Genomic DNA, 115343 nt, shown 5'->3' on the forward strand with positions numbered 1-115343 from the left:
AATTAAAGGGTTATTTCAAGCTGGCTCTGCGTTCTGCCTTTAGTATGAAAAGTGAGAAAGGCCAAATATGTTACATACTGACCAGATCGGTATCGAGGCCAAAGATCACCTCTTGCCTTTCCAGAACTGGTCTGCCTCATTCTCCAGCTGGTATAATCGGGTATAGTAGTCAGGGAACTCGTTTAGATGAGCCAACGCGATTTTTCCCGTCATGATGGGATCATCATCGGTAACATTTGTGGGCGGGCTTATTGCTCCATGCTCCAATTCCACGTCCAAACCCATCCGGAACTGTTCGACGTCGAACTCCTTCCAAGTGATCCCGAGTTGTTCTCCTATGCTCTTTGCATCCTTCTTCGTAAAATGCTTCTTTTCTGTCATGCTGATATCCTGCCAGTGAAACGAGCTGAATAGATACTTGTTATTTTCCTCAAGCCCGAACCTCAGTATTAATATCGATAATCTTTCCCTGCAAAATATTAAAAAGGTAGGCCGTTCGAAATACTGGTTCGAACGGCCATCGTTAAATAACCATTGATCAACGCGTCAGAAGACCGCATCTATATCGGAAATGCCGATAACTTTGTGGTTGACAAATTCCTTGATGCCAAGACCAGTCAATTCGCGACCATAGCCGGAATGACGTATTCCACCAAATGGAATGTCTGCTTTCACCAATGTGGGGTGGTTAACGAAGACCATCCCGGTCGATAGCTTGGCGGCTACCTCAGCACCATGTTTGACATCAGCCGTAAAGACCGAACCACCAAGACCGAAAGGAGAATCATTGGCGATGCGAATAGCATCAGATTCGTCCTTGGCGCGGAAGATCATCGATACGGGACCGAAGAATTCCAGTCTGCATGCGGGATTGTCCGGTCGGACATCGGTCAGGATCGTCGGTTGGACGAACGCACCCTTAGATGGGACCTTCGGCCCAACCTCAGACGCCTTCGCACCATGCGCCACAGCTTGCCGGACCTTTTCCCTCAATTCTTCGGCCGCCTTTTGCGATGAGAGCGGTGCTAGACTTGTATCGGGATCGAACGGATCGCCAGCTCGTAGCGAGGCAACTCCGATCCGATATTGTTCCATAAAGTCATCATAGATCTCATCGACAATGATGATTCTCTTGGAGGAACTGCAAACCTGCCCCCCATTCCAATGACGTCCGAACACTGCCCATTTCACCGTTTTTTCCAATTCGGCATCGGCTAACACCACAAAAGCATCGGCACCTCCCAATTCCATGGTAGATTTCTTAAGTGCCTTAGCTGCTTGAGTTGCAATAACGGTTCCTGCCTCTTCACCGCCAGTAAATGCGACCCCCCGAACTCGTGGGTCGGCCAATATTTTTTCGATCTGTGGACGGGTCGCATACAGGTTCTTGAACCCACCTTCAGGTAAACCTGCCTCACGCATCAGTGTTTCGAACATAGCGGCGCTTTGTGGAACGTTGGAGGCATGCTTCAAAAGTATCGTGTTACCGGCAGAAAGCTGCGGTGCGATGATGCGGGCTACCTGGTAATATGGGAAGTTCCATGGTTCGATCGCTAGCAATACCCCCAGCGGCTCGTGGACCACGGTTACCTCACCTTCGGAGGGATCGGCCACGGGCAGCTTCTCTGGAAGTAGCAATCTTTCAGCATTCCTCGCATAATATTCAAAGATCTGTGCCGAGAGCTCGACCTCAGCCTCGGCCTCAGCCGTTATCTTTCCCATTTCAATAGTAAGGAGCTTCGCAAAATCCTTTTTCGACTTTCGCATGATCGCAGCCGCCTTGTTCATAACGGCGGCACGAACCGCAAAAGAGGTATTGCTCCAAGATCGAAATGTGGTATCGGCACTGACAATAGCTTCTTCGATCTCGGCATCCATTGCATCAGGATACTTCTTTTCAAGTTCGTTGGTGTATGGATTTATTGTTGCGTATGTCATATTATTCCTCCGAATTATCGACTTGATCTCCTTTTTTCATGAATTCTCAGATCTTCTTGAAACAAAGGTACCAGTCTTTGCACTCGTACCCTTCGGCCATGCGTTTGTCCATGTCGGCCACGGTTTTTGGCGGGGCCACCACTACTTTGTCCCCTGGCTGCCAGTTAGCCGGTGTCGAAACCTTGTACTGGTCGGTCGTTTGGAGCGCTTTTACAAGCCTGATGATCTCCGGCATGAACCTTCCATTCTGCAGAGGGTAATAGATCATCGCCCGCATGATACCCTTGTCATCGATGAAGAAAACGCACCTTACTGCGGCCGTTGAGCTCTGCGCCTGATGGATCATGCCGTACTTCTTTGCAACCTTCATATTCAGGTCTGCAATGACCGGGAACGGGATCGTGACCCCCATCTTTTCCCTTATGTTGCTTATCCATGCAAGGTGTGATGAAATGCTGTCAACTGACAACCCAATCAATTTGACGTTTAGCCCCTCGAGTTCTTCGTGGATCGCGGCAAAGGCCATGAATTCCGTTGTGCAGACCGGGGTGAAATCGGCGGGATGTGAGAATAATACCACCCATTTCCCTTTTAGGTCCGAGAGCTTCATCGGACCCTGGGTGGTCTCAGCCTCGAATTCCGGGGCAGGTTCTCCCAGCACAGGAAAGCTCGGAACCGTCTCTTCGATCATAATAGAGCACCCCGATTGAACATCTTCGTGATTCCATCGGCTTTGCCAGATACGTTTCCAACATGATCCAAGATCTCATGACTCATGAGTGTCGACTCACAACGCCCCCTATTTGCTGTTTTTGCCTGCCAACACTTTGAATTGAAAGAACGTGTACTGGCGCAACAAAACCCATTTGGTCTTGCCATCGGTCACCTGTAAGGATCGAGAAAAAGACGAAAAGGGGAGATCCTTCAGCCCTGATGCGGAGAATATTAGACATGGAACCTTGTCAATAGGTGTAAACATGAATAACCAGACATCACCAAATGTGATTGATCAGTCGGTCGCTGTTTTCACATCCCGCACGGTCAAGCCTGGATCTGAAGGAAGATTCGAGGCTGCGCTGAATGATTTCATCGCCGGATCCCTTCGAACCGGTGGTCAACTTGGGATAAGCGTCATGAGACCCGTTGAGGGGAGCGGATCGCGGGAATACGGAATATTGCAACGATTCAAGGATGAAGACAGCCGTGATCGCTTTTATTCCTCATCCATTTACAAACAGTGGGAAGCATTGGAGGAGTCCTTGGTAGAGGGAGGGACGAAACATCCTCACCTTTCCGGCCTGGAGACCTGGTTCGTGGGTCCAGGTCAACGGGCCATGGTCCCTCCTCCCACATGGAAGATGGCCATTGTCACCATCGCCGGCGTCTGGCCTGCCAGTATGCTGGTACCGTGGCTGTTCAATCCATTTATGGGGGGCCTGAATTGGCTTTTGCAGGCGCTCATCATCGCAATAGGCATAGTTGTCCTTCTCACCTGGGTGATCATGCCCGTCCTGGTAAGGATTCTCAGACCCTGGTTATATCCAGACCATCAAAGTATGCCCGAGGCGTCCCATTGAACCTCAGATGGCCCGAATAGCCCAAATCTTGATGAACATATAATTTTCCCAGCTTTCCGCCTGGCAGTGTATGTATCCGGAGTTCATGGCAGAGCCTAGGAGGCATCAAGAAGTCATCAAGGTCATTGGTTCGGATCCTTGATGAACGTATGATTTCGTATCTCCTTGAAAGCCTGATCCAGTTCCTCCTCGGTATTCATCACGATCGGACCACCCCAGGCGATCGGCTCTCGCAGAGGGTTTCCGGACACCAGGAGAAGCTTCGAGCCCTGGTCGCCTCCGACCACCTTGACAAGATCGCCTTCCCCTAGCACGACCACGTTCTCAGAAGCAACCTCTGTTGCGTTAACGTCACCGACGATCGCCGATCCAGCATACACCGCAGAGAACGTGTTCATCCCTTTTTTCACCTCATGCTCGAGCTTCTCTCCCGGTCCCAGATGTACATCGAGATACTCTATCTCCACGGAAAGGTCCTTTACTGGCCCAATTGTCCCATCGAAGTTACCGGCGAGGACCTTCACCGACGACCCGTTCCCCAGGTCAACCATCGGTATCTGGTCCTTGGTTAAGCCCCGGTATTTCGGCGGGATCATCTTCTTGGCCTTAGGAAGGTTCACCCATAGCTGAAGTCCCCTCATCCATCCGCTCGTCGGGCGGGGCATCTCCTCATGCATGATCCCGCTCCCGGCGGTCATCCACTGTACGTCTCCCGGTCCGATGGTTCCCTTGTTGCCGATGGTGTCCTTATGGTCGACATACCCATCGAGCATGTATGTGACAGTCTCGATACCGCGATGAGGGTGGAGAGGGAAACCCGCGATGTAGTCCTCGGCCCGGTTGGAACCAAAGAGATCAAGCAGTAGGAAGGGGTCCATATCCGTCACCTCATTGTTGCTGAACATCCTGGTCAGTTTCACCCCTGCGCCGTCCATGGTGTGATTGCCATGGCGCATCTTGGCGATCTGTTTGTAAGTGCTCATGTTCGTATCCTTCGAGATTGCGGAATATAGTTTTTTCTAGAGAAAACGGGGGTTGACCGATCTTATAAGGGTCTTCTCAGGTTTGGATCTGAATGCCGGTGTCACGCTTCCCTTTGGAAAAAGGGGCTTGAGCGTATCCTCAAGCGGTCGGGTTCAATGTCAATGCTTTTCTTTTGGATGGTCAGTTCACGTTATATCAGATGCCTTCCGACCGCAAGACCGACCCCCACCTTCGCCACTTTCCTTCCGACCGCATAGTAGCAATGGTCGTCATGCGCATAGATAAGCGGCCTGATAAGGCCGATCAGCCCTTCATCCGGACCTGACTCCAGTTCTACCGTCACCTTCACGTCCTTGATCTCTCCCACGAACTGAGTATGCAGCCCCAGCTCGATGGTTTGGACCAATTCGCACTCGAGGACCAGTGGGCATTCCTCGACGTAGGGCGCGTTGACGAGCTCCGAGCGGACCGGCGTAAGACCAGTGACCGCGAACTTGTCTACGTTCCTGCCCGAGGTCAGAGCGAAGAAGTCCACATCCTTGACCATATCCTCGGAAGGGACGTTCACCTTGAACGCCCCACTGTCCATGATATTCCCATAGGAGTAGGTGGCCTTCCTGAGCGATACCGAAACGCAGGGCGGCTCAGAGCAACAGATACCGCACCAGGCAGCCGTCATTACGTTCGCTTTTCCTTCCTGGTCGTAGCTTCCGATCACCAGAGCAGGGGTGGGGAAGAGCAGCGCCTCCGCCCCCAATGACCTCTTCACTTCCTCACCCCGTTTCCCGTCTTCGTTTCTTTCTCCGTGCCGGAACCCATATGGCCCTGAGCTCCTCCAAACGTTTCGAGGACCTCCGATATCTTATCCATGGTCGGCACGCCGCCGTAGAGGACCAGCTCATCGTCTATCAACATCGCCGGCATCATGGCCAACCCATATCTGTCGAATAGATGCCGCACCTTCCCGGCCGTCTCCGGGCTAAGGACGGAGGCGGCCTCGCTGGCGACGACGATACCGACCTGCGCTTCGATCTTCGCTTTGACAAGGGCCTCACGGACCTTTTCGAGATATCGCTGGTCCTCCGACCGCATCGCCGGATTGCAGCAGGAGAACGTGAGTATCGATATCCTCATTCAATCGCCTCCATATAGTTGGAGTCCGACCTGTCTCAGCATCTCCAGACCATGAATGTCCGATTCCAGGAGAGGTATTTGTTTCAACACCTTCCCTTTGAACCGATCGGCTATCTCCTCGAGGTACCTTTCCTGATTGTTCCTCCGCTTCGTCAAGAACCGGTTGCCTTCAAGGGAATCGCGAGGAATGACCTGGTTGATGATCAGGGACGGGATGTCGATCCCGAAGCCCGAGAGATCCTTGACCGCCCTGGCCGTCTCCTCGACCGGTAGACGTTCGGCAAGCAGGACCATGTTGAAAGCGGTCATCGTGCTGTCGGAAAGGCTGCGTACCGCCCCATCATACCGTTCCTTCTCTCCTTTCAGCAATGTCAGCGTTTCCTCAGGATCGCCCCAGCCGAGCGAGGATGCCAGCTCCTTCCGGTCCCTTATCTGGTCCGCCATGTAGGTCGACCAATCGAATGGCATGGATAGCTCGCGCAGGGTATGTCCCGTCGGCGCCGTGTCGAAGACGATCCGATCGTGGGAATCATTTTGCAGATATCCGACGAACTGGTCGAACGCGGCCATCTCCTCTGCGCACGGAGTGCTCAGAGTATCCTTGCCGAACGTCCCGCTGATCCCTTCGGTCATCCCCTCAAGCCGCTTCTGGAAGACCCCAGGCGCCTTCTTTGGGTCGATGTTCAGAGCGTATAGTCGGTCGATGCCCTTGATCTTGGTCGGTTCGACCTCATCGATGCCCTGTCCGAAAGCTTCGGGCAGGCTTACCGTTGGATCGGTGGCGATCACGAGCGTCCTATATCCATGGTCGGCCAGCCAAACTGCTGTTGCTGCAGCCATGGTCGTCTTTCCAACTCCACCTTTGCCTCCGAAGAACAGGTATTTCCTGCTCCTGGCCAATTCCGTCATTGTCATGCTAACCATATCGGTCACCACGATATCGGATTTACCGATACTGTTATAACCCTTGGTGTTGGTATCCGATATCGGTGATCATGGACCGCCCATCAACGCCCACAATCTCTGGCCCGCTCCAAGAAAGGATAATGATGCTCTTGAGGGAGAGGTCGCTCTGCGGCAAGGAACTGATGACCGAGCTGAGGATCAAGAGTCCTGGAACGATCTATCCGGCCCTGGAGGAGTTGAAGAGAAAGGGCATGATCGATTTCCGTCTCGAGGCCTCGGGGGCGGTGAGGAAGAAGATCTATGATCTCACGGTCCAGGGCAAGAAACACCTCCATGACAGCATGACCAGCTCTGCCAAGATGTTCTGTTGTGATACTTCTCTCTATGCGGAAACGATCCTGCGCGACGCCAAAGACATGATCGATATCCAGAGGCATCAGAAGGTCCTGTCCACCTTGGATCTCGTGGATCTTAGGGCGTTTGTCAACGGAGCTGACCTGACATATGCTTCGGACGCCGACAAGATCTCGGATCAATATGATGTCATACTCACCTTCACCGGTGTGGGCTGTCTTATGGGAAGGAAAGAAGGCGACCTTACGAAATATTTTGCCTCGCTCCGACCCAGACTAAGGAAGGGCGGACAGGTCCTGGTCGTCGAGATCGAGAGGACCGACAACCTTTTCGCCAGGATATTCTTCGAGGACATCAGGAAGATATCCAAACAACCAGGTGTGAGCGTCGGGGAGCTGGAGGCCATGATCCTAGAGGCCGGCTTCAATGAGGCCTCGGTCATCTCAAAATCCGGTCTGCTCTATGGTCTGGCTCGTTGACCCGGTCATTCACCTTTGGCCAATCTTGAGCCCATCTGGAAGGCCTTCGCGCAATCCTCGGGGAAGACATCCTTGCGTCTTTTGGCCTTGAGCTCAGGATCGAACATCGAGTTGACGTATTTCGAATAATCATCGAACTGGTATGTGTCCGTGACGATCAGGGTTTCCGATGGACCTAAGGCCCAGGTCATCAACCTGTTGGTGTTCAAGAACAGCTGCTCATATCCGGAATCCTTCAGCGAGGACTCTGGGATGTTCATCGTATATATCCAGCCGTTCCTTCGCTTCTTGGGGAATAGCATCGTGCGTTCCTTGTCATAGACCAGATATGGGAATATCAGGCGCTCAAGGAACGATTTCATCTCTCCGGTAACGTTCCCAAGATAGATCGGGGATCCGAATATTACCGCATCGACGGCCGGTATTTTTTCCAGAAGCGATGTCAGGCCGTCCTTTACGGCACATCTTCCGTAGCTCCTGCCCCCTATCCTCTTGCATGCGAAGCAGCTGATGCATCCCTTGAAGTCCAGATCATATAGGTGAATGATCTCTGTCTCCGCGCCTTCAGCACGCGCTCCCTCAAGAGCCTTCTCAAGGAGCATTGCAGTGTTGCCATTCTTACGGGGGCTCCCGTTTATCGCCAGAACCTTCATTTCCACAACCCTCATCGATCTCGATGTACGCCGTCATATCACTCACCTGATGATACTTCAAAATTACCCAGGTGGTCCCAGATTGTACAAAGAAATTCTTGAGAAAGAGGTAGCTGTATGATCTCGCCATCAAGATGTTCTGTCGGATGAAGATTGGGAGGGCGGCATAACATACTATCGATGGCATATGCATCGGTCACATTGCCTGATACTCTGGTGCGAGTCCATAAATACAGACACTATTGTCAGACTTCATTAGATGACTTCTTCTCGGATCCGGGTCCTGGCGGTCGATGATGAACCAGACCTGGGTTTCTTATCAAAGGAGTTCCTGGAGAGGTCGGGCGAAATAATGGTGGACAGCGTGACCTCAGTGGCCAAGGCCAGGGAGGCATTGTTGGACCAGAAATATGACGCCATAGTCTCTGACTATCAGATGCCCATGGAGGACGGTCTCCAATTCTTGAAGTCGTTAAGGGCGTCAGGGGACCAGGTACCATTCATCCTCTTTACAGGCAGGGGGCGTGAAGAGGTGGTCATAGAGGCGTTGAACAACGGGGCCGATTCATATCTGCAAAAGGGTGGGATGCCTGCTCCGATGTATGTAGAGCTGGAGCATCGTATACGCACGGTCGTCCGCAAACGCCAGGCAGACAAGGAGGTGGAACAGCGGAACCGAAAGCTGCTCAAGGCAAACAAAGAACTGGCCTCGGCCAAGCTGGAAATGACCAAGCAGCTGGAGGAGATCACGGCGGGGAACATGGCCAGAGAGGAGGCCGAGAAGGAGCTTCGTGGAACCGAACTGAGGTATCGCAGCCTGTTCGAGGGGATGATAAACGGTGCGGCGGTCCACGAGATCCTGTGCGACGAGGCGGGAACCCCTATCGACTATCGCTTCCTGGAGATAAACGAGACATTCGAGAGAATGACCGGATTGAATAGGTCAGAGGTCATCGGAAAGACCGTTAAGGAAGCCCTCAAGGAGATCGAGCCGATATGGATCGAACGATATGGGAAGGTGGCCTTGACCGGCATTCCAGACCATTTCGAGAGCTACTCCCATGCGCTGGGCCGGCACTACGAGGTCTCCGTGTACCGGAACGCTCCGATGCAGTTCACCGTAATAATCACGGATGTCACAATCCGCAGGAAGGCCGAGGACGCCCTGAGGGCCAGCGAGGAGAAGTTCAAGGCCATCGCCAACTATGCGGCGAGCTGGGAGGCATGGTTCGACCAAAAGGGCACACTATTGTGGATGAACACCTATTCGATCGCCCTGACAGGGTATACCCCAGAAGAGTTCATCGCCGCCCAGGATTTCCTGTCCATGGCCATAGCCGAAGAGGACCGGGCAAAGGCTTTGGAGAAGATACGGGAGGCGATCAATGGCGGGTCGGGGGACAATCTGGAGGTAAGGGCGCTGCGCAAGAACGGCTCAAAGTTCTGGATCTCCATCTCCTGGCGTCCGATCCTGGATTCAAACGGACGGTCGCTTGGTTTCCGAACCAGCGTCCAGGACATCACTGAACGTAAGCAGGTGGAGGAAGCGCTCCGGCGGGCCAGTCTCAAATTGGGAATGCTGAACAGCATCACCAGACACGATATCCTGAACCAGATGCAGGTCCTGACCGGATACATGGCCCTGTTCAAGATGAGGGACAAGGACCCGGAACTGGTTGCCTATCTGGAGAAGATGTCGCGTGCGGCCCAGAACGTGCAGCAACAGATCGCTTTCACCAAGGATTATCAGGATATCGGCAGTCAAACGCCCTCTTGGGTGTCGATAGGCAAGCAGACCTCCGAGGCCTTCGTCCAGCTGCACCTGAAAGGGGTGGCACTGGATGAAAGGACCGGAGGATTGGAGATCCTCATAGACCCGCTAGCGATGAAGGTGCCATACAACCTCATCGACAACTCCATGCGGCACGGAGAGCATGTGAACCGGGTCAAGATGAGCATCGAGCAGTCCGGTGATCTCATGAAGATAATCTATGAGGATAACGGCGTTGGGATCGCCGCCGAGGACAAGGACCTTATCTTCATCAAAGGCCACGGCAAGAACACCGGCCTCGGACTGTTCCTGATCCGTGAGGTGCTGGCGATAACCGGCATCACGATAAGGGAATGCGGTCAACCCGGACACGGGGCACGGTTCGAGATCATTGTACCGGCAGGCGGATGGCGGCGGAACGCTTCAAAGTGAACGCTCACCCGATGGATTTATTTTTGTGGAAATGACCTCATATATTGGCCGGATGATGACCGGAGGGTTCGCTGACCCTCCCTCGTTTATGCTTGGATTCTTCACATCCCCAGCGCCTTCCTCTTCATCTCGATGTGGTCAGACATCAGCGCTGCCGCGTTCAACGGGCTCGGTTCCACCCAGAACTTGGCGTGGACCAGTCCATCGAGGTCCTCGGTCAGGGTCTTGATCACGTTGTGGCTCCCACCGATGTGCGGCATCACCCCGAGACATACGCTGACCCCGCTGCCCACGAAATAGCTGCCGATCGCAACCGCCTTCGGAGAATACCATTCTGGAGCCGCCCCTACCACCGGCAGTTGATCGATCCGCACTCCAGCCGTTCTTGCCAGTTCCGCGACCAGAGCCAGGATCCGGCTGTTGTCGACGCAGGATCCCATGTGCAGGACCGGTGGTATCCCAAGGGAACCGCAGACCTCCTGCAGGCCCTTTCCGGCCTGGTCGATGGACCTCGGCTGCAGCAGTCCCGCCTTGGCGCAGGCGATGGACGAACAGCCTGTCTCGACGCACAGGATGTCCCGTTTGATGAGTTCCTTGGCCAATGTGACGTGCCCATAGTCATGCTTGATCCGGGGATTGTTGCAGCCGACGATCCCCGCGCAGCCTCTGATCTTGCCCGATGCCACCGCGTCCAGCAGAGGCTTGAGGCTTCCTCCCAGTGCCTTCCTGATCGATTCCACCGAGAATCCTACCATGGCATCGACCGGGGCGTCTGGAATCAACACCCGTTCCTTCACCCGGTTGGGATAGTTGTCGATGGCAGCGGCGACGATCTTCTTTGATTGCTCGAATGCGTTCTCCGGTGTGATCTCTACGTAATAGCTGCCCTGAATGACGGCCTTCGGCGATGTCGTGAACAACATCGTGTGGTAACAGGAGGAGGTGTTCGCCAGTGTCGGGAATATGCATTGATAGTCGACGACCATGGCCTCCAGCGCACCGGTGGTTATCACCAGTTCCTGGTCCAGATGGTTGCCCGCCTGAGGTATGCCTTTACGCATCAGCAGCTCATTGCCGGTGCAGCACAATCCCACCAGATTGATCCCGCTGGCCCCTACGCCCTTTGCCCGGGAGATCATTTCCGGCAGGTTCGCCACATTGACGATCATTTCCGAGAGGATCGGATTGTGTCCATGCAGGGATATGTTCACCTGGTCATGCTTTAGCACTCCCAAGTTGACCTTAGAACTCTTTATGCTCGGGGTTCCGAACAGAACGTCCGAGATCTCCGTGCCCATCATCGAGCCGCCCCAGCCATCGGCCATGGAGGCCCGCATTCCCTGCAGCAGGAATCCTGAATAGTCAGCGCCGACCCCCATATGGACCCGGTGCATCGCCTCGACAACTTCCCGGTCTATGCTTCTCGGCAGAATGCCCGCCGCCTTCCACATGTCGACGCATGCCTGCGGTGCCCTCTTCGGCATCTGCATCTCCCCCTTGATGGTCCCGAACTCTTCAAGCATGGCCAAGGCCAGCTTCTCTGCCTTCTGGTTTATGGTGTCCGATTCGGGCAATCCGTACTCGGCCGCAAGCAGTTTCAGCTTCTCCTCATCCTTGACCATATAACCGGGGGCTTTCCCTCTGGCGGTCTTCAGCAGCGTCTCTACGACCTCTCGTCCGTGATCCGAATGGGAGGCAGCCCCGGTCGCCATCGTATCAAGAAGGTTTCTGGCCACCATCAGGTCGGCATCGGCACCGCAGACTCCTCTGGTACGGTCCCCGCCCATTAGCCGGCAAGGGCCCATGGCACACCGCTGGCAGGATATCCCTTCGGTGCAGAACTTGCACTGCGGCTGTTGCCTTTCGAACCTGTCCCAGACGGTGTCGGTCCCTTCCTTCATCGTCTTACGCAGGACATCCTGTGTCGACCTATCCAATGCCCGTTCCTTGACCTTCTCCTCGATCTCGTCGGGCTTGAACTTCTTGATCGGGACCTTCAGGCACTCCACTGATTCAATTTCGGGCAGATCATTATCCATGAGAATTTCACCAATCGGTATGATGACTTGTCGTTTCAACACACCCGATGGCATATATTGGTTTGGTTCGTCCCTCGGTTGGCCAGAGTGGCGATTGTTAAGGGAAACCGCCAGATGCAACTAGAACAGCATGACGGCGGCAGGGTTCGTGGTGGTAGAAAATGAAGAGGGAACTCCTGGGAGTTCGTTGAGCGACCTTCTGTCCTAGACGACCGTCGTGGCCCTCCGATCCCTAAGAGCGGCGATCTTGTCCTTCAGCAGGAACAGCAGGCTGGCATAGGCCAGGACGCCAAGGATCGGGAATATGATCAGTCCGGCGGCGTTCGCTCCGCCTATCGCTGGGTCGTTGTTCAAGACCTCGACCAATGCCATGGCGTTGACCGCTGTTCCCATGGTGATGAAGAACCCAAAGAACAGTAGCACCACTGGATAGGCCTTCTTCGGCTTGGAGAGCATCAGAATGATCGCCAGGTATCCGATCGGTATGGATATCCCCAGGTCCAGGAATCGTACCATCCAGAAGCTTGTAGGGGCTCCTGAGTATGAGCCGGTCGCCGTGTCCCCGGTGGACATGACCTGGGAGATCTCCATGACCCACATCATTGCGAATATGAACAGGAACAGCGAAAGGAATCCGACATACGCCTTTAGGGTTCTCGGTTTGAACTCGGGGGCATCTGCCGGGGTGAACTTCGACAGGTTGCCAAGCAGCAGGAACAGCCCGCCGATCACCAGGATCAGGAACAGCCAGGCGTATTGCTCGAAGTTGCCGGTGATGTTCGGGTTGCTCCACTCCTGGCCCACACCGACGGAGATGCCGGTGTACATGAGAGTGATCGGGGTCAGTATGAGGAAGTACTTGGATGAGCTCTTGCGGGCAAGTTCCAGAGTCCCTCCGATCAGCAGCAGCGGCGCGATCAACACCAGATTGACGATGTCATTCCCCTCGTTCTGCCAGATCGCCGATTGGGATGTCCGGTAGTGTATATCTCCAAGGAATAGAGGTCCAAGGACGGCGATGGCGATCAGGACGATGGCGCAGATTATCGCCACGGTTCCATTTACATACCATGGGAGTAGATGTTCGGTGGATTTTTCATCAGATTCTATTTTTGTCGAGACCAAGTTATGCACCTAGCCCACCGATGTCCGCGATAAGTCATATCTCCGCGTCAAAGGTCGGCGGTAACAAATAGAAACGGAACGTCGCTAATGAGCCGGATCCTCAACCCAAACTGAGAAGAACGGGAAGCATTTTTCGGAAGCCAGGGTCCAATTCTTATCCTAGACCGAACTCCTTCTTCCTCTGCTCTATGCGGTTCTTGACATCCTTTGACATCTCGATCTCATCCGGCCACTCGCGCAGGTATCCGTCCGCCGATCCTTTCTTTGTGGCATCGATGACCGCCCCGCTTCCCGCCAGCTCGATGTCCCGCAGGGGGTCGACATTGTTGAACGCCTTCCAAAGGACCAAGGAGTCATCACCGAGGTCAATGTCATCATACAGGACCAGTGTTAATCCGAGCGATGATGCCACGGTCCTGATATGATCCTTGAGCTGTTTCGAGCTCTCTGTCCCCTTTTTCATGCCTATCAGCACGACCGGATTCCTGGTGTCGAGGCCGACCGATCTGGACGTCACCGGGGACTTCAGCCCCAGGATCGCAAACTGGACATCCTCTTCGCTCAACCGGCTGCCGGTCATTGTGGTCCTTGAGGGCTCCCCATCGACCCTATCGGTAGCGTCAATGCCCAGTTTGCCTCCGAACAGGGGGTTGGGGGCCGAATGGTCCAGAACGTCCAGGACGCCCTCGGTCATGACAAGGTCGTGGGACAGGTCCAGGTTATCCTGGATCTTCTGCAGAAGCATTGGCGGGTCTTTGAGCAGTCTCGGATCATCGACCACCACGATCATCTTGGCGAAGCTCATCTGGTTGTTGCCCCACAAGGCGCTCATGACCTTGCGGGCCTGCATGGGATACTCCTTCTGAATGGCCACCACGACGATATTATGGAAAACACCTTCCCAGGGCATCCAGTAGTCAATGATCTCGGGCAGGATCTTCATCAATGGAGGAAGGAACACCCTTTCAGTGGCCTTAGCCATATAGCAGTCCTCCATGGGTGGCCTCCCCACCACCGTGGCGCTGTAAACAGCGTTCCTACGATGGGTTATCGCCGTGACATGGAATACCGGGTAGTCTCCCTGGAGCGAATAGTACCCAGTATGGTCGCCGAACGGCCCTTCCACTCGCTTTTCCTCGGGATCGACATAACCTTCCAGGACGAACTCCGATTCCGCTGGGACCTCCATGTCGATCGTCCTGCATTTGACCATCTCCACAGGGGACCCGCGGATGAACCCGGCCAGTATCATCTCGTCAATTCCCTGAGGCATCGGTGCCGTCGCTGCATATGTGATCGAAGGATCGGTTCCGATGGCAACTGCCACAGGCATCCTTTTGCCCAGCTTCTTATAGCCGTTGAAATTGTGACGGCCGTCCTTATGGATGTGCCAGTGCATGCCGGTCGTATTCCTGTCGAAGACCTGCATGCGGTACATTCCGGCATTTCTGTGGCGTCCTTCGACATCCTTGGTGAATACGACCGGCAGCGTGATGAACCGTCCCCCATCCTGGGGCCAACATTGCAGGACCGGTAATTCAGAGAGATCAACATAATCTCCTGTAACCACAACTTCTTGGCAAGGGGCCCGGGAGCTTTTTACGGTACGTGGGAACGCTTTGGAGAGGGAAAGGAGCTCGGGCAGCATGCCCAGCTTTCCCATCAAGCCCTCAGGCGGCGCAGTGTCCAGCAATCCACCGATCTTCTTCTCCAGCTCGTCAAGGCTGTCACAGCCCAGCGACATCGCCATCCGCCGTTCTGACCCAAAGGCGTTGGTCAGGACCGGGAACGATGAACCGGTCACCTTTTCGAACAAAAGAGCTTTCCCTCCGTTCGGACTTTTGGACATGCGGTCGGTCACTTCGGTTATCTCCAGAAGTGGCGACACCTCTCCCTTCACGCGGAACAGCTCCCCTTCCCTCTCCAACCGAGATATGAAATCGGCAAGGCTGCTGTAGTGCATCATTTTCCCTCCTTCTCCAGAATGTAAAGGTGGCAGATGCCCTGGGTCTGGGAGATCGAGCGGATGACCTTGAATCCCTTGGAGACCATGGTCTTCTCCAGCTCTACCGGCGTTGGGAAAGTGAGGATGGAGTCGCTCAGGTAACGGTAGGCGGCGAGGTCTCCAGATTGCATGCTACCGATCAGCGGCAGTATCTGCGTGAGATAGGTGAGGTACAGCGGCCGGGTGATCCGACAGACCGGAACGGAGAGCTCGAGCACGGCGAAACGTCCTCCGGTCCTCAATACCCGATTGACCTCTTCCAGGAAACCCCCAACATCCGGGACGTTCCGGATCCCGAAGGCCACCATGGCCTTGTCGAACGTCCCCTCCCTGAACGGCATCAACAGTGCATTGCCCTGTATGGCCGGGAACGCCGAGCCAAGCCTCTTCCTCTCCCATTTACTGACCGCGATCTCAAGCATGTTGCGCGAGAGGTCGATGCCCACCATGGAGCAGTCCGCCCGAGTAAGGGCCTGTATGGCCATGTCCCCGGTCCCGGTGGCGATGTCCAGGACCAGCTCCCCGTCCTTGAGCTCGAGGCAATCCAGGGCTTGTCCCCTCCAGATCCGGTCGATCGACATGGACATCAGGTGGTTCAGGCGGTCGTAGGTGGGGGTGATGTCATCGAACAGTCCTTCGATCCTTTCCGGGTTCTTATCCAGTTCCAAATCCTTCACACCCCAAAAGCGTTAATTCTCCATACAGGTACGATCAGACAAGAACCCCCAGGAGGACCGAGGCGAACACCATGATCGAGATCACGGCGTTGACATTGAAGAACGCGACGTTAACCTTGGAGAGATCGGCCGGACGTACCAGCAGGTGCTCCACCACGAACATCACCCCGATCGCCGCCAGTCCGATCAGGTAGACCGTTCCCAGAGCGTACATCCAGAACAATGAGGCGAGCGAGACGAAGCTGACCACATGCAAGACCGACGAGATCATCAGCGCGTTCATCACGCCGTAACGGGATGGCATGGACCAAAGCCCTTCCTGCCTGTCGAATTCGATGTCCAAGCACGAATACAGGATGTCGAAACCGGCGATGTACGTTGTCAGTGCCAGTCCGAGCACCAGTATGCCCGGGGGAATAGAACCGGTGACCGCCACGCTGGCCCCCAGCGGCATCAGGCCGATCGAGATCCCCAGGATGATATGGCTAGCGGCCGTGAACCGCTTCGAATACGAATATCCCATGACCACCCCAAGCACCGGGAAGGACAGCCAGAAGCACAATGGCGAGAGCATGGCGGCGGATACGACGAACACAGCGGCCGACACTATGACAAATATCAGTCCCTCCCGCATCGTCAGCATGCCGGACGGGATATGCCGCATCTTGGTCCTGGGGTTCTTGGCATCGATCTTCGCATCCACGACCCGGTTGAAGCCCATGGCCGCAGACCTTGCCCCGATGATCGCCAGGACCACCCAGAATATCATGGCGAAGGTGATCGGATTGTCCTTGGCCAGCAAAACGAGCGCCGCCAATCCGAAGGGGACCGCGAACACGCTGTGGCTCAGTTTTATCATCTGCGCATAGGAAGAGATCTTCGTCAGGACGGACCGGTCGTCTTCCGTCTCTTCAGTCACTTCTGGGACCTCTTTCCACCGGCAGAGCCTCCGTTCCATATAGGTGAAAGCTTCGTAGAGGACGAGACCCAGTATGCTCATGGCGATGATGCCTACGAATATCTGGGTATACTGCAGATATCCCCATGCGTTATAGATCATGTATCCGAGACCGGTCGAGCCAGCGAAGGCCTCGGCGAAGAAGAGGACGGATATGGCCGTACCGGTCACGATCCGCAGGGACGTGAAACTGCTGGGGAGGGCCGCCGGAATGATCGCTTCCCGGAGAATGTCCTTGTTCGTGGCGTTCATGGACCTCATCGAATCGATATACTTGCGGTCGATCGCGCTCACTCCTTCCTTGGTCGCCACCAGTATCTGGAAGAACACGATCAGCATGATCAGAAGTATCTTGGTAATATCGCCAATACCGAAGAACACGAACAGCACCGGCAGGAACACCATCTTGGGGATCGGATAGGTCAGGAATATCAACGGGCTGAAGTAACGGTCCATCTTCTGACTATAGCCGATGAAGATGCCAAGCGGGAACGCCAGGCACCAGGCGAGAGCGATGGCCACGACGACCCGATATGCACTGATACCGAAATTGGACCAGAACACTGCGGTCTGAGCGGTGTCGATGAACGCTTCGAAGGTGGTCTCCGGGCTTGGGAGTATGGGTGACGATACCAGAAGCGAGACGATCGCCCAGACCATCAGGCCCACCGCCAGGGAGAGCAGGTAACCGAACGCCCTCTGCCGGTTCATATTCCCTCCACCACCTTTCTTACCGCCTTACAGGTGGAGAAATAGGCATCGGTCCCGCGGTGCCCTGGTGATCCAGCCCCCGGGTTATCTATAATGGCCCTGATCGTGCATGGGCGGCCGCCGAGGACAAGTATCGAGTCACCCAGGAAGGCCGCCTCCTCGATGCTGTGGGTGACCACCACCATGGTCAGGCCGTTCCTCTCCCTGATGTCCAATAGCATCTCCTGCATTCTCTCTCTGGTGAGGGTGTCCAACGACGAGAAGGGCTCGTCCATCAGGAGCAGTTTCGGCTCCGTGGCAAGCGCTCGTCCGATGGCGACCCTCTGCCGTTCTCCCCCGCTGAGCCTTGCGGGGTAGTGTTCATGGTGTACTTCCAGGCCAAGTTCCCCTATCAGGCGGTCCGCCCTTCTCTCCCTCTCTTCTTTAAGGGTTCCCCGCAGTTTCATGCCCAGGCATACGTTCTCCATGACCGTCTTCCACGGAAGAAGGCCAAAATCCTGGAGGATGAAAGAGACCTCGGTTGACGGGCCCTCCACCGGTCTGCCGTTCACGGTAACGATGCCGGTCGACCTCCTTGTCAGGCCAGCCAGAATGTAGAGCAGAGTGGTCTTCCCACAGCCAGAAGGCCCAATTATTGCCAAGGACCTGCCCTGTTCGACCGAGAAGGTGAGATCGTCGATGACCTGAAAACCTCCCTCAAATGACTTGGACAGATGCTCAACGTTGATCATGCTCTCACGGGTAAAGCTCCCGGGCCACTATCGTATCATAGACCACGGCATTCTGGAGGATGACTTTGCCCGCTATCCAATCATAGACCTTCTGGAATTCCTGCAAGGTCGGGAGCGAAGTGCTGCTCAGCACGGGGAATGTGAAGTTGCCCTCGAGCGCCTTTGGGAAGCCGATATCCTTCTCCAAGACATCATAGTATCTGGTCGGGTCTTGGTTGACCGATTGGACGGTACTGTTATAGACCGTGAGCAGTTTCTTCACATCCTCGATGTGATCGGTTATGAATCCCGCTTTCATGCCGATGACGGTGGCGGTAATGTTGATCGTCCTGTCATCGGCGACCAGATGGGCTCCCGCCAATATTGCCTGCGTAGCATAGGGCTCAGGCAGGATCGCGAGGTCCACATTGTTCTGTACAAGTGACTGGTACCGCATCGGGATGGCCTTCAATTCGAATTTGCCGATCTTGCCGGTCATGTTCTTCTCGGCGAGAATGTCGTCAAGAACATATTCTGTGACGGTACCAGAGGATGTCGCCACCTCCATCCCGACCGTGGCGTTGATGTCGGAAATGTTGTTGTCAGGCGATGCAAGCAGACCGAACATACGTGCCTGTGGATTCGAATGGTAGTCGATGGTAATGACCTTGACATCCTGACCGGATGATTTTAGCAGAATGGTATTGACCATGTCCCCGAAATAGCCGTCGATGGAGCCAGCTGTCATTGCCGAATCCCTCTCCAGAGCACTCCCGAACTGGACCAGTTCGACGTTCAAACCTGCCTGTTCGAACAGCCCCCTTTCCTGGGCAGCGTACAACGGGAGCGTGTCGATCACTGGGAGGACCCCGATCTTGATCTTATCGGTCGTCTGTCCATTGGGTGATGTGACTATGAAGGCAGCAGCAGCAATGACTATTATGACCAATCCGACCGCTAGCAACTTGACACGAAGGCTTGCCATAGTGATGCTCCGACGATGCCTGCCAATGCGAACTCCGTTTATTACATTTCCCTTAATCGGTCCACCGTCGACTATGGAACATATCCTTGATCCAACATGACCACGCAGATATTTCCACTGGACACGACGGCAAATAAAATATTATACCGGGGATTGACATAGATTGCGGTCTGGAATCGAACGTTCTATGGGTGCATAGGTCATGGAAGAATGGATACCAGTCTTGGATGAGAAGGTTCTGGATGAGAACGGCGGCACTGTCGTCACCGCCAAAGGGCTACCGATATTACTGATGAAGCGTTACGGACGGATATACGCCCTCGCGAACAAGTGCCCCCACATGGGTTGCACCTTGGGAGGTGGTTCCATAGATGGATACACTTTGACCTGTCCATGCCACGACTGGCAGTTCGACATCCGGACAGGAAGCATGGTGCCCCAGGACACTGGTGTTGTTCTTGGATCCTATGAATGGAGGATCGATTCCGGCAAGATAGCGATCAAGGTAAGAGGTGATTGATCATGGAGCACAAGGTTACAGGATACACGCTAAGTTATTGTCCGTGGTGCAAGAAGACAAAGAAGTTCTTCCAGGAACATGGGATAAAATTCGACTACATCGATTATGATCTTCAGGATGAGAAGGAGCAGGAGCAGATAGAGGAGGAGATGCGCAAATACAGCAAGGGAGGGATAGCGTTCCCTTACGTTGTAATAGACGGTAACGTAGTGATCGGTTGGAATCCGGAAAGGTACGAGGAGCTCCTGAACCTCAAGAGCAAGTGAATCAGATGAACGATGAAATGAGAAAGAGGGCATTGATCGACCAGTTCACACCGGTCGTTGATGCCATGGGATACAAGTTCTCGCCGGACAAAGAGATCGTCTCTGACCTGCTCGATGCAGAGGTCATGCTTATGCATCAGACCAGCATCCCTTATTGCCCCTGTCAGGGCCGCACCAGGGACCGCAAAAAGGATATGCTGATCGTCTGCCCTTGCATTCCGCACCATAAGGCCCATTTCGATGCCATGAAGCGGTGCTGGTGTGGTTTGTTCGTGCATAAGGACGTTGAAGATCCCAGCAAGTTGCGCCAGATACCCCTCGAAGTGGCCCTAGGGGGTAAGATTTGAGGTCCAAGGTGGCTTTGGTGGGTGATATCCTGCCCGGTGGCATGATGTCCGTCCAGGCAAATGGCAAAGAGATGGTGCTCTGCAATGTGAACGGGACCTATCACGCGTTGGAAAGGCGGTGCGGTCACATGAGCGCGCCGTTGGAGATGGGGACCCTGAACGGTTATGTCCTAACGTGCCCGATGCACGGCGCGCAATTCTCGGCGGTCACGGGCGAGGCGATCCACAGCTCGATCCCTCTGAATCGGTCACCGCCGAAGATCGATGGCCCATATGCCGTACCGGGATACCTTGCCAGGCTGATCGACAAGGTGAAGACGATGGACCTCAAGTCGTTCCCTGTAACTGTGGAAGGGGACGAGATATTCGTTGAAGCATGAGTCCCGATCGAAGGCCGGCGGCCTCTCTATTTGGACGGGAAGGCGACCCCCGCTGAGATGTTCAGAATGATGTCCAGGCCGAGCCCGGTGAACCTCTTCTTTATCGCGGCCTTCAATTCATCAGCGGTCCGGGAAGTGATTACCGCCGCATCGTAGTAGTTCAGGTAATCCTTCATGAACTGGATGCAGGAAGGGTCGTCGGTCCTGGTTGGATCCTTATGGCCCGCCACTACCGTTGCTGGCCTAAGAGATTCGATCTTTTCAAGAGACCTTAGCCATTCTTTCCTTTCCGCCGGCGATGTATCGGCGGTCCAGGGATATACTCCGTTGTAGACGATGTCCCCGCAGATGACCGCCTTGAGCGAAGGTATCCACACATAAGAGTTGCCGCGGTCATCTCCCTGAGCGTTCATGTATATGGGGAACATCTCCCCCTCAAGTTCGAGGATCATCCCAGTCATCGGGGTCGGGATGACCGGGGAGGTGGTGATGTTGTTACCATATACCGGCGCCCACTGCTCGACCTTCCCCTTCCAGGTCTTCCTGATGCTCTCTACTGTCGTGGGCTGGGCAAGGATCTGGGCATCGGGAAATGCCTGAACGATCTCCTGAAGGCCAAAATAATGGTCTGGATGATGGTGGGTGATGTATACTGTCCTCAGCTCCCTGCCACTTTCCCGGATCATCGTGACAAGTTTTCTGGCATCGGGAAGAGTGAATTGGGCATCGATGAGGATGGCGTCGCGCTCTCCGCAAATAAGGGTCGAGTTTATCCACAATGCTTCCTGAGATGCTGTGAACACCCTCAGCTCTTTTCTCGAAGTGGTCATATTGGAAATTAGTTTAGCCCGGAATATTTAAACCTTTGAACTGGAGGGGGATGAAAACCCCAACGATTCTTCGTTCCAGAATGCCGTCAGGTCCGGGCAAATGTCAGCAAATGGCAAATAGCACTATCCTAGATACTTCCTGAGAGCGAGCTCCGTTGAGCAGGTCGAACCAACGGGATCCAAGGTCGGAGTAACGTGATGGAAAGCAATAGGGAGATCCCCGCCCACGAAAACGAAGAAGGTACGCAGGGGCGGTCGGAACTTGAACTGCATCGGATCGAATGGATGCTGACCAAAGCATTCGATGAAAGCGACAGCAAGGTGGTCGCTGACGGATCGGCCGGGCTCGGGGCAAAAGAGGAAAGGAATTCCCATCTGATCGCAGATGCGGTGGGGAAGGATGTACTGGAAGGGATCATCCTTGACACACTGAACCTGCTTGGCACCTCGGCGGCGGTCTATGAGAAGGACGGCACATGCTCCATGGGCATATTCTCGTCTGGTTGGTGCCGATACCTGGACAACGCCTGCAGGAACGAGGACGAGGGAAATGATATGGAAGAAGGCGGCCTTCTATGCCATCATCGCAATTGGAGCGAATCCACGAAACTGGCGGAGGAGGCGAACGGTCCGGTGGACCGGCCATGTCCCGGCGGTCTCCACATATATGCCGTCCCGATCAAAGCCGGGGGTGACGTCATCGGTTCGATCAACATCGGATATGGGGATCCCCCCCAGGACCGTCAGGTCCTACTGCAGATAGCCGACCAGAAGCATCTGGACGGAGAGCAGCTCATCAAAGCGGCACACGCCTACAGGTCGAGGCCGCTGTTCATGGTGGAATCGGCCAAGAGCCGTATCCGGACATCGGCGCAGCTGATCGGGGTGATCGTGGAGAAGCATTACGCCGAGGCTGAACTGGAGATGCGGGCCAAGGAACTGTCACGTTCCAATAAGGAACTCGAGCAGTTCGCATACGTGGCATCTCATGACCTGAAGGAGCCGTTGCGCATGGTCTCAAGCTACCTGTCGCTGCTGGAGAAACGGTACAAGGACAGGCTTGACGAGGAAGCGAATGAGTATATCGGGTTCGCGGTGGACGGAGCCCAAAGGATGAACGACCTGGTGGACGGGCTGCTGACATATTCCCGCATCGACCGTAGCACCACGCCGTTTGAGCAGGTCGACCTGGAGGAGGTGTTCCAGATAGCCACCACAAACCTCGAGGTCTCGATAAGGGATTCCGGGACCGTCCTGTCCCACGATGTTCTTCCTCAGGTGTTGGGAGACCGCAGGCAACTGATCCAGCTGTTCCAGAACCTCATGTCAAACGCCCTCAAGTTCCAGAACGGGAATGTGCCCCAGGTGCAGGTGTCCTCGCAGGCAGAAGGAAAGGACTGGAGGATATCCATCAAAGATAACGGGATCGGTATTTCCCCGGAGCATTCGGAAAGGATATTCCAGATGTTCCGGAGATTGCATACTCGCGATGAATATCCGGGCAACGGGATGGGGCTGGCAATATCCAAGAAGATAGTGGAAAGGCACGGTGGCAGGATATGGTTCGAATCCGAGCCGAACAAGGGGACCACCTTCATCTTCACCATTCCCGTTTCCGTAAGAACCTGATCGCTACGGCATCCTGGAAATTCGGCCATGCGATTTCCCGATGGCCTTTATGAAAAGGATAAAGGGTTTCAGAGGGAGCCGGATCACTTCTTCTCGTAATACTTGCTCCAGTCGCTCTGGGTCGGACCAGGCATCTCGTAACCTTGTTGAGGAAGTTTCGGCCTCTTCCTGATCATGATCGCGGCAAGGACAACGCCGATCACGATAACCGCTCCGACCATCAGCAGTCCCAATTGGAACAGGTGGGGGATGTTGCCCGAGGCCGAGCCGTCCAAGGAGGCTGCCGCGCCGATGTTCAGGGTGGCCTGCGAGGACACCGAGGGGTCCTGCACTATCAGGCTTCCGCCGGGATAGGTGATGCCCCCCACCAGGACGAAACCGGTGAATATCTCACCGTTCCAGCCCCGCACCATGGTCGGATATCCAGCGATCACCTGGGAATGCGCATGGGCAGCCTGGCCGTCCACGGTGACATTGGTGACCCATTCGAAGGTACCGATCTGGGTCTTATCCCCGCCGAAGGTCATTCTGGGGGTCGACAGGTCCATAGGTCCCTTCATATCACCCACCTTGTTGTCCAGCCTCTCGCTCCCGTTGGATGTTTGGACACTGGCGCTCCCGTCTTCACCGAGATCGTCGATGATCTTCTGATATTCCCTTGCCTCCAGGATGGACGCTGCCGTCAGGGGAATGTAATTGCCCACCAGGCTTTCGAACTCCAGCAGGATCGCCGGGTTCGTGTTGTTGGGGTCGACATCCCATCCCTGGATGGTCTTGTCCCACTTTGCGTTGTAGGAGACGACGTCCTCGCTCACATACTTAGAGTCCAGCTGCTGGATGTTATACAGCATCCGATTGCCGAAGGGGCCAGAAGCGACCGTCAGCTTGTACCGCGGTATGGTGGCGTTGCCTACGTGCGTGTTCGTGGCTGACAGACGGAATGTCAGGTTAAGGTCGTTTAGCACGTTGTCGCCGACGTTCTGGTTTGCTTGAGGGCCGAGATACGTGTAGGACTGGTCGGTGGCCGACAAACTGAAGGAGAAGACGGTCGAGTCACCAGCGGAGGTGTTGGTGACCGCCGTGCTCTTCCAGGCGGTCATCAGGTTCACCATCTTGTACATAGTCTCCGATGAGGTGTAATTGCTGCCCATTATCTCCGCCATCATGTCGTATCCGCGATGATACTGGAGCATGCCATCCTGGTTCGAGTCATTGTACTCGATCAGGTTGTCGAGCTTCACGGCATACATGGTGTACACCTTGATGGTGTGGTTGGCCTGTATCAGCTCGTTCTGCCGATTGTACACCTGAGCCTCTCCCAGATATCGGGCCACAATGGAAACCACATAGATGTCGTTGGGGTTATCCTGTGTTCCCCAGACCACTCCAAAGGCTGCATCGGACCCAAACCTTACGAAGAAGTGGTCCCCACCGCCGAGGATCCCGGTCGGTCCCGCTTCGGTCGTCAAATGCGTGTCCTCTGTGGTGGACGCCGCTGAGGTGGTGACCGGCACCATCGACAACATCATCGCCGCGATCAGTGTGAAAGCCACCATTACGGTCAATTTGCCGTGTGATCGGTTGAACATCAAAGATATCACTCTATGACCATTTAGTGAGATTTTGAATATTTAATCGGGAACATCTGTTTTGCATTAGTTTTGCGTTCTTGCATACCAAGTGCAAACCCAACAAATATACCTTAGACCAGCCGTTTGTCCGAGTGCCGAGGAGCCACATGCCACGTTTGTCCGTCTCGCAGATCGAGCTGCTGCAGCTGCACCTCATGGAGATGGAACCTTACAGGGGAGAAATGGAGGTGCCCAGGGAAGCCTGTCAGGAAGGCATCTCAAGCGAGATGGATTCCGGCCTTCATAATATCTCGCGGGCATTGGCGACCATGGTGGCAGAAGGGTTGGTCGAAAGCCGTCTGTGCCATATTCGCGGGGCCCCCAAACGCAGGAAAGCCTATTTCTTGACCGAGAAAGGGCTCCTGAGCGCTCGGGCCCTCATCAGGGACCTTGAAACTCGTCTCGTGTCCTTCGATGACGGCACATCGGTCCGGAACGTGACCCTCGCCACCGCCATGAAGACAATTGAGGACCGGACCGGGAAGAAGCCAAATCTCACGGACCTGGTGAGAACGGCAAGGAACTCCGAAACACTGATGCTGGAATCGATCTCCAGGCCGTCAAAGAACGTGGAGGTCATGTTCTTCGGCCGTCCGGAGGTCGAGGTCTTTGAGGGACGGGAAAAGGAATTGGCAGAACTGAACGAGTTCATTCTTTCCAAGGAGACATCCTGCGCTCTGGTGGTCGGTCTCCCCGGCATCGGTAAGAGCACATTGGCCTCAAAGACGTTCGAGAGCCAGATGAAACAGAGATCAGCATTTTGGTACACCATCCATGAGTGGGATTCGGTCCAGTCCGTAATGCGGGCCCTGATCGCGTTCTTTCAGAACATAGGGACCGAAGACCGGTTCTCCGACAGCGATCTGGAATTGGATATCGCCAGCGTCTATTCCCCCACCGTCCTGTGTCTGCGGGATAGCCATCCATTGATCTTCTTCGACGATGTCGACAAGGCCGGGCCGAACGTCACCTTGCTTCTGAGCATGTTATGCGATGCGGTTAGCGCAGCCCCTCCCTCGAAGATCGTCCTGGTATCCAGATCTGTCCCTCCCTTCCTGATCTCCACCACCAAGATCGTACGTATCGAACTGAAGTGCATCGACGGGAAGGCATCTTCTGCACTGGCCTCCGCGTGGAACGCCAGGGACCCGATTGCCGCGGTCGAAGAGAGCGGTGGCCATCCGCTGATGCTCAGGCTTTCGTGCGAGGTCGGCATCGAATCCGCCAGGGGAAGTATCGACGACATCCTCGGTGAGCATTTCCGGCGGGTTCTGGGTCCGCAGGAAAAGGACATGCTGGAGTTCCTTTCGGTCATCCGGCTCCCGATACCGGCGAAAGAACTGCCAGGTTTCCTTCCCGAGACGACGGCATCCCTGAAACGAAAGGGCCTGGTCCAAGAGTATGCTGAGGGGGTGGCTGTACATCAGGTCGTCCGTTCCTATTTCGCCTCGAAGACCCCGGATGAGGAAGCGGTTCGGATGCACCGGATCGCCGCCGAATATTGCAGGCGCCGCCCCGGGGAAAGATGGCGCCTGGAAGAGATATCGCAGGACATCGCTGCAAGGGATTTTGAACGGGCCGCAGGGACATTTCTGGAGAACGGTGAGCGGCTCCTGAGCTCGTATTCGGAAGAATCGATGGTGCTGCTCTCCGAGATACCTCTCGAACGGGTGGACGCCAGTTACGGAGCTCACCTGTCGTTCCTCAAGGGCAGGTTAAGTCAGACCCTTGGAAGGCCACATGATGCCCTGGTCCATTTCGAACGCTCGCTCTCCCTGTTAGGGAAGGATCGAGAGGAGGGGGTGAGAGCGTCGGTGCTCGAGTCCTATGCCCGTTCATTGGCGGAGGTGAACCGGATCGAGGAGTCGTTGAAGACCCATCGCCAGGCCCTATCCTATTACGAAAGCGTCAACGACAAGGTCGGCCAGATAAGAGAATGGATGGGTATTGGCTCGGCATGGAGAAAGGCCCGGGGAACGAAGGAGGCATCAGAGGCATTCACAAAGGCGCTGGGAATCGCCAGTGAACGGGGCGACATGGCCGCGGTGGCGGCAAACCTGAACAACGTGGCATTGCTCGAGTGGGAGTCCGGGGACCTGAAAAGGGCGGAGGCCGACCTCAAGGAGTCCATCTCTGTCGCCATGGCAGCGGGTGATGATGTGGGTGAAGGCATCGGGCAGACCAACCTTGCCGATCTGTATCATGTCCAGCTTAGGGAAAGGGAATCGGAGAATCTGCGTTTGGAATCTGCCGAGACCTTCAGGAGGGCGGGGGACATCTCACGGTCGAAGAAGATCAAGGCCAGGTGGGCCCTGGATGTCTCCGGGGCGGGAAGAAGCGCCGAGGCCATCGAGGTACTGGAGGGTTCGATCGGGCCGTCAGGGAGATCGATCAGGACCGGTCGTTGCCTGGTGGCGGAAGGCATAGATGCAGGCGATCTTGCTCTCTTGCTCGCTCTGATCGAAGCGTACAGAGGCACAGGGGAAAGGGACAGGACCGCACGTGCGATAGAATCGCTGTTCCGTCTGGCAAAGGAAATGGAAAGCAAAGACCTGGAGGCCCAAGCCTGGATGGAGGCGGCCATCACCGATGAGGCATTCGGAGACCTGGCATCAGCCCTGGGAAAGCTCAACAAGGCCGGGAACGCCCTCAGGGAATTGGGCAACAGTGAAGGCCTTGGAGCGGTCTACCTCAGATCGGGGATGGTCCGCCTGCAGTTGGGAGAGAGAAGCGAGGCACTGATCGACCTCCGAGAAGCGGTCAGGCACGCCGAGCGTTCAGGCAACGCGGGTGCATTGGCGGCTGCTCTGGACGAGCTCGGAGAGGCGCTCGGTTCGGTGTCACCAGAAGGCAGGGGATGCCTGGAAAGGGCAAGACAGCTCCGGAAGGATGGCAGGGCTCAGGCATACGATCGGTAAGGATCCTGTTTCGATCATTCCTTGACCGTAGAGGCCCTCCTGCTGTTCCATACGTAAAGACCGAAAACGGCCACAATGGCGGCGTTCGCTATCAGGCCCACCAGCAGATAAGCATACCCCGTGGCCCCGCTGGCGATGCTGAACACCGGAGTGATCAGCCCAACGGACGCCCCTATCAGGGCGGCGGCACCGGCCGACATGGCGACCAGAATGAGGATGAAGAAGAAATTGCCCCTGATGGCATTGTTCAGGTCATCCTCCGACGCCCCTCTTCCTGCCAGTGCCTTCCTGACCCAGACCAGGTGAAGGTGGGAACGGAAAAGCAGGCTGGCGCAGAGCAGGACCACTCCATTCATGAAAATGTAGATCTGGGGCAGGTCGTTGGAGAAAAGACTGAAATTGCCCGGCATCCCCATCAGATACATCCAGTCGATCTTCGAATAGAACAGGATCGCTGGTATGAGCATCGTCCATCCGGACCTCAGGGTGGATCTGAGCCTCTTCTCGCTGAAGACCCCGATCAGGACCACGAAGAACATCAGGCCTACCAGGATCAGGTCGGTGTTGAATCCGACGCCCAGCGCCCGGAAGAAGGTCGAGGCGGCGGATCTGATGTAGACATAGAATCCATAGTTCATCAGAGTGATGACGCTCATGACAAAGGCCAGTAGAACCACCAAGGTGGTCACCGCCCTGGGCAGCGGATCGGGGCGGTCCTTGGATGAGTGGTCCGCCATATTCATTTCCTCCTCAGGCCTTTGAGCATGAGATCGTTCAGGCTCTGCCTCCGCGGATTCCAGGGAACCACTCTGATGCCCGGTCCAGCCAGCGACCTGATGGAAGCGAGCGACAGCAGATCGGTCGCCAAGGCCGCTGCCTCCTCCTCCAGGTTCGTCGGTATCAGGCTGTTGCCATCGACATGCAGGACCAGCACTTTTGATCTGGGTCCGGAGGACATGCGCATCTCACGGATGCCGGCCCGCATCTCCTCCACGTTCTCCTGCCTGACCATGGTGATGACTATGAACAAAGGGCTGGACCCGACCAGGTGCCCGCGGCATGACCGCACGTCCTCCTTCAGCCTCCCCCTCAGCCTGGTCATTTCCAAGCCAAGCAACAGCTTGGAGACCATTGCTCTCTGTCTCCTCCCTACATCAGGCAATATCTGTCGGCCCGAGTTGAAGACCTTAAGCCCGACCCGGCAGTTCCTTGCCAGATAGAATTGGGACAGACCGTTCGCCGCCTTGATCCCGTGCTCGAACGCGTTCTCCACGCTGGAACCCACGGACATCAGTTCCGAGGCGTCCAGGAATATCCATACCACCTGCTGGCCCTCTTTTTCGTACTCATTGACCAGAGGGTTGCTGATCTCCAGGTCGGCACTTCTCACGCTGGCCTTCCAATTGATATGCCGGAACGGGTCTCCGTTGCGGTATTCGCGGATCTCCTTGAAATCGGTGGTGGTGGACCCCAATTTGCTGGCTGCCCCTAATGGCATAGGTATCCGGGACAGCAGCCTCGGGTCCCTCATCTTCCTCATGTCCATCGGCCTCTGTTGGACCAGCAGTTCGACCGGATCCAGTCCGGGAACGATCTGGTTCTCCTGTAACCCGGCCAGGTCGATGGATTCGATCTTCGAGTTGCCGATGGTGTACACGCCTCGTCTGGTGCATTCCACGCTGTACTCCGTCCTCACCTGGAGCGGTGCCCCCGATTTCCAGAACACCCGGAAGTTGTTGCCCTCCGCCAGTCGGAAATGGTCTGGCAACGAATCCCCCACCGTCACTATCCCGAGGCCATCCCGGATGGACAGGTCGGAGATGACCTTCATGTTCTCGTTGACATACGCATTCAACCGAGGTGCAGGGCGGGACATGCTCATCTCGGTCGGAGATTGGTAGAGCATGGAGAGGACCACGAACAGCATCGGCAGGAGCGATAGCAGCACTATCAGCACGTTCCCCAGGAATATCCCGAACACCAGCAGTAGGGCGAAGGTCTTGAACTCGATCGAGACCCGGGGCAGCATGTGCTTCACTTCCGGCCGAAGTCCTTAGGGGCCGGGGTCCGGGTCACAATGGCATCGACCACCGATTGCGGTGTGACCCGGTTGTCGATCTCGTATTCCATCTTCATGATGATACGGTGGCACAAAGCGTCGCGGACGAAGAGCTTCACATCGTCCGGCGTGACAAAATCCCGACCCATCATCGCTGCATGGGCCCGGGAGACCTTCAAAAGCGAAAGGGAACCGCGGGGAGATGCCCCCACCTCTACCGCCTCGTGCTCCCTGGTGCTCCGTACCAAGGTGCTCACATAGTCCAGGACCTGGTCGTCCACATAGATGCCCTTCTCGACCAGTTCCTGCATCTCCACGAACTTGGACTGGTCCATGGCCGCCACCAGGCGGTCCACGGGGTCGTCCGCCTGCCACCGGATCCGCCTACGCATGATCTCGCTCTCCAACTGGACGGTCTTCACATAGCCAGTGGCCATCTTGAGCAGGAACCTGTCCATCTGGGCCTCAGGCAAGGGGAATGTCCCCTCCTGTTCGATAGGGTTCTGAGTGGCTATGACGAAGAATGGTTTGGTGAGCTGGTGGGTCGTGCCCTCGATGGTCACCTGCCGCTCCTCCATGGCCTCCAGGAGTGCAGACTGGGTCTTCGGAGGGGAACGGTTGATCTCGTCCGCCAGAAGTATGTTGGTGAACACCGGTCCCTTTTCCAGCACGAACTCGGAGGTCCTGGGCCTCCATATTCGCGTGCCCAGGATGTCCATGGGCATCAGGTCCGGGGTGAATTGGACCCGTCCCCAATTGCACCCGGTGACCTTGGCGAACACCTTGGCCAACAAGGTCTTCCCCAGCCCAGGCATGTCCTCGAAGAGCACATGCCCGTTGGCCAGCGCCGCGCACAGAAGCTTCCTGAGGATGAGCTCGTCCCCCACGAACACTCCGCCAGTCGAATCGATTATGTTCCGAGAATGCTGTCTGAATTCCTGAATGTCCATTCTATCCCTCTACGATCCCAGCTGGTTTGGTGCGTTCGGACATCAGATAGCCAGCCCCCAGCACCTGCGCCGTCTGGTCCAGCGCATCGAACGCTATCCTGGTCCTCTCGTCCTTGGTCACGGCCTCCTCGTTTCCCAAGGCCCACCTGAAGGTGAACTTCTGTTCTTTGACCGTGTAACGGACCACTCCGCCAATGACCCTCTCGATCCGATCGGGGTCGGCATGACCCTGGACCAGTACCGTAGTCAGCAGGACCACCAAGGGTTCCTTCCGGCCCTCGAGGACGAACCGGTCCACTACGCTCTGGGCATATCCGGTGTCTCCCCGGTCCTGATATATTGATTGGACCAGCCGGCGCGTGTCGCAGAATTCCTGCTGAACCTCGCTGGAACGGAAGAACGACATGACCTTGAAGACCACCGCGATGACCACTATGGCGACCACGATCCACTCCCCCAGCAGGGTCTGGTCCGGAGCCGTTTTCGATATGGCATCCCTGAGCTTCAGAACGTAGACGAACAACAGCATCAGGACGACGGTGACAATTATCATGTTCGAGGGACTGTGGAAGAAGCGTCCGATCGCCCTTACGAATGGGTTGCTGTGCTCATGAAGGATCCCGAGCAGTGAAAGCAATCCCACCATCATGGCCACCATGAGGGGCACTCCCCGCAGCAGGTCCACCGTCGACGTCATCGTCACTCCCAATTCCAAGGTCAGGCCCAACATCACGATGACCGCCGCTCTGCCTATGAGCCAATAATGGTCGGAATAGGCCTTGACGATGTATGCGACCATTGCCAGGAAGCCGGTAAGAATGAGAAGCAGCCCGGATTCCGTAGCGCCCTTGGGCGAGTTGGGGAAGAAGATCAGGAGCAGACCGATCAAGAGCGCCAAGGTCAGCATTTGGATACCGTTGCGAAGAGAATCCGCCATCTTTCCCCTGTTCAGAGCTCCGATCAAGCCCGATGCCAGATAGCAGGCCGACATGGCACATATTGCGGGGAACACGAACCATAGGTTGATCCTGCCCCCCTGGGGGCTCAGCACCATCAGCACTCCTGCGGACATGATGACGATCGCTAGGGCGATTATGGATGTCAGAGCGATCTTCCTTCTGGCCGACACCTTCCCATCCCTGTCCCCGGGTGCCTTGTTCGAAAATTTCATGGGTTCAGCTCACCTGATTCGCGGCCCGGTACATGCTCTCATACTCCGGCCGGCCTACCGGCCTTTGACTGAACTCTGCTATCTCGAAAAGGGAGATCACCACGTCCAGCTGTCCATGTCGGGAAAGGTCCAGTTTAGGTTCCATTATCGACTGCAGCTCCCTGGGGGCCATCGAATCGGTGACGTTCGTGTCGCCGGCCTTCCATGAGTCGAAAGCCTCTCGGTAGAGCCTGACCGTTTCCTCACGGTAGTCGACCGTCTGGACCAGGACCGTGGTGGTTCCCAGCGGACCCGACACAGAAAGAAGATGGTCTCCCTTCGGAAGAGTTATGGTGAATTCCCCAGAACCGGATTCCAGGTTCATCTTGGAGCCGTTCCCGTCTATATCCATGTGCAGTTCCCCAGTCCCGCCCGACACCTGAAACCGCATGGGGTCGTTCTCCCCCCATACGGGGGGCAGGTCCTCAGCGATCTGGGGGAATTTAAGTTGATATGGAGAGGTCGGCAACCGGGACACGCTGGCGGCCGCAGTCGGAAACAGTCCCCGGGCGGTATGCCCGATCCTTTTGCTGCGGAATAGCATGAATATGACAAGAGTCAGGACAGCTAACGACCCCAGCACGGCAACGATGATCCAATCCGTGGGGGAACCCCATCCCGGTGGCGAGTAATGGATCACGGCCGACGATGGCTGGTAGATCGAGTTGCCTGTGAAGTTGACCACATAGTCGTCCTCGCCCACCAGCGAGAACTCCGAGCCTACCTTGCTGAGCCCGTTATCGATATTGGTCTTGTCCGAGCGCTGCAGTAGAATGGGCATTGAAAGCATCGCCTGGTTATGATCGTTCAGCAGGGTTGCGTTGACCTGGTTTCCTTCCAATGTCACCTTCATGGTGGTCATCGACTTCACGTTTAGGTCGATCTCGCAGCGCTTTATGCTGGGAAGGTCGAACACCATTTTACTCGGGCCGAGAGCGTGATCACCGAATACCGGAACGATCACATCGACGCGCCCCATCCGATCCGTCACAAAAGCCCCGACGCTGTTGTCCTCGAAGTAGACCAGCACGGAATGGAGCGCAACCGGAAGTTCCGAGGCGTGGACCAGAACGAAGAGATGATTGTCATATCCTCTTACCAGATATTGTGGCGCGATCTCCACCGAGATGTCAAGCACGGTCACGGTCTTGTTCACGATGGTCCCATAGAGGGTGCTGTTCCCTCCATAGATGACCTGGAGACTGTAGACACCCGGCATTGTCCACCTGAGGTTGAAGTGCCCCGTTCCCTCCGAGTCCGTCTGGTTATAGGAATTGAGCTCCTTCAGATACAGGGTGGCATGTTGGACCGGCTTCGAGGATGCGTTCTCCAGGAGAGTGAAATTGAATTCATACGTGACTCCCATGATCACTCGGTCAGGGGAATCGGTGATGAGTTTGGTGTCATCCGTAACCTTGACCGCTGGGTCGCTCTCGGACGGCTTGTAGGTACTGTCCCCCAAGGACCTGGCGATCAGCTGGTAGTTGCCCAGTTGAAGTTCGTCGGGGATTAGGCAGTTGGCGGTGAATATTCCGCTGCTCACCTGGCCTGCACCGATGAAGTACCGTTCCGTGGTGGTCTTGCTCACGGCCACGAAGACCATGACGGAGACTCCGGAAACAGGCCTCAATAAAGTAGTGGTCACCGTGCCCTTGACCAGGAACCCCACCCCCTTCTTTATAAGGAATTGGCCAGAGGGGGAGGTGATGTCGGTTATCGTGTCGATGGCCGGGCTCTGGTCCGGCCTCGAGGTGGCGTTCAGGTCGATGCCGTCCTGCTGCCCACCGTCCACCTTTATCGTCCGGTTCTCACCGCCGATGACGTTCGTGTTCGTTCCGGGGAATGTGCTGACGTTGTATTTGCCGGGGTCTACCTCGGTGAAATTGTAGTTACCGGAAGCGTCGGTCTGTGTGGTCCCTACCAGGGTGCCGTTCCCATCATACAGCTGGACCCCCACATCGGCCCGCCCTTCGCCTGGATCCACCAGTCCGTTCCCGTCCTTGTCATCGAAGACCGTACCGCTGACGTTCCCACCATTCAACGTGATATTTTGATCGGTGCCGTTGGGAATAGCCGGTATATCGAAAACCGGCGGTATCGTGGTGTTGTTCAGGTCCGGAAGGTCGGGGATCTGACCAGGATCAGTGACGTTGATGTCTGGAATGATATCGGTGGGGATCTCGCGATCTCCATCCTGGGTGTTGAGATTCTTGGTCAAAATGGGGGATGTGGCGATCTGGTTGAAAGCGCTGCCAAGGGCCGCCACCAACACTATCGCTGCAATGATGACGATGATGGCCCTATAGAGTGGTTTCATCGAGGATCTCTCCCGACCTCAGTTCTGTCTTCTTCGTCATAGAACAGAGCAGGTAGAATAATCAATCTTTTCTCGGGATTCTTCGCATGCTCGCTTCCCAGCATCCTCACGAAGAATCGTCACGTTCACGATCATCTACGAATGGTGCATTCAGGACCGCTATAGCCTTACGGGCCATGAGGATCTCGGGATCACAGTTGCTTTCGATCGAACATCCTTATCGTCACCGCCAATAGGAGAGCGGTCACCAAAACTCCCGGGACCAGAGGCAGCAGTGGCTGGCCAGGAACCAACAGTCCGGGCAACGCCGCCACGACCGAGAGCTGATTTGCCCCATAGATGACCAGGATTATGCCGGTCAGCATGGAGTTGGCGAAGAAGCCGATCAAGACCCCCGCGGAACAGGCGATGGCGGTCATGGATAATGCCATTATAAGAGCGTTCACCGAGACGGTCAGCACATCGTTGGTGAATGCTCCGTTCCGGGCCAGGTCGAAGAGTGCGCCGAAGACCAGCGCAATGATGCCTGCGGCGGTGACGCACACGTAGGTCGCCAGGAACTTCGATAGGACGATGTCTCTTCGCTTGACCGGGCGTATTATGAAGAGGTCGAAGACATGCCGGCTCTTCTCGCTGATGATCGAGGAGACCAGCATCGCCGCCGAAAGCATCCCCCCGATGGAACCGATGAGGATAGCGGTGAACGCGGCGAGGGACATATCCTGGCTGGTAGGCGAGGCGTAATAGATGATCAGGGTGAGCACCGGCAATCCCACCCAGAGCGTCAACATCACCTTGGATTTATAGAAACCCCTGAGCTCGTCCCGGAACAGTAACCCGAGGCTCATGCCTTCACCCCTGCAAGGTAGTTGATGTAGATGTCCTCTAAAGTCGGGACGATGGGCGCGACCTTCCGGATCCTGCCGCCTTTGGTCAACACGTCCCGGATCAGCCTGTCGATCACCTGGTCGGCATCCGCTTCTGGTGCCAGGCAGATGATGTAGCGGCCCGGTTCCGGATTACCGATCACTTCTATGCCATCTCCGGTGCCGACCGCTGACCATTCTTTAGATCCGGGGGCCAGCACGATCTCGATCTGCTTCGGGACCTTGACCCTTTCCTTGATCTCGGACATGGAACCCACATATCCCATGTGACCATAGCTGAGGAAGCCGATCCGGTCAGCCAGGTCCTGGACGTCGTTAAGGATATGTGAGGAGAAGAATATCGTTGACCCTTCCTTGCGCAGGTCCTGGAAGATCTTCTTGAACTCGAACCGGGCGGTCGGGTCCAGCCCCGCCATCGGTTCATCCAGGATCAGTACCGATGGCTGGTGCAGTATTGCCTGGGCCATGCCTACCTTCTGCACCGTTCCGCCAGAAAGCTGGTTGATCTTCTTGTGTCTGAGCTCCGGGATCCCTACCCGTTCCAGTGCCGTCTTTATGCGGGAATCAAGCTCGTTCTCGGATATGCCTGACAAACGACCAAAGGTCGTCAGGGCATGGTCCACGGTCCTCCATTCCTGGAATCCGATGGTCTGCGGGAGGTATCCGAGCTCCTTATTGATCAGCATCTTGTTGTTCCTGATGGATTGTCCTTTGAACCTGACGTCCCCTTCAAAATCGGTGAGCAGGCCGACCAGTATCTTGATCGTGGTGGTCTTTCCGGAACCGTTCGGGCCTATATAGCCGAAGATCTCTCCGCTCCCGATACTGAATGAGACATCCTTCAAGGCCACAAAGTTACCGTAGGTTTTCGTTACCGAATCGATCGCCAGAAACGAATTGTCTTCATTTGCCTGGTTCATTATGACTCACCGATGGGCAGAGAATGGCCAGGTAAGCCTTATGCTTTTCTTTGTTCCTTTGAGTCATACCGAAAACTGCGGTCTTGCTGTGAGGGCCGAATGTGCGGTTGGGAGGATATCGAACGACGATCCAAAGTTCTCTTTGGCGTTCCATGGAATGAATCCACACTAGCCTTGTATCTTCATTAGGCCAGCCTAAATTATTTTTCCATGCAATAGAAAAGCTTTATGTTCCCACCAAAGATTCAGGTCTCAATATGCTAGCGGGTGCAGTTTTTGACTCCTAAAGAGAAGGTCGCTTTCTTCTCTGTCGTCGCCGCTATAGGGCTAGTGGGCACAAAGATCGTTGTGGCCGTTTGGACCAATAGCCTGGGTATCCTGTCTGAAGCTCTGCACTCCAGCATAGACCTCATAGCCGCCTTCGTTACATTGGCGGCCGTACGCATGGCCGAGCGGCCTGCGGATTCAGACCATCATTATGGCCACGAGAAAGTAGAATCGCTGTCCAGTTTGTTCGAGACCGCACTTCTGTTCGTGACCTGCGGTTGGATCGTCTACGAAGCAGTCCACCGATTGATATCGCCGGTAGAGGTGGACGTGACGTACATCGCCATCGTTGTTATGGTTTTCTCCATCATCGTGGACTTCACAAGATCAAGGGCACTTCACAAGATGGCAGTGCGATACAAGTCGCAGGCACTTGAGGCTGACGCTATCCATTTCTCGACCGATCTGATCTCCTCGGTGGTTGTCATCCTTGGCATAGTGGTCACCATGGCCGCCACATCCGGAACGATACCGATCGAGTTCCGTGCGTTCGACTCGATTTCTGCGTTGGGCGTGGGAGTAATAACCGCGGTGATCGGCTACCGGCTCTGGAAACGGTCCATCCATACACTGATGGACGGCGCTCCCGAAGGGATATCCGAGCTTGTTGCCGATGAGGCGATGAAGGTCAGGGAGATCAGAGGGGTGAATCAGGTCCGGGTGCGGGAGACGGGTCCAAAGGTCTACATCGACTGCACCGTCTTTATCGACAAGGTCATCCCTCTGGAACAGGCCCATCGGGTCACCGACGACTTCTCCAGAAGGATCCGGAAGAGGGTGGACAACGCAGTGATCATGGTGAACGCGGAGCCGTATTGCGTCGAGCCCACCGATCTGGTCGACAAGATCCGGGCAGAGGCGGCTGACTTCAAGGAGATCAAGACGGTTCACAACATAAACGTGTCCGAGTTCGACAACGATACCGGGGAGGAATTGGAGGTGGATTTCCATCTGGAGCTGGACGGGGATCTCTCCCTGGACAAGGCCCACGCCATCGCGACCCGGCTTGAGAACCGCATCAAGACCCTTGATCAACGCATAACCAACGTCACCACCCACATCGAGCCTGCTGATTGCCATTCGTGCGGCCTCAAGAGCATCCGTGTGGGGGAGGAAGGGATGGCGCGTTCGATCAAACAGCTGGTGGGAACATTCCCAGAGATCGAGGACGTGACCAGGATATCGGTGCAGAAGACAGAGGGAAAGATCCGTGTCGGCATGTGCTGTTCCTTCGGGAGCACGCACAGTGTCAAGCAGGCCCACGACGTCGCCGAGAAGCTCGAAGGGGTCATCAGGGCCAAGCATCCGGAGGTCGATGTGGTTTCCATCCACATGGAACCCAGCAACCGCGCGGTGATATGATCGATCCGAATGGAAACCCGATCTGATCGTATCCATCATGCGGCTCCATTTACTCAACGTGCAAGGTTCAATACGTTTCTTGTAGGGACGATCGATCGGATCGTTCAGCCGTGACTGTCATGGTGCCGATCTCGCTTTGTAGAAACGAGAATAGCGAAAATGCCATTGTCATTCGATCATTCTGCCCACCATTGTGCTGAGGTGCCCTATCTCCCCAGGAAGTACGCTCTTTTGGCAATAGATCCAGCCATCTCCTTGGCTGGTCAGCTCGAAGCCTAGGTTTCGTGCCTCAAGGGCTATGTCCAGACCGCGATAGCACTTCTGGAGGTCTATCGGATGGCCGTCTTTCAGTACGCAGACCAACAGCTCAAGGACCAACATCGTTGCCTCATCCGAACAGCACGCGCAAACTCCCAGACGGCCGTTCTCTCCGCTTCGCAGGTTAAGGTAGGTTTCGCCGTCCTCTGAGATTCTGGCCTTGGCCATGATCGATTCCAGGTCCATATCGGCCCATTCCATGGTGGATCAATCCTCTCTCGGGGTCATGTCTCTCATTGTACGTTTCAGGATGGCGATCAGCAATGCAGAGCCACCCCTCTTGCCCAGCCCGATCTTTGCAGGGAAGTAGTAATCCGTTTTGTCCCTGTAATACTCATAATCGGCTGGCAGGTGTTCGCGTGTTGATTCGGATACCGATTTGAAGAACCGGAAGCCCATGTATGAACCAAGCGAGACCCTGGGTTCCTTCCGCTGTAGTTCATCATAGAAGCGGTCTGCTGCCTTCTCTATCCTTTGCTGGTTCTTCCGGATTGCCCGGTCGTTCATTGGCCAGGGAAGCTTCATGGCCTGCAGCTCGGAGACGATCTCCAGTCCTCCGATCGCCATGCTCAGCGACTTCGTGGTCCTTTTAAGGCCAGAACCTCCGTTGGCTACCAGCATGACCTTCTTTTCGAAGTATTTGGGGCGATGGTGTGTGTAAGCGAACCGGTCAATGAAGTTCTTCATCAACCAGGAAACATCCTGGACGTACCCGGGCGAGACCAGTATGATGCCATCTGCATCTTCCATGCGCCTTTCGATGGCCAACCGGTCCTCTCTCATCGGGCACCGGTCCTCTCCCTTGGAAATGCATTGGAAGCATCCCCGGCACAGCCCCAGGTTCACATCCTTCAGCATCAGGTAGTCGAACTCCACCCTACCGCGAGCGTTCATATGTCCTTCGATGGCCTTGGTCACCTCGAACCCGTTTCCATTGCCCTTCGGGCTGCCCATTATTGCCAGTACCTTCATGTACATCCTCACTCCACGAACGTTGTCTTGACGGCCGAGCTCGGCATGACCTCCGAGACGAACAGAGCGATCAATGCCAGATCGATCCCTATGGCGGCCATCCAATAGATGTTGAAGAATCCAAATAGCAGGCACAGGGAAAAGAGTGACGATGACACGATCATTCTGTTCCTCATTACTGCCCACCTCCGGGTCAGAACGCTGATTCCCGAAAGCATGAAACCAACCGCCGCCAGTCCCACCACGGTGATCCCGATGCCGATGACGATGTCGGCCCCGAGACCGAGCGTCGTGAACACTGATGTCGACGGGTTCAGCATCCACAGGCCCGGAGATCCATCCGTGTTCGGGGCCAAAGCAACTGCCAGGTGAACCAGTCCGTGCACCATCATGAACAGTCCCATTATCCGCCCATTTTTGATCGAACCGCCAGAATTCCTTATGAACTTCATGTTTCTCACTGTAGCGAAGATGGTGGCGGGCATGATATTCCCGCGTTCACAGGGCCGATGACGTTCCTCACATGAGGAGGAGAGTTTTCTTCATTCCATCAACAAGGACGTTGAAAGACCTTTCATGTCATATTGTCTGGACGCTTCCCTCCGTCCAGGAGATGGTCGCGCCAGGTCTCATAGTATCGTCCTGCATAGATTATCTGCGGGACAGCGGAGCGCACACGGTCGCTCTTCTCTATCTCCATCAACAGCAGTTCCAGGTCATGCAGGGTGTTGGTCCAGGCTAACATGACGATCGTGTCAGGGAGATTGCTGAAGGTGCGGTAATATCCGACCGCGGGAGCGAAACGCCGCACGAAGCCATTGCCCAAGGTCATCTTGTCCGATCCATTGGTGAGCGTCACATCGATGATGGTTATGATGTTCCCGGAAAGGCCAGGATGGAGGCCAAGCGAGAATTCTATGGAGCCATCATCGATCATCCTGTCCAATCGCCGCTTCACCGTCGCCGCTGTTACGTTCAGCTCGGAGGCGACATCCGCCACCGGTTTACGGGCATCCCTCCTCATGGAGGAGACGATTCTCTTGTCCAGCGGTGAGAGTTCCTGTCGGGCCTCCGGTCTCGAGATCTCCCCTGCCTTTCCTGCCAGGCCATGCGAGACGATCGCCACTCTGGGCTCGGGCATAGCGGCGGACCTCCTGACAAACGAGACGAAGGATTCCAATTCCGAGATGTCGTGGAGGAGCGCCGTCACGAAAAGCACTTTACCACTGCCGAACAGGACCTGGGATACCCGGCCGTCGGCGTGCAGTTCCGCGATCATGTCCGCCCTCGAGGTGAAGTGGGACTCGCCCTGGACCATGACCTCCACCGCCTTCAGGTATCCGAGGGAGATGTTCGTCCCGAATCCGAGAATGATCCTTTCCTCCATCAATATCTGGATCCGGCGGTGGACGGCCTGCACCGATACGTTCAGGCGATCGGCGAGCTCCCGGTAGGGAAGCCTGGGCTCGAAAAGAAGCATCCTGATCAAATGAAGGTCGGTTCCGTCCACTTCCCATTGTAACCGACCGAACGCATATGAAGGTTACTTTATCGGAGACCACAAAATGGAGGCCTGCCATGCCAGTTCCATTGATCAGTTCAGCCAATGAGTGACCTTGGATATCTCAACCACGACCGGTCCCCCTGAGATATCATAGTGAAGGGTCCAGATGCCGAAACCGGTCTGTCCGGTGCCCTCGGTCCTGTTCGCGGGAACTCTTTCGCCCATGGCATGGTCCGTGGCGTCTTGGGCCACTCCAGAACTCCCTTTTGTCACCAGTGAACTTGCCGATGAGAGAGCATAGGTGCATGACCAATCTGTGTTCGTAAATAGTGGATAGAACATGCACTCAACGATCTCCCAGCTCTCATCCACGTTGAATGGGATGGAAGTGTTGTCATCGATCACGATGACCTTCTTTATGACCTCATAGGTCCCATGTCCCTGGTATTCCATAGGTGTCCTTTCGTAGATTTCTCTTGTGATGTTGGTCGATGTGCCGCCCTGGATCATTTGGGGGAGGATGGCACCAAGGACCATCCCTACAATGAATACGCCCACTACTATCGCCGATGCCACCTTTTTCGACCGCTCCAAATCTCCCCCTCCTGAAATCCTAGATAATTAAATATTATACCGTATTTAAATATGATGCATGTTTTCTATTTGACGAAGAACCCGCAAACTTATTTCGGCTTGACTTACATCAATGGATTGAGCCCATGGTCAAACTTCGCTATCTCGGTCATTCCGCATTCACCATCTCTGACGTCCGCAACACGGTGATCATCGATCCGTTCCTCACCGGTAACAGTGAAGCATCGTTCCGGGCCCGGGACATCGAGGCCGACCTTATCCTGGTGACGCATGCGCACAACGACCATCTGGGTGACGCCATAGAGATCTCCAAACGTTCAGGCTCACCGATCCTATGTTCCTTTGAGCTGGGGATGTACTGTGAATCCCAGGGGGCCAAGGTGATTAACGCCCATATCGGGGGGAAGTTCAAATTCGATTTCGGCTCGGTCAAACTGTTTCCCGCTCTGCATTCGTCCTCCCTCGATGACATCCATCCCCTTGGAACAGCGGTTTCCTTCATGATCAACATGGAGGGCAAGAACATGTACCATGCCGGCGACACTGCCTTGTTCGGGGACATGGCCTTGATAGCGGAGCAATACAAGATCGACGTGGCCATGCTGCCTATCGGAGGCATCTATACCATGGATTCGGAGGATGCCGTAAGAGCGGAGAGGCTGCTGCGGGCAAAGAAGGTCGTCCCTATGCACTACGGCAAATGGTCCGAGGCGGACCCCTACGAGTTCCGCGACCGTATCGGGGAACAGGGCATCGGGACTGCGGTGGTCATGAGGCCCGGGGATGCGATAATCGTCTGATCAACGGCCTTTCAACCATTTGATTCTGGAGTAAAACGTTTATCCTCACTCACGATGTATGTGCTGGGTTGAACGAATGGGTACGCGCATTGCCATTATCGGAGGCTTCCTGGGTGCGGGCAAGACCACCTTGATCAATAAGATCGCCAAGGGTCTGAGCGAGGATGGCAAGACCATCGGTCTGATCATGAACGATCAGGGAGAGGCGTTGGTCGACACGCAGTACTCCAAGGCGAACGGTTTTGAGACATCGGAGGTTCTGCGCGGCTGCTTCTGCTGCCGATTCAACGATCTCATGGCCTCGGCCAGGAACATCGTCTCCCGGACCCGTCCCGACTTCATAATCGCCGAGCCAGTGGGCTCTTGCACGGACCTCCTCGCCACGGTCGTGGCCCCGCTGAAGCTGATGTATCCCAACGAGTTCGAGGTGGCGCCATTGATCATAGTGGTGGACGCACCCCGCCTCGCCGAAGAAGGGCTGGACCCGGGCACGCTCAGCGGCTATCTGAGGAAGCACCAGATCGAGGAGGCGGAGCACATCGTCATCTCCAAGATCGACATGGTCTCCAGGGAGGTGATGCTCAAGCTGGTCGACGCGGCGAAGAACTACAACCCGCAGGCGGACGTGATACCCTACTCCTCCGTCACCGGCCATGGTCTGGAAAGGATCATGGGCGTCATACGTTCTGGAAAGCGCAGCGACCGTCAGCCCATCGATATCGATTATGATACGTATGCCATGGCCGAGGCGGAGCTGGGCTGGTACAACGGCACCTTCAGCTTCCATGCCCTGGATAGGGTGGACACCTATGATCTGGCCACTAAGATCATCCGCGCCATCTCATTGAACTATGAACCAGAGGACATCGCCCATGCAAAATTGATGGTGACCTCGGACACGAACTCCCTGAAGATGTCCGTTGTCTTCGATAACATATCGATCGACGGTATCAAAGGTTCCAGATACGCTGAGGGCAGGGTCAAGGTCACGATAAACGCCCGGGTGGTGTCGTCTCCCGACGATCTTCAGTCCAATATCCGGAGCGCAGTATTCCAGGCGATGGATTCGATAGGCAAGCGTTCGGAAGGTTTCGCGGATGAATGTTTCGCGCCCTCTAGGCCAAATCCAACCCATCGGATCGTCGATTAGAGGAAACCGGTATAATAGCGCCTTTCAACGGTTTCCCTATTGGACTACAGACTCAATAATTAAATAGCCCGCGGTTTGATATGAACCTAGTGTCATCGAATTACAGGATCGAGATAGCCTACATTGACCCCGAGACTTACTCGTCCATTGTAAATCATGACATGAGAAAGCGCATCCTGCGAACCCTTTACACTTCTACGAGGGACGCCCCCATATCCAAACAGGACCTGGCGGACAAGTTGGGGGTCGGCTACCACCAATTGGTCTACCAGCTGAACAACCACCTCAAGGATTTCTGGGCGGTGCGCGAGGAACGAAAGGTCAGGGGGACGAGGATGGAGCTTATCGAGCCGGCGAAACCATCCACCGTGTACATAACCTTCGGGAAGGATAACGGTATCTTCCTGGTGGACCCGATGGCCAACCTATTCGGACCGTTGTCCCGAAGCGGCACCAGGTGCGATACGTGCTCCTTCGCGGAAACGGCAAAGTGCATGACCGCGGTAAGTTCGAGCTGTTCCTGTGCTGTGGTTCCCAACGAGGCTGAGAAGAGCATACTGATCTCAAACGGCCGGAAGATACCATTCAAGCCGATGGACCATGCCATACTGTGTGCCATCAAGGGAATACCGCAGGGAGACAAGTGCGTCCTTGAGATACCCGGCGAGGGTTGCGCTTTCCTTCGGCAGCCGATGATGATCAAGAACTGATCGATGGGCGATGACCTCTCGATGGTTAGTGTCCGAACCCCGATTCTCGCATTGGTCCGCTTTTTACCTCTCAATTACCCCCTACGGCCCGTCGGAGTGGCGTAAACACCCGTTAGTTATATATTCCCGGGACAACTAAGAAAGAACGCAAAGTTGGGACGGGGCAGGAATTGGTAACAGTCGATCAGATGAACAGAAAGATCATCGGTCTTCTTCTGGCTGATGGTAGGATGACATACAACGACGTTTCTGTTAAGCTGAGACGTTCCTCATCGACGGTAAGGGACCGGATCCGCCGCCTGGAGGACGACAAGGTCATCCTGGGCTACTACGCCATCGTCAACGCGGAGCGCATGGGGATGAACGCCGACGCCATCGTCCTGGCCAACCTGAACCATGAAACGAGCGCGGCCGACCTCAAGAAGCTGGCCAAGATCGAAGGGGTAAGGGAGGTCCTTCAGATATCCGGTCAGAAGAGGATACTTGTCCGTGTTTCTGCCTCCGACAATCACTCGCTCGAGGACATCGTCACCCGGGAGCTGATCCCGATGGGATTGAAGGACATCGAGCTGAAGGTCGTGCTGGATTCCGTATCCCGACCGCCCGGTCTCTGACGTTCAGATGTTCGTCTTGTCATAATAACCGCTGAACGGCCGCGAAGAGGACGGGTGGATCTTCACGAAATTGGAATAGTCTCTGCCGACCGGCTCGCCGAAGTATCCTTCGAATTCCTCGATCAGTGAGGTAAGCTCGGCCGAATCCTCCTCCGTCACCGGGGAAATGATGGCACCCGGTCCCAGCTGGCGGCTGGTGACCTTGCCCCTCACATATATCCGGCCTCCATGCATGCCGGCGCCGATATTATGGCCCACGGGTGAATCCACATGACTGCGGAGGCCCAGCACCAGTATCGTCCCACCTGCCATGTACTCGCCCAGATAGTCCTTGACCGTCCCCCCGATGACCAACGAAGGCCTGGTCTTTCCGAATTCCTTCATGTGTATCCCGACACGGTATCCTGAGGAACCCTTGATCATGATCGTTCCGCCCCGGGCGGACAGGCCAGTGACGTCCCAGGCATTCCCATGAATGATTATCTTGCCGGAGTTCATGGTGTTGCCGGTCATGTCCTGGGCATTGCCCAGCACTTCGATCGTCGGTCCGTTGAGGAATGCCCCCAGGCTGTTGCCCGGGGTCCCGTGGACCACTATGCGAAGGTCGGTACCGCTGGCCGTGGCGCCGATGTACCGCTGCCCCATGACCTCCTCGATGATGATGGTCCTAATGTCCGAGGCGATCGCCTTTCGGATGGCGCAGTTAAGCGTTTTGTAGTGCAATGGCCCCTTCCCCGTGTCCCTGCCGTCGGCACGGATGGTGGCGACGCCTTCTTTGGTGAAGGTGCAGTCCTTGCCGCAGTCGCACTCGTCCGCATGGTATTCGTAATCGATATTGGACATCAGCCCCACCCCTCTCCCACTGTCTTGAGCCCCATCACTTCCGCTATCTTCGGGTTCGGGCCCATGTATCTGAGGCGGTCACGGTTTCCCACCAACGATTCGACCGAGTCGATGCCCATGCCGCCGATGACCTCACGCAGCTCCTCGTTCCATGCCCTGAACAGCCGTACCACACGGGCCGCGGCCTGCTCTGGGTCCAACCGGGCCATCAGATCCTCCCTTTGGGTCGCGATTCCCCAGGGGCACAGTCCGCGATGGCACTGTTGGCATACCCGGCAGCCCATGGCGATCATGGCTGCGGTCGAGACCATGGCGATGTCCGCACCGAGGGCTATGGCCTTGATCATGTCGGCGCTGCATCTTATGCCACCGCCGGCAGCGATGGTGACCCGGTTGCGCAGCCCTTCATCGGTCAACCTCTTGTCCACCACGGCGATGGCCACCTCGATCGGGAGACCTGCATTGTCCCTTATGACCCTGGGGGCTGAGCCGGTCCCTCCTTTGAAACCGTCGATGGTGATGAAATCCGCCCCGGCTCGGACGATGCCCGAAGCGATCGCTCCGACGTTATGGACGGCGGCGATCTTCACCCCGACCGGACGTCCGTACTCGGTGGCCTCCTTGAGCACGGAGATCAGCTGCTGAAGGTCCTCGATCGAATAGATATCGTGGTGGGGATAGGGCGACAGCGCGTCCGTCCCAAGCGGTATCATCCGGGTCTCGGAGATGAGCTTGGTGACCTTCTCGCCCGGCAGATGTCCGCCCAGGCCGGGCTTGGCTCCCTGACCCACCTTGATCTCCACGGCCGCGGTGTTCTTCAGGTAGCTGGCGTTCACGCCGAAACGCCCTGATGCGACCTCCGAGCAGATGTGGTCCGCATAGACGTAGAAGTCCTCGTGCAGTCCGCCTTCCCCAGAACCGGCGATGATGTTGAGCTCCTTGGCGGCCATGAACAATGCCTTCTGGGTGTTGTAGGACACGGAACCAAGTGAGACGTGCCCTAACATGATCGGCATGTCCATTTCGATTATCGGACCCTCGCCGCCGCACAGCTTCATGTGCTCCCCTTCGCATACCTCGATCCTGCCCGGGCGCCCGCCCAGATAGGTCCTGGTCTCTACCGGTTCACGCAACGGGTCGATCGACGGGTTGGTGACCTGTGCGGCATCCAACAGGATATCCTCGAAAATGACGTCGTACGGTTCGTCGGTGCCGCAGGAGGAGAGAAGCACACCGCCGCTGTTCGCCTGTGCATAGATCCCGCGCCTCATCCTCTCGGTCCAGTTCCCATGAGGCGGGAATTGCGACGGCAGCGGCCTGATCTCGATGGCGCTGGTCGGGCAGACCGCGATGCACCTGCCGCAGGCCACGCAACCTCCCTTCGGTACCACCTTGTTGTCCCGCACGTCGATCGCCTGGAACGAGCATTCGTTCACACAGCGCTTGCACTGGACGCAGGTGTTGTAGTTGATCGTCGGCATGAACTTCTCTGGCAGTCTGGTCTCCATGCGCTTAGGCCGGTCGGTCTTTTCGCTCATTGCTTAGCCCCCTGGAACGGATGCTCGATCCCCGCCCTGATGATGCCCTTGCCCACCTGGGCGATGAAAGGGCTGCCGGCATTGCAAGTCCAGGTGATCGCATCCGGCTGAACTGTCCGGACCGCGCACTCCTCCGAGGCGCAGAACGCCAACCGGTCGTCCGGTGACTTGCCCACCAACATCGGTCTAAGCTTCTTGCGGTCGGCCAGCGCGATCAGGGTGATCTCTGGCTGGGAACGGCCGACCAGGATCGAGAACGGACCGTTTAGGAACGCCTCCCGATAGGCTATGCGGAGCCAGGTGGCCAGCTTCCGGCTGTCAGGATCCAGTGTGGCTATCTCTTCATGGGTCCATGGGGCCATGGCGAAGGCCGCAGCCTGGATGGGCAGTTTGTGCTTGCGCACCAGCAGGTCCCAGATGTAAGACACGACCTCGGTGTCGGTCTGAACCGTGCACTTGTAGCCGTTCATCTCGACCAGCTTCTTGTTCACCCCGTAGGAGGTGATCTCCCCATTGTGGCATACTCCCCAATCGAGAACGCTCATGGGATGGGCACCCGCCCACCACGCCGGAGAGTTGGTTGGGAATCTGGAATGGGATATCCAAAGATTGCCGCTGTAGCGGGATATGTCGTAGAAGTCGGCGATCTCATAGGAGTAACCGTTACCCTTGAAGACCGCCATGTTCTTGCCCGAGGATACGATCTGGGCCCCGTTCATGGTGGAATTGACATGCATGACCACCTGGATGATGAAGTCGTCCTGGGCCAGTTGCGTATTGCCAAACCAATCCTTGCCTGGTTTGGGTGTGACGAAGTATCTCCAGATCTTGGGAAAGGGAGGGGTCATGGTCTGGACCGGACGGGAGTAGACCTTCTCTGCATGGTGGATCTCGAGATAATCCTTGAAGAACTCCTCCACCCGCTTCTTGATCTCCTCGTCATCGAAGAACACCTGAAAACAATACTCGTCAAGGTGCTGCGGGAACAGACCGTAACATGCATAGCCTGCGCCCAGTCCATTCTCCCTTTCGCCCATGGTCCTGAGCATCGACCCGATACGGTTACCGGAGATCGTGCTGCCGTCCAGTGCCATCACTCCGGCGATGCCGCATCCCCCCATGAGGTAGGTGGACCCGGCGGGCCTGGCGGCTCCGTAAGCATATTCTGGTTTGGGGAGCGGGTTGCTTGCCCGTGACACACATCTGTGGTGACGTTCATCACCGAAATTTTCCATATTACTTGCTCCTGTTGACGACGAAATCTTTCCCATGGGATGGTCCGATGAAGAACGGTCCTCGCATCAAAGTCTCTGTAGTTGTCTCCATATGAGTTATTATACTTTCCAGAGAAACCCGCTGCAATGGCGAACGAAACCCTCCCAAGTCCTGGGCTGCCTTCTGTGGGTGGGGGCACCTATCGTCCATATTTGAGCGGGGGACCATCGCCCGCTGCTAGTTCCCGGAGATATATATGCATCATTGTTTTATTGATTCATATGGGAATACAGCTCCAATTCGACTGTACAATTGTCTAGTTTATGGTGCAGTTGTCCGAATCTCATAGTCATTTAAGCGAAATATTTTCATATTATCTAGCTATTTGTCTAGTCACTGTAATTCAGAATCACAAATCCAACATTGATTCCCCCGAGGATTTGTTCATATGATTCTGGCAAAGCTTAAGTTCGGCGTGAACAATTAAGCTCCGCAGTAGGTCACAAGTAAAGGTAGATTCCCATGTCTTCGGCCCGGATCGCATTGGTACCCCAGCTCCCAGATCTTGACAAGATACGTCAGATGAGGAAGAGATTGAACCTCTCGCAGCGTGAATTGGCGAATTTGGCAGGAGTAAGTCAATCGCTGATCGCAAAGATCGAGCGCGGTAGCATCGATCCATCCTATAGCAACGTGCGCAAGATCCTCGTGGCCTTCGAGGAAGTGCTCAGAAGGCGCAAGGTCGAGGGCATGAAGACCGGGAACCAGCTCACCGTGGGCGATCTGGCCACCCGCGGGGTCATCCATGTGACCCCAGACCAGACGATCGGCGAAGGGACCGAGAGGATGATGAAGGGGCGGTTCACACAACTGCCAGTGATCGTCGGTGAGCGGGTCGTCGGTGGCATAACCGATGACAGGATCCGTGACTATACCATAGAGGAAACTAAATCTGGCCGGAAGACCTATGATGAGGTCATGAGGACCAAGATCGAGGAGATCATGGATGAGCCATTTCCCATACTCTCCGAGGACACGCCCATAGACCTTGCCTCGTTCCATCTGCAACGCGAGGAAGCTATCCTCATCTCTCGAAAGGGTCAGATCGTAGGTATCCTCACCAGCGCGGATTTCCTCAACCTTGGCCTTAACCAGTAAAGCTAGCGGTCAATATGCTCAAACATATAGTCATGTGGAGGCTGAAGGAATCGGCCGGAGGCCGGACGAAGGAACAGAATGCCATTCAGGCAAAGGAAATGCTCGACCTTCTCCCTTTCAGGATCAAGGAGATAAAGAAGCTAGAGGTAGGGATCAATGTACTGAACACTCCGACCTCCTATGACCTGGTCCTCATCGTGGACTTCGCGAACATCCTGGACCTCCAGACATATCAGGCGCATCCCGAACATGTCAAGGTGGCCGATTACGTCCTCAAGATAAGAGAGACCCGGGCCGTCGTCGACTACGAGTATTAATCATCGATCCACATCTCGGTGTGCAATGAAGAAGAAAGATCTGGAGATCCTCTTACAATCCATCCCGCCATTTGACAGGCCGAAGGCTTCGCTGGAGCAGTACTCGACACCATCAGTGATCGCGGCGGACTTCCTTTTCACGGCCTATGCCGATGGGGATATTGCAGACAAGGCCGTGGCTGACCTGGGATGCGGGACCGGGATACTGGCCATTGGAGCTGGTAAATTGGGCGCGAAGCGCGTGATCGGGGTGGACCTGGACGAGAACGCCATCACGCAGGCCAAGGCCAACGCCAAGTTCATCGGGGTGGATGTCGACTTCCTCAACCTCAATGTGATAGATTTCGACGAGAAGGTGGACACAGTGGTCATGAACCCACCTTTCGGGTCTCAAAAAAGGAACGCGGACCGGCCCTTCCTCGACACGGCGATGACCGTCGCAGACACGGTCTATTCCATCCACATGACCGACACCGTCGACTTCCTGGCCAAGTATATTTCTGACCGTGGTTTTTACGTGGACTACCAGAAAAGGTATAAATTCGAGATTCCTCATATGTTTTCGTTCCATACGAAGGCTAAGAAGTGTTTCGACGTTTCGCTTCTCTGCTTGCGCAGAATTGGGTGATGAAAATGAACGATAAGAGAAAGGTCTTGCCCGGCGACGAAGTGGCCGAGGCTGAGGAGTACTTGCCGGCTGAGGGCACCTACGAGGAGAACGGCAAGGTATTTTCTGCTCTCAAAGGCACCCTAGAGCTTGACGACAAGGAGAAGGTCGCCAAGGTGGTCGCCGAGAACCCGATGGTCACACTAAATATCGGCGATGAGGTGTTCGCCGAGATCACCGACGTACGTGCCTCGATGGCCATAGCCGAGGTGGTCGTGGTCAACGGCAAGAGCCGCAACATCACCGGAGACACCAATGGCACCATCCACGTATCCAAGCTGTCTCAGGAATATGTGCAGGACGTAGGCCGTGAGGTCAGGCCCAGCGATATCATCAGGGCCAAGGTGACCCAGGTCAAGCCATCTGTCCAACTGACCACCGCCGGTCCGCACTATGGCGTCGTGAAGGCCCTTTGCCGCAAGTGCCGGCAGCCGCTGCTGAAGGTCGACAAAGGCCTCTATTGCAACTCTTGCGAGAGAGGCGACATGAGGAAGTTGGCCGATGACTACGGCGATGTGGAGAGCATCTGAAACGGGACCTTGGTCCCGTTTTCCTTATTTCCCGATCATCTTTCTCATGAATCACAGCTCTCTGCTAGAAAAGCATATATCTAACGGACCGGGTTCAACAACGGAGTGAGGTCGCATGGCAAAGAGCAACGAGGACCTGGCCAGAGAGATCAAGGAGCTCAAGGAAGAGGTCCAACAGATGAAGGAGATCATGACGCTCCTTCTGAACATGGTCGTCGAACAAGAGGATGACGAAGGCGACGAGGATTTCGTCACCTACCCCGGAATGGCGACCACGAGCGATTTCAAGACCAACAATTGATCGGCGTCCGTCTTTTCCCGGCAATGTTATTATGGGGGATAACTTCCCTAGTCCCGATATGAAGGCAGTGGCGCTCATTTCCGGCGGTATCGATTCACCCGTGGCCGCCTACATGATGGCAATGAGGGGGGTAGACCTGACACTCCTCCACATGGACAACCGTCCCTATGGGGCACCGGGCAGCGTACGCAAGACATCCCGGATGATCGCACCGCTGGAAAAGGCCACCGGCAAGAGCTTCGATTTCTATTATGCGCCGCATGGAAGGAACAACCAGATCAACGCCGAGAAGTGCCGGGCGACCTTCCAGTGCGTCCTTTGCAAGCGTCAGATGCTGCGGACGGCGAAAGGGTTCGCGGAAAGGATAGGCGCCGACGCCATCGTGACCGGGGAATCGCTCGGCCAGGTCGCCTCCCAGACGCTCCAGAACCTGAGGGCGGAAACCTATGGCATCGACTTCCCGATCCTGCGCCCGCTCATCGGTCTGGACAAGATCGAGATCGAGTTCATCGGGAAGCAGATCGGGACCTATGAGATATCCATCTCACACGGAAAGGCACCGGCGTGCACCATCGTTCCGGACAGACCTGTCACCATGGCCCGGCCGGAGCGTATACTGGAAGAAGAGGCCAAGATCGACGTCCCAGAGCAGCTCAAGTACGCTCTGGACAACATCAGATCGCTCAAAGACCTGGATAAAGAGAACAGTTGAGCCCGACATCGGCATCGTACATCATGTCCATGGTGACCCGTTCGATGTATCGCGCCTGGACACGGGAAACGAAAAGCGTGTTCTTCCCTATCTTGACCTTGATATCGTTCTCCTTTGCGGGTTTGACCTCCAGAGGGAGGATGACCGGTCCAGAGCAGGTCGTGCTCACTCGGAAATCCCTGCCCGCCTTCAAGATGTAGTCCTTGACCGCTTGGTCCACTTCTATCTCGATCATGTCTGACGCCAAAAATGGATAATCGATATTTAAGACTGATTAGGAAAAGTATTACGGAGGCAGTGACATTGACCGGACGTGATCGTCGTTCTGGACACATCCGCGCTGTTCTCGATGGAGTCCATCCCAGGGGAGTACAAGGCATACACCACCTCGGGTGTCGTCGACGAGCTGAAGAAGTACAATGACACCCGTTGGATGTTCTGGGAGCACCAGGTAACGGTGATGGACCCCTCGCCCCAGTCCAGGAAGGCGATCGTTCAGGCATCGCAGGCCACCGGCGATTCCAAGCGGCTCTCTCCGGTGGACATAGAACTACTGGCTCTGGCAAGGGACCTGGGGGCCACCATACTCACCGACGATTATTCGATCCAGAACACCGCCAAGTTCCTCGGCCTGAGTTACAAGGCCGTCGGGATGAAGGCTATCAAGCAACTGGTCAAATGGAACTATAAATGCCTGGGATGCGGCAAGGTCTTCGACAAGGAGATGCCTGACTGCCCCATCTGCGGCTCGAAGTTGAGAACGACCAGGGCTGGTCGCTGATATCCATATCGGTTCGATATGTTCATTGATCCTAGCCCATCCGATGTTGGGAAAGATAAAGGAAAAAATAAAGGGCGGAGCGGGCCGCTCCAGACCTATTTGTTACCAAGTTCGGCCGATTTCACTGCACCGGCCTCGATCGCATCTATGAACGCGGCCCTGATGCTGTACTGCTCAAGCACGCGTATCCCTTCGATGGTCGTTCCGGCCGGTGATGCGACCATATCCTTCAGCTCGCCCGGGTGCTTCCTGGTCTCAAGCACGGTCTTGGCCGATCCGAGGACAGTCTGTGCCGCAAGGGCCAGGGCCACGTCGCGCGGCAACCCTGCCAGTACTCCTCCGTCCGCCATTGCCTCTATTACCATATAGACATAGGCCGGTCCGGAACCGCTCAGTCCGGTCACGGCGTCCAGGTACTTCTCGTCCATCGGGAACGCGATGCCGACCGAGTTCAGGATCTTCTGCACGGTCTCCTTGTCCTCTACCTTGGCGCTCTTGCCCAGCGCGAAGGCAGATGCCGACGCGCCGACCTGACAGGGCTGGTTCGGCATGACCCTTACCACCCTTACGCCCCAGTTGATATGTTTCTCGATGAAATCGACCTTGATGCCGGCAGCGATCGAGACCAGGAGGTGCTCGCTCGTCAGGATCGGCTTGAGCTCATCGAGGACCGAACCCATCTGCTGCGGCTTGACCGCCAGGATGATCACGTCCGACGATCTCGCCACGTCCAGATTGTCCACGGTGGTGCGGACCTTCAGCGTCTTCGTAATGTAATCCCTGCGAGCCGGAACGATCTCGCTCGCCACTATGTCCTCCGCGGTCGTGACGCCCGCCGCTATGATACCCTTCATGAGGGCCTCGGCCATCATGCCAGCCCCGACGAATCCAATCTTCATATGAGTCAACACTCCATTGACGTTTCCGTCAGTGGGTTGGCGTTATGAACTCGATGATATAAAAAAGAGTATCGTGGCCTATCTGGCCATTGACCTATGGTTCTTCCTGAGATCGTTTGGCCTCCAGATATTGCAGTATCGCCTTCATGAAAGCGGGGAGGTCCTCCGGGCTCCTTGAGGTGATGATATTCCCGTCCACCACCACCTCCTCGTCGAACCAGCGCGCCCCTGCGTTCATCATGTCGTCCTTGATCGAATGGAACGATGTCGCCTTCTTACCTTTCAGTATGTTCGCTGAGATGAGCATGGAACCCGCATGGCAGATCGAGGCCACCAGTTTCTGTTTTGAATACATCTTCCTGACGAAATCGACCATCGGCGGGTGCCTTCTCATGTAATCGGGGGCAAAACCGCCGGGAATTATTACGGCCACATAGTCATCCGCGGTCGCCTTGTCCGCCGCTATCCCCGCCTTGGCCGGATATCCATGTTTGCTCAGATATGTCTCCTTGGTCCCGCTGCCAATGATGATCGGATTGTATCCAGCCTCCTTCAGCCTGATCAACGGATACCAAAGTTCCAGGTCCTCGTACATATCCTCGACCAAAACAGCGACCTTCTCTACCATCTCATCAACCTGAGAATAAAGTCATACCCCGAGTTCTTTAATCTTGCCGGTGGAACGTCGTACCGTCCCGGCTCAAGGGTTTCATGAACAATTAGCCGCGACGAACACCTCCGTTTTTGATTATCAACATTCGTCGTTCTTAGGCCAACCTTAAAATAACGATTCCTTGGCTCTGTTACAGCTCTCTGGTCAGCTGTTCCGGACTGAGTCATATAAGACTCTAAAAAGAGCGTTTCCAAGGCTAGCCAGCATATCTATCAAACGTTTAAATACGGGGAGAATATTCCCCTCTCAATGCTCGTAGACGATTATTATCCAATTGCTGTGTTCGTACTGGTGGCGATCATGTTCCCGGTACTGGCCTTTGTTACGGCTAAGTTCTTTAGACCGACGAAGTACAGCACTCTAAGGGATACTACCTACGAGTGCGGAATGGAGCCCATCGGGCAAGCACAAATCCAGTTCCATGTACAATTCTACATTTATGCCTTGGTCTTTGTTCTTTTTGATATCGTTACTGTTTTCTTGCTTGTTTGGGCTTTGACATATTCTGACGCTCTCTCCTCCATGGACCTGCTCGGTCAGGCAGGATTTTCTGCACTGGCGTTCATCGCCATCGGGTTGGTCGGAGTCTATTACGCATTGAAAAAGGAGGCCATACTTTGGATCTAAGCAATTCTCCCCAAATAATCACCATGACCGCCAAAGATTTCCAGAAGTGGTCCAGCAATTTCATGGTTGAAACCATGAAGGCCACCGGAGTCAAGCAGGCGGTCGACAAGATCACCGCTCCCATATGGTCTTGGGGGCAGAGGAACGCAATCTATCCGCTGGAGTTCGGTATAGCCTGTTGTTCGTTGGAATTCGCCGCGGCGTACGGTCCAAGATGGGATATGGAAAGGCTAGGGATGATCCCCCGTTCCTCTCCCAGACAGGCGGATGTTCTGCTCATCATGGGGTGGCTCTCCGCCAAACTGAGGCCGTCCCTGAGAAGGCTTTATGAGCAGATGCCGGAACCGAAATGGGTAATAGCCATGGGAGAATGCGCGATATCAGGAGGCCCATGGTATGATGGTTACAACGTCATTCAGGGACTGGACACGATCGTTCCGGTCGACATCTATATCCCTGGTTGCCCGCCGAGGCCAGAGGCCTTGATTGATGGGATGCTGAAGCTGAACAGGAAGATAACCGCCGAGCAGAAGGGAAGCTTCCTGGATTGAGGTGGGAAAATGACCGAGATGAGTCCCAAAGCCAAATCTTTCACTGAGGAGCAGGTCGTTAAGGCCTTGACCGACAAGTTCCAGGACAAGGTCAAGGATGCAAAGATCAAACCGCGCCGGATAGTGCTCGACGCTGATCGTTCAGTCCTTCTGGAGATGTGCAAGACCCTTAAGGAAAGCTACGAGTTCGAACAATGCTCCTGCGTTTCCGGCGTCGATATGAAGACCTTCTTCCAGGTCGTCTATCACATTTCTTCCTATGCCAATAAGATGGTGATCCAGATTACGGTTGATATACCAAGAGACACCCCCGAGGTGGACTCGATAACCCCTCTGTATGGTGGGGCGAACTGGCACGAGCGCGAAGCCTATGACATGTTCGGGATCATCTTCAAAGGTCACCCGAGGATGGAACGTATCCTGTTGCCGCAGGACTATCAGTTCTTCCCGCTGAGGAAGGACTACGAAGTGGGGAGGCGGATTTAATGACGGAAATGTGGGTCAATATGGGTCCGCAGCACCCCATGACGCATGGTCTGTGGAGCTTAAGGGTCAAGATCAACGGTGAGATCATCACCGATGCCGAGCCGATGATCGGTTATCTCCACCGCGGTTGGGAAAAGATGATGGAGAATCGCGATTACCATCAGATCGTACCGCTCGCGGACCGGCTGTGCTACGCGTCGTCACTCTCCTGGTCTCACTTGTACTGTAAGACGGTAGAGGACCTATTGGAGCTTGAGGTGCCTGAACGCGCCCAGTGGATCAGGACGCTGACGCTGGAGATACAGAGGATCGCCTCTCATCTGATGTGGCTCGCGGCCATAGGGACCGACCTTGGCTCCTACACCATGTTCCTCCTGCCAATGAGGGAGAGGGAGATGTTCTTGGACCTGATGACCGACCTGTCCGGTTCCAGGATGACCACGAACTACCCCAGGATCGGAGGGGTCCGGAACGACCTCCCGCCCAACTGGGAGAGGGACACACTGCGCGTCCTCAACCTGTTCGAGAAGAGGCTCAGGGAGTTCGAGGCCCTGTTCGATGAATGCAGCGCCTTCCTGATGAGAACGAAGGGCGTGGGCAAGCTGTCCGGTCCGGAGGCCATCAACCTAGGAATGACCGGCCCGTTCATGAGGGGCTGCAACGTTGATTTCGATCTACGGAGGGACGACCCCTACGAGAAGTACAGCGAGGTCGACTTCCGGGTGTGCACCCATCCTGACTGCGATTCATATGCTAGGTACAGGGTCCGCATCGATGAGATGTACGAATCCTGCAATATCATCCGGCAATGCTTCCAAAAGATGAAGCAGGGTCCGGTCCGGGTCAAGTCGCCAAAGGCGGTACCGGCCGGGCGGGCGTTCGCCCATGTCGAGGACCCCAGGGGAGAGGGTCTGATGTACTTGATAAGCGACGGATCGGACAAACCATACCGGTTGAAGGTCCGATCGCCCATATTCGTGATAGTATCCGGAATGCCAGCAGCACTGATCGGAGAGAAGGTGGCGGACATCCCCGCCATCATGGGCATGGCTGACATGTGCCTCGGTGAGACGGACAGGTGATCTAGATGGTCGAAACTACACTCTTCAGTCTCTTGCACGGGCTCGCGTTGTGGATAGGCGAGGTCGCTCAATGGTTGATCAAGGTCACTGGAATAAAGGAGATACAGTTCATCGGTGACTGGGCGGTAACTGGTGGTCCAGTCAATTTCCTGACGATCCTGTTGGTCTGTGCCATATTCATGGTAGCAGCCCTGCTGGTAGGTATAACCTGCATCTGGCAGGAAAGGAAGGTCCTGGGCAGGATCATGGACCGGCGTGGCACCCAGGTCGGAATGCTGGGGCTGTTCCAGAACTTCGCTGATGCCATCAAGACCTTGTTGAAGGAACTGATCATCCCGAGGGACGCGGACAAGAAGCTGTTCATGTGGTCCGTGACCGGGTTGATCGGATCGTCCGTTCTGCTCCTGGGCCTGGTGCCCTGGAGCACCCGTTTCTTCGTAGCCAATCCTGAGCTGACACTTCTGATCGGTCTTGCCGTTTTCTCCCTGGCCCCGTTCTTCATCATGATCGGCGGGTGGGCCTCCAACAACAAATACTCGATGATCGGCGCGATGAGAGGGGCAGCCCAACTGATCGCCTATGAGATCCCGATCCTGATGGTCGTCCTTTCGATCATCATCATGACCGGAAGCCTGAACTTCAACGTCATCGTCGCATTCCAACAAACGCACATGTGGCTGATGTTCCCGTTGTTCATCGGTTTCATCACATTCTTCGTATGCGGCATTGCAGAATCCGAAAGAGTCCCGTTCGACCTGCCCGAAGCAGAAGCGGAACTCGTCGAAGGCTGGCAGACCGAATATGGCAGCATCCAGTGGGGTCTGATAATGATGGCCGACTACCTTAGGGCGTACGTCGTAAGCGCGCTTATCACAGTGCTCTTCCTCGGGGGCTGGGACGGTCCCACGTTCCTATGGCCTGAGGTCTGGTACCTGATCAAGGTGTTCTTCGTCTTCTTCATCATGATATGGGTGAGGTCCGCAACAGTACGTATCAGGACGGACCAGCTCCTCAAGATCGGATGGAAGAGGCTTCTTCCGCTGTCCGTGGTCAACCTGGGAATCGCTGTCGTCATGAAGGCTATGGGGTGGTTCTGAAATGGTCGAAAGCAGCAACAATCCGAGAGACAAGAAGCTGAGGGCCACCGGTTACATGCTGAAACCGCTTTGGGTCACGCTAAGGACCATGGTCCGGGTATCTCTTCCCGGTCACAGGCCGCGCACAATCATGTATCCCTGGGAGAAGAGCATAATCCCAGATTGTTTCCGCGGTCGGCCCGGTATCATCCTGGACAAGTGCATCGCCTGCCAAAAGTGCGTCAAGGTCTGTCCCACCACATGCATAAAGATGGTGCAGATCGAGCACGAGACCCTGGGCAAGGTCAAGCGCCCCGAGGTCAACGTCGGCAGGTGCATGATGTGCGGCAACTGCGCAGAGGTCTGCCCCACCAACGCGATGATCGTCACCCCGGAGTTCGAACTCGCTTCATACACTCGGGACGACCTGATCTATGACCCGATCAAGCTCCAGCACCCCTGGAAGGCTGGCTATGAGATCAACTACGAGGAGCAGCTGCCATCGAACATGAAGGGCCCCGCGGCCAAGAAAGGATCGATGGAGCTCAAGGACACGGTCTGCCTGGAAGCGAAGAAGTGCATCTCCTGCAGCCGCTGTGAGAAGACCTGCCCCACCGGGGCGGTGAAGATGACGGACACCGGAGAGGTCAACGAGAAGACCAAGAAACCGATCAAGAGGCCGGTCTTCGACGATACCAAGTGCGTTTCATGCGAGATGTGCGTCGATGTCTGTCCTAAGGACTGCCTTACCATGAAGGAGGCGCAGTAAATGGATCTGTCTGAGCTGTTATTCTTGATTATCGCAGGTATCACCGTCGGCGCGGCGATCTCGGTCCTCGTGACCAAGGAGATCATCCGGGCCGTGTTCTACCTGACGTTCTGCTTCATTGGGGTGGGTATCACCTTCATCTTCCTGAACGCAGAGTTCCTGGGCCTCATCCAGGTGCTGGTCTATGTGGGAGCGATCAACGTGCTGATCCTGTTCGGGGTCATGCTTACCAAGAGACGCCTCACTGGAGGTGGTGCCTGTGAGTAAGGCATCCGGTCTCGGAAATGCGATCGGAAAGACCGTCCTAGCGGCGGTCCTGCTGGTGTTCATAGGGGCGTCCATACTGTGGGTCACATGGCCTAGCGGGCCGATCGCTCAGTTCGCCTCGAAGGATTTCGGAACAATACTGTTCGAGAATTACGGCATGTTGGTCATTGTCCTGGGGCTTTTGCTCTTCGCCTCGATCACAGCCGGAGTCTTCATTGCACAGGAGGAAGAGCAATGATCCCCCTGGAATATTTCCTGATACTGTCGTCGGTCCTGTTCGTCATTGGAATAGTGGGTGTGCTAACGAAGAAGAACGCCATCCTTGTGTTGATTTCGATCGAGCTGATGCTGAACGCCGCCAACATAAACTTCGTGGCGTTCGCAGCGTACAACAATGACCCGACCGGGTATGTGTTCGCGCTGTTCTCCATCGGCATCGCTGCGGCCGAGGTCGCGGTGGGTCTGGCGATACTGCTGAACCTGAACCGGCTGAAGGACACGGTCCATGTTGATGACCTCAACACCATGAGGTGGTAAGAATGCAGATCTATGAACTTGCCTGGATAATCCCACTGTTGCCGCTCGTTGCCTTCCTGATAGTAGGATTCCTCGGCGGCAAGATGAAGGACAAGGGCGGCATGATCGCGCTGGCCGGTGTCGGTGGCGCGATGGTGTTGTCGTTGCTCGTTGCCTATCAGGCGCTCACTGCCGGTTTCGACGGTGGAGCCCATTACTTCGAACAGAGCATGGCGTGGGTATCTGTCGGGGGTTACGACCTCCAGCTCGGTATCTACATCGACACCGTCACTGCATTGATGCTGATCGTGGTGTCGTTCGTCGCCTCGCTGGTCGTCATTTACTCCGTCGGGTACATGCACGACCAGGGTGAGAGGAGACGCCGCTATTTCACCGAGATATGCCTGTTCGTAGGCGTCATGCTCGGACTGGTGCTGGCGAACAACTTCCTCCAGCTGTTCATATTCTGGGAGCTGGTGGGTCTTTGTTCCTACCTGCTGATCGGCTTCTGGTTCGAGAGGCCGTCGGCGGCCTCGGCCGCCAAGAAAGCGTTCCTGGTCACCAGGGTCGGTGACGTCATGTTCATGGTCGGCCTGATAGTGCTGCTGACGACGTTCAAGACCCTCAACTTCCATACGCTGTTCGATCCCGCAGTGATCGGGGGCGCGGACCAGGGAATGCTGGCGCTGGGTCTGTTCTTCATGTTCGGGGGCTCGATCGGTAAGTCCGCCCAGTTCCCGCTGCATGACTGGTTACCAGACGCCATGGAAGGTCCGACCACGGTGTCCGCGCTTATTCATGCCGCCACCATGGTCAAGGCCGGTGTCTACCTGGTCGCAAGGATGTTCCCGCTGTTGATCTTCGTGCCGGACGTCGGTCTGTTCATCGCCATCATCGGCGGTGTGACGGCATTGATGGCGGCCACGATGGCGCTCAACTCGCCACTGATCAAGCGCGTGCTCGCCTATTCGACCATCAGCCAACTGGGCTACATGTTCCTGTCGCTCGGTACCGGCGCATATCTGTTCGGTATCGGCCTGAAGGACGGTAACGAAGCTTTGATGGCTGCCGGTAGCATCGCATTCGCTGCCGGCCTGTTCCATCTGATGAACCATGCCTTCTTCAAGGCGCTGCTCTTCCTTTCCGCGGGCGCAGTAATCCACTACGTCCACACCGAAGAGCTGAGACTGATGGGCGGGCTGAGGAAGCACATGAAGGTCACTTCGACCGTGATGCTCATCGGTTCCCTGTCGATCGCCGGTATCCCGATATTGAGCGGGTTCTGGTCCAAGGACGAGATCCTGGCAAGTGTGTTCGAGGCCGGGTCCGATCACTGGGTGTTCCTGCTGCTTTGGCTCATGGGCGTCATCACGGCCTTCCTGACCGCGTTCTACATGTTCCGCATGTGGTTCATGACGTTCGCAGGGGAAGAGGGCGAGGCGACCAAGCACGCCACCCACACCAAGGGAGAGCACGTCGGTGCCCACGGGGACGAGCACGGCCACGAGGCCGAGGTCCACGAGCACCACGAGGCGCCATGGGTCATGCTTGGCCCGCTGGTCGTACTGGCGATCCTCGCCATCGGCTCTGGACTGGTCGTCTTCATAGGCGAAGGATTCAGCGGAACGATCTTCTTTGACGTAAAGGAGGCGTTCAGCCTGGACAAGATCCTCGGAGACTGGCTGACCTACCTATCGGTATTGGTCGCGATCGCCGGTATTGCTCTAGCGTACTTCACCTTCTATAAGAAGAAGGTCGACGCCGGAGCCATCGCCAACAAGCCATCCGTCAGGCCCCTGTACAACATGCTCCTGAAAAGGTACGGCTTCACCAAGGGATATGACTACATCGGGGAGAAGGTCGTGTACGGCTTCTCGCTCGCGGTCGATTGGTTCGACCGAAAGATAATCGATGGCATAGTGAACCTCATCAGCCGCGGCCTGGTAGGCGGCGGAAAGGCAATGAGGAAAATGCAGACCGGACTGGTACAGAGCTACAGCGCCATCATCATCGGTGGCATAGTGGTACTGATCGTGCTGCTGTACGTGCTCGGGTATGTCCTTGGGGTGATCTGAAATGCTGCTGCAAAACGTACCCGTCATAACACTGCTCATATTGATCCCGCTGATCGGCGCAATCATCGCGTTCATGCTGGGAAAGAACCCGAAGGCATCAAAGATCGTCGCACTGGTGTTCACGTTAATACCATTGGCCATATCCGTCCTGCTGTTGGCCGATTTCAGCCTGACAGTGGGCACGTTCCAGTATGTCGAGGACTTCACCTGGATCTCGTCCCTGGGAATATCCTACAAGGTAGGGGTGGACGGCATCAGCATCGCAATGGTCTTCCTGACCACTCTGCTGTCATTCCTGGCGGTCCTGTTCTCCTGGGATGTCGATGAACGAACCCACCAATACATGGGCCTGATGCTCATCCTGGAGGTCGGCGTCATGGGAGTGTTCACAGCGATGGACTACTTCCTGTTCTACGTCTTCTGGGAGGTCGTGCTGATCCCGATGTATTTCCTCATAGCGGTATGGGGAGGTCCAAGGCGGGCGTACGCATCGATCAAGTTCTTCATCTATACCCACATAGCGTCGCTAGTGATGCTGCTGGGGATACTGGCCCTCTACTTCGAGGCAGCAACGCATCTGGGATATCATACGTTCGACATACAACAGATCGCGTCGGTGTCCGGACAGTTCGGCCAGTTCTTCCAGATCGTGGTGTTCGGAGCCTTGTTCTTCGGATTCATCGTCAAGATGCCGATGGTCCCGTTCCATACTTGGCTTCCGGACGCCCACGTCGAGGCCCCGACCGCAGGGTCAGTGCTGCTGGCGGGTCTGCTGCTTAAGATGGGTTCCTATGGTATCATCAGGATCTGTCTGCCTACCTTGCCATATGGCGCGAACCAGTACCAGATCGTGATGGTGATAATCGCCATCGTCTCCATCCTGTATGGCGCCATAATGTGTCTGGCCCAGAAGGACCTGAAGAAGATGGTCGCTTATTCATCGATCAGCCACATGGGCATAGTCATGCTAGGCATCGCCACCCTGGGAGAGCTGGGGATCGCCGCTGCCGTGTTCCAGATGTTCGCGCATGGTCTGATCACCGCCGTTCTCTTCATGATGTGCGGCATCGTCGGTCACCACGTAGGCACCAGGAACATGCCGAGGCTTGGCGGCCTGGCTGCAAAGATGCCCTATGCCGCGGTGTTCATGATGATAGGGTTCATGGCCTCGCTCGGACTGCCTGGCATGGTTGGTTTCCTGGCGGAGTTCAGCGTATTCGTCGCGACCTTTGACGCGTTCGGATGGCTCCTGCTATTGCCCATAATCAGCGTGGCGATCACCGCCGCCTATTACATCTGGGCCATGCAGAAGACACTGTTCGGACCGCTCACCAAGGAGGTCGACCTGGAACATGTCCATGACATCACCTGGTTCGAGGCCGCCCCGCTGGTCATACTGAGCGCATTGATCGTTCTGTTCGGGATTCTGCCGGCGCTGATCTTCGACTATATCACGCCGTCGGTCAAATTACTGACCGCCGTCGTCCTGGGAGGCGCTTAAGATGATCGATATTCAAGCAATCCGTCCTGAGATCATAGTGGCGCTGTTCGCCGTGCTGGTACCGGCGGTCGGGCTGTTGACCAAGAACAGCAGCAAGATATGCGCGGCGTTCTCGCTGGTAGGGGTTGGCCTAGCGTTCCTAGACGTCTTCATGTTCGTCTACAACAACAATGGAGCGGTCAGCATAAGTGGTGGCATGCTAAGTCTTGACCAGTTCTCCGCGCTGTTCATGATGATCTTCCTGGCGGTGGCGTTCTACGTCATTCTGGCCTCGGCCCGCTTCATCCAGGAGGACCGGCACCAGCCGGAGTTCTACTCCCTGATCATGATCGCCACCATAGGCATGATGATAGTGGCAAGCTCCAACGACCTGATCACCCTGTTCGTCGGTATCGAGCTGACCAGCATAACCTCCTACGCCTTGGTGGCCTTCAGGAAGAAGGACGTCAAGGGAGCGGAGGCGGCGGTCAAGTACTTCATCATCGGAGGGCTGTCCTCGGGTCTGGCCCTGTTCGGCATATCCTTGCTGTATGGTGTCGCCCACTCGACCACGTTCACGGGAGTGGCCCAGGCAGTGGTGATGAACTCCCCGATGCAGCCAGTGATCTTCCTGGCCCTGATAATGATCGTCGCGGGCTTCGGTTTCAAGGTGGCGATCGTTCCGTTCCACATGTGGGCCCCGGACGTATACGAAGGTGCCCCAACCACCGTCACGGCCATGCTGGCCGGCGGCAGCAAGAAGATGGGTTTCATCGCCCTGTTCAAGGTGTTGCTGATCGGTCTCTTCGCCATTAAGTCCAACTGGGACGTTCTGATCGGTATCGTGGCCATAGCGACGATGACGGTCGGCAACCTGGCGGCCATAAGCCAGACCAACATCAAGAGGATGCTGGCCTATTCGTCCATCGCCCAAGCGGGTTACATACTGATAGCGTTGCCAGTAGCAGCGGTATCGGACCCGACGATCGGACAATATGCGCTGTCCGCAGGCATCATGCAGATCATGACCCACGCGTTCATGAAGGGAGGAGCATTCCTTATCGTGGCCACACTGGCGACGGTTGCCGTAGGGGAATCCATCAGCAACTACAAGGGATTGGCAAAGCGGACCCCGTTCATGGCGTTCGGTATGACCGTGCTGCTGTTCTCCCTGGCAGGGATACCGCCACTGGCTGGTTTCTTCTCGAAGTTCGTCCTATTCTCATCCCCGATCGATGCATCTTCGATCCCGGGAAATGGATGGATGGTATGGCTGGCCATCGCTGCCATCGTCAACTCCGCCATATCCCTGTACTATTACGTACGGGTGGTCAAGTACATGTACGTGGACGAGGCAGAGGAAGGAACCCCGACGGAGAAGCTGAAACTACCGATCTCGATGGTCGCGGCTGTCGCCATATGCGTCTTCATGGTGGTCCTGATCGGTGTTTGGCCGGACCCGTTCTTTAATGCCGCTCAGCATGCGGCCGCGGCGTTCTTCGCATAAGGGCGATAAATCCCAAACAAACAATTTTCTTTTTCATTTTTTTATGCTCCAGCAAGTGCTTTTGTAAGCATCATGCCTAACGACCAATCATGGCTTTCAAGACCCTGAAAATGGGTCTTTTTTCCAATGCCAGTAATCTTAAGTATAGATTGGACATTATCGAGCCTCGATGGTTTCTACCTGGGATGCTCCTGTGCAAAAAGAGCTCATGCTGGTCGAGGAGCAGCTCCGTGAAAGTGTCCATTCAGAACAGCCGTTGCTCACCGAGATCAGCAACTACATCATCACATCTGGCGGGAAGAGGATGCGCCCGGCGGTGGCGATACTGGTTTTCAAGGCGACCGGGGGGAAGGACCCGGAGAAGGTCATAAAGGTCGCGTCCGCCTTCGAGCTGATCCATAGCGCCACCCTCATCCATGACGATATAAACGACCATGGCGAGATGCGAAGAGGAAGACAGGCCGCCTACAAGAAGTACGGCACCCAGAAGGCGCTCATCGCCGGAGATTTCCTGTTCGTCAAGAGCTTCGCATTGGGCGGGGCCTTCGATGAGAAGGTGATCGGCGTGGTCGCCGACGCCTGCACCGGGATCGCTGAATCGGAAATACTCCAGAGCGATTACGAGCACGACCAGGAAACCAACGTGAACGTGTATATCAGCATCATAGAGGGCAAGACCGCCAGGCCGTTCGAGGCCGGTGCCCGCGTGGGAAGTTACCTGGCCGACGCCACGCCTGCCGTCATGGAGGCGATGGGGAGCTACGGCATGAACATCGGCATAGCGTTCCAGATCGTAGACGACATCCTGGACGTGACCGGGGATGAGGCCTCCTTGGGCAAACCCCATGGGATTGACATCGTCGACGGCAAGCCGACCCTTCCGCTGATCATCGCCATGCAGGACAAGGTCCATGGTGCACGCATCAAGGAGATATTCAGGAAAGAGAAGAAATCTCCGGAGGAGGTCGCCGAGGCGATCGCACTGGTCAAGAAGACCAAAGCCCTAGAGGAATCGTCGGACATGGCAGAGGAATACGCGAACAAAGCGCTTCTTGACCTTGAGGTCCTGCGTCCTTCCGATTACAAAGAGGCCTTGAAGGCCCTCACAAAGGCTATCCTGGACCGGAAGTCATGAACCGGTGTAACACGATCCATCTAAGATCATGAGGCGTTTCTAATGGCCAAGGTTGTCAAGGTCGATGTGGTGGTCGTAGGGGCCGGTCCGGCCGGAAGCACAGCCGCCGAGCATGCCGCGTTGGGCGGTGCGCAGGTCCTGATATTGGAGAAACGGCCCAAGGTCGGGGTCCCGGTCCGCTGCGGCGAGTTCATGCCCTCTGTGGAAGAGATCCGGACCATCTTTCCTAAGGCCACCGACCTGGAATCACTGTTCGACGTTCCCGGGACTCTTCACTCCCTTTCCACCGAGATGATACGGATATACTCTCCCCGGATGACCCGATGGGAGGTCCCTTTCGCCGGCTATACCACGGACCGGGACCTTTTCGATCAGCATCTGGCATCGAGGGCGGTCAAGGCGGGCGCGGATCTCCGTACCGACCTGGCCTGCACCAAGGTGACCGGCAGCATCGTTTCCACACCTGAGATGGACATCGAGGCGAAGGTCGTGATCGGAGCGGACGGGCCCCTTTCCCTGGTAGGCAAGAGCCTGGGATACGGACGATCGACCGATCTCTGTCCAGGTGTTTCGCTGCAGGTGAGGGCGGACTTCGAACCGATCCCGGAGATGTACTTCGGGACGGTCGCGCCCGGCGGCTATGCCTGGATATTGCCGAAAAAGGTAGGCGCCAACGTCGGGCTGGGCGTCGCACCTCATTTCTCCAAGATGGCGGTCGGGGAGTACTTCGAACAGTTCATGAAGATCAAGAACCTCAGCAGTGACCAACCGCTCATGGGGAAGCTCATCCCCATGTCCGGACCGATCAAACGGACGGTCATCGGCAACTCCCTGGTGGTGGGCGACGCCGCCGGTCAGGTCATGGCGGTGAACGGCGGAGGCATCCCGATATCGATGATATGCGGCAGGATAGCCGGACAGGCAGCCGCTGACACTGTCACAAAGGGTCTGCCGTTGACGGCGTACGAGGACAGGTGGAGGAGGGAGATCTATAAGCCTTTGGCCAGTGCCGTGCACACCAAATGGCTGGCCAACACCTGTTTCGGAAGCCAGTGGCGCCTGGAATGGGCGATGCGTCTTTTGGGTCAGAGGCGCATCAACAAGCTCATACGCTGCAAACCGGTTCTCCCATAAGGGTGAACAGATGGACAGGGAACATGGTCATGACCGGACGGCCAAGGGAGTTGACGGCCCATCATCGGTTCTCGGTCCCAGCGAATCACTGGTCCAGATATGGAAAGGTTATAGCCCGTCCCGCGAATCGATGAGAACCTCCATGGGGTCCAGGGTCCTGCGGGGCGAAAGGAACGTGGGAGCGCCGGAGCCGGCGTTGCTGGTGCTCACTGACCGGCGATTGCTGATATTGGTCCTCAAGGGGATCTTCCGCAGGAAATACGTCCTTGTAGAGTCCGGGCCATTGGAGAAGATGGACCAGGTGGAGACAGTGGGTCCATATCGTACCGACGTGCGGATCAAGGGAGATTGGGGCTACCATTCCTTCGTGGAGTTCAACCGGCCGATAAGGACCGACAGCCAGACGCTGGAGGAGAACGGCATCGAGGACCCGGACGGGGTCAGGAAGCTCATCAAGGCCGGTTCGGAAAAGGCCAAGCTGATGGCCAAGAAGTGATCGCTCTATTTTCTGCCCCTTTTGCCTTTCATCAGCCCGAGCACAGCACGCGGAACGCTGCGAACGACCCCTTTGGACGCCCATTCGAGATCGGTCTTCTGGCATATGGTCGATTCCATCAGCTCCTCGGTCTCGACCTTCAACGAGCGGAACGCTTCCTGACGCTCCCGCTCGTCCTTCATCTTCACGATGCCGTCTATGCGCGCCATCATCTTCCGGGCGTTGTCCGACCGTGTCAGACGCAGATCGAGCTCTTCCCGTCCGATCTGGTTGCACTCGAATCGCACGTTGTTCAGGATGTCGGCCGCATCATAGGAGGCGTCCGCGATCTGGTCCCGGTCCATCCATTCCGTTTCATAGGAAAGGACGTACTTCCATGAGGGTGACAGCAGCCGGGTGCGATGCTCCTCCAACGTCCGGGCCAACGACCGGTACCCGAACTTGGATGGGTTCTCGAAGATGGTGCTGCCGGGGTCCAGGAATGGCGCCAGCGGCGATGTGAAAACGAACAGCCTCTCGTCGTTCCCCACCATCTCGTACATCTTGCGCGAATATTCCGCACTGGCCAAGGCTGATTCCCGGGTCTGCTGGGGGAGTCCGATCATGAAGAACAGGTCGAACCTTTCCGCCCCATGGTCCAGGGCGCTCATTACCGAGCGTTCCATGCTCGGCGTGTCGAACCGCCGGCCCAATGCGTTCCTCACCTTCTCGTCATGGGAGTCGGGAGAGAATTCCACCGAGAAGGATTCAAGTGAGCTCTGGGCCATGGAATAGAACTCATCGTTCGCCGGGGTGAACGTTTCCAGGATGAGCTGGTTCCTGATCCCCAGCTCCTTCGCTTCCTTGAAGAAGCGTTCAGCGTAGCCCTTGCCGTTCTGTCGCAGGTCGCCGACCACGAAGGTGGGCGATCTCAGATACTGTTGGATGTTGTAAACGTCCGCGGCCACCTTCTCCGGTGAACGGAAAGCCGGCCGCTCCCTGCCGAGGAAACCCTTCATGGCCGAACAGGAGCCGCCGCAGACCGCACACTGGACGGAGCATCCCCTGACCGTGAACACGGAGGTGATCGGGTAGCGGTCCCAGTCCTTGAACGGCTTGAACCCTTCCAGGTCCCGGTGTCTGATGACCGATCTGACGATCCATCCGTAGTCCACATCCAGATGGTCCAGGTCTTTCGGTACGTAGGTAAGTTCATTGAAATGTGCTTTGCCGGAACCGTCCTTCCAGGTCAGGTTCTGGACGTTCTCCAGCGGAGTGCCCTTCTCCAGAGCATGCATCAGCTCGGTCACCGGCTCTTCGGTCGAATCGCCCCTCAACACCAGGTCGACCTGTGGATACTGGATCAGTTCCTTGTGGTAATAGGTCGATGAGAAACCGCCCATGAGGATATTGGCATCCGGATGCAGCTTCCTTATCAGCTTCGCCACTTCCAGCGCCCCCTGTGCATGGGGCAGCCAATGCAGGTCGATGCCGAAGACTGCCGAATCGAGCTTGGAGATGACCTTCTCCACGTCCAGGTTCCGGTCGTTCAGCATCATGCTGGCGAGGTTGGTGATCCGGACCTTGAATCCCGCCTCGTTCAGGGCGGTGGCCATCGTCGTGAACCCGATCGGATACATCTCGAAGACCGGCGTGGAGGGCACCAGGTCGCTGACCGGGCCATAGAACAGGAATTCCTTTCTGAAGTCGTAGACGCTCGGAGCATGTATGAATATGAGGTCTTCCCGCAAGCGATGTCCCCCGGTGCGACGAGAAAATGTTGTGTGTATTAAAACTCACTTGCCGAAGCGACGTTGCCTCAGTTGGTATGACCGGATGGCCCTCATGAAATCGACCTTTCGGAAACCGGGCCAATAGACGTCGGTGAAGTACAGTTCCGCATAGGCCAGCTGCCACAGCAGAAAGTTAGATATGCGCTCTTCCCCCGAGGTGCGGAGGATCAGGTCCGGGTCGGGGAAATCGGCGGTGTACAGGAACTTGGAGAACACTTCCTCATCGATATCCTCCACCTGCATCTTTCCATCCTTCACCGCCTCGGCGATCTGCTTGATCGCCTGGATGATCTCCTGCCTGCTTCCATAGGCGATGGCGATGTTGTAGAAGTAGGAGTCGTATTGCTTGGTGGCCTCCTCAGCCACCTGTATGGCTTTCTGGACCCTTCTGGGGAGGAGCTCGCGCTGCCCGATCACGGTCAAACGGATATGGTACCTATGGATCCTTTCGTCCGTCGATAGCCGCTTGAAGTTGTCCTCGAACAGGTTCATCAGGTACTCGATCTCTTCCGGGTCCCGGTTGAGGTTCTCCGTGCTGAATGCGTAGACCGTGAGGATCTTGACGCCCAGCTCACGGCACCATTCCATGACCTCCTCGAGCTTGTCCTTGCCCTTGATGTGGCCCTCGGTGGCGCTGAGACCGAACTCCTTGGCGAAACGGCGGTTCCCGTCCATGATGATGGCTACGTGCTTTGGCACCAGGCCCTCCTCTATCTCTTTCTGGAGCTTGCGCTCATAGGTCTGGAACGCCGTATTGGCTATGACCCGGGTGATCTCGCTCTTTACCGTACCTGCACCTTACCCTCTTGCCAACACTTCCACGCTCATTTAGTTTTCGAAATCCTCGGGCAGACCGGATGCCCTCAATCCCAGGTCGAAGCACCCGATCGCCGCCACGGCACCGATGGCGCCGCCCTTTCCGGTTATCTCGAATATCCTGACCCCGTTCTGTTCTGCGACCCTATATGCGGAATCCACCTTGTATAGAATGCTCTTCGCTTCCCAGCCGTACTTGACCAGCGGATCGGGGACCCTGAGGCCGACGAATGCCGCCACCACCGTGTGATCGGAAAGCGTTTCCTTCCGGACGCCCTCCACAAAATATCGTATCAGTTCTTCCGCGTCCTTTTCCGGGACGGCGAAGGATACTGCCGATGAAGTGCAATTGCTGGTCTTCTCTGGTGCGTCCGGGTTAAGCTGGATGATCTTGTGCTCCAGGAAATGGCCGATCGGACAGGCCCTCGCCAATTTGAGGGCGGAGGCCCAGGTGGCCCCTTTTTCGCGGGTGTCGGTGTCGTCCACTCCGATGATCAGGCGTACCATCTTTGGAGTGACCACGGTGACCTCGATCCGGTGTGCCCCGCCTACCTTGATATCATCCGGATACTCCGCGCAGATCGTGCCCGGCCCCTGTGGCATGCACGCCCCGACCCCCACGCTCGCCCCGGCCAATCCAACCCAGGTGGTCCTGACGGTCTCTCCATCGATGCTCAGCGACCTCAGTCCCTGACCGCCGAGGTCCTTGGACGCGGCACCGAACTTCAGTTCCCCCTCTCCTATGATCGTGTCCATGATGAGCGTGGTGCCCTCCACCCTGATCTTGGTGATGGCACCTTTGGCCCGCTTCCGGTTGACCGCATCCCATTCCACCGGTCCCTTGGCGCTGCATTCCTCGATGATCTGGGCTATGCCGTTCTGAACGTCGACCATCGTGTAGATGCCGCGGCAGAAATATTGACCGAACTTTTGCTTGATCTCTTCTGGTTTGAGGATCTTGGTCATCGGGTTAACCTTCTCGGAAGACCTTTGGTACCGGCGAAGATGGCATGGTCATTTATTTACATTTCTAGGATTCTATGGTGCTGAACTGTGTATCTGCGCCAGAATCGGGATCGCTCCTGGTTCAGGCCATCGATATCCGCCTCTTCCAGACCCTCCGCCTTCATGTCCTTAGAAAGTGGGAGGGCACGTTCGAGAGCTGCAGGGCCTTCAGCTCTTTGCCATTCTTCGACCTGTACACCAGAAATTTGCCTTTTATCGCGACGACCTCGCCGACGTGTCTGCCCTCGAGCGGGGACACCTCCACGTTCTCCTGGTCGGAGAACGAGACCGGGTATCGGTCAAGTATCTCAAGCGGTGTGCCCTTTACCGGGAGCACCTCCGACACCCGAGCCAAGACATCCTCGTATCTGGATTGGTAAAATCTTCTGTCCGTGATTCTTAGGATGGTCCGCAGCGATTCCTTCTTCGAAACCGTCTGGCGGGCCTTCAACAGGTGTGAGATCCGGTTCTCCGCCGCCCTGGCCATCATTCGATTGTCGCAATCCACAATGGGTGCGATCGCATCGGCCCCCTGCTCGATCCCCCGCTCCTTGAGCCTCGCACCCGAGGTCATACCGATCTTGATCATATCTCCATGGAATGCTGCATAGACCACGTGCTTCCTGCGGCATATCTCCGAATCACATTTCGTGCCGTCACAGCGAGGCTCGAAGATGCATTCCTGATGACCGATCCAGACCGAGGCGCAGCGTTCGCATTGGTCGAAACGCTCCACCTTCCGCTTGGAAGGGCACGGCGCATAGCCTTCCGATCCGAACCGGCCCACGCACCTTCGCTCCTCGGAGATGCGCCAATCGATCTCCTCCAATTCGATATCCAGCATCTTACCTGTCCGAGAATCGAAAGCTTCCAGATGGGGAACATATCCCTCCCATCCAAAGGAGATGGCGTGCTGAGGGAAAAGCTCGGGAGCAGGGCCCGGCAGCAATCGATCGGCACGGACGAACATGCTCCATCCAAGCCCATCACAGCAATATGAAATTGTCGTACGGTTCACCGAAGATGACATGATTTCGAAGTCCAACGTCCAGGTTCTGGCGATCGTCGATCCATTGAACTGATAGAAATGCCCTGGTCGGATCTCCTTGGGGTTTTGATGTCCGATCGATCAACTATCGGCGATCGCTTAACAAACAGAAAACTGAAGATAAGATGTTTGTTCAATCGGTGATGACTTCTTCCTCGACCGGCGGCTCCGCTTTGCTCAGGCACTCGGCCGGGATCTCCGACGCAAGGAAAACGGTCCTCCCTGCCTGGCCAATGATGATGCCATCCTCGATGGCGCCCTTGGCGTCGATCTCCAGGATGATCGGCTCCCCGGTCCTGACCTTACCCGCGGACAACGCGTCGTTATAGGTCTTGGACAGATGGACCATCTTTCTGTCAGAGGGCTTCAGTCCGGTCTCGAGGAGTATGTCTGCCTCTTCCGGCGTGGTCGGATAGTAAAGGCGGTCCGGTATGTTCTCCGTAGGGAGCTTTAGGTTCAGGTCGATGGAGTGGCCGTATGTGGCACGGATCATGTCGTTGCTGATCTGATACCGCCCCTTGGGGTCCGTCTCGATGATGGCGATGATATGATGGGGCCTGAGCCAATGGTACCGCTTGCTCTGGTCCTTCAGGGCATTGACGAACTCCCTCAGGTTGATGAAACCCTGGTCATCCATCTCCAGCCCGAACTTCTCAGGGAAGTGGCGTAGCACTCCGGCCATGGTGCGTCCGATCTGTTCCAGTTCCTGCTCGTTCATCAGGAACTTGCCCTCCTCTCCGCAGACTGGGCAGACGTCACCCCGGAAATAACCGTGCTCACTGCATTCGCGCAACATTTCAGCAGGGGTGGAATTAGGTTGCCGCACTTATACTTTTTCGGCGATTCGATAAAAAATCAAACCGGTCAGGAGTGAGGCTGTTCCAGCATCGTCTCTGCCGCTTTGACGGTGTTGCGCATCAGCATGACGATGGTCATCGGACCTACCCCGCCAGGTACGGGAGTGATGGCGGCCGCCTTCTGCCTGACGGAATCGAAATCGACATCTCCCATGAGCCGATACCCCCGGGGCAGGCTGGCGTCTGGGACCCGGTTCGAGCCGACATCGATGACCACCGCTCCCGGCTTGACCATATCGGCCTTGACGAATGCCGCCTCCGCCCCCATCGCGGAGACCAGGATATCAGCGGTGCGGGTGATCTCAGCCAGGTTCTCGGTCTTGGAGTGGCACACCGTGACCGTGGCGTTGGCGCGGTCATCCTTCTGCATAAGCATCGCCGCCAGTGGCTTCCCCACAATGTTGCTTCGTCCAAGGATGACCACGTGCTTACCCGACGGGGAGTTCCCGCTGCGGATGAGAAGTTCCTGTATCCCGTAAGGCGTCGCCGGCATGAAGCCGGAGTGGTCTCCGATCAGGATCTTGCCCACATTGACCGGGTGGAAGGCGTCCACATCCTTGCGTTGGTCGATCCGGACCAGCACTTTGCGTTCGTCGATGTGGGGCGGTAATGGCAATTGTACCAGGATACCGTGGACCCGGGGGTCGGCGTTGAGATCGTCGATGAGTTCCAGCAGGTCCTCTTCCGGGAAGTCATTAGGCTTGAAGATCGTCTGGGAGTACATGCCCAATTCCTCGCTTGCCCTTCCCTTCATGCGGACATACGTTTGCGATGCCGCATCATCCCCTACCAGGATGACGGCCAGTCCGGGGACGACTCCCTTGTCCTTCAGCGAGGATATCCTTTCCCTCAGTTCCTTCCTGATTTCCTCGGCGATGGGCTTTCCCTCGATCAAGATGGCGGTCATGAGGTCTCAGCGCCTCCCTATCTATCCCGTAAATAATAAATGTTCGATGCCCTACCGGGACTGCTGGTCAGGTACCCGGGAGGATGATGTCCAACGTTTAAGACATACTTCCTACATATCTGTCCTTCCGCAGGGTGGAGCTAATGAAGACCAACATCGAGATCGCTCAGGAAGTCAAGGCGAGACCCATAGAGGAGATAGCCAGATCGGTCGGCCTAGACAATGATGACATCGTCCACTATGGCAAGTACATGGCGAAGGTGCCGTTGAGCGCTCTCAAGAAGTTCGATGACCGCCCGGTCGGGAAGCTCGTGCTCATGACAGCGATCACCGCGACCCCGGCCGGAGAAGGCAAAACGGTCACCACGATCGGCCTGGTGCAGGCGCTGGGAAGGCTGAACAAGAGGGTCATGGGGGCGATCCGTGAACCGTCCCTCGGACCAACGTTCGGTCTCAAGGGAGGCGCCACGGGCGGCGGTTACTCTCAGGTCTATCCGATGTGGGACATCGACCTGCATTTCACCGGCGACATTCATGCGGTCGGGGCGGCCAACAATCTCCTCTCGGCGATCCTGGAGAACAGTATTTCAAAGAAGAATCCTCTGAACATCGATCCTACCCGGATCGTTCTCCGCAAGGCGATGGACATGAACTGCCGCGAGCTGAGGCACATCGTTGTGGGGCTGGGCGGCAGGACCGAGGGCGGGACCCCGCACGAGAGCGGTTTCATCATAACCGTGGCGACCGAGATCAGCGCCATCCTTGCCTTGGCCACCTCCGTGGCCGACCTCAAGGAGCGTCTTGGCCGGATGATAGTGGCGTACACCTACGAGGGAGAGCCGGTCACGACCACCCAGCTAGGATGCGTTGGCGCTCTGGCCCTGCTCCTTAAGGACGCCATCTTCCCCAACCTGGTGCAGACGCTGGAGGGAGAGCCGGTCTTCATCCACGGTTTCCCCTTCGCCAACATCGCCCATGGCAATTCATCGATCACTGCCACCAAGTACGCCCTTAAGATGGCCGACATAGTGGTCACCGAGGCGGGCTTCGCGGCCGATCTGGGAGCTGAGAAGTTCTTTGACATCGTCTGCCGCAGCGAGGGCATACACGCCGACTGTGCCGTCATCGTCTGTTCGATCCGCGCGCTGAAGATGCATGGGAACGTCCCGGTGGACAAGGTCTGCACCCAGGACTGCGACGGCCTGAGGCGAGGCTTCTCCAACCTCGACAAGCACATAGAGAACATCAGGAAGTTCGGTGTCCCGATGGTCATAGCGTTGAACCATTTCGCCACGGACACCGAAGAGGAGATTCGCATAGTCATCGAACACTGCAAGGAGAAGGGGGTCCGCTGTGCCCTCTCCAACGTCTTCTCCAAGGGAGGGGAAGGAGGCGAGGAGCTTGCAAGACAGGTGCTGCATGTGCTCGAAAACGAGAAACCCAATTTCCGCTTCCTGTACGACACGAACCTGCCGCTCAAGGAGAAGATCCGGATAGTAGCGACCGAGATGTACGGGGCGATGGATGTGCAATACGAGAGCGGGGCGGAGAAGGCCATCAAGCTCATTGAGACCTCCGGCACCAATCGCCTACCGGTCTGCATGGCCAAGACCCAGCTGTCCCTGTCCGATAATCCGAAACTGAAGGGGGCCCCGACCGGTTGGGTGCTGAACGTCAGGGACGTGTTCGTTTCCGCCGGAGCAGGTTTCATCGTGGTGGTGTGCGGCCCGATCATGCTCATGCCCGGGCTGTCGTCCGAACCGGCCGCCTTGGGCATCGACATCAGCGACGACGGATACATCACCGGTCTGTACTGACCTCTGACGTCTCCGATCTCGCCCCGATCAACTTCTCGACGAGGAACGAGGCGGCAATGGCGACGTCCTCGGTCGGGAATATGTCGCCGATGCTGCGGTCGAACAGGATGGTGGAGGAGGCTGGGACCTCCCCGTCACCACGCCAGACGATCACTGTGACCGGGACCTTCGGGAAAAGCAGCAGCTCCACCGAGGCGTTGCCCTTCGTTCTTTTCGTCCCGTTTAACCTGGCCCCCGCTCTTGCCAACGCGTCAGGGTCCTCGCCGAACTCCTTTGCCAGCCTATCGTTCACTCGTTTCTGGAAGGCATCGTTGTAGGCCTCCCCTCCCTTCAGCTGTCGGAATAGAACAAGCTCTCCGCCGGGCCCGCCAGAGCGACATCCGATGAGATAGTGCAGGACCAGGACCTCGAAGGACTTGTCGTGCGGTTTCGAAGAAGTCACCAGCCCGTCCCACTTGTCCACGGTGACCGTCTCGTCCAGAACGGTGAGCGTGAACGTCCGGCCGTCGAAACCGGCCAACGAATTCTTCGCAATGTTCTTTGAATCCAGGTGGATCAGGTCTTCCCAGGCCTTCTCCTCAGCCGCGGAGTAGGAGTTGTTCCTCAGCTTCTCGGAGGCGGTAGGCATCAGCAGCTGCCTCCCATGCACCGGTCCACATGCTCCGCCACGGTGACGAACTCCACTCCGGTGGCGACCGAATGCTGTATCAGCTCCCTCAGATCGTCCATGCCCTTCTGCACGTCGAGCTCGCACTGTTGGCCGTTGCAGAAGTTCTCCACCGGATGCCATGAATGGGTTGACAGGACCAGCAGTCCATCGCGGAAACCATCGACCATCCTGAGGTAGTCCCCGATCGGCCTCTTGCCCTCATGGAATGGCCAGAGGTAGCCGACGATCTTCTTTCCGCGTTGGTCACGCGAGGAGGCGATGGGCACCTCCGGCAGTCCGTTCTTGGTGAGATATGGTCGGATCGATCCGTCCCGTATCTCCTCCACCACGCTGGAGTCGTACAGGAAACGGTGTTCCTTGAGAGAGCTCATCAGCTCTTCGCTGGAATGCAGATATGGGGCGCGGAAGCCCCGCCGTCCCTCGCCGAACAATGTATCCAGCACTCCTACGGACCTTTCCAGGATGTCATCGATGTCCTCCCGGTCCATCTGCATTCCGGTGTCGATGCCGGTCAGGTCCTCATGGTCATAGGCATGGCAGGCGATCTCATGCCCCTGCATGAGCTCCCCGATGTCCGATGTCTTATTGATCTCCAGTGCCGTCGTCGCTTCGAAGAAGAAGGTCCCGCGGACATCCAGATCGTTCAGGGTGGCCACGATCAGCTCAAGGCCCTTTCTGGAAGAAGAGAACCGGGGCTCGTCGGAACCATTGACCGGACTGGAGATGGCCGCCATCCTGCCTTTACAGGCCTGATTGACATCTCTATCCACATCGACGGTTATGGCCGCCCTGCGCATGGGAATCAGAAGGTCAGCGCCCTAGATAACCATTGCCGAAGCACAATCGCCGCATCGTTCAGGAAACAAGTTCATAAGCTTTTTATATCACCCAACAGGTCAGAAAGCCCGATCCATTTGAACGTCCAGTACTGTTCGGTATCGATCCCGGCGCCTTGGGACGAGGCCCGGACCGCCATCTCGCCCTTACCAGGGGTGCTGTAGACTTGAGAGGGGTGGTGATCATCGGCGGAGGCACCGCCGGGACATCGGCCGCTCTCTCTCTGGCTGAAAGAGGGATACCGTGCACGATCGTGGAGCGCTCCCCCAGATTGGGTGGCCTGGCCTCCGATCTTGCCTGCAAGGGACGAGTTAAGTGCGTCAACTGCGACGTATGCATGTCAACGGAACGCTTACCGGGGCTTTTCCGGTCTGGCATGATCAAGATGATCACATCGTCCGAGGTGGCCACCATAGAAAGGGACCTGGGCATCTACCGGGTCACGGTGGTCCCGGGCCGTTCCATCGATCCAATGAACTGCGATGGTTGCGGTGATTGCGCCGATGTGTGCCCTCCCAAGGCCATAGAGAAAGTTCCTGGCAGCGATGACAGATGGCGGGTGGCCACACCCTCCTGCCCCTTCCCGGTCGAGGGATGCACCAGCTGCGTGGACGTCTGTTCCAGGGACGCGGTAAGGACCGGCCCGGCGGGCTGCGAGATCACGGCGGATGTCATCATCGTCGCCATCGGGAGCGATCCCTTCAAAGCCCAGACGGACCCGAGGTTGGGCTATGGCACGGTCAAAGGGGTCATAACCGGACTGGACGCGGAATCGGAGCTGAACCGGAGCGGGTCGTTGGACCGGTTCTGCGGGGGCGGCCCTCCCAAGAGCATCGCCTTCATCCAATGCGTCGGTTCACGAGGCCGTCCCGGGACCGAGCAATGCTCAAAGGTCTGCTGCAAATACTCTATAAAGCTGGCCCAGTCGATGCGGGCGGCGGATGCCGGTCTGGACATCACTTTCTTCATGATGGACTGGAGGAGGTATGTGGCGGAGGACTCCATCACCGACCTTGCCCGTTCAGATCCCAAACTGGCCGTTCTGCGGAGCAGGCCCGCCGAGGCGGTGTCCGGTGAGAGCGGGAGGCCGGCGGTACGGTATGCGATGGCCACAGATGACGGCGTCAATGAAAAGGAGTTCGACCTGGTCATACTCTCGATCGGCCTCCTGCCCTCAGCCTCCGGACCTGATATCGCCAGCTCGCTGGGCGTACGTCTTTCTCCCCATGGATTCTTCATGTCCGAAGGGAACCCGGGTCGGATGACCGATGCCAAAGGACTGTTCTTCTGCGGTTCCTGCTCGGGGCCCAAGGACATAGAGGAATGCGTGATGGACGGGAGCATCGCAGCCGGAAAGGCGAGCGCCTACCTGGAGGGATTGAAATGACCGAACCGACGCCGCCCACGCACAGCTCCATCGTTGCTCCCAAGGGCATCGGCGTGTTCATATGCTCCTGCGGGGGCGTTATATCCAGGAAGGTCGACGAACAGCGTCTGAGGCTCATCGCGGCGGCCGACCCGAAAGTAAGGGATGTCCTCCGCTTCGATCGTTGCTGTGGCGAACCGGCCCTGGGAGAGATCAAGCTCTCCCTGATGGCCGGGGACATAGACCGGTTCATCGTGATCGGTTGCAGCGCCCGCACCGCCTCGGACCGGTTCCTGCAGCTCGCCGGATCGGCCGGCGTGTGCCCCGAACTGGTTACGTTCTGTGATGTATTGGACATGTGCGGGTCGCTAAGCAGGGCAGAGGCACAGGCCAAGTCAGAGCGGATGGTCCTGACCTCGCTGAAGAGGTGTGCCATGCTGCAGGAAACTCCGAGAATCGAGGTCGAGCCGTTGAGAACGGCGCTCGTGGTCGGCAACGGGCCTTCCGCCATCACCGTTTCCAGAGTGCTGCTGGACGAGGGTTTGGACGTCGTGGTGGTCAATCCGGCGCAAAGACTGGAGGAGAGCGATCACCAGAGCGCGATCCCGTTGGAAGGCGGGGCATTGGGGCAAATGGCCGATGCCGCCGGGGACAGGTTCCGGGTCTTCAATTTCGCCGAAGCACATTCCCTTTCCGGCCATTTCGGTAACCTCACGGTCACCATCTCCAAAGACGGTGAGATGTGGAAGGAGACCGTTGGAGGCGTCATCGTCGCACTGGACAAGGTGGAGTCCTTCAATCCACTGTTGTCCCGATTCCCCGGTTCCATAACCCAGGAAGGGTTCGAGTCCAAGCTCCGGGCCTTGGAACGGATGCCCAGGAACATCGTCATGGTGGCCATGGACGAGGTTGGCGGTTCCGAACGCTCTCCGATGTCCACCCACGATGCGGTGCACCATGCCATGCATGCCAAAGGTCTGTCGCCCAGTTCCCAGATCACCGTCGTCACCCGTGAGGTCTACGCCTTCGGTCAGTGCGAGGTCGGATACCGAAAGGCGCAGGAGATGGGGGTCCGGTTCATTCGTTCCGATATGGTCCCCAGCTTGGACGGGGATCGTCTGGCCGTAGACGACGTCCATTCCGGGATGACCATGAGGATACCGGCCGACCTGATAGTGGTGGACAACCATTCCGAGAGCTTCGGGACCGCGCAGGTGGCCAAGGCGTTCAGGCTGCCGCTGGCCTCGGACGGAGGCATGGCCCGCTCCAATCCTAAATGCCGGCCGGTCGCCAGCCATGTTCCAGGGGTCCTGCTCTGCGGGTCGGCCTCGGAAATGAACCTTGGGGCTGGACCGACCATGAGCGCCAAGGCGGCCGCCCACAGGATCGCATCGCTGCTCCGTTCCCGCATAGTGCTCGGGGGCAACGTCGCCGAGGTGGACCAGGAACGGTGCTCTACATGCCTCACCTGTGTCAGGACCTGCCCTTTCCACGCGCCCAGCATCGGAAAGGAGGGCAAGGCGGAGGTCGACATAGGCAATTGTCAGGGCTGCGGGATGTGCGCTGCCGCCTGTCCCAGCAAGGCCATACAGGTCTATTCCTACCGGGACGACCAGATCGATGCTGAGGTCACCAAGGCGCTGGAGGACGTGCAATGAGGATCATCGGGTTCGTTTGCCGGGACAGCGCCCTGGTCGCGGCGGAACAGGCCGGAGCGATGGGCCGTTCCATACCATCCTCGGCGACCTTGGTGGAGATGCCCTGCACCGGCCGCGTGGACGCCGTTCATATCCTGAGGGCTTTCCGGGAAGGGGCGGACGCCGTTTTCGTCGCCGGATGCCTGGAAGGCAACTGCCGATACCAATATGGCAACATCGAGGCAAGGAAACGTGTTACTCTGACGAAATCTCAGCTCCAGGCTGCCGGGCTCGAACCTGAGCGGCTGGAGATGTTCAACCTGGCATCGAACCAGGAATGGAGGTTCGAGGAGATCGTCAAAGAGATGGTCTCCCGGGTCGAAAAACTTGGACCGAACCCCATCGGCAAGGTGAAGACATGATCATCGCGGAACAGAAACCCCTGAATGAAGTGATCGAGATGCTCGAAGGGCACAGCAGGGTGCTCGTGGTAGGATGCCGCTCCTGCGTGGCGGTGTGCCTGGCCGGAGGGGAGAAAGAGGCGGGCATCCTGGCGGAGTCGTTACGTCTGCATTCCGACCTGAAGGGAAAGGAATGGGAGGTGGAGGAGGTCACCCTGGAACGGGTCTGCGAGAAGGAATGGGTCAGGGGTATGGATTCCGACATCGAAGGCAAGGACGTGGTCTTATCATTGGCCTGCGGAGTGGGGGCCCAGGTCATTCATGAACTATACCCAGGCATGTTCGTGGTCCCCGGTGTCAACACCATTTCCATGGGTGCTCCGGAGGAGCAGGGAATATACCTGGAGAAGTGCGGGGGCTGCGGTGATTGCGTACTGCACCTGACCGGCGGTGTATGTCCTGTCGCCCGATGCTCCAAAAGCCTGATGAACGGACCATGCGGAGGTTCGCAGAACGGCAAGTGCGAGATCGACCCGGACACACCCTGCGGTTGGGACCAGATCTACAGATCGCTCAAGGAGCTGAACCGTCTGGACCTGATGGAGACCGCCATCCCGCCGAAGAATTGGAGGCCAAGCCGTTCCGGAGGCCCGCGTAAGACGGTCCGGAAAGAGGCCGTCCAGACCGACGAGGAGAAGAAGATCAGGGGGGCATCGCCATGAAGGCCGCCAGCAACCTGCAGGGGGTTCTCGATTCCGGGCAGTTCGCGGTCACGGCCGAGATCGGACCGCCGAAAGGGGCCAACCCTGAGGTCCTGAGGAAACACGCCAGGAACATGAAGGGTTACGCTGATGCCTTCAACCTTACCGACAACCAGACGGCGGTCGTCAGGCTGTCCAGCTGGGCCGCTTCGCTCGTGTGCCTGCAGGAAGGCGTCGAACCGGTAATGCAGATGGCCTGCCGCGACCGGAACCGCATCGCCATCCAATCCGATGCGCTGGGCGCAAGCGCCCTGGGCGTGCGCAATGTCCTATGCCTGACCGGGGACCACCAGATATTCGGGAACCAGAAGGAGGCGAAGAACGTGTACGACCTGGACTCGATCCAGGAGCTCATGGTGCTGCGTTCGATGCGGGACGAGGGCAAGACCTGGGGAGGGGATACGCTGGATTCAGCCCCGCAGCTTTACCTGGGTGCGGTGGAGAATCCCTTCGGCGACCCGTTCGAGTTCCGGGTGCCCCGCTTGGCCAAGAAGGTGGCCGCCGGGGCAGATTTCATCCAGACCCAATCGATCTACGACATGGAAAGGTTCGAGACCTTCATGGACCAGGTCCGGGAACGCGGGCTCGACAGGAAGGTCCACATCCTGGCCGGAGTGCTTCCTCTAAAATCGGCGAAGGCTGCCCTATACATGAAGAACAAGGTCTCAGGCATGAGCGTTCCTGACGAGATAATCGACCGGATGAAGAATGCGGCCGACCCGAAGGCGGAAGGGATTAAGCTATGCGTCGAGACCATCGAGCACCTCAAACAGGTAAAAGGGGTCCATGGCGTCCACATCATGGCCGTTGCGTGGGAGGAGAAGGTACCGGAGATAGTACGGGAGGCAGGTCTCCATCCCCGTCCGGTCATGATGGAACCGGAGCACTGAATCTCCCTGACGCCGTGCTCTGCTTTGTCATGCCAGCCATATCCCGCTAGGAGGTTTGACCAACTTATTTTTTATATTAGGGCGTTGATTCGAAATCATCCCTAACGCCTCGAAAGTGGCGGGAAGGGAAAAACCGAAAGGTAGTAATAATGTACGGAAAACCGAGATCCAGTGGATTTGGTGGCCGCAGAGATGACGGCCCGAGAGAGATGCATAACGTAAAGTGCTCAGACTGCGGAGTCGAGACCCAGGTTCCATTCAAGCCGACCGAGGGCAGGCCGGTATATTGCAGGGACTGCTACCAGAAGCACAAGCCCGCAACACCGAGAGACAGGTTCTAGGACCTGTTCCAACCCTTTTCCAGAATATCTATTCGGATGTTTCCAAACTAATTTTCCCGTGCGTTTATTGATCGATATTCCTCAACAGGTCACCCGTTGTTCTCTGTCAGTTTCGGGATCGTGATTATGAACGATGTTCCCTTTGGGTCATTGTCCCTGATATCGATCCTACCGTGATGGCGCTCGATGACCTTGGAAACGATATACAGACCCATCCCGGTGTTGCCTGTATCACCATATTTGAACCCCTCTTCGAAGAGGCGGTTCTTGATATCGTCCGGTATTCCTTTTCCATCGTCCTTCACGACGATCTGACACTTGTCCCCGCAATCGGCCACCGATATCTCTATCTTGCTCGGTTCTGCGTGGGTCAAGGCATTCTTGACCAGATTGTCGATGGCGATGCGGAAAGTGTCGTCCCCTGCGATCTGAACGCTATCACCTGTCTGTTCCAGCGCGACCTTGGGGGTTCTGTGATCGGAGAGCACCTTCTCCACCAGCTGTGCCACCTCGATCGGCTTTACCTCTCCGCCGGTCCCCGACAGCTGCTCCACCTCCCTCATCCTCTCCAGAAGGTCCATGCCCCGTGTTACCGCCTGGGAAGCGAGATCGAGCATCTCAGGGTTGCCGTTCCTTCTATGGAATGCCAGGCTCTTCGATATGACCGCCAGTTCATTCTTTATGTCATGCAATACGATCTTGTGCACCATTGCCATGGTCTGGTTCAGGTCCTCCAGGCGCTGGGTCATCGCCTGTCTTTCCGTAACATCAAGACCGATCAGAAGATAGTGGTCTCCACCCTTGACGGGTATTGTGGCGTTGTGCCACCAGATCATTCTTTTTCCTTTCCTGGTCAAAAGGGGCATCTGCCAATCAGAGGTTTCCCCGTTCGACAGTTTTTGGAATATGTTATGGGCTTCCTCTCGGTTGTCATATGGGACCAGTCTGTCTATGAAAGGATCACCTAGGATCGATTCGGTACCGTATTCGGTCAACTTCTCCGCGCTTCGGTTGAAAAGGGTTACCTTCCCTTCGTGATCAAGGCCGATGATCAGTGAGTTGGCGGCATCGACGATCGTATGATATCTCTTCTCACCGTCGCTCATTTCCTTGAACAGGGTCCGGAACGGGTCATTGATGCTGATCTTGACGACGGCGACATAGATCAGATAGAATTCGGTCAGTTTCAGCATGTGGCCCATCATGTTGGTGAAGCTATTGACGTTCAGATAATTGGTGAACAACAATTCGGAACCGATCGCCAGCACTATCGAGGCGGTCATCAGTGTGGCAACGTTTCTATCCAGCAGATGGCGTTGGCGATACAGCAAATAAGCGCTCAATAGCAGAGCTAGGGAGATGACGTATTCGGACGCTATCTTGAAAGTTGTAAGGCCGGTCCCAGCCAGATAGGTGGTCGGGAAATAGCGCGCCCACACCGACCAGACAAGCAGCGAGGTGATGACCAGATAAACGAAGAACACGACATACGGATTCAGTCTCTTGTAACCGATGGCCAATCCGGCAAGGATCAAGGTGCCAGCCTGAAGCGACCTGGCGATGATCCACAGTTGGGTCGGAATGTCCAGGTTGACGTTATCAAATACTAACATTCCCGGATAGGCCAGGGTATGCAGGAGATCTACAAAACCCATGAAAAGGAAGCCTATCGAGAGGATCAGGAAATACCCATTGATCGAGGATCTCGCGTTCCAGGCTATGACGAATATTGTAAATGCGATGGCGATGGAAAAGAGCTCGATCAGGGAATGGAACAGGACATAGTCGGCCGTGCTCACTAGATAAAGAACCAAGTAAGCAAGACCCCAGATCAAGATCAGGACCCAAATCATCCCGGAAGCGATCGCCTCACTGGATTCTGGGACCCGATCTTCTTTCTCAGATATGCCAACCATTGCCATGGCAATCCCTCATTAGTTTATTATTTAATTAGAACGCCATCGGATTATTAAAGGGAATTGCATAGGCTATTAACGCTGCCCCTGTCAGGACCCTCCCAGATAACTATGGATGGGGGGAAGGGCCCGCCTTGTTCGATTCTCTTTTCTCGCTCATTTTCCTGGCCAGATAAAGCACCGAACCGACCGCTAGACAAAGGAGGCCACCAAGCCATGCCCAAGGTGAGACCAACAGAACAAGACCTAGCATCGCTAAACAGGCGAAGGCGCCAAGGACCGGGACGAAGTATGGGAACCTCCTGTCCTCTTTCCTCATCCTGGAAGCGGAGACGTTGGTCAAAGCGTAATAGAAAAGTTGCGCGAATGTGCTGATGGAGATCACCGAAACCAGGTCCCCGGTCAAGGCCAGTGCCATGACGGCAACGCCCGTCGCGATCACCGCCACGTAAGGTATCCCTGAACTTTCGTTCAGTCTTGTGAAGATCAAAGGGAAGGCTCTTCTACGCGCCATCGAATACTCGATCCGGGAAACACCGAGGATGCTGGTCAGCATTACGCTTGCTGTCGCCATCAGCCCTCCTATGACCACCAATGTGACCGCTGTGCCATTATTGGACGAGCCCATTGCGTATTCCAGGGGAGAATTGGACGAAGCTAGACCGGAAGAACCTACCATTCCGATGGCCACTATCCCGACCAGCATATAGAAGACCGTCGAGATCGCCAGAGAGAGCAAGATCGCCTTGGGAATGGTCCTCTGGGGATCATCCACCTCCTCCGATAGATTGGTGATCCGCGCGAATCCGCCGAACGCGAAGAAGATGTAGTACGCCCCCAGAAGCACTCCTCCCTGCAGAGGCTGGAACGGAGTAAGGTTCTCCGCTTTCAAGAACAGGGCCCCGAAAATTATGAAAAAGGTCAGGATCATCATCTTGACCAGGACGATGAGGTTGTTGATCCTCGCCGAATCCTTGGCCCCGAGGTAATTGATCATGGTGAAGAATACGACTGCCCCGACCACGACCACACGGAAATCGATCTCGGGCACCAACACATGGAAGTAGAATGAGAAGCCCAGCGCAACGGCGGCCCCGCCTAGGATATTCCCGATTATGTACATCCATCCAGCCAGGAATCCGGCATAGGGGGATATGTTGCGATATGAATAGGCATAGATCCCTCCCTCCTTCGGCGTCGCGCGGGAAAGATCGGTAAGGCTGAGGGCGGTCAGAAGGGAGACCCCGGCGGCGATCAGGATCGATACGATAAGGGCAGGTCCCGCGGCTCCCGCCGCTATCCCGGTTACCACGAATATTCCTGAGCCGATTATCGCACCAAGGTTGATGGCGGTCGCATCCCTAAGCGTAAGCGTCTTCTTCAACCCAGCCCTATTCTCACCTCCATAGGCACTCTCACTATCCGTCCACGCATCAGCGCTTATTTTAATCAAACCGGGCGAAGGCATTATCCACTACCGGCTGTAATTGATAGTTAACATGATCTGGAAAAGGGTCATAGGTGTGCTGGCGCTTCTTTTGACGATGGCGATGATACTGCTTCTGATACCATCGCCTACTCCTCCCTCAGGCCCGCCCATCACTCCGAACGATCACTTCTTCACGGTGTCGTTTGACGGCACACCGGAGGTGAACATCAGCGGGTACCGCCTTGCCGTCTATGGTCTGGTCGATCATCAGCTCAATCTTTCCTACCAGGACGTCCTGGCTATGAACAGCTCCACGGAAAAGGAGACCATACGATGCGTAACCGGGCCGTCCGGCACAGCGGTATGGGACGGCGTACGTCTCGGGGCAGTTCTGGAACGGGCCGGGATCTCCTCCGGCGCCCAGAAGGTGATCTTCTATGGTCTTGACGGCTATTCCACCAGTCTCAAGGTATCCGATGCCATACGGAGCGAAGTCATCATCGCCTATGGGATGAACAACGAGTCCCTGCCTCCGGACCAGGGCTATCCGTTAAGGATGGTCGTCCCGGGCGAATGGGGATATAAATGGGCCAAATGGGTCTACGCGATCGAAGTGGTCGACTACGATTACAGGGGATACTGGGAGGGTCGGGGTTGGGCAGATGATGCCACCATAAACCCGATATCGGACTGGTTCGTGCACGTGGTCCTTATGTCATTGGCGTTAGCGCTGGGAGCGTTCTCCACCGTTTCAGGGTTGAGGAACTCCTTGGACAAGAAGGTGGCGGACAGGATCCCCGACCTCTTTGCGCGCAAGTATCATCGCTACGTCAGCATCGCATTCTACCTGATCATGATCTTTACGTTCCTATACTGGATAAGCGTAACCTACCAGCTGAGGGGGGCGATCTTCTATTCCCTGCATGGGCGTCTTGCCCTGCTGACCATCGTCTTCGCCCTGGTCGGGATGATCACCGGCGTAGGCATGGGAAAGGACCCCAAGCGCTATCGTTTCGTCCACTGGGTATCCAATCTGACGGCCTTATCGTTGATGATCGTCACGGTCGTGCTCGGGGTGCTGCTGGCGGTTGGATGAGACGACCATTAACGAGGAGCACATCCGATCGGGTCGTTCCATCCAGGGATCATACCGGTTTGACCGGGCCCGCATCCACCAGGTATTCGCAGAACCCGAAGTAGGTGGAGGCGAACAGCAGTTTCTCATAGATGTCCCTGAGCTTTTCATACGATCTCATCACATCCTCCTCCTGATAATCGAATGAGCGCACCAGTCGGCGATAGTTCTGGTACTCCTCCACCGCCCCTTCGCTCTTGCAGCGCGGGATCATCTTGTCCAGAGTGTTGACCGTGTACAATGCCACGGTCAGGAGCCGGGCATAGCTTTCCCGCAGGTCCTTCCCTTGTTCCACATAATTCAAGGAGTGGTCAAGCACCGCCTGGAAGAAATCCTCCTCATTTCTGACGGCCTTGTGTCCATTCTCTTCCACGAAAGAAGTAAGCTCGTTCAATTGGTCATCGTACGTCGTCATCCATGGCACCATCCGCTGGTCAACAAATGTTCGGAGCAGCATGGTTATGAATCTATCTCTCGGCGGGTTCTCCTCGAGACTAGATCGGGCTGGGTGTTCTTCTGCGGATGATCGAATTGGCGATCCCCGGCACTATCGTCAGTACCCATATCAGGAATCTCAGATTCATATCGAAGATCGCGTTCGGCATCCAGAAATAGGGTAACGCAGACACTAGGAAGATCAGTGCTATCGAAATGAAGCGGTTCCTGTCCAATCGATTACTGACGATCGTTTCCTCAGACTGTTCCGTCGACGGTCTTCTATTGTACATCGCTGCCAGGATCAGCATTATCAGGGCGATGTTGATGGCATAGGCGGTGGAACCGAAATCAAGTATCTTCGGATCGTCGTGACCGAGCAGGTAGAGCAAGTAGGGCTCAATGGCCACCAGCATCAGGAGCGCCAGGTTGAGCCGGAAATCCATCTCGGTCTCCACCTTGATCTCCGAGATTATCTTCGTGTACGACACCCACACGCCGACGATGATCATGAAGCCGAAAACGAAACCCAGTATCCCTTCCAGAACGTCGGTGTAGTCGTTCACAGTTTGGTTTATCATGGCCAGGGAACCGATGGAGAGGGCAAGTCCGAAGACCAGGTCCGACAATCCCTCTATCCGGTATTTCTGCATGAACTTCGTGCCACTATCCAATGCGCATCATATAATGATTGCCGGCCAGATGGCCTCTCATTTCTTTTTGGCCAGAAGGTTGATCCGCCGGAAGGTCTCGAGATAGGTCCCTTCGTCCTTCTCGGTCCTCTCGAGCATTCTGGCCACGGTGTCATTCCGGAACGCTTCCTTGTCGTCGCTGGCGATCTGCTCCAGCAGGGGCACTATGGAGGGTTGGTCGATCCACCCGGTCATCTCGGCCGCAGTGAAGCGACGGTCGACGACCTCTCCCCATACCTGGAATTCATACAGACCTGTGGTTCTGACCTTTTCCCGATATTCGTCGACCGAGGGCATGTACCACGGCCAAATGAAGTGCTCAAAGTACCGAGCATACCTCGGTGAGGACACAAGTTCCCTTGCCGCCGTGAAGAAATTGGGGCAGTTGCCCTCGCCAGCAAAGTTGAATCTGGCCACCCCTCCTGGTCTCAATGCCTCATGGACGTTCCGCAACAGTCTGTCATGGTCCTTGACCCAGTGAAGTGCGGCGTTCGAAAAGACGATATCGAACCCCCGGTGGAAGTCGAGGTCATCGATGTCCCGGCAAAGGAACTTAAGATTCGCAGTTTCCAAGGCCTTCGCCGCCTCGATCATCTGAATGGAGGAGTCCATACCCACGACCCCTCCGTTGGGGACCAGGGCAGCAAGCAGTGCGGTGAGGGCTCCCTCTCCGCATCCCAGGTCTAGAATGACCTCATCGCCCCTCAGTTGCAGTTCGTCGATCAGACGGTTTCCCCAGTCCTTCTGATGGCCAGAGGCAACGCAGTATTTCTCCGGATCGAACTCGTAGGAGCTCATGCTCTTAGGTAATCATCACAGTAAAGTTTCTCGTTCCGCAGGATCTGGGCGGTCTTGAGGGTTTCCATCAGCTGGGTGTCCTCAGGATCTAGGATGGCGGCGCTGAGCCCCGCTCCCATCAGCATGGCCAGGAAGGTCCGGTTGACCAATGGCCGGTCCTTCGCCCCGTTGGAGATGTTGCTCAAGCCCACGACCGTCCTCGGGGAGGGGTCGTTGAGCTGCTGGAAAAGTTCGATTGCCTTGATCACCTTGGACCCTTGGTCCTGGGCCGCCTTGGTGGGCAGGATGAGGGGGTCGAGGAATAATCTTTCCGGCATTATCTCGTTCTCCATGGCAGTGGTCATCATGACCATGGCCATCTCGGCCCTGGACTCGGCATCGTTCGGAATGCCCCTCTCGTCCATGGTGAGGCAGATGATGTCGGCGTTATATTCCCTGGCCAGAGGGAAGAAGACGTCCATGCGCTTCTTCTCCGCCGTGGTGGAGTTCATGACCACCTTGTTCTTGCACGCCTTCAATCCGGCCGTCATGGTCTTCGCACCGGGGGTGTCCAGACATAGCGGGACATCGGTCACGTCCTGGACCGCCCTCACAAGCCAGTCCATCGCGGCCGGTCCGTCCTCCCGGCCCGGTCCGACGTTGATGTCCAGTATGTTCGCGCCGCATTCGACCTGTTTCAATGCGTGCTGCTGGATGAACTTGGCGTCGCGATTATCGATCGCTCTGCCTACGGAAGTGAAAAGCCCGTTGATGCGCTCGCTGATGACTATCATGTTCGACCGACTGATGAATATCGGGCGTCGGTAAAAGGATTGCCCTTGCTTCCATCAAAGTCCGAAAACATATCAAGGCGCCCTTATTCCCGCTGGAACTCCCTTATCATGCGCACCGTGGAAGCTTCCTCGGCCTCATCCTTATATGCCCCCATCCTCCGCCCCAAGGTCAGGGCGAAGTCCGCATAGGCGTTGGGCCAGGCGGTGATGATGTTTCCGTCCTCCACCAGGTCCTGGTCGACGTAGGTCCCTCCTTCGAAGGCGTCCTGCCATTCCTCAAAGACCGAGGTGGTGAACCTCCTTCCGCGGAGAACTCCGGCCTTGCCAAGATGCACCGGGCCTCCGCAGATCGCCGCCAGGAGCTTTCCGTGAGAATTCAGTTCGCGCAGTTTCTGCCCAAGCAATTCGTTCCCGGCAATGACCGCCGGCTGTCCACCCGGAATTATGAACAGGTCCACATCTTCCGGTCGCAGATCCTCCAGCAGACGGTGGGGCCGGACCCGGAACCCTTCCATGGTCTCATGATCGCGCATTTCCAGCCCATATGTGGTCACCTCCCCCTGTCACCTCCCCCTTGTCCTTGAGTATCAAGGCTGCGAACACCACCTCGAACTGGGCACATGTGTCATAGACCAGAACACCGGTTTTCATTGTATCGCTCGATGTCATCCGTCTCAGGGAATATAGTTGTTCCAGTCCGTCAGGAATGTCGACCTGAACCGACTGGTTATCGATCTGATGCCATAACCAGTTAGGTTTATCAGGACGGATTCAATATAGAGGTGGCATACCCTGATTCTTGAGTATGCCTCGTATCATCGAGGTCAATTAAATGGTCAAGATTGAACGCGCCATCATCAGTGTCTCAGACAAAGAGGGCATAGTCGATTTCTCCAAGAAGCTGGTCGACCGAGGCGTCGAGATAGTCAGCACCGGAGGCACGGCCTCGCTGCTGGAAAAGAACGGCATCGGCACTCGTTCGGTCGCCGACGTTACCGGATTCCCTGAGATGCTGGACGGTCGTGTGAAGACCCTGCACCCGAAGGTCTTCGCCGGCCTCTTGGCCCGTCGGGACCTGCCGGAACATATGGACCAGATACGGAAGATGGGCATAGACAAGATCGACATGGTGGTCGTGAACCTCTACCCGTTCAAGCAGACCGTCCTGAAACCGGGAGCGTCCCTGGAAGAGATCGTCGAAAATATCGATATCGGCGGACCGAGCATGATCCGGGCGGCGGCCAAGAACTATGAGTCGGTGGCAGTGGTCACCAACCCTTCCCGTTACGCAAGCATCCTGGCAGAGATGGAGGCCCACGGGAACCAGCTTCAGGAGGAGACGTTGAAGGCCCTGATGCTCGAGGCGTTCCGGACCACCGCTACCTATGACTCCATGATATCCCAGTACCTGGGCGGGGCGTTCCCTTCGGAAAAGTTCCCCTCCACCCTCAACATCGGATTCGAGAAGTCCATGGACCTGCGCTACGGGGAGAACCCCGAGCAGACCGCGGCGTTCTATGTCGATCCGTTCAGCACTGGCGTGTCTGTGCCCAGGAGCGAGAAGCTTCACGGCAAGGAGCTTTCATACAACAACATCCTCGACCTGGAGTCAGCGCTCGAGCTGCTGCGCGAGTTCGATAGGCCGACGGCGGTGGTGATCAAGCACACCAACCCCTGTGGCATAGCATCCTCGGACAGCCTCCCGGAAGCGTTCGAGATCGCCTACAACGTCGATCCGCTGGCCGCCTTCGGTTGCGTCATCGGCCTGAACCGGAACGTGGACCTCAAGACAGCCGAGATGGTCGCATCGCATTTCGTCGACTGCGTCATCGCCCCGGGATATGAACCAGAGGCGTTGGAACTGATGGAGAAGAAGAAGAACATCCGCCTTCTGAGGACGAACGGACCGATCGGATTGGATGCCATGCCGGAGCACAAGATGAAGCGCGTCAAGGGCGGCATACTGGTCCAGACCAACGATTATGTCAAAGTGACGCCTGAAACGCTGAAGGTGGTGACGAAGAGGGCACCGACGGATGCAGAAGTGGCCTCGATGATGTTCGCTTGGAAGGTGGTCAAGCATGTATGGTCGAACGCCATAATCCTGGCCAAGGGGGAGCAGGCCGTCGGCATCGGAGCCGGACAGATGTCCCGTGTCGACAGCTCAATGATCGCCTGTTACAAGGCCAAGGAGAAGGCCAAAGGGTCGGTCATGGCATCGGACGCCTTCTTCCCCTTCAGGGACGGCATCGATGAGGCAGCAAACAACGGGGTAACCGCCATCATTCAGCCGGGAGGCTCGATCCGGGATGAAGAGGTCATCAAGGCGGCCGATGAGCACGGAATGGCCATGGTGTTCACCGGTGTGAGGGTGTTCCGGCACTGAGGTCGGGACAATCAGACGAAAACCCTCATAACACCATTCCTACCTGATCCAGCAGATACTAGGCGGGATCGGATCGTCGATGGACTGTTGGTACACATCGGAGAAGCGTCAACGGGATCGCGAGATGTAGGGGCGGGCTGCTGCCAGAGGAATGTGTATCCCCACCGCATCTTTGCGATGCGATATAGGTCGAGCATCGTTACCCTGTCAATCTAATGATCCGCCTCAGTTGGAAATTGGTCGTTATTGGGTTTTGCCGTTGGTGTTGTTCCCATTCTTCATGAACCCTTTGAAGTAGCACACACCCATGTCGCACTCGGAATATTCCAGCTGCAGCGTGGAGTGCTTTATCTGGTATTTTGTCTCCAGGAGGTGCTCGCAGGCCTTCACGATGCACGAGCAGGCAGAGACCGGCTGGTCGCTGACCCTCACATGCGCGCTCAACGCATAGACCCCCGATGATATCGTCCAGGCATGGATATCATGCACGTCCTCCACTCCGGGTATCCTCATTAAAGAGGTCCTTACCTCGGACAGCTCGATGTGGGAAGGGGTGAACTCCAAAAGGATATATGCAGATTGCCGGCACAATCTCGCCGCCCCATACATGATTATCAGGGATATGGCAATGCTGATGACCGGATCGGCGATGGTCAGGTTGAACAGGAAGATGAGCAGCGCCGCGACGATGACCCCGACCGAGGAGAGCAGGTCACCGAGCATGTGGAGGAATGCACCCTTCACATTGAGGTTTTCCTTTGAGCGGTCTCTTAATACGAGGATTCCAGCCACGTTCGCTGCCAGTCCGGCGATCGCCACCAGAAGCATAAGCTCCGAGTCTATGCCGGTGGGATTCGTTAGCCTGCCGACCGCCTCGTACATGATGAATATCGATACGAAGATGAGGGCGACGCCATTCGTCAAGGCCACCAATATCTCCACTCTAAGATACCCGAAGGTCTGCTTCGCCGTTGCCTCCCGCTGCGATACGATCGCTGCCGCCAGGCTCATGGCCAGGGCAAGGATGTCCGTGAACATGTGGCCCGCATCGGAGAGCAATGCCAAAGAACCTGAGATAAGGCCGCCCAGCAGCTCCACCACGGCGAACGTGGCGGTGATGATCAGGACGATCAGCAGCGGTGTTGACAACTTTTTGCCCGGTTCAAAATGGGCATGATCGTGCTCGTGACCATGATCATGGTCTTCATCATGGCCCTCGTGCCCTGCTTCCTCTACCATCATTTCGTGATGAGAATTCCCTCTATTTCATATTCCCCCTCCTTGTACGAAAATCGTCGTCGATCCGGTCCGGTGGGGCTGAGGATCCATGCATGGCTCACCACTTTATCCAGTTCCCGGCTCGTGGCAAGGTTGCTGGAGGTCGCAACGATAAAGTAATTAGCCAAGCAGATGCAGTTATTCTTGAAGGTGGCAGGTCATGAAAAGGTCAATAGGGGCAACGACGCTGATCTATCCGACTCCGGTCCTCATCATTGGGACCTATGGCCGGGATGATAGCCCGAACGCGATGGCGTGCGCATGGGGCGGAATATGTTCATCGGAACCGCCGAGCGTGGCTATCTCGGTCCGGAAGGTCAGGTATACCTACGAGAATCTGATGGAACGGAAGGCATTCACCATCAGCATCCCATCGGAGAGGTTCGTCAAGGAGTCGGATTATTTCGGCATAGTTTCCGGTAAAGCAGAGGACAAGTTCGGCAGCGCCGGACTAAAGGCGGTACCCAGCAAGATCGTGGATGCACCCTATGTGGGAGAGTTCCCATTGATCCTGGAATGCCGGGTCACCCATGTCACCGACCTGGGTGCCCACACTCAGTTCGTGGGGGAGATAAAGGACGTCAAGGTCGACGAGGACTGCCTGGACGAGGAAGGGGTGCCGGACGTCTCCAAGATTCTGCCGTTCTGGTATTCGCCTTCGGACCATTCCTATTACTCGATGGGCATGAATCTGGGTGAGGCATATCGCGCCGGAAGCGAGTTCCGTCATAAGCGTATGAAGGAGTGCTCGCCCACGGTCGGAAGATTCCAAGACCCAGAAGGATGAGGCCCGATTCGCCTGGATTATATAACAGTTAATCGATTCGAATCACGATGAGCGTTTCCGTCAGATTCTATCCCAAGGGCACCACCGTCGAGGTCGAAGAAGGATCGACCCTTCTGGAGGCTGCCTTCCTGGCCGGTGTGGAGGTCAACAGCGCCTGCGGGGGGAAGGGGACCTGCGGACGCTGCCGGATGATCGTGAGCGGCAATTTCGGTTCCAAGCAGACCGACCTTATAATGCCCGATGACTGGAACATGGGCTATCGGCTGGCCTGCATGACCAAGGTTCTCGGGGACACCGTGGCCTATGTCCCGGAGGAGACCCGGCTCAACGAGATGCAGATACTGGAGACATACTTCGGCTCAAAGATCGAAGAGGTCTCACCCTTGTCGTCGGCGGTCTATCTGGAACTCCAACCTCCCACGCTCGACAACAGCGTTGGCGATCGGGAGCGCATCGAATGCGCGTTGAAACTGGAGGCTGGCGCCCTTTTATTCCCGCTGAGCGTCCTAAAGGAGCTTCCATGCACCCTGAGGCGCACCGCATGGAGGGTCACTCCGGTGTTGGACCGCTCCTCCATCAATCCCTCCGTGATCGAGGTCAACGAATGGGACACCACCTCCCGCAATTTCGGTATAGCCCTGGACATCGGAACGACCACCGTGGTCCTTTCGCTGATCGACCTGTCCAGCGGGAACGTGGTCACCCAGGCATCCGCCTACAACAAGCAGATAATGTGCGGGGAGGACATTCTAGCAAGGATCGCGTTCGCCGAGGACGGAGGTCTCGATCGCCTACACCAGCTGGTCATAGATACCATCAACAACCTCCTTACCCAGGTCAGCAACAACTCGGACAAATGCAAGGCCACCAATACCAGGGTATGCAAGGAGGAGATCACCGCCATGGCCGTCGGCGGAAACACAACGATGGTCCATCTCTTCCTGGGACTTCATCCGAAGACCATTCGATACGACCCATACATCTCGGTGACCAACATCCCGCCCTCGGTCAAGGCCAAGGAACTCGGAATCGAGATCCATCCGGAGGCGCCGGTGTACTGCGTCCCCGGAAGGGCCAGCTACGTCGGAGGAGACATCGTGGCCGATGTGATCTCCAGCGGCATGCGGGATCAGGATGGGATCTCGCTCCTCATTGACGTCGGAACCAATGGGGAGATCGTCCTGGGCGGTAAGGATTGGATGGCATCCTGCTCGTGCTCGGCGGGACCGGCGTTCGAGGGCGGGGAGGTGGCCTGCGGCATGAGGGCCATGCCCGGGGCGATCGAGCGGATATCCATCGACGGCTCGTTCGGCGTCACGTATTCCACCATCGCTGGCCAGAAACCGATGGGTCTGTGCGGTTCAGGCCTCATCGACCTGATCGCCAGCATGTTCCGGACCGGGATCGTCGACAAGAAGGGAAGGATCCAAGAGGTAAGGACCGACCGGGTCAGGAAGACCGACAACGGCCGGGAGTTCGTCGTAGCCTGGGCGAAGGAGACAGGACAGCCGAAGCTGAAGATACCGCCTTCGATGAACGGAATGATCACCAAGGCCCTGCCGGCGAAGGACATAGCGGTCAACGACGATGACCTGGCCAACATAATCCGGACCAAGGCTGCGGTATATGCGGCGTGCGAAGTGCTGCTGAAGAGCGTGGACATGACCTTCGTTGACCTGGACCGGATATACGTCGCCGGCGGCTTCGGCAACTACATCGACGTCAATAACGCCATCACCATCGGCCTGTTGCCCGATGTCCCAAGGGACAAGTTCAGCTTCATAGGCAACGCTTCCCTGGGCGGGGCCAGGCTGGCCCTGATGTCACAGAGGAAGAGGGACGAGGCCCTGGAGGTGCATCGGTCCATGACCTATCTGGAACTGACCACCAGCGCATCGTTCTTTGACCGCTTCACCTCGGCATCGTTCCTTCCCCACACGGACCAATCGCAGTTCCCTTCTTTGGAGAACCTTTCACAGAAGGGCGAATGAGATGATAATCGACACCCATGTGCACATCTGGAAACGGACCATGCTTCCGGACGTCATGATGAAGGCATACCTCGAACCGCTGATACTGCTCGACCAGATGTTCTTCGGCGGCCAACCTGGCGAAAAGGATTGGCTGACCGCCGAGACCGAGCCAGGAGAACCAGTAAAGACGATGGACCTGGCGAAGATCGACAGGTCGGTCATCCTTCCGTTGGACTTCGGACTGGTCGGTCCGGTGAGGGAGAACATCGAACAGTACAACGACTGGGTCTTCGAGTATTGCGATTCCTTTGGCGATCGGCTAATCCCATTCGTCGGAGTTGACCCTCAAAGAGGTCGGGAGGCGCTCCGCCTGGTCGACAAATACGTCAAGGCACACGACGCCAAAGGGGTCAAGGTCTATCCATCCACCGGATGGAGGCCGAACGATCCGAAGATGGCGCCGTTCTTCGACCTGATCGATGAGCTGGGCCTCATCCTGGTCACGCATGCCGGGGCCAGTTGGGGTCCTCTCAACGACGAGCTGGCCCGTCCTGAGCTGTTCCATGAGGTGGTGTCCAAGCGCGAGAGGATGAAACTGGTGATCGCTCATCTGGGCGGCAAGTACCGGGAGGAACTTTACCAGCTGGCTTCCATAAGGTCCAACGTCTATGCCGATTGCTCGGCCCTCCAGGGATGGCTGCCCTCGCAGCCGGACATGGCCGAGGCCCGGTTGAGGGAGGCCTCGGAGAGAATGCCCGACCGGATCTTCTTCGGCTCAGACTGGCCATTGTTCGACCTGGCCTATTGCCAGTCCAACTGGGTCGAGTTCGTCAAAGAAAGGAAGTGGGGGACGGACGAGGCCAAGGAGAGGCTTTTCTCCGGCAACTTCCTGAAGATGATGCGGTCCTGATCAGGCCCTTAGGCGCCTGGCCATCTCCATCGCCGAATTCAGTGCGATCGAACCCTGTTTGGTCAATGAGAATGGGCCACGGTTGACCTTGCGGTTGACATAGCCGGCGTCCAGCAGGGATTTCATATGATATTGGAGGTGACCTGTCCTGAGATTCAGTCTCTTGCTCACTTCGGTGAAGCTTAGATCGCCTCCGGACAACAGCATGAGGATCTCGACCCGGGCCGGGTGTGATAGTGGGTCTAGTGAACGGAAGACATCCTCCGCCGTCACCGGTTGTTTGATCGGCAAAGAGCCTCCTCCATCGGCTGCCATCCGTAGCTTTTCCGATAGGGCGATCCTTTCCCTGACATCGTCCATAAGACGCAGGCAGTCGTCCGAACATCCTTCGTCGCCGCAGGGAGAGGCTATTCCACGAATGTTCTCCTCGAGCGATGAGATGAGCTTCAATGCGCCGTCGGTATCGCCCGCCAGGTAGGCGGCCATGGCATCGGAGGCCACATTGTTGACCGAGTCCAGGCATCGTCCCCGGTTCTCGCATGTGGACTGGCCTCTCAGCTTTCCCAGTTCCCGGTCCAGCATGTCACGTCCATTCTTGGAGAGGGCATCCCTGATGACTCCATCCATGCTCGAGCGCATCATCTCCTGGTTGGACCTCTTCAATTCCTGCCCGAGGGAATCCATCTCCACCCTCAATCTCTCTAGCCGGACGACGATCTCTTCTTGGTTCATCTCAGGGTGTAATAGGTTTCTATTAAATAATAATACTTATTTATTAGCATAATCATTGTACGTCAAGGTGCAAATAATGACAGTCAAGCTCCCAGAGGAAGTCGCTGCGTTGTTGAACGATCCGAAGTCCGTCAAGGTCCTGACCACGGTCGCCGCCGACGGAACGCCCCACTCGATCCGCGTCGGAAGCATGGGCGCACCGGCCCCCAACCTGATATCCGTTGGCGCCGTGCTCATGAAGACCTCCAACGCCAACCTTCAGGCCACAAAGAAGGCCAACAAGCAGATATGCATACTCGTGAACTCGGAAATGAAGGCCTTCCTGGTCACCGCCACCGTCAAGGACAACCTGACCTCCGGACCGCTGTTCGACGGCACCAACGCCGCATTGAAGCCCCTCGGCCTCTCGGCAAGCGCTGTATGGACCTTCGAGCCGACGGGCGTTTGGGACGAGAGCGCCAACTACAACGCTGGCAAGAAGATCGCTTAAGCATTCAAACCCTGGCCGGGCGAACGGCCGAATTGATTTTTTTAATCCAATCTTACTATTGATGAGTCGTGACTCGAGCATAGACAATCGTCGTTGCGACCACGACCATTGCCGTATGCCCCCATGGTTATACTCAAATATTGAACTCAATGGTTCCCTTAACGGCGGGATCAGGATGTTCGGGAAACCAGCGTTGCTCAGCAATTCCACGTTGACCGTGGAGGAGCAGAGGTACCTCAGGCATACAAATGCCATGTTGAACATCCTTGGCATGATGATCGATTATGAGGACAGCAACAAGACCGCCATGACCCAAGAGCAGATCGTCGGATCATACCGGAACGCGGATTTCAATGCCGAGAGCGTTCTCTTCGAGATGCTTGACCTGGCCTACGTATCGTGTTCGGTCATCGTCTCTCCTGAGCAGCGTTCCAAGAATGTACAGGTAAAATCGATCTGCTACGCCTGGGGAACGACGTTCTTCGGCAGGGAATGGTATGTCGGATCAAAGACCAAACGCGCAGGGTCATGACCGGGCATCAGTTGCCTCCATCGATCCAGGCAGATGTCGGTTGTGCCTCATAAATTATCAACACATGTGCACAACATAGTCCAGCATCGCCGACAAGGAAACTTTTTGTATGCCCGGTAAAATAGAGTGGGCCATGGCCTGGAACTGCGCACCGACGTGCATCGGATCGATGCCCTTCAGCGACCCGATCAAAGCACTCGACGAGATAGTCAGCCGGCTTCATGAGGTCCCCTGCTGGCCCCAGCTGCCTGCCCGCGGATTCCAGGAGAATATGTATGCCCAATACGCCACGAACCTGCCGGGAGTGGTCATCGACCGGGAGAACAAGAGGGTGACAGTGGACCTGGGCAGCTACGATCCGGAGGATTTCTACAATCGGATCATAAACGATGATGTGGACAGCTTCGCCTATCCGGAGGACTGCTTTTCCGGGTTCTATGAGCTGATGAAACGAAAGATGCCATCTGGTGTCGTCGCGGTCAAAGGCCAGGTGATCGGACCGGTAAGTGCCGGCCTCCAGATAGTGGACCAGAACGGACGGCCGACGATATATGATGAGGCCTACGGGGAGATCATACGCAGAAATCTGAACATGTGCACCCGATGGCAGGAGCGTCAGCTGGCCAAACTCTCGGACAAGGTGATCATCTTTCTCGACGAGCCTTCTCTATCTCTGATCGGAACGCCCTTTGCCTCCGTCTCGGCGGACAATGTCATTTCCTGGATAGATGAGGTGCTGGAAGGGGTCAAGGCGGTACGTGGGCTGCACTGTTGCGGTAACACTGACTGGCCGATGGTCCTCTCGACCAGTGTGGACCTGTTGTCGTTCGACGCCTACAACTACGCCTTCTCGGTCTCCCTCTATCCAGAACAATTGAAGGCTTTTCTGGAACGGGGCGGCACTCTGTGCTGGGGGCTCATCCCCAATATGAGCCACCGCTTGGAGAATGAGAACGTGGACACAATCATGGCGAAGTTCGATCATACGATCAACGAACTGGTGGCCAAAGGTCTGAACCGGGACAGGCTGCTCGAACAGTCGATGATCACGCCGGAATGTGGACTGGGCGGTCTCAGCGAGGCCGAAGCCCTTCATGTGCTGGATCTGCTGGTCGGCGTATCCGAGGCGATACGATCGAAGAACGGACTGGAGGATTGAGGTGACCTTCATCGTGGCCGTCGCCGGCAAGGGAGGAGTGGGCAAGTCCACCCTGTCGGCGCTCCTGATCAAGGTCATCGCCGAACGGACCAGAACGGTGGTGATGGCCATCGATGCCGATCCGAACTCCAACCTCGGCGACAAGCTGGGCATGAAGGTCGAGCATACCATCGGCGAACTGAGGGAGGACCTTCTGCGCAAGGCCGATGAGCTGAGCGCAGGCCTCAGCAAGCACGAGCTGGTCCGTTACCAGATGGAGATGGCGAAGGTGGAGGGCAGTAACTTCGACCTTCTCACGATGGGACGGCCGGAGGGCCGCGGCTGTTATTGTTACATCAACAACATCCTGAGGACGTTCATCGATGAGGCGATGGACGCATACGACTATGTGGTCATCGACAACGAGGCCGGCATGGAGCACCTCTCCCGACGGACCACGAAGAGGATGGACGTGCTGCTGATCGTTTCCGACGCCACAAAGCTCGGCGTCGAGACGGGAAAGAGGATAATGGCCCTGGCCAAGGGTATGGAGATCGAAGTTGGCCGCAGTGTGCTGGTGGTCAACCGGGTCCAGGGGACGGTGGCGGACGCGGTCAGGCTGGAGATAGACGCCGCCGGATTCGGCTCGGTGGTCTACCTGCCGTTCGACAGGAAGGTCGAGGAAATGGCTGTCACCGGCTCTCCGGTGGTCCAGCTTGATACCTATAGTCAGTTCTATCGCGCCGTCAATGAGCTCGCCAGCACTCTGAAGTGATCAGGCCGTTCCTTTGGTCAAGGTCTTCGATATCAAAAGATTGAAAAGGCGCCCCCGGTTGTCTGGCTTGGTATCAGGATGGGAAAAATAGCGAGCCTCTTCGACCGTTCGCGCACCAGTACATGGTTCGCTCTGCTCATGGTCTTTGTCGCCACGCGCAGCGTTATAGAGGTCTGGACCGGTTCTGATCAAGGCGATAAATATCTGGTCGTGGCGCTGACTGCGGTGGCAACTGCAACCTATGGTTTGCTCCGGTTCGTCGAACTGCTCGCGTTGCCGGGATTCAAGATGAGATATCTGGTAAGGTCGTTGAATGTGACCTTCATGGCCATCATCCTGTTGGGAGAATACATCTTCTCCGACACCCTCGGCCGGATATTGGTGCTTCTGTCCCTGATCGCCATCGAGATCAACTTAGTATCCATTTTCGCCGAATATACCGGAAAGTTCAAGCGTTTCGCTGGATTTCTGAAACGGGAGAAAGGGTGGAACGGCGGCATTGTCGGAGCAAAACGAACTAGGTAATGCAAAGGTGTTCGCTGGAAATGGCATCTGATTCAAGGATACAGTGGGCCCCGATCATGCTGATCGTGTCCCTCGTCGCATTCTTCTTTGCAGTGTCACTTGTCGGTTTTGAGGGTTTCAACGTCATTGTCCAGAAGAACCAAGGGCGCTTGATGGCTTTCTTCTTCCTTCTCTTCGTCTCACTGGTCTCCTCTTGGGGGGCGTTCATCAATTCGCTCCGGCAGTTCCGTTTCTATGATGACCGGCGATGGGCCTGGTTCTATTGCTTCTTCACAGACCTGGTGGCCACCTTGATCACGGTCGGCGCTCTGTACGCTATCTTCGCTGTCGTGAGCATTACGGTAAAATAGTCTGCGAAACACGATCTGGGCACATGTCGATATGGATAGGGTTCGTCACTCCAGCGATTTGAGCATCTTGGGGAGCCCCGACGACTCCTTCGGCCCTACCACGATCTTCATGCCGGTCAGTTCTGCAAGCTTCGGTGACATGCGTGCCACCATCCCCGGTATGATCAGGACGTTCTTCTTCGACTTAGTCCTGGCACCGGATCTGTCCATGTCGTGTACGACCCCTTCGGATGTGAGCTTCCCGGCGGCGAATGCCGTCAGGACGCTGAGCCCTTCGCAGTCGACGACCTGTAACCAGACCGGCACCTTGCTCTTATCGATGTCCCCCAGCACGGTGAAGTAGGTGAGCGAGAAGTTCGTCGTGAACAGGATGGGCGAATCCTCCGTCGGATTGCCGATGGGATACAGGCCCGGTTTGACCTGGATCGGCACCTGGGGATCGGTGTAGATGTTCTGGCGCAGCACGAACAGAGGTATGGCCATCTGGGGCAGGAGCTCCTCGAACACCACGATCGACCCGTATTTCATGGTCGAGATCAGGCCCATGGTGACCCCCCGGTTCCCGGCCGGAGCGTTCACCAGCAGAGGATATCCCAAGCCCCGGAACGTCTTCTTGACGGAGAGCTTGCGGATGACGGTGCTCTTCTCGATCAGCTCCTTGAGAGTGCCGGGAGCGAAGTCCAGGACGATGTCCTCGATCCCCGCCAGCTTCACCTTGGCAACCATGTCGGCCAGGTCGTTCAGGTTGGACTCCCTGACCACCAGGGGGCACTTGAACTCCTTGGCCACCGCGGCCATCTCGGTCAGGTTGGCCTTGGTGGCGGCAGATATGAGCGGGACCTTTGCCGAGATCCTCAAGCAAGCCGCCTTGATGGCCGCCGGGTCTTCGCTGGCCAGGATGATCGGCAGTTCGGTCGAGGACGAGACCTTCTCCACCGTCGCCACGAACCTGGCGGTGTCCTTGGAATCGTTCCTGACGCACACCATGTCCAGGGCCATGATCTGACCCACGCGCTCGAAGCGCATGGCGTTGGCCTTCTGGACCCTGGAGACCACATCGTTCTCGGCCAATGTGTCCGGGACGATGATGGAATAACGGACCGGATGGAAGAACTTCTTGTCGTGGCGGTACAGTTCCGTCTCATCGCCCATTTCCAGCGTCGCTTTTCCGGTGCCTACCTTGACCAGACGGATCGGCGGTGCGGACGATGCGGCGAGCGCCTGTTTTCCAGCGTCGGAGACGTACGGGCAATCCTCCAGCTTAGCCTTCTGGTTGGCCAGCTGCATGGCGAACGCCAGGCAGGTGGGGTGCTTGCACTCTCCGCAGTTCTTCTTCGGCAGGTGCTTGAAGATCTCGATGGCGGTCGGCATATCAGTTCCCTCCCCTGAGATCGTCCAGCGCCTCACGCACGATATCTGCCGCTCCCGGGTGCCTCATGACCAGTATATCGGCCCCGGAGACCAGCGCCGCTATCGCGGTGGTCGCCTCCCACCAGATGCCCCTTTCCTTGGCGTCCCCGTAGCCGACGATGTCGTCGGACGCTTCGGCCGATTTCCACGAGGCGGTGGAGTCGCACAGCATCGGCTGCTGCAGCATGCCGTCGCCCATCAGGGCCGCCAGCCGGATGCGTTCGTTAACGGAATACGAGTAGTCCAGTCCCATGCCCAGACCGGCCATCAGCGGGTCCATGGCTATATTCTCCTTCTTCACCCCGAAATCGGTGAGCAGGATGGTGATCTGCTTCGCCAGGTTGATGTCCAGGTTGGAGAAAGCGATGAGCGGATGATCGTTGGCCATCGAGGCCGCCGATATGGATTTGTAATGCCCTTCCTCGGCGTAGCCGAGCAGCAGCCTTTCCTTCGGCGCGATGTTGCTGACCGCCTCCAGCGTCTTGGCGTCCTTCTCTTCCTGGCCGCATCCATAGACGATCAATGGGACATCGACCGCGGCCAGCACCCTCTTGACGGTCTCGGCGGCCGATTCGGGGGATGCGTTCGCCTCCTCCGGGTTGGTCGACAGGAGCTTCAGGCAGATGACCTCGGCGTGGTATCTCTCCACCCAGGCCTTGGCCCACTGGACCGGGTCCTTGACGGCGTCCCCGAAGAACTCGGCGACCGCCTTGGGAAGTTCGTCGGTGGTGTCCATGACCTCCCCGGCGATGACCTGTCGGTTAGGTGATGTCCCTTCGTACGAAAGGAAGGGCATGCCGTTGCTTCCGCCCACCAGGACCTTCTTCCCCCTTGAGCCGCCCTTCTCCGCCGAAGCGCCTAGCTCCAGTACGCCGATCTTGCCCGTCCACTTCTCCTTGGGGATTGGAACCTCGACCATGTCAATGACCTTCCTGATTGTTACTGCAGCAGCGGCGGCATCCTCAAAGCTGGGTGGTCCACCTTGGCCATCCACTCGGTCAGTCCGTCCGCTTCCGTGGTGACCGTCTCGTCCGCGATCTTGTCCACGAAGTCCGGTTCGCCCAGTTCCGCCGCTCTCTTCTCCAGCGTTCCGCGCATCGCTTCCTTTAGATCCTTTGGCATCCACGCGATGCGGAGGAAACCGCCGTCGGCTGGGATGAATTTCTTGCTGATAAGGTATTTCCTGCCGACGCCGATGAAACCGGGGGTCTGCTTTCCGCCGCCGATCGAACCGGCCAGCGTCGAGAACTTCATTCCGACCGGGGTCATGCCCGGGAACTCCCGGTTGACCACTATGACCGCCTGGACGTCCGCGGTCATGGCCACGATGCACTCGAAACAGCCGCAGGAGGTCATCGGGTCCTCCATCAGAGTATAGGCATTGAACCGCTCCAGCTTGTGGTGCGTGAGGTCGTAGACCGCCTGGTTGACCCCGGTCCATTGGCCTTTGACAGCGTCAACCGTTTCGCCCTTCGGTATGGGCTGGTTCGGTCCGGTCGGTGATATCTCCTTGCCGGTCTTCGCGTCCAGATAGTTGATCGCCCCGCACAGACCGAGCCTTTCCGGCGTCACGATGCAGATATGATCAGGCGCGAACGACTGGCACATGAGACAGGAATAGAACGTGTCCACCGCCTCGTCGGTCAGGCCGGCCATCCGGGCGTCCCTCTTGGCGTACACCTCCATGGCCTCCGGCTGCCGGCGCCTGATCTCCTCCTCATCGGTGACGATGGTGACCTGGACCCGGCTGATGATGTTGCCGAACTCCTCTTTCATCTTGGTGATGAGGATGTCCCCGAAGTGCTTGAAACGGAAACCGGCGGCCACCGCGTTCTTGCTCAGACGAAGCCAGTTCAGGTTCCTCTGTCCGGTGTGCCAGACCCCCTCGGCGAAGTTCAGGAACAGGTGGATCCGGCGCTCCATCACGGACTCGAAGTCCTCCTGCATCTTCTTGCCGTAAACGTCTATGATGATGGCCAGCGGAGTGATCGAGCCTTCGGCCATCTGGTCCACGTCCTTTCCGATGACGGTGACCTTGCCGTCCTGGACGTCCGCCTCGTCCCTCATCCTGAGCAGCTCGAAGGTGAGGGTCTTCGAAGCGCCTCCCGCCTCCACGTAGGTATCGGGACGGCGGACCGTCTCCCCCTCGAAGGCTGCCCCATAAGCCACCGGAACGTCCACCGATGCTGCCTTTACCTTGATGTCCCTCAGTTCGATGGCGGTCTGCAGCATGTTTTCCGGGATCTGGGTCACGAAACGGTCCGGTATGCCCTCCAGCATCTGATCGGCCACCACCGGGGAACCGTTCAGAAGTACCGCGAACTCGGCCGATGCCTTGATGGCGTCCAGCGGTCCGAGCTGCAGGACGAACACCTTCGGACGTTTCTTCATGTAGCCTTCCAGGCGTTCCCGGTCCCCCCTCTGCACTCCGCCGAACGAGAGCGCCGCCCGGATCGCGAAATTGAGCGCATGGATCACCTGGGTGAACTCCCCGACCGGGTAGAGCATCATGTCCAGGCCCATGTGGATGCCGTTGTCCTTGAGCTGCCTCACGGTGTCGTAGGTGGCGAATATCAGCATGCCCTTGCTCTGACATTCCCTGACCGTCCTGACCAGTTGCTTCGGGTCCTTGGCCGTGCCGACCAGGACCGCCGCCCCGGGGATGGTGTCGTCGACGAAGGCCAGACCCAGCTGCCGCAATATGCGGTCGGGGACAAAGCCGGTGTACATGGTGCCGTCGTAAGGCTTGGCATCGTCGATGTACTTCAGGGACTCGATTATCTCGGCCGCCACCATGGTGGCCTCGCCGGCGATCAGGGCGTTCTCCAGGTTGGGGGTCTCCCTGATCTTGCCGCGCACCTTGCCCAGGATGCCAGGCAGGTCGCCCAGTTTCTTTGCCTCGGATCCGTCCCAGGCATAGATCGAAGGTAGCTCGTAGGCAGTTTCCGGGTATTCGATCTTCTTGTCGTAACCATGCTTCTCGATGGCCACGCCCAGCAACTGGTCGGCGAAGCCGGTGGAGATGAGCGCGCCGTCTATGGCCATGCGGAACAGGCGCTGGTTGGAGAGCTTCTTGCCCTCTTCGACCGAGTAATGGTTATCGAGCGAAAGCATCCAGCGCCGGCGTTCGATGGTGTTCAGCAGTCGATGCGAGGCCTTGTGAGGGTCCGCCTCGAACATGAAGTGGCCTCCGAAGACATCACCCGCCGAATGCTCCAGAACCTCGGTGACCAGCGATGAACCGTGGATATAGTTGATGGTGCCGACGTGGACCGGCATGCCTAGAGCGACGCACCAGGTGCCGATGGACACCGCCTTCTCGTGGTTCGCCTCCGGCGCCGAGACGACGAACGGTATGCCGGAAACGTCCGTTCCCATCCGCACCGCTATCTCCTTGGCCAGGTTTGCCGCCCGGGTGTTGTCGACGCACGAGCCCATATGCCATACCGGAGGGAGCTTGACGTTGTTCTTCTCTTCGAGCGACCGGATGAACGCTTTCAGTCCGGGCCCTGCGTAACTCTCGGTGGCCTCAGCGGATAGGAGGTCGTTCTTGGCGCACGCACCGGCGGAACAGCCGGTGGTCAGCACCAGGACATCGTGCTTGATCATCTCCTTGGCGATGGTCAGGTGGTTGTGGTCCTGGACCGCTTTCTGGTTATTGCAGCCCGCCAGCAGCGCGATCCCGCGTATCTGGCCGGACCTGATGGCCTCGACTATGTGGACCAGGGGGTCCTCCGGTACGAACGGAGTGCACAGCTCCTCGATCTGCTCGGTGCTGAACCCGGCCACCACATCATACTTGACGTTGGGAATCTTGACCTTGGCCGGTTCCCGGCGTTTGAATGCCTGGATGGCCATCCGTATGATCGACCTGGCCGATGCTTCCGCATCCTCTTCCCGGAACTGGACGTGCGTGTCATACGGGATGCGGACGTTGCTCATGGTGGTGATCATCTCGGTATGCATGCAAGAGCAGATCTCCGAGAGCGATGGCATGATGCACTGGTAGTCGGCCACCAGCAGGTCGACCGCACCGGTCGCCAGGGCCAGCTCCTGCGAAGCGAAGTTCGACGCCATGGAGACCCCTTTTCTCATCATGGTCTCGTTCCCGGTGCAGCAGATACCGACTATGTTGATCCCCGACGCGCCCGCCTGGCGCGCCTCCTCGTCCATCGTCCTGGCGACGTCCACGATGATCTCGCTGAGCACCGGGTTATGGCCGTGGATCGCGATGTTGACCGCCTCTTCCTTGAGGGCGCCCAGGTTGGCGTAGGTGTGGACCAGCCGGGGCGTGCCGAACAGTATGTCCGATAGGTCGGTGGATATCTGCATCCCGTTGTAATCGGCGATGGCGCAGCTGATGCCGCCGAAGATGAGCGGCAAGGGATCGGCGTCGCAGCCCAGCGACGTGCGGTGCATGACGTCGGCGATGGAATGGTCGATCGAGTCCGGCATGACACCGAGCGATCCGAGAAGTTCGGTGCGCTGCTTGGTGATGGTGGCGGTGGTGAAGCTCAAGGGAAGCTTCTCGCTCCGTCCATAGTCATCGAACACTTTGACCAGGACCGCCCGGGCCAGGTCCTCTTTCGATCTCCCCTGGCTGCTGATCCCGAGCCGTTCAGATACCCGCCTCAGTTTCTGCTCGTCCTTGATCGAGTATGATGGGGCCTTGCCGTCCAGCACCTTGCGCAGCGTGTCTGCCAGGTGGCGGCCGTGGCCCGAATGGGATGCGGTGCCCCCGGCGATGTGACGGATGAGGTTCCTGGCCACGATCGTGTAGTCCCTTGCCCCGCAGATCCCCTTTTCCGGCTTGCCGCCATAGGGGTTGATGCGGCAGGGACCCTGGAGACAGTTGTTGCAGCAGATCCCGAGCTCTCCGAAACCGCATTGAGGTTGCATCAGCTCGTACCGGTCCCAGGCGGTCTCGATCTTCTTGGCGGCCGCTGTCTCGATGCACTCCTTTCCCCCGGCGTCGCAGGTGCGTTCCAGGGTGCCCTTCCTCTTGGTCGCCATTGGATGATCTCCTGGGGCTGGTCCAAGTCGAGTTGGACCGGTCCTGATGTTCGTGCCATGTTGTGACTACATATTTGCTTTTCGATTCTAACCCCCGGAAGCAGCGTTCGAAAATGATGCTCCAGCATGATAATGGTCAACATTGCTCAAGCGGGAACAGGTCTTGGGGAGAAGGGCATGACCATTGACGATCCTGTGTCCACTAAAGTGCATCGGCCAGGTCGATCTTGCTTGCCAGCACATCCTCTCTCAGGATAGTCCTCATCTTTTCCGGTTCCTCGAACATGGGGCTGTGCGCTGAAAGTTCGAAGGTGTAGAATCCCTTCAGCGGCGCCTTCAGCCCTTCGAAATATGATCTAGCCTCCGTGTAGGAGACTGTATGATCGTGTTTGCCCGAGAAGAAATAGATCGGGATCTCCAGTTCTTTCACGATTCCGGTCAGATCCGTTGCGAAGATGGTGTCCCGCAGCAATCGCATGGAAAAGAACTTGCCCCGCCAGATGTCCATCTTCTCTCTCAGTGTGTACTCTCCGCTCAGCCACGATGGGATGAAAACGCCGGTGACGACCGACCTCATGTCGCGGGTCGTTCCTATGCCCAGACGATGCATTGCCTTGTCACGTATCGAATCGTAGGATGGCGGCAATGGTACGGTCATGGACGGCGCAGCCTTTTCCAGCCTCCTCACCATCCTCCGGTTGCCGTTCTCCCTGTACCTATCGAGCATATACGAGTACGCCTGCATCTCGGACCTGAGCTGGTATGACATCTGGGCCACGCCGATGTAGGCGTGGAAAAGCTCAGGTGCCCTGGCCACCGCCTGTATCCCATAGAAGCTTCCGCCCGAATGGGCCATCAGATAGATCTTATCCTGGCCGAACCGGTCCCGTAGATGATTGGTCATGGCCAGCGTATCCAAGATGAACTGTTCGACGGTCATGGTCTCAGGCGGAATGTCCTTACTATAGGAGAGCCCTGTTCCCCGCTGCTCCCACCAAACGACGGTAAAAAGTTCCTCAAGACCGGTAGTATACCTCTTCGTCAGGAAGAACTCCGGCATTCCCGGACCGCCATGCAGGAAGAGGAGGACCGGATTCATACTGTCCCTACTCCTGATGAACATGCCCTGTTCGATGCCATTGATCTTTACCCAGATCTTCTCGGAGATGCCTCTGGCCGATGGAGCCCTGTCGATATTTGTGACAGGTCCCGATGTGCCTTCACCCATCGTTCCGCCTCAGGAGATGAGCGATCCCGATTGAGAGGTCATGGTCGATCAACAATGTCGTTCCTCCATCGGGATAATGTCCTATGATGGTATCACGGTATCGCTGTCGAAGTTCAACCGGGCCTGAAGGGCCTCAACCCCCCGCATCCTTTTTAATCTGGATAATCCCTCTGTGACCGTATGAGGACCGAACAGCTGCTCACAGTGACCAAGACGCCCGCCGGCATACCGGTCATAACAGAACGTCTTCCCCAGACGCGATCTGCCGCCGTCTCGATCAGTGTCGGCATCGGTTCCCGGGACGAAGGGCCGAAGCAGCATGGCATGGCCCATTTCCTGGAGCATATGCTGTTCAAAGGCACCAAGAACCGTACCTTCAACCAGGTGAACGAGACCATCGAGGAGGCTGGCGGATATCTCAACGCTTTCACCACTCAGGAGATGACCTCGTTCTTCTCTTTCTCCATTGATGAGACGGTAGGTACGGCGCAGGGCCTGGTCCAGGACATCTTCTGCAATCCGCTCATGGACAAGGGCTACATGGAGCTGGAGAAGGGGGTAGTCAAGCAGGAGATAAATAACAGGCTGAACGACCCGGAACGGTACATCAAGAACCTGCTCCTGCGCTCGCTCTTCAAGGGCGGGCCGCTGTCACGGCCGGTGCTGGGCACCGACCGGAGCGTCGATTCGTTCTCTTCCGAGGACCTGCTGGAGTTCCATTCAACCAAATACCGGCCGCCCCGCATGGCGGTGGTCGCGTGCGGGAACATCGACCCGGACCAGGTGCTGGGATGGGCCACGGACTCTCTCGATGGCATGGAAAAAGGAAAACCGGTCAGGCGTCAGAAGCCCAAGTTCTATGCCTCCATCGACGCGTATCCCAGGAAGGGGGACCACATGTACGTGGGATTGGCATTCCCGGGATTGACCGCCAAGGACCCATCGAGCTATGGCCAGGATGTTCTGGCGGCGATCATCGGAGGCGGGGCTAGCTCCCGTCTCAACCGGAGGGTGAGGGAAGAGGAGGGGCTGGTCTACTCGATCTACATGGCACCGTCGTCCTATTCGGATTCGGGCACGGTCGAATCCTACTTCTCCACTTCAGCCGATCGGGTCCAGAGGGTCATCCAGATCTTCGGGGAAGAGCTCAAGCGGCTGAAAAAGGATGGGTTGGCGCCAGGAGAGCTTGAGCGGGCCAAGCATGTGCTCAAGGGAAGCATCCTCAGGAACATCGGGCAGCCCCGCGATGACATGCGGATGTTCGCCTACCACTACATGATCACCGGTGAGGTTCCGTTGATCGATGACGAGGTGAGGAAGTACGAAAGGGTCACGGAGGACGAGGTCATGGGGCTGGCCCAGCAGCTGCTGGTGCGCAAGAACATGACCGCCGCGATCTACGGGGCCAAGAACGTGGCCGAGTCCACGGCGGCGTTCGCCCAGGGAATTGACTTCTGATCACTGGACGACCAGCAGGACCTGGCCGCCCTCGACCGTCTCCCCCGGCTTGACGGAGACGCTCTGCACCGTGCCGGCTACCTCTGACTGGATCTCGTTCTCCATCTTCATCGCCTCGAGGACGGCGACGATCTGGTTCTGAGCGACCGTATCTCCCGCCTTTACCTTGATGGAGATGATCTTGCCCGGCATCGGGGCGGTGATCGATCCCTTGGATTCGGAACCTTTGCTGCTTTGTGAGGCCTCGGCCTCGATCGGGATCGCGGCCATCTCACGGACCGGTTCCACCAGGACCTTCATCTGACGGGAGCTGGTGGTCACGGTGGCGCCCTCATTGAGCGCTCCCTCGACGGTAACCGGCCTGAGCTCCCCGTTGATGGAGACCCCGTTCTCCTTGAGCACGACGCGATACGTCTCGTCCCCTATGGTGACCCGGTAATCGCCGCCGTTCTTCTCCACGTTCACTTCGTTCACTTGCCCATTGGCGGTTATCTTCAGCTTCAGATCAACCACCCTCCCTGCCTCATCTGCTCGCGGCGGGCCACGATCTTCCACTGGTCTTCCTTCCCTGCGCAGACATCGGCCGTGGGCTTCTTCTCGGTGGAACGCATGTACAGGACGGCGACCGCAGCGATGTCCTTCAGGTTGACGCCTTTCTCGTTCATCTCACGGTCCTTGAAGTACTCCATGGCCTCCCTTGGGAAAAGCGCATAGGTGAGGACATCCTCCTCGTTCCGGGCCAGGGCGCCTATCTCCTGCGCCAGCCGGTCATACTCGGGTTCGAGCAGGTCGGCCGGACGGACGGTGATGGGCTTCTCGTCGCCGATGATCTTCTTGCGTATGAGCGGATCGATCTCCGCCGGGGTGCGCCCGTACAGCCCGCGCACCAGGTTCTTGGTCTCGTTGGTGACCATCTTGTACCGCTCGCCGGAGATGACGTTCAGAGTGGCCTGTGTCCCTACGATCTGTGAGGTCGGCGTCACCAAAGGCGGGTAGCCGAGGTCGGCCCGTACCCGGGGGACCTCCTCATAGATCTCCTGGATCTTGTGCTCCTGCTTTGCTTCCTTCAGCTGGGATGCCAGATTGGAGATCATCCCTCCGGGTATCTGGTAGATCAGGGCGTTGGTGTCCACGCCGGTGTGGCCGCTCTCGAAGTCGGAGTACTTCAGGCGCACCTTTTCGAAGTAGTCGGAGATCTCCTGCAGCTTCTTCAGGTCCAGTCCGGTATCGTACTCGGTCCCGCGGAGCATCGCCACCATCGATTCGGTGGGCGGTTGCGCCGTGCCCTGGGACATGGAGGAGATTGCGGTGTCGATGATCTCGGCCCCGGCCTCGATCCCCTTGACGTAGGATGATTCTGACATTCCGGAGGTGGCATGGCAGTGCATGTGCACCGGCAGGGCGGTCTCCTCCCTCAGCTGTTTGACCAGGTCGTAGGCCACATATGGCTTGAGCAGGCCGGCCATGTCCTTGATGCACAAGGTGTCGGCACCCAGATCCTTCAGCCGGTTGGCCATCTCCACGAAGGTCTCGATGCTGTGGACCGGCGAGGTGGTATAGGCGATGGCCGCCTCCACTATCGCACCGGAACGCTTCGCCGCCCTCATGGCGGACTGCATGTTCCTGGTGTCGTTGAGCGCGTCGAAGATGCGGAAGACGTCGATGCCCCGGTCGTGCGCCTTCTGGACGAACTTCTCCACGATGTCATCTGAATAGTGACGGTATCCCACGATGTTCTGCCCGCGCAGCAGCATCTGGAACCGGGTGTTGGGCATTTCCTTCTTCAGCTTGGTGATGCGCTCCCACGGGTCCTCCTTCAGGTACCGCAGGCACGAGTCGAAGGTGGCACCTCCCCACATCTCCACCGACCAGTACCCGATCTCGTCCATGAGCGGGGCTATGGGCAGCATGTCCTCGGTGCGCATCCTGGTCGCCAGCAGCGATTGGTGGGCGTCCCGCAATACCGTGTCCATTATCTTTATCTTCATCTGGGCAGCCTCATAGCGGAATGTTGCCATGCTTCTTGGTCGGTCTCGACTCTCTCTTCTTCTCCAACATGTGCAGGGCGCTGATCAATCTGGACCTGGTCTCCTTCGGTTCGATGATGTCGTCGAGGTATCCCCGTTCTGCGGCCACGTACGGCGACGCATAGGCCTTCCGGTACTCGGAGATGAGCTCGTCCCGCTTCACCTGCGGGTCATCTGCCATTATCAGTTCCTGTTTATAGACTATGTTGATGGCCCCTTCCGGTCCGACGATGGCGATCTCGGCGGACGGCCATGCCAGGTTGATGTCGGTGCGGATGTGCTTGGACGACATGACGCAGTACGCCCCACCGATCGCCTTTCGGGTGATGACCGTGACCTTGGGGGTCGTGGCATCACAGTATGCATACAGCAGCTTGGCCGCGTTCCGGACCAGGCCATCGTACTCCTGTTCGGCGGAAGGCAGATACCCGGGGACATCGACGAAGGTCACGATCGGGATGTTGAAGGAGTCGCAGAAGCGCACGAAGCGGGCGGCCTTTATGGACGAGTGGTTGTCCAATGTGCCGGCGTAGACGGAAGGCTCGTTGGCGACGATGCCGATGCTGATGCCGTCCATGTGGGCGAAGCCTACCACGATGTTCCTGGCCCAGTTCTCCTGCACTTCCATGAACTCGGCGTCATCCACCACTTTCTTGATCACTTCGCGCATGTCGTACCCTTTGGCCGGATCCTCCGGCACGATGGTGTCGAGCGAGTCCTCCCGGCGGTCCGGGTCGTCCTTCCCGGCACCGTGCGGCGCCGTGTCCAGGTTGTTGGACGGCAGGAACGAGACCAGTTTCTTGACCTTCTTGATGCAGTCCATGTCGTCCTCGGCGACGAAGTGGGCGGTGCCGCTCTTGGTGGCATGGGTCATCGCCCCGCCCAGTTCCTCGAACGACACATCCTCCTTCTGGACCGCCTTGATGACGTCCGGACCGACCACGAACATGTGGGACTTGCCCTTGACCATGAAAACGAAATCGTTCATGGCCGGTGAGAACGAGGCGCCGCCCGCGCAAGGTCCCATGACCATGGCGATCTGCGGGATCACGCCGGATGCCAACGCGTTCCGGAAGAATATCTCCCCGAAGCCGGAAAGTGAATCGGCCCCTTCCTGTATGCGTGCGCCACCGGAGTCGTAGATGCCGATTATGGGCGCACCGGTCTTCACGGCGAAGTCGTACATCTTGCAGATCTTCTGCGCGTGCATCTTGCCGACGGAACCGGCGAACACGGTGAAGTCCTGGGCGAAGACGTACACCTGGCGTCCGTCGACGGTGCCATGGCCGGTTACGACCCCGTCACCCGGGACCTTGTGCTTATCCATGCCGAAGTGACAGGACTGGTGGGTCACGAAGGCATCGAACTCCACGAACGAACCGGGGTCCAGCAGAGCATCTATCCGCTCCCTGGCGGTCATCTTGCCCTGCTTATGGTGCTTGTCCTGCTTGTCCGCCCCGCCTCCGGCGCGGGACCTCCGTTTCATCTCCCGCAATTCCCTGTTCGCTTCTTCGACACCCATTTCCTACGCCTCCAGTCCGCTGCTTTGAATTGATGCCCCTCAGTTAACACCTTTTGCCTAAATTATTCCAATCTTACCGATTGGACTTCCTTATGGTGGTCGCTTGCACCGATGACAGCCGGTGTTCGCTGCCGTCCTCCGAGACCAACACGAGCGCTCCGGTGGCATCCACCCCGGTCGCTTTCCCAACGATCGTCGTTCCGTCCGACTCGACCTCGATCTCCGAGCCTATCGTGGATGACCGTCTGGTATACTCGGACGCCTCGAACGTTCCTTTCAGGAACGACGCATAGAAGGTGTCCAGACGGTAAAGGAGAATATTGAGGAACGCCTCCCGGTCGAATACTTTGCCGGCACAGGCGCTCACCGAGGTGGCCCCCGGAACCCCCAGGCTCTCCGGCTCCACGTTCAGGTTGATACCGATGCCCAGAACCAAGTAGGCGATCTCGCTCCCCTTGGACAGCGACTCCACCAGCAGGCCGGCGACCTTCTGTCCGTTGATCTCGACGTCGTTAGGCCATTTTACGGTCGCCCTGCATCCGGACGCTTCCTCGATGGTCTGGGCCACGGGAACGCAGGCGAGGACCGTCATCCGGAGCATGTCGTGGACCGGCACCTTCGGCCTCAGGAGGACGGAAAGATAGACGCCTCCTTCAGGCGATGACCAGGTGCGCCCCATCCTGCCCCTGCCAGCAACCTGGACCTTTGCGGTGACGACCAGGCCTTCCTCCTCGCCTTCGTTCGCCAGGGATTTCATCAGATCATTGGTCGATGCGACCTCGTCCTTGACGATGACCTTTCTTCCGATGATCATCGATAGTCCACTTCTCAGACCCTGATCTCCTTCAGGGCGGTGAGCCTGTAGTTGCCTTTCAGGCCGGACAGCATCGTCCGCAGTCCTTCCTTGAGCGCCTCGGCCCCTCCGGGATATTTGCTCACGTCGGCGACCAGTTCCATGCTCATCTTCTCGTAGTAGACCAGGACCTTGGTGTGCAGGGCCAGAAGATTGATGTCGAAC

At 56.7% G+C, this 115343-nt stretch carries 117 protein-coding genes (1 of these 117 running past the window's edge); 55 read left to right on the forward strand and 62 right to left on the reverse strand.

All coding sequences use genetic code 11. The annotated features are described in order from the left end of the window. Positions 1–105: 105 nt before the first annotated feature. The 3 genes from VGK23_12215 to VGK23_12225 all read right to left on the reverse strand — a co-directional run bounded on the left by VGK23_12215 (position 106) and on the right by VGK23_12225 (position 2629). Entirely contained in the window at positions 106–381 is a 276-nt protein-coding gene (locus VGK23_12215) for a DUF5661 family protein (protein HEY3421306.1), read from the reverse strand. Between the two features lie 165 nt (positions 382–546). Beyond that, positions 547–1938, reverse strand: coding sequence for an NAD-dependent succinate-semialdehyde dehydrogenase (locus tag VGK23_12220; GenBank protein ID HEY3421307.1), 1392 nt, complete (start codon positions 1936–1938; stop codon positions 547–549). 46 nt (positions 1939–1984) lie between these two features. Beyond that, a complete protein-coding gene (locus VGK23_12225) occupies positions 1985–2629 on the reverse strand; it encodes a peroxiredoxin (GenBank protein ID HEY3421308.1) in 645 nt (214 codons plus the stop codon). Positions 2630–2780: 151 nt separating this feature from the next. On the opposite strand from VGK23_12225, the gene VGK23_12230 reads away from it, so the two are divergent. Next, complete coding sequence (locus tag VGK23_12230; GenBank protein ID HEY3421309.1) at positions 2781–3515, forward strand: antibiotic biosynthesis monooxygenase; 735 nt, start codon at positions 2781–2783, stop codon at positions 3513–3515. 122 nt (positions 3516–3637) lie between these two features. Here the strand turns inward: VGK23_12230 and VGK23_12235 are convergent, their stop codons facing one another. The 4 genes from VGK23_12235 to VGK23_12250 all read right to left on the reverse strand — a co-directional run bounded on the left by VGK23_12235 (position 3638) and on the right by VGK23_12250 (position 6557). Next, positions 3638–4498: a pirin family protein gene (locus VGK23_12235; GenBank protein ID HEY3421310.1), complete on the reverse strand. Its 861-nt coding sequence runs from the start codon at positions 4496–4498 to the stop codon at positions 3638–3640. A 191-nt stretch (positions 4499–4689) separates the two neighbouring features. After that, complete coding sequence (locus tag VGK23_12240; protein ID HEY3421311.1) at positions 4690–5268, reverse strand: flavin reductase family protein; 579 nt, start codon at positions 5266–5268, stop codon at positions 4690–4692. Beyond that, entirely contained in the window at positions 5265–5633 is a 369-nt protein-coding gene (locus VGK23_12245; protein HEY3421312.1) for a hypothetical protein, read from the reverse strand. Before VGK23_12245 ends, VGK23_12240 begins: the two co-directional genes overlap by 4 nt. Further along, positions 5634–6557: a TRC40/GET3/ArsA family transport-energizing ATPase gene (locus VGK23_12250; GenBank protein HEY3421313.1), complete on the reverse strand. Its 924-nt coding sequence runs from the start codon at positions 6555–6557 to the stop codon at positions 5634–5636. Between the two features lie 71 nt (positions 6558–6628). Here VGK23_12250 and VGK23_12255 point away from each other — a divergent pair, with 71 nt between their 5' ends. Further along, entirely contained in the window at positions 6629–7372 is a 744-nt protein-coding gene (locus VGK23_12255; protein HEY3421314.1) for a PadR family transcriptional regulator, read from the forward strand. A 5-nt stretch (positions 7373–7377) separates the two neighbouring features. Here VGK23_12255 and VGK23_12260 read toward each other — a convergent pair whose 3' ends face one another. Continuing rightward, positions 7378–8025, reverse strand: coding sequence for a flavodoxin family protein (locus VGK23_12260; GenBank protein HEY3421315.1), 648 nt, complete (start codon positions 8023–8025; stop codon positions 7378–7380). A gap of 259 nt (positions 8026–8284) precedes the next feature. On the opposite strand from VGK23_12260, the gene VGK23_12265 reads away from it, so the two are divergent. Further along, the gene (locus VGK23_12265; GenBank protein ID HEY3421316.1) at positions 8285–10228 is read left to right on the forward strand and encodes a PAS domain S-box protein; all 1944 of its coding nucleotides are present in this window, start codon (positions 8285–8287) and stop codon (positions 10226–10228) included. Between the two features lie 101 nt (positions 10229–10329). Here the strand turns inward: VGK23_12265 and cooS are convergent, their stop codons facing one another. The 7 genes from cooS to VGK23_12300 all read right to left on the reverse strand — a co-directional run bounded on the left by cooS (position 10330) and on the right by VGK23_12300 (position 19438). Then, a complete protein-coding gene (gene cooS / locus VGK23_12270) occupies positions 10330–12237 on the reverse strand; it encodes an anaerobic carbon-monoxide dehydrogenase catalytic subunit (GenBank protein HEY3421317.1) in 1908 nt (635 codons plus the stop codon). 234 nt (positions 12238–12471) lie between these two features. Beyond that, the gene (locus VGK23_12275; protein HEY3421318.1) at positions 12472–13320 is read right to left on the reverse strand and encodes a hypothetical protein; all 849 of its coding nucleotides are present in this window, start codon (positions 13318–13320) and stop codon (positions 12472–12474) included. A gap of 226 nt (positions 13321–13546) precedes the next feature. After that, on the reverse strand, positions 13547–15358 hold the full coding sequence (locus VGK23_12280; GenBank protein HEY3421319.1) for a menaquinone biosynthesis decarboxylase: 1812 nt from the start codon (positions 15356–15358) through the stop codon (positions 13547–13549). Further along, a complete protein-coding gene (locus VGK23_12285) occupies positions 15355–16065 on the reverse strand; it encodes a ubiquinone/menaquinone biosynthesis methyltransferase (protein ID HEY3421320.1) in 711 nt (236 codons plus the stop codon). The genes VGK23_12280 and VGK23_12285 overlap by 4 nt, the downstream gene beginning before the upstream one ends. Before the next feature lie 43 nt (positions 16066–16108). Beyond that, entirely contained in the window at positions 16109–17743 is a 1635-nt protein-coding gene (locus VGK23_12290; GenBank protein ID HEY3421321.1) for a UbiA-like polyprenyltransferase, read from the reverse strand. Then, positions 17740–18474 carry an ABC transporter ATP-binding protein gene (locus VGK23_12295; protein ID HEY3421322.1) on the reverse strand — a complete coding sequence of 245 codons (735 nt, stop codon included), beginning with the start codon at positions 18472–18474 and terminating at the stop codon, positions 17740–17742. The genes VGK23_12290 and VGK23_12295 overlap by 4 nt, the downstream gene beginning before the upstream one ends. 4 nt (positions 18475–18478) lie before the next feature. Continuing rightward, positions 18479–19438 (reverse strand): ABC transporter substrate-binding protein, encoded by a 960-nt coding sequence (locus VGK23_12300; GenBank protein ID HEY3421323.1) that lies wholly within the window; start codon positions 19436–19438, stop codon positions 18479–18481. 202 nt (positions 19439–19640) lie between these two features. Here VGK23_12300 and VGK23_12305 point away from each other — a divergent pair, with 202 nt between their 5' ends. The 4 genes from VGK23_12305 to VGK23_12320 are packed head-to-tail and all read left to right on the forward strand — an operon-like array spanning position 19641 to position 20951. Further along, positions 19641–19958, forward strand: coding sequence for a Rieske (2Fe-2S) protein (locus VGK23_12305; protein ID HEY3421324.1), 318 nt, complete (start codon positions 19641–19643; stop codon positions 19956–19958). Between the two features lie 2 nt (positions 19959–19960). Then, complete coding sequence (locus tag VGK23_12310; GenBank protein HEY3421325.1) at positions 19961–20224, forward strand: glutaredoxin family protein; 264 nt, start codon at positions 19961–19963, stop codon at positions 20222–20224. Between the two features lie 5 nt (positions 20225–20229). Then, positions 20230–20571 carry a ferredoxin-thioredoxin reductase catalytic domain-containing protein gene (locus tag VGK23_12315; protein ID HEY3421326.1) on the forward strand — a complete coding sequence of 114 codons (342 nt, stop codon included), beginning with the start codon at positions 20230–20232 and terminating at the stop codon, positions 20569–20571. Then, the gene (locus VGK23_12320) at positions 20568–20951 is read left to right on the forward strand and encodes a Rieske 2Fe-2S domain-containing protein (protein HEY3421327.1); all 384 of its coding nucleotides are present in this window, start codon (positions 20568–20570) and stop codon (positions 20949–20951) included. Before VGK23_12315 ends, VGK23_12320 begins: the two co-directional genes overlap by 4 nt. Before the next feature lie 26 nt (positions 20952–20977). On the opposite strand, the gene VGK23_12325 is transcribed toward VGK23_12320, so the two are convergent. Then, positions 20978–21781 carry an MBL fold metallo-hydrolase gene (locus VGK23_12325; protein ID HEY3421328.1) on the reverse strand — a complete coding sequence of 268 codons (804 nt, stop codon included), beginning with the start codon at positions 21779–21781 and terminating at the stop codon, positions 20978–20980. 198 nt (positions 21782–21979) lie between these two features. Here VGK23_12325 and VGK23_12330 point away from each other — a divergent pair, with 198 nt between their 5' ends. Further along, entirely contained in the window at positions 21980–23410 is a 1431-nt protein-coding gene (locus tag VGK23_12330; protein ID HEY3421329.1) for an ATP-binding protein, read from the forward strand. A gap of 83 nt (positions 23411–23493) precedes the next feature. Here the strand turns inward: VGK23_12330 and VGK23_12335 are convergent, their stop codons facing one another. Then, positions 23494–24999 (reverse strand): hypothetical protein, encoded by a 1506-nt coding sequence (locus tag VGK23_12335; GenBank protein HEY3421330.1) that lies wholly within the window; start codon positions 24997–24999, stop codon positions 23494–23496. A 149-nt stretch (positions 25000–25148) separates the two neighbouring features. Between VGK23_12335 and VGK23_12340 the strand changes: the two genes are divergently transcribed. Beyond that, positions 25149–27959 (forward strand): ATP-binding protein, encoded by a 2811-nt coding sequence (locus VGK23_12340; GenBank protein HEY3421331.1) that lies wholly within the window; start codon positions 25149–25151, stop codon positions 27957–27959. Positions 27960–27973: 14 nt separating this feature from the next. On the opposite strand, the gene VGK23_12345 is transcribed toward VGK23_12340, so the two are convergent. From VGK23_12345 to VGK23_12375, 7 genes are all read right to left on the reverse strand, one after another. Then, positions 27974–28696, reverse strand: a complete 723-nt coding sequence (locus VGK23_12345) for a hypothetical protein (GenBank protein ID HEY3421332.1) — start codon at positions 28694–28696, stop codon at positions 27974–27976. Between the two features lie 2 nt (positions 28697–28698). Then, positions 28699–29988: a DUF58 domain-containing protein gene (locus tag VGK23_12350; GenBank protein ID HEY3421333.1), complete on the reverse strand. Its 1290-nt coding sequence runs from the start codon at positions 29986–29988 to the stop codon at positions 28699–28701. A 5-nt stretch (positions 29989–29993) separates the two neighbouring features. After that, entirely contained in the window at positions 29994–30968 is a 975-nt protein-coding gene (locus VGK23_12355; protein HEY3421334.1) for a MoxR family ATPase, read from the reverse strand. A gap of 1 nt (position 30969) precedes the next feature. Next, on the reverse strand, positions 30970–32139 hold the full coding sequence (locus tag VGK23_12360) for a hypothetical protein (protein ID HEY3421335.1): 1170 nt from the start codon (positions 32137–32139) through the stop codon (positions 30970–30972). Between the two features lie 4 nt (positions 32140–32143). Then, positions 32144–34495: an SdrD B-like domain-containing protein gene (locus VGK23_12365; GenBank protein HEY3421336.1), complete on the reverse strand. Its 2352-nt coding sequence runs from the start codon at positions 34493–34495 to the stop codon at positions 32144–32146. A gap of 191 nt (positions 34496–34686) precedes the next feature. Continuing rightward, positions 34687–35343, reverse strand: coding sequence for an ABC transporter permease (locus tag VGK23_12370; protein HEY3421337.1), 657 nt, complete (start codon positions 35341–35343; stop codon positions 34687–34689). Then, positions 35340–36302 (reverse strand): ABC transporter ATP-binding protein, encoded by a 963-nt coding sequence (locus VGK23_12375; protein HEY3421338.1) that lies wholly within the window; start codon positions 36300–36302, stop codon positions 35340–35342. Before VGK23_12375 ends, VGK23_12370 begins: the two co-directional genes overlap by 4 nt. A gap of 276 nt (positions 36303–36578) precedes the next feature. Here VGK23_12375 and VGK23_12380 point away from each other — a divergent pair, with 276 nt between their 5' ends. Then, positions 36579–37991, forward strand: coding sequence for a cation diffusion facilitator family transporter (locus tag VGK23_12380; protein ID HEY3421339.1), 1413 nt, complete (start codon positions 36579–36581; stop codon positions 37989–37991). 168 nt (positions 37992–38159) lie between these two features. Here the strand turns inward: VGK23_12380 and VGK23_12385 are convergent, their stop codons facing one another. The 5 genes from VGK23_12385 to VGK23_12405 all read right to left on the reverse strand — a co-directional run bounded on the left by VGK23_12385 (position 38160) and on the right by VGK23_12405 (position 41379). Further along, positions 38160–38510, reverse strand: a complete 351-nt coding sequence (locus tag VGK23_12385; GenBank protein HEY3421340.1) for a hypothetical protein — start codon at positions 38508–38510, stop codon at positions 38160–38162. A gap of 6 nt (positions 38511–38516) precedes the next feature. Continuing rightward, positions 38517–39287, reverse strand: coding sequence for a flavodoxin family protein (locus tag VGK23_12390; protein HEY3421341.1), 771 nt, complete (start codon positions 39285–39287; stop codon positions 38517–38519). A gap of 2 nt (positions 39288–39289) precedes the next feature. Continuing rightward, the gene (locus VGK23_12395) at positions 39290–39766 is read right to left on the reverse strand and encodes a hypothetical protein (protein ID HEY3421342.1); all 477 of its coding nucleotides are present in this window, start codon (positions 39764–39766) and stop codon (positions 39290–39292) included. A gap of 89 nt (positions 39767–39855) precedes the next feature. Further along, positions 39856–40791 (reverse strand): Lrp/AsnC family transcriptional regulator, encoded by a 936-nt coding sequence (locus VGK23_12400; protein ID HEY3421343.1) that lies wholly within the window; start codon positions 40789–40791, stop codon positions 39856–39858. Positions 40792–40875: 84 nt separating this feature from the next. Continuing rightward, positions 40876–41379, reverse strand: coding sequence for a hypothetical protein (locus VGK23_12405; protein ID HEY3421344.1), 504 nt, complete (start codon positions 41377–41379; stop codon positions 40876–40878). A gap of 125 nt (positions 41380–41504) precedes the next feature. Here VGK23_12405 and VGK23_12410 point away from each other — a divergent pair, with 125 nt between their 5' ends. The 4 genes from VGK23_12410 (at position 41505) to VGK23_12425 (ending at position 44653) form a co-directional block, all read left to right on the forward strand. After that, on the forward strand, positions 41505–42179 hold the full coding sequence (locus VGK23_12410; GenBank protein HEY3421345.1) for a metal-dependent hydrolase: 675 nt from the start codon (positions 41505–41507) through the stop codon (positions 42177–42179). Between the two features lie 76 nt (positions 42180–42255). Next, entirely contained in the window at positions 42256–43329 is a 1074-nt protein-coding gene (locus VGK23_12415; protein HEY3421346.1) for a GTP-binding protein, read from the forward strand. A gap of 80 nt (positions 43330–43409) precedes the next feature. Then, positions 43410–44039 (forward strand): hypothetical protein, encoded by a 630-nt coding sequence (locus VGK23_12420; protein ID HEY3421347.1) that lies wholly within the window; start codon positions 43410–43412, stop codon positions 44037–44039. A 170-nt stretch (positions 44040–44209) separates the two neighbouring features. Further along, positions 44210–44653: an Lrp/AsnC family transcriptional regulator gene (locus VGK23_12425; GenBank protein HEY3421348.1), complete on the forward strand. Its 444-nt coding sequence runs from the start codon at positions 44210–44212 to the stop codon at positions 44651–44653. Between the two features lie 3 nt (positions 44654–44656). Here VGK23_12425 and VGK23_12430 read toward each other — a convergent pair whose 3' ends face one another. Genes VGK23_12430 through VGK23_12440 form a run of 3 tightly spaced genes read right to left on the reverse strand, consistent with a single transcriptional unit; the run spans position 44657 to position 48233 of the window. After that, complete coding sequence (locus VGK23_12430; protein HEY3421349.1) at positions 44657–45496, reverse strand: hypothetical protein; 840 nt, start codon at positions 45494–45496, stop codon at positions 44657–44659. Then, positions 45496–47034, reverse strand: a complete 1539-nt coding sequence (locus tag VGK23_12435) for a glutamate synthase-related protein (GenBank protein ID HEY3421350.1) — start codon at positions 47032–47034, stop codon at positions 45496–45498. Before VGK23_12435 ends, VGK23_12430 begins: the two co-directional genes overlap by 1 nt. Further along, positions 47031–48233 carry a hypothetical protein gene (locus tag VGK23_12440; GenBank protein HEY3421351.1) on the reverse strand — a complete coding sequence of 401 codons (1203 nt, stop codon included), beginning with the start codon at positions 48231–48233 and terminating at the stop codon, positions 47031–47033. The genes VGK23_12435 and VGK23_12440 overlap by 4 nt, the downstream gene beginning before the upstream one ends. Positions 48234–48771: 538 nt before the next feature. Between VGK23_12440 and VGK23_12445 the strand changes: the two genes are divergently transcribed. The 6 genes from VGK23_12445 (at position 48772) to VGK23_12470 (ending at position 51934) form a co-directional block, all read left to right on the forward strand. Next, on the forward strand, positions 48772–49407 hold the full coding sequence (locus tag VGK23_12445; protein ID HEY3421352.1) for a CBS domain-containing protein: 636 nt from the start codon (positions 48772–48774) through the stop codon (positions 49405–49407). Between the two features lie 14 nt (positions 49408–49421). Further along, positions 49422–49724 (forward strand): Dabb family protein, encoded by a 303-nt coding sequence (locus VGK23_12450; protein HEY3421353.1) that lies wholly within the window; start codon positions 49422–49424, stop codon positions 49722–49724. Positions 49725–49749: 25 nt separating this feature from the next. Then, positions 49750–50352, forward strand: coding sequence for an METTL5 family protein (locus VGK23_12455; protein HEY3421354.1), 603 nt, complete (start codon positions 49750–49752; stop codon positions 50350–50352). 5 nt (positions 50353–50357) lie between these two features. Next, the gene (locus tag VGK23_12460) at positions 50358–50921 is read left to right on the forward strand and encodes an exosome complex RNA-binding protein Csl4 (GenBank protein ID HEY3421355.1); all 564 of its coding nucleotides are present in this window, start codon (positions 50358–50360) and stop codon (positions 50919–50921) included. Positions 50922–51036: 115 nt separating this feature from the next. Then, positions 51037–51222, forward strand: a complete 186-nt coding sequence (locus tag VGK23_12465) for a hypothetical protein (protein HEY3421356.1) — start codon at positions 51037–51039, stop codon at positions 51220–51222. Positions 51223–51280: 58 nt separating this feature from the next. After that, the gene (locus VGK23_12470) at positions 51281–51934 is read left to right on the forward strand and encodes a tRNA 4-thiouridine(8) synthase ThiI (GenBank protein HEY3421357.1); all 654 of its coding nucleotides are present in this window, start codon (positions 51281–51283) and stop codon (positions 51932–51934) included. Here VGK23_12470 and VGK23_12475 read toward each other — a convergent pair. Then, positions 51906–52169: a hypothetical protein gene (locus tag VGK23_12475; protein ID HEY3421358.1), complete on the reverse strand. Its 264-nt coding sequence runs from the start codon at positions 52167–52169 to the stop codon at positions 51906–51908. The two genes, VGK23_12470 and VGK23_12475, sit on opposite strands and share 29 nt — an antisense overlap. 78 nt (positions 52170–52247) lie before the next feature. On the opposite strand from VGK23_12475, the gene VGK23_12480 reads away from it, so the two are divergent. Next, a complete protein-coding gene (locus tag VGK23_12480; protein ID HEY3421359.1) occupies positions 52248–52715 on the forward strand; it encodes a nucleic acid-binding protein in 468 nt (155 codons plus the stop codon). Positions 52716–52810: 95 nt separating this feature from the next. On the opposite strand, the gene proC is transcribed toward VGK23_12480, so the two are convergent. Together proC and VGK23_12490 are read right to left on the reverse strand one after the other, a co-directional pair. Further along, entirely contained in the window at positions 52811–53614 is an 804-nt protein-coding gene (gene proC, locus VGK23_12485) for a pyrroline-5-carboxylate reductase (protein HEY3421360.1), read from the reverse strand. A gap of 94 nt (positions 53615–53708) precedes the next feature. Beyond that, a complete protein-coding gene (locus VGK23_12490) occupies positions 53709–54242 on the reverse strand; it encodes a type 1 glutamine amidotransferase domain-containing protein (GenBank protein ID HEY3421361.1) in 534 nt (177 codons plus the stop codon). Between the two features lie 294 nt (positions 54243–54536). Between VGK23_12490 and ndhC the strand changes: the two genes are divergently transcribed. The 15 genes from ndhC to VGK23_12565 all read left to right on the forward strand — a co-directional run bounded on the left by ndhC (position 54537) and on the right by VGK23_12565 (position 67488). Next, on the forward strand, positions 54537–54914 hold the full coding sequence (gene ndhC / locus VGK23_12495) for an NADH-quinone oxidoreductase subunit A (GenBank protein ID HEY3421362.1): 378 nt from the start codon (positions 54537–54539) through the stop codon (positions 54912–54914). Next, positions 54905–55465, forward strand: coding sequence for an NADH-quinone oxidoreductase subunit NuoB (gene nuoB / locus VGK23_12500; protein ID HEY3421363.1), 561 nt, complete (start codon positions 54905–54907; stop codon positions 55463–55465). Before ndhC ends, nuoB begins: the two co-directional genes overlap by 10 nt. Positions 55466–55474: 9 nt before the next feature. After that, complete coding sequence (locus VGK23_12505) at positions 55475–55951, forward strand: NADH-quinone oxidoreductase subunit C (GenBank protein ID HEY3421364.1); 477 nt, start codon at positions 55475–55477, stop codon at positions 55949–55951. Then, the gene (locus VGK23_12510) at positions 55951–57033 is read left to right on the forward strand and encodes an NADH-quinone oxidoreductase subunit D (GenBank protein HEY3421365.1); all 1083 of its coding nucleotides are present in this window, start codon (positions 55951–55953) and stop codon (positions 57031–57033) included. The genes VGK23_12505 and VGK23_12510 overlap by 1 nt, the downstream gene beginning before the upstream one ends. 5 nt (positions 57034–57038) lie before the next feature. Beyond that, positions 57039–58130 (forward strand): complex I subunit 1 family protein, encoded by a 1092-nt coding sequence (locus VGK23_12515; GenBank protein ID HEY3421366.1) that lies wholly within the window; start codon positions 57039–57041, stop codon positions 58128–58130. A 1-nt stretch (position 58131) separates the two neighbouring features. Then, complete coding sequence (locus VGK23_12520) at positions 58132–58878, forward strand: 4Fe-4S binding protein (protein HEY3421367.1); 747 nt, start codon at positions 58132–58134, stop codon at positions 58876–58878. Continuing rightward, the gene (locus tag VGK23_12525; protein ID HEY3421368.1) at positions 58879–59145 is read left to right on the forward strand and encodes an NADH-quinone oxidoreductase subunit J; all 267 of its coding nucleotides are present in this window, start codon (positions 58879–58881) and stop codon (positions 59143–59145) included. Next, positions 59138–59383 carry a hypothetical protein gene (locus VGK23_12530; protein ID HEY3421369.1) on the forward strand — a complete coding sequence of 82 codons (246 nt, stop codon included), beginning with the start codon at positions 59138–59140 and terminating at the stop codon, positions 59381–59383. Before VGK23_12525 ends, VGK23_12530 begins: the two co-directional genes overlap by 8 nt. Then, positions 59380–59682 (forward strand): NADH-quinone oxidoreductase subunit NuoK, encoded by a 303-nt coding sequence (nuoK, locus tag VGK23_12535; GenBank protein HEY3421370.1) that lies wholly within the window; start codon positions 59380–59382, stop codon positions 59680–59682. Before VGK23_12530 ends, nuoK begins: the two co-directional genes overlap by 4 nt. Positions 59683–59684: 2 nt before the next feature. After that, on the forward strand, positions 59685–61736 hold the full coding sequence (locus VGK23_12540) for a proton-conducting transporter membrane subunit (protein HEY3421371.1): 2052 nt from the start codon (positions 59685–59687) through the stop codon (positions 61734–61736). Position 61737: 1 nt separating this feature from the next. Continuing rightward, on the forward strand, positions 61738–63237 hold the full coding sequence (locus tag VGK23_12545; protein HEY3421372.1) for an NADH-quinone oxidoreductase subunit M: 1500 nt from the start codon (positions 61738–61740) through the stop codon (positions 63235–63237). Between the two features lies 1 nt (position 63238). Further along, positions 63239–64723, forward strand: a complete 1485-nt coding sequence (locus VGK23_12550; GenBank protein HEY3421373.1) for an NADH-quinone oxidoreductase subunit N — start codon at positions 63239–63241, stop codon at positions 64721–64723. Positions 64724–64892: 169 nt separating this feature from the next. Continuing rightward, a complete protein-coding gene (locus VGK23_12555; protein HEY3421374.1) occupies positions 64893–65858 on the forward strand; it encodes a polyprenyl synthetase family protein in 966 nt (321 codons plus the stop codon). 42 nt (positions 65859–65900) lie between these two features. After that, complete coding sequence (locus VGK23_12560; protein HEY3421375.1) at positions 65901–66992, forward strand: NAD(P)/FAD-dependent oxidoreductase; 1092 nt, start codon at positions 65901–65903, stop codon at positions 66990–66992. Between the two features lie 10 nt (positions 66993–67002). Further along, positions 67003–67488: a hypothetical protein gene (locus tag VGK23_12565; GenBank protein HEY3421376.1), complete on the forward strand. Its 486-nt coding sequence runs from the start codon at positions 67003–67005 to the stop codon at positions 67486–67488. Positions 67489–67493: 5 nt separating this feature from the next. Here the strand turns inward: VGK23_12565 and VGK23_12570 are convergent, their stop codons facing one another. From VGK23_12570 to VGK23_12595, 6 genes are all read right to left on the reverse strand, one after another. Further along, on the reverse strand, positions 67494–69218 hold the full coding sequence (locus tag VGK23_12570; GenBank protein HEY3421377.1) for a TIGR04190 family B12-binding domain/radical SAM domain protein: 1725 nt from the start codon (positions 69216–69218) through the stop codon (positions 67494–67496). A 45-nt stretch (positions 69219–69263) separates the two neighbouring features. Further along, the gene (uppS, locus tag VGK23_12575) at positions 69264–69959 is read right to left on the reverse strand and encodes a polyprenyl diphosphate synthase (protein ID HEY3421378.1); all 696 of its coding nucleotides are present in this window, start codon (positions 69957–69959) and stop codon (positions 69264–69266) included. A gap of 129 nt (positions 69960–70088) precedes the next feature. Continuing rightward, positions 70089–71042: a hypothetical protein gene (locus VGK23_12580; protein ID HEY3421379.1), complete on the reverse strand. Its 954-nt coding sequence runs from the start codon at positions 71040–71042 to the stop codon at positions 70089–70091. 160 nt (positions 71043–71202) lie between these two features. Next, positions 71203–72051, reverse strand: coding sequence for a DUF2797 domain-containing protein (locus tag VGK23_12585; GenBank protein HEY3421380.1), 849 nt, complete (start codon positions 72049–72051; stop codon positions 71203–71205). A gap of 211 nt (positions 72052–72262) precedes the next feature. After that, the gene (locus VGK23_12590) at positions 72263–72925 is read right to left on the reverse strand and encodes an RNA 2'-phosphotransferase (protein HEY3421381.1); all 663 of its coding nucleotides are present in this window, start codon (positions 72923–72925) and stop codon (positions 72263–72265) included. 68 nt (positions 72926–72993) lie between these two features. After that, a complete protein-coding gene (locus VGK23_12595) occupies positions 72994–73893 on the reverse strand; it encodes a tetrahydrofolate dehydrogenase/cyclohydrolase catalytic domain-containing protein (GenBank protein HEY3421382.1) in 900 nt (299 codons plus the stop codon). A 143-nt stretch (positions 73894–74036) separates the two neighbouring features. On the opposite strand from VGK23_12595, the gene VGK23_12600 reads away from it, so the two are divergent. Continuing rightward, on the forward strand, positions 74037–75710 hold the full coding sequence (locus VGK23_12600) for a formate--tetrahydrofolate ligase (GenBank protein ID HEY3421383.1): 1674 nt from the start codon (positions 74037–74039) through the stop codon (positions 75708–75710). Here the strand turns inward: VGK23_12600 and VGK23_12605 are convergent. Together VGK23_12605 and VGK23_12610 are read right to left on the reverse strand one after the other, a co-directional pair. Beyond that, positions 75694–76359, reverse strand: coding sequence for a DUF3786 domain-containing protein (locus VGK23_12605; GenBank protein ID HEY3421384.1), 666 nt, complete (start codon positions 76357–76359; stop codon positions 75694–75696). The genes VGK23_12600 and VGK23_12605 overlap by 17 nt on opposite strands. Further along, positions 76338–77177: a polysaccharide deacetylase family protein gene (locus VGK23_12610; protein HEY3421385.1), complete on the reverse strand. Its 840-nt coding sequence runs from the start codon at positions 77175–77177 to the stop codon at positions 76338–76340. The genes VGK23_12605 and VGK23_12610 overlap by 22 nt, the downstream gene beginning before the upstream one ends. Positions 77178–77392: 215 nt before the next feature. On the opposite strand from VGK23_12610, the gene VGK23_12615 reads away from it, so the two are divergent. The 6 genes from VGK23_12615 to VGK23_12640 all read left to right on the forward strand — a co-directional run bounded on the left by VGK23_12615 (position 77393) and on the right by VGK23_12640 (position 82613). Continuing rightward, positions 77393–78604, forward strand: coding sequence for an FAD-dependent oxidoreductase (locus VGK23_12615; GenBank protein HEY3421386.1), 1212 nt, complete (start codon positions 77393–77395; stop codon positions 78602–78604). After that, positions 78601–80241, forward strand: a complete 1641-nt coding sequence (locus tag VGK23_12620; GenBank protein HEY3421387.1) for a 4Fe-4S binding protein — start codon at positions 78601–78603, stop codon at positions 80239–80241. The genes VGK23_12615 and VGK23_12620 overlap by 4 nt, the downstream gene beginning before the upstream one ends. Next, complete coding sequence (locus VGK23_12625; protein ID HEY3421388.1) at positions 80238–80642, forward strand: hydrogenase iron-sulfur subunit; 405 nt, start codon at positions 80238–80240, stop codon at positions 80640–80642. Before VGK23_12620 ends, VGK23_12625 begins: the two co-directional genes overlap by 4 nt. Continuing rightward, positions 80639–81343 carry a methylenetetrahydrofolate reductase C-terminal domain-containing protein gene (locus VGK23_12630; protein ID HEY3421389.1) on the forward strand — a complete coding sequence of 235 codons (705 nt, stop codon included), beginning with the start codon at positions 80639–80641 and terminating at the stop codon, positions 81341–81343. Before VGK23_12625 ends, VGK23_12630 begins: the two co-directional genes overlap by 4 nt. Continuing rightward, positions 81340–82272 (forward strand): methylenetetrahydrofolate reductase, encoded by a 933-nt coding sequence (locus VGK23_12635; protein ID HEY3421390.1) that lies wholly within the window; start codon positions 81340–81342, stop codon positions 82270–82272. Before VGK23_12630 ends, VGK23_12635 begins: the two co-directional genes overlap by 4 nt. Positions 82273–82481: 209 nt before the next feature. Beyond that, on the forward strand, positions 82482–82613 hold the full coding sequence (locus VGK23_12640) for a CxxC-x17-CxxC domain-containing protein (protein HEY3421391.1): 132 nt from the start codon (positions 82482–82484) through the stop codon (positions 82611–82613). Between the two features lie 89 nt (positions 82614–82702). On the opposite strand, the gene VGK23_12645 is transcribed toward VGK23_12640, so the two are convergent. After that, a complete protein-coding gene (locus tag VGK23_12645; protein HEY3421392.1) occupies positions 82703–84529 on the reverse strand; it encodes an MASE3 domain-containing protein in 1827 nt (608 codons plus the stop codon). 109 nt (positions 84530–84638) lie between these two features. Further along, positions 84639–85913: an APC family permease gene (locus tag VGK23_12650; GenBank protein ID HEY3421393.1), complete on the reverse strand. Its 1275-nt coding sequence runs from the start codon at positions 85911–85913 to the stop codon at positions 84639–84641. Positions 85914–86028: 115 nt separating this feature from the next. Here VGK23_12650 and VGK23_12655 point away from each other — a divergent pair, with 115 nt between their 5' ends. Next, complete coding sequence (locus tag VGK23_12655) at positions 86029–87054, forward strand: molybdopterin-dependent oxidoreductase (protein HEY3421394.1); 1026 nt, start codon at positions 86029–86031, stop codon at positions 87052–87054. A 49-nt stretch (positions 87055–87103) separates the two neighbouring features. Here VGK23_12655 and VGK23_12660 read toward each other — a convergent pair whose 3' ends face one another. From VGK23_12660 to VGK23_12685, 6 genes are all read right to left on the reverse strand, one after another. Continuing rightward, the gene (locus tag VGK23_12660) at positions 87104–87508 is read right to left on the reverse strand and encodes a hypothetical protein (GenBank protein ID HEY3421395.1); all 405 of its coding nucleotides are present in this window, start codon (positions 87506–87508) and stop codon (positions 87104–87106) included. A 79-nt stretch (positions 87509–87587) separates the two neighbouring features. Beyond that, entirely contained in the window at positions 87588–88181 is a 594-nt protein-coding gene (locus VGK23_12665; GenBank protein HEY3421396.1) for a TMEM175 family protein, read from the reverse strand. A 57-nt stretch (positions 88182–88238) separates the two neighbouring features. Next, complete coding sequence (locus VGK23_12670; protein HEY3421397.1) at positions 88239–89018, reverse strand: methyltransferase domain-containing protein; 780 nt, start codon at positions 89016–89018, stop codon at positions 88239–88241. Then, positions 89015–89791 carry a dihydropteroate synthase gene (locus tag VGK23_12675; GenBank protein HEY3421398.1) on the reverse strand — a complete coding sequence of 259 codons (777 nt, stop codon included), beginning with the start codon at positions 89789–89791 and terminating at the stop codon, positions 89015–89017. Before VGK23_12675 ends, VGK23_12670 begins: the two co-directional genes overlap by 4 nt. A gap of 83 nt (positions 89792–89874) precedes the next feature. Further along, positions 89875–90324, reverse strand: a complete 450-nt coding sequence (locus VGK23_12680) for a DJ-1/PfpI family protein (protein HEY3421399.1) — start codon at positions 90322–90324, stop codon at positions 89875–89877. After that, the gene (locus VGK23_12685) at positions 90311–90442 is read right to left on the reverse strand and encodes a hypothetical protein (GenBank protein ID HEY3421400.1); all 132 of its coding nucleotides are present in this window, start codon (positions 90440–90442) and stop codon (positions 90311–90313) included. Before VGK23_12685 ends, VGK23_12680 begins: the two co-directional genes overlap by 14 nt. A 181-nt stretch (positions 90443–90623) precedes the next feature. On the opposite strand from VGK23_12685, the gene purH reads away from it, so the two are divergent. Then, positions 90624–92177, forward strand: coding sequence for a bifunctional phosphoribosylaminoimidazolecarboxamide formyltransferase/IMP cyclohydrolase (purH, locus tag VGK23_12690; protein ID HEY3421401.1), 1554 nt, complete (start codon positions 90624–90626; stop codon positions 92175–92177). Positions 92178–92420: 243 nt separating this feature from the next. Here the strand turns inward: purH and VGK23_12695 are convergent, their stop codons facing one another. Further along, positions 92421–93416 carry a cation diffusion facilitator family transporter gene (locus VGK23_12695; protein HEY3421402.1) on the reverse strand — a complete coding sequence of 332 codons (996 nt, stop codon included), beginning with the start codon at positions 93414–93416 and terminating at the stop codon, positions 92421–92423. A gap of 199 nt (positions 93417–93615) precedes the next feature. On the opposite strand from VGK23_12695, the gene VGK23_12700 reads away from it, so the two are divergent. Genes VGK23_12700 through VGK23_12710 form a run of 3 tightly spaced genes read left to right on the forward strand, consistent with a single transcriptional unit; the run spans position 93616 to position 97125 of the window. After that, positions 93616–94242, forward strand: a complete 627-nt coding sequence (locus tag VGK23_12700) for a flavin reductase family protein (GenBank protein HEY3421403.1) — start codon at positions 93616–93618, stop codon at positions 94240–94242. Between the two features lie 47 nt (positions 94243–94289). Continuing rightward, positions 94290–96233: an ASKHA domain-containing protein gene (locus tag VGK23_12705; protein HEY3421404.1), complete on the forward strand. Its 1944-nt coding sequence runs from the start codon at positions 94290–94292 to the stop codon at positions 96231–96233. 1 nt (position 96234) lies between these two features. Continuing rightward, positions 96235–97125: an amidohydrolase family protein gene (locus VGK23_12710; GenBank protein ID HEY3421405.1), complete on the forward strand. Its 891-nt coding sequence runs from the start codon at positions 96235–96237 to the stop codon at positions 97123–97125. Here the strand turns inward: VGK23_12710 and VGK23_12715 are convergent, their stop codons facing one another. Beyond that, entirely contained in the window at positions 97126–97857 is a 732-nt protein-coding gene (locus VGK23_12715; protein HEY3421406.1) for a winged helix-turn-helix domain-containing protein, read from the reverse strand. It lies immediately after the preceding gene. Positions 97858–97933: 76 nt separating this feature from the next. Between VGK23_12715 and VGK23_12720 the strand changes: the two genes are divergently transcribed. The 6 genes from VGK23_12720 to VGK23_12745 all read left to right on the forward strand — a co-directional run bounded on the left by VGK23_12720 (position 97934) and on the right by VGK23_12745 (position 101667). Beyond that, a complete protein-coding gene (locus VGK23_12720) occupies positions 97934–98347 on the forward strand; it encodes a pyridoxamine 5'-phosphate oxidase family protein (protein ID HEY3421407.1) in 414 nt (137 codons plus the stop codon). Positions 98348–98522: 175 nt separating this feature from the next. After that, positions 98523–98879 (forward strand): hypothetical protein, encoded by a 357-nt coding sequence (locus VGK23_12725; GenBank protein ID HEY3421408.1) that lies wholly within the window; start codon positions 98523–98525, stop codon positions 98877–98879. A 109-nt stretch (positions 98880–98988) separates the two neighbouring features. Then, positions 98989–100038, forward strand: a complete 1050-nt coding sequence (locus tag VGK23_12730) for a hypothetical protein (GenBank protein ID HEY3421409.1) — start codon at positions 98989–98991, stop codon at positions 100036–100038. A 1-nt stretch (position 100039) separates the two neighbouring features. Then, positions 100040–100792: an AAA family ATPase gene (locus VGK23_12735; protein ID HEY3421410.1), complete on the forward strand. Its 753-nt coding sequence runs from the start codon at positions 100040–100042 to the stop codon at positions 100790–100792. Positions 100793–100870: 78 nt separating this feature from the next. Beyond that, positions 100871–101317, forward strand: a complete 447-nt coding sequence (locus VGK23_12740; protein HEY3421411.1) for a hypothetical protein — start codon at positions 100871–100873, stop codon at positions 101315–101317. Between the two features lie 20 nt (positions 101318–101337). After that, positions 101338–101667 carry a hypothetical protein gene (locus tag VGK23_12745; protein ID HEY3421412.1) on the forward strand — a complete coding sequence of 110 codons (330 nt, stop codon included), beginning with the start codon at positions 101338–101340 and terminating at the stop codon, positions 101665–101667. A gap of 45 nt (positions 101668–101712) precedes the next feature. On the opposite strand, the gene acsC is transcribed toward VGK23_12745, so the two are convergent. The 4 genes from acsC to VGK23_12765 form a co-directional block, all read right to left on the reverse strand. Further along, positions 101713–103038 (reverse strand): acetyl-CoA decarbonylase/synthase complex subunit gamma, encoded by a 1326-nt coding sequence (gene acsC, locus VGK23_12750; GenBank protein HEY3421413.1) that lies wholly within the window; start codon positions 103036–103038, stop codon positions 101713–101715. 1 nt (position 103039) lies between these two features. After that, on the reverse strand, positions 103040–103996 hold the full coding sequence (locus tag VGK23_12755) for an acetyl-CoA decarbonylase/synthase complex subunit delta (GenBank protein ID HEY3421414.1): 957 nt from the start codon (positions 103994–103996) through the stop codon (positions 103040–103042). Between the two features lie 20 nt (positions 103997–104016). Further along, complete coding sequence (gene acsB / locus VGK23_12760; GenBank protein HEY3421415.1) at positions 104017–108090, reverse strand: acetyl-CoA decarbonylase/synthase complex subunit alpha/beta; 4074 nt, start codon at positions 108088–108090, stop codon at positions 104017–104019. Positions 108091–108292: 202 nt separating this feature from the next. Further along, the gene (locus VGK23_12765) at positions 108293–109318 is read right to left on the reverse strand and encodes an alpha/beta hydrolase (GenBank protein HEY3421416.1); all 1026 of its coding nucleotides are present in this window, start codon (positions 109316–109318) and stop codon (positions 108293–108295) included. A 180-nt stretch (positions 109319–109498) separates the two neighbouring features. On the opposite strand from VGK23_12765, the gene VGK23_12770 reads away from it, so the two are divergent. Further along, positions 109499–110776 carry a pitrilysin family protein gene (locus tag VGK23_12770; GenBank protein ID HEY3421417.1) on the forward strand — a complete coding sequence of 426 codons (1278 nt, stop codon included), beginning with the start codon at positions 109499–109501 and terminating at the stop codon, positions 110774–110776. Here VGK23_12770 and VGK23_12775 read toward each other — a convergent pair whose 3' ends face one another. The 5 genes from VGK23_12775 to VGK23_12795 all read right to left on the reverse strand — a co-directional run. Continuing rightward, positions 110777–111289 (reverse strand): biotin/lipoyl-containing protein, encoded by a 513-nt coding sequence (locus tag VGK23_12775; GenBank protein ID HEY3421418.1) that lies wholly within the window; start codon positions 111287–111289, stop codon positions 110777–110779. Beyond that, on the reverse strand, positions 111277–112764 hold the full coding sequence (locus tag VGK23_12780) for a pyruvate/oxaloacetate carboxyltransferase (GenBank protein ID HEY3421419.1): 1488 nt from the start codon (positions 112762–112764) through the stop codon (positions 111277–111279). The genes VGK23_12775 and VGK23_12780 overlap by 13 nt, the downstream gene beginning before the upstream one ends. A gap of 10 nt (positions 112765–112774) precedes the next feature. After that, entirely contained in the window at positions 112775–114325 is a 1551-nt protein-coding gene (locus VGK23_12785) for an acyl-CoA carboxylase subunit beta (protein ID HEY3421420.1), read from the reverse strand. A gap of 73 nt (positions 114326–114398) precedes the next feature. Further along, entirely contained in the window at positions 114399–115139 is a 741-nt protein-coding gene (locus tag VGK23_12790; GenBank protein ID HEY3421421.1) for a biotin--[acetyl-CoA-carboxylase] ligase, read from the reverse strand. A gap of 14 nt (positions 115140–115153) precedes the next feature. Then, positions 115154–115343, reverse strand: partial view of a hypothetical protein gene (locus VGK23_12795; GenBank protein HEY3421422.1) — the 3' portion only. The gene runs 743 nt beyond the window's last position; only the last 190 of its 933 coding nucleotides appear in the window; its start codon lies off the right edge, out of view — the gene reads right to left on this strand; its stop codon occupies positions 115154–115156.

This window comes from Methanomassiliicoccales archaeon (assembly GCA_036504055.1).
Lineage (GTDB): Archaea > Thermoplasmatota > Thermoplasmata > Methanomassiliicoccales > UBA472 > DASXVU01.

Excerpts from the sequence above, each read along its gene's own strand:
- VGK23_12765 (HEY3421416.1), bottom strand. The coding sequence starts at position 109,318 with ATGGGTGAAGGCACATCGGGACCTGTCACAAATATCGACAGGGCTCCA.
- VGK23_12305 (HEY3421324.1), top strand. The coding sequence starts at position 19,641 with ATGGAAGAATGGATACCAGTCTTGGATGAGAAGGTTCTGGATGAGAAC.
- VGK23_12785 (HEY3421420.1), bottom strand. The coding sequence starts at position 114,325 with ATGGGTGTCGAAGAAGCGAACAGGGAATTGCGGGAGATGAAACGGAGG.
- VGK23_12620 (HEY3421387.1), top strand. The coding sequence starts at position 78,601 with ATGACCGAACCGACGCCGCCCACGCACAGCTCCATCGTTGCTCCCAAG.
- VGK23_12370 (HEY3421337.1), bottom strand. The coding sequence starts at position 35,343 with ATGAGCCTCGGGTTACTGTTCCGGGACGAGCTCAGGGGTTTCTATAAA.
- VGK23_12770 (HEY3421417.1), top strand. The coding sequence starts at position 109,499 with ATGAGGACCGAACAGCTGCTCACAGTGACCAAGACGCCCGCCGGCATA.
- VGK23_12715 (HEY3421406.1), bottom strand. The coding sequence starts at position 97,857 with ATGAACCAAGAAGAGATCGTCGTCCGGCTAGAGAGATTGAGGGTGGAG.
- VGK23_12350 (HEY3421333.1), bottom strand. The coding sequence starts at position 29,988 with ATGCTGCCCCGGGTCTCGATCGAGTTCAAGACCTTCGCCCTACTGCTG.
- VGK23_12465 (HEY3421356.1), top strand. The coding sequence starts at position 51,037 with ATGGCAAAGAGCAACGAGGACCTGGCCAGAGAGATCAAGGAGCTCAAG.
- VGK23_12610 (HEY3421385.1), bottom strand. The coding sequence starts at position 77,177 with ATGCGCAGGGCGGCCATAACCGTCGATGTGGATAGAGATGTCAATCAG.
- VGK23_12680 (HEY3421399.1), bottom strand. The coding sequence starts at position 90,324 with ATGCGCGATCATGAGACCATGGAAGGGTTCCGGGTCCGGCCCCACCGT.
- VGK23_12780 (HEY3421419.1), bottom strand. The coding sequence starts at position 112,764 with ATGAAGATAAAGATAATGGACACGGTATTGCGGGACGCCCACCAATCG.
- VGK23_12600 (HEY3421383.1), top strand. The coding sequence starts at position 74,037 with ATGAAGACCAACATCGAGATCGCTCAGGAAGTCAAGGCGAGACCCATA.
- VGK23_12490 (HEY3421361.1), bottom strand. The coding sequence starts at position 54,242 with ATGGTAGAGAAGGTCGCTGTTTTGGTCGAGGATATGTACGAGGACCTG.
- VGK23_12250 (HEY3421313.1), bottom strand. The coding sequence starts at position 6,557 with ATGGTTAGCATGACAATGACGGAATTGGCCAGGAGCAGGAAATACCTG.
- VGK23_12455 (HEY3421354.1), top strand. The coding sequence starts at position 49,750 with ATGAAGAAGAAAGATCTGGAGATCCTCTTACAATCCATCCCGCCATTT.
- VGK23_12410 (HEY3421345.1), top strand. The coding sequence starts at position 41,505 with ATGGTCAAACTTCGCTATCTCGGTCATTCCGCATTCACCATCTCTGAC.
- VGK23_12710 (HEY3421405.1), top strand. The coding sequence starts at position 96,235 with ATGATAATCGACACCCATGTGCACATCTGGAAACGGACCATGCTTCCG.
- VGK23_12445 (HEY3421352.1), top strand. The coding sequence starts at position 48,772 with ATGTCTTCGGCCCGGATCGCATTGGTACCCCAGCTCCCAGATCTTGAC.
- VGK23_12325 (HEY3421328.1), bottom strand. The coding sequence starts at position 21,781 with ATGACCACTTCGAGAAAAGAGCTGAGGGTGTTCACAGCATCTCAGGAA.
- VGK23_12390 (HEY3421341.1), bottom strand. The coding sequence starts at position 39,287 with ATGTACATGAAGGTACTGGCAATAATGGGCAGCCCGAAGGGCAATGGA.
- VGK23_12585 (HEY3421380.1), bottom strand. The coding sequence starts at position 72,051 with ATGTTCGTCCGTGCCGATCGATTGCTGCCGGGCCCTGCTCCCGAGCTT.
- VGK23_12550 (HEY3421373.1), top strand. The coding sequence starts at position 63,239 with ATGATCGATATTCAAGCAATCCGTCCTGAGATCATAGTGGCGCTGTTC.
- VGK23_12665 (HEY3421396.1), bottom strand. The coding sequence starts at position 88,181 with ATGCAGAAATACCGGATAGAGGGATTGTCGGACCTGGTCTTCGGACTT.
- VGK23_12675 (HEY3421398.1), bottom strand. The coding sequence starts at position 89,791 with ATGATAGTCATCAGCGAGCGCATCAACGGGCTTTTCACTTCCGTAGGC.
- VGK23_12555 (HEY3421374.1), top strand. The coding sequence starts at position 64,893 with ATGGTTTCTACCTGGGATGCTCCTGTGCAAAAAGAGCTCATGCTGGTC.
- VGK23_12560 (HEY3421375.1), top strand. The coding sequence starts at position 65,901 with ATGGCCAAGGTTGTCAAGGTCGATGTGGTGGTCGTAGGGGCCGGTCCG.
- acsC (HEY3421413.1), bottom strand. The coding sequence starts at position 103,038 with ATGCCGACCGCCATCGAGATCTTCAAGCACCTGCCGAAGAAGAACTGC.
- VGK23_12235 (HEY3421310.1), bottom strand. The coding sequence starts at position 4,498 with ATGAGCACTTACAAACAGATCGCCAAGATGCGCCATGGCAATCACACC.
- acsB (HEY3421415.1), bottom strand. The coding sequence starts at position 108,090 with ATGGCGACCAAGAGGAAGGGCACCCTGGAACGCACCTGCGACGCCGGG.
- VGK23_12655 (HEY3421394.1), top strand. The coding sequence starts at position 86,029 with ATGATCTGGAAAAGGGTCATAGGTGTGCTGGCGCTTCTTTTGACGATG.
- VGK23_12545 (HEY3421372.1), top strand. The coding sequence starts at position 61,738 with ATGCTGCTGCAAAACGTACCCGTCATAACACTGCTCATATTGATCCCG.
- VGK23_12540 (HEY3421371.1), top strand. The coding sequence starts at position 59,685 with ATGCAGATCTATGAACTTGCCTGGATAATCCCACTGTTGCCGCTCGTT.
- VGK23_12740 (HEY3421411.1), top strand. The coding sequence starts at position 100,871 with ATGGGAAAAATAGCGAGCCTCTTCGACCGTTCGCGCACCAGTACATGG.
- VGK23_12640 (HEY3421391.1), top strand. The coding sequence starts at position 82,482 with ATGCATAACGTAAAGTGCTCAGACTGCGGAGTCGAGACCCAGGTTCCA.
- VGK23_12510 (HEY3421365.1), top strand. The coding sequence starts at position 55,951 with ATGACGGAAATGTGGGTCAATATGGGTCCGCAGCACCCCATGACGCAT.
- VGK23_12345 (HEY3421332.1), bottom strand. The coding sequence starts at position 28,696 with ATGGCGGACCACTCATCCAAGGACCGCCCCGATCCGCTGCCCAGGGCG.
- VGK23_12670 (HEY3421397.1), bottom strand. The coding sequence starts at position 89,018 with ATGAGCTCCTACGAGTTCGATCCGGAGAAATACTGCGTTGCCTCTGGC.
- VGK23_12225 (HEY3421308.1), bottom strand. The coding sequence starts at position 2,629 with ATGATCGAAGAGACGGTTCCGAGCTTTCCTGTGCTGGGAGAACCTGCC.
- VGK23_12290 (HEY3421321.1), bottom strand. The coding sequence starts at position 17,743 with ATGAACCGGCAGAGGGCGTTCGGTTACCTGCTCTCCCTGGCGGTGGGC.
- VGK23_12630 (HEY3421389.1), top strand. The coding sequence starts at position 80,639 with ATGATCATCGCGGAACAGAAACCCCTGAATGAAGTGATCGAGATGCTC.
- VGK23_12625 (HEY3421388.1), top strand. The coding sequence starts at position 80,238 with ATGAGGATCATCGGGTTCGTTTGCCGGGACAGCGCCCTGGTCGCGGCG.
- VGK23_12365 (HEY3421336.1), bottom strand. The coding sequence starts at position 34,495 with ATGAAACCACTCTATAGGGCCATCATCGTCATCATTGCAGCGATAGTG.
- VGK23_12435 (HEY3421350.1), bottom strand. The coding sequence starts at position 47,034 with ATGAGCGAAAAGACCGACCGGCCTAAGCGCATGGAGACCAGACTGCCA.
- VGK23_12745 (HEY3421412.1), top strand. The coding sequence starts at position 101,338 with ATGGCATCTGATTCAAGGATACAGTGGGCCCCGATCATGCTGATCGTG.
- VGK23_12385 (HEY3421340.1), bottom strand. The coding sequence starts at position 38,510 with ATGGAATGGGCCGATATGGACCTGGAATCGATCATGGCCAAGGCCAGA.
- purH (HEY3421401.1), top strand. The coding sequence starts at position 90,624 with ATGGTCAAGATTGAACGCGCCATCATCAGTGTCTCAGACAAAGAGGGC.
- nuoK (HEY3421370.1), top strand. The coding sequence starts at position 59,380 with ATGATCCCCCTGGAATATTTCCTGATACTGTCGTCGGTCCTGTTCGTC.
- VGK23_12245 (HEY3421312.1), bottom strand. The coding sequence starts at position 5,633 with ATGAGGATATCGATACTCACGTTCTCCTGCTGCAATCCGGCGATGCGG.
- VGK23_12310 (HEY3421325.1), top strand. The coding sequence starts at position 19,961 with ATGGAGCACAAGGTTACAGGATACACGCTAAGTTATTGTCCGTGGTGC.
- VGK23_12295 (HEY3421322.1), bottom strand. The coding sequence starts at position 18,474 with ATGATCAACGTTGAGCATCTGTCCAAGTCATTTGAGGGAGGTTTTCAG.
- VGK23_12215 (HEY3421306.1), bottom strand. The coding sequence starts at position 381 with ATGACAGAAAAGAAGCATTTTACGAAGAAGGATGCAAAGAGCATAGGA.
- VGK23_12220 (HEY3421307.1), bottom strand. The coding sequence starts at position 1,938 with ATGACATACGCAACAATAAATCCATACACCAACGAACTTGAAAAGAAG.
- VGK23_12265 (HEY3421316.1), top strand. The coding sequence starts at position 8,285 with ATGACTTCTTCTCGGATCCGGGTCCTGGCGGTCGATGATGAACCAGAC.
- VGK23_12660 (HEY3421395.1), bottom strand. The coding sequence starts at position 87,508 with ATGACGACGTACGATGACCAATTGAACGAGCTTACTTCTTTCGTGGAA.
- VGK23_12255 (HEY3421314.1), top strand. The coding sequence starts at position 6,629 with ATGGACCGCCCATCAACGCCCACAATCTCTGGCCCGCTCCAAGAAAGG.
- VGK23_12590 (HEY3421381.1), bottom strand. The coding sequence starts at position 72,925 with ATGTTGCGCGAATGCAGTGAGCACGGTTATTTCCGGGGTGACGTCTGC.
- VGK23_12280 (HEY3421319.1), bottom strand. The coding sequence starts at position 15,358 with ATGATGCACTACAGCAGCCTTGCCGATTTCATATCTCGGTTGGAGAGG.
- VGK23_12790 (HEY3421421.1), bottom strand. The coding sequence starts at position 115,139 with ATGATCATCGGAAGAAAGGTCATCGTCAAGGACGAGGTCGCATCGACC.
- VGK23_12470 (HEY3421357.1), top strand. The coding sequence starts at position 51,281 with ATGAAGGCAGTGGCGCTCATTTCCGGCGGTATCGATTCACCCGTGGCC.
- VGK23_12730 (HEY3421409.1), top strand. The coding sequence starts at position 98,989 with ATGCCCGGTAAAATAGAGTGGGCCATGGCCTGGAACTGCGCACCGACG.
- VGK23_12565 (HEY3421376.1), top strand. The coding sequence starts at position 67,003 with ATGGACAGGGAACATGGTCATGACCGGACGGCCAAGGGAGTTGACGGC.
- VGK23_12360 (HEY3421335.1), bottom strand. The coding sequence starts at position 32,139 with ATGAAATTTTCGAACAAGGCACCCGGGGACAGGGATGGGAAGGTGTCG.
- VGK23_12635 (HEY3421390.1), top strand. The coding sequence starts at position 81,340 with ATGAAGGCCGCCAGCAACCTGCAGGGGGTTCTCGATTCCGGGCAGTTC.
- VGK23_12705 (HEY3421404.1), top strand. The coding sequence starts at position 94,290 with ATGAGCGTTTCCGTCAGATTCTATCCCAAGGGCACCACCGTCGAGGTC.
- VGK23_12375 (HEY3421338.1), bottom strand. The coding sequence starts at position 36,302 with ATGAACCAGGCAAATGAAGACAATTCGTTTCTGGCGATCGATTCGGTA.
- VGK23_12315 (HEY3421326.1), top strand. The coding sequence starts at position 20,230 with ATGAACGATGAAATGAGAAAGAGGGCATTGATCGACCAGTTCACACCG.
- VGK23_12725 (HEY3421408.1), top strand. The coding sequence starts at position 98,523 with ATGTTCGGGAAACCAGCGTTGCTCAGCAATTCCACGTTGACCGTGGAG.
- VGK23_12415 (HEY3421346.1), top strand. The coding sequence starts at position 42,256 with ATGGGTACGCGCATTGCCATTATCGGAGGCTTCCTGGGTGCGGGCAAG.
- VGK23_12695 (HEY3421402.1), bottom strand. The coding sequence starts at position 93,416 with ATGGTAGAGGAAGCAGGGCACGAGGGCCATGATGAAGACCATGATCAT.
- ndhC (HEY3421362.1), top strand. The coding sequence starts at position 54,537 with ATGCTCGTAGACGATTATTATCCAATTGCTGTGTTCGTACTGGTGGCG.
- VGK23_12515 (HEY3421366.1), top strand. The coding sequence starts at position 57,039 with ATGGTCGAAACTACACTCTTCAGTCTCTTGCACGGGCTCGCGTTGTGG.
- VGK23_12685 (HEY3421400.1), bottom strand. The coding sequence starts at position 90,442 with ATGAAAACCGGTGTTCTGGTCTATGACACATGTGCCCAGTTCGAGGTG.
- VGK23_12700 (HEY3421403.1), top strand. The coding sequence starts at position 93,616 with ATGAAAAGGTCAATAGGGGCAACGACGCTGATCTATCCGACTCCGGTC.
- VGK23_12475 (HEY3421358.1), bottom strand. The coding sequence starts at position 52,169 with ATGATCGAGATAGAAGTGGACCAAGCGGTCAAGGACTACATCTTGAAG.
- VGK23_12355 (HEY3421334.1), bottom strand. The coding sequence starts at position 30,968 with ATGGACATTCAGGAATTCAGACAGCATTCTCGGAACATAATCGATTCG.
- VGK23_12420 (HEY3421347.1), top strand. The coding sequence starts at position 43,410 with ATGAACCTAGTGTCATCGAATTACAGGATCGAGATAGCCTACATTGAC.
- VGK23_12645 (HEY3421392.1), bottom strand. The coding sequence starts at position 84,529 with ATGGTTGGCATATCTGAGAAAGAAGATCGGGTCCCAGAATCCAGTGAG.
- VGK23_12755 (HEY3421414.1), bottom strand. The coding sequence starts at position 103,996 with ATGGTCGAGGTTCCAATCCCCAAGGAGAAGTGGACGGGCAAGATCGGC.
- VGK23_12395 (HEY3421342.1), bottom strand. The coding sequence starts at position 39,766 with ATGCCCGCCACCATCTTCGCTACAGTGAGAAACATGAAGTTCATAAGG.
- proC (HEY3421360.1), bottom strand. The coding sequence starts at position 53,614 with ATGAAGATTGGATTCGTCGGGGCTGGCATGATGGCCGAGGCCCTCATG.
- VGK23_12340 (HEY3421331.1), top strand. The coding sequence starts at position 25,149 with ATGCCACGTTTGTCCGTCTCGCAGATCGAGCTGCTGCAGCTGCACCTC.
- VGK23_12260 (HEY3421315.1), bottom strand. The coding sequence starts at position 8,025 with ATGAAGGTTCTGGCGATAAACGGGAGCCCCCGTAAGAATGGCAACACT.
- VGK23_12520 (HEY3421367.1), top strand. The coding sequence starts at position 58,132 with ATGGTCGAAAGCAGCAACAATCCGAGAGACAAGAAGCTGAGGGCCACC.
- VGK23_12525 (HEY3421368.1), top strand. The coding sequence starts at position 58,879 with ATGGATCTGTCTGAGCTGTTATTCTTGATTATCGCAGGTATCACCGTC.
- VGK23_12430 (HEY3421349.1), bottom strand. The coding sequence starts at position 45,496 with ATGTCCAATATCGATTACGAATACCATGCGGACGAGTGCGACTGCGGC.
- VGK23_12450 (HEY3421353.1), top strand. The coding sequence starts at position 49,422 with ATGCTCAAACATATAGTCATGTGGAGGCTGAAGGAATCGGCCGGAGGC.
- VGK23_12335 (HEY3421330.1), bottom strand. The coding sequence starts at position 24,999 with ATGTTCAACCGATCACACGGCAAATTGACCGTAATGGTGGCTTTCACA.
- VGK23_12460 (HEY3421355.1), top strand. The coding sequence starts at position 50,358 with ATGAACGATAAGAGAAAGGTCTTGCCCGGCGACGAAGTGGCCGAGGCT.
- VGK23_12505 (HEY3421364.1), top strand. The coding sequence starts at position 55,475 with ATGACCGAGATGAGTCCCAAAGCCAAATCTTTCACTGAGGAGCAGGTC.
- VGK23_12330 (HEY3421329.1), top strand. The coding sequence starts at position 21,980 with ATGGAAAGCAATAGGGAGATCCCCGCCCACGAAAACGAAGAAGGTACG.
- VGK23_12720 (HEY3421407.1), top strand. The coding sequence starts at position 97,934 with ATGACAGTCAAGCTCCCAGAGGAAGTCGCTGCGTTGTTGAACGATCCG.
- VGK23_12595 (HEY3421382.1), bottom strand. The coding sequence starts at position 73,893 with ATGACCGCCATCTTGATCGAGGGAAAGCCCATCGCCGAGGAAATCAGG.
- VGK23_12580 (HEY3421379.1), bottom strand. The coding sequence starts at position 71,042 with ATGACCAAGATCCTCAAACCAGAAGAGATCAAGCAAAAGTTCGGTCAA.
- VGK23_12300 (HEY3421323.1), bottom strand. The coding sequence starts at position 19,438 with ATGGCAAGCCTTCGTGTCAAGTTGCTAGCGGTCGGATTGGTCATAATA.